Raw genomic sequence first — 115,343 nt, forward strand, 5'->3', positions numbered from 1 at the left:
CACACCCCCCATGTCGTCGGTGGGCGGGGAGAGACGAGCGTAGGGTCGGTCGGCTCGCCGCCACGCCCCGTCCGCACGAACACGGCGCTCGAGGTCCGGCGGGGCGGGGCGGGTGACGGGGGTTCGGGGTGGGACGATGGGCGGCGTGTCTGCTGCCCGTCGGTTTCCTATGGTGGCGGATCTGACGTTGGTCACGGCCGGGGCGATGACCGCCAATGTGGCGGGGTATCTGTTGCAATTGCTGGCCGGACGGTGGCTGGGGGTCACCGGCTACAGCGAGTTCGCGAGTCTGCTGGCGGCTCAGCTGCTGTGTGCGGTGCCCGCGCTGGCGTTGCAGAACGTGGTGGCCAGAGAGCTGGTCCGCGGGGCCGGCGGGGCGGCGCTGCGGGGATTGCGGTGGCGGTGCGCGGTGATCGTCGCCGTGGTCGCGGCAGTCTTGGTGCCACTGGTGACCGTCGCGCTGAACGTCGGTGTGGCCGCGGCCGCCGCGGCACTCGGTGCGGCACCCGCGCTGGTGGTGTTGTCCGGGGAGCAAGGGATTCTGCAGGGCAGCAAACGGTTTCGGGCCTTGGGTGTGGTGCTCGGCATGGCGGGAATCGCCAGGGTCGCTCCCGCACTGGTGGTATTGGCGCTGGGCGGCGGTGCGGCCCCGGCGCTGTGGGCGGCCGCCTTCGGGATCGCGGCGGCGGCGCTGTTCGCCAGGGGCGTCGCGGGTTCACCACGATCGCCGGTCCGCGCCGGAACCGGGGAGGATGAGGCGGTCGCGGCCGTCGGCGTGCTGCCGGTCCTGCGAGCCGCCCAGGTACAGGCCGCGCTGATGACGCTGTCGTCAGCGGACCTCATCGTGGTCCGGATCGTGCTCGACGACGTGGACGCCAGCCGCTACGCGCTCGGCACCATCGCCGCCAAGATCGCGTTCTGGCTGCCGCAGGCCGTCGGCGTCGTGCTGTATCCACGGATGGCCCAGCCGACCCACTCGGCGAGTGCGATCAGGGCCGCGCTGGCGGTGCTCAGCGGGATAGGCATCGTCGCGGTGCTCGGCGCCGCGCTCGCCGCGCCGCTAGCGCCACTGCTCGCGGGCAAGGACTATGCCCCGATCCAGGGCCTGCTGTGGTTGTTCGCGCTGCACGGCGCGCTGCTGGCCGTGCTGCAGGGCGCGATGCTCTCGGCCATCGCCGTGGACCGCACCGCGCTTGCCGTGCTGACCTGGGTGGGGTTGGCCGTCGAGGTCACGCTGATGGTGTCGTTCGCCCGCTCGGTTTCCGCTCTCATCACGACGGCCGCTTCGGTCGCGGCGACCACGACTCTGCTGGTCGCCGTGATCGTCCTGCGCACCGCCGATCACCCGACGCGCGCGCAGCGGCTGCGCCCAGGCGGTTGACGCACACCTGTCGACGATCGTCCCATGATCACGGCAGTGCACACCCTGGTCTACGCGGAGGATCCGGAGGCGGCCTGCGCGTTCTACCGCGACATCCTGCAGTGGCCGAACGTCGACGCGCACGCCGGCCGGCTCCGGTTCGCCACCTGGTCGCGTAACCACTGACGGCGGCCAGAACCTGCGCCCTGAAACCGATTCGGCTCCCCAGCCGCGATGACGGGGGAGCCGAATTCGGTACTGCTCAGCGGGATCAGGGCTGCTTGGTGATCCTGATCTGCTCGGTGGGCGCATCGTCGGCACCGCGGCTCGGAGTGCCACGCTTCGGAGCCGATCCGCTGGGACGCTGGCTCGGAACGCCGCCGGGGCGCGCCGGCGCCGGGGCAGACCCGCCACGGAGACCGAGAAAGACGCCGACGATCAGCGCGATCACGCCGAGAATGCCGAACACGATCGGCATGATCCGGCCGTACAGCGCCAGCTTGTCGATGTTTTCCTTGGCCACCGAGATCTGGGATTCGATGGTGTTCTCGTCGAACACGAGGTGCGACTTCAGTGCGGTGACCTCCGGCTTGTCCGCGCTGCGCGCGTAGTAGAGGTGGATCTGCTCGCTGCCCTTGATCACCGTGCCGGTCTTGGGCTCAACCCATATGTCGCGGGTATTGGTGTAGAACCGGGTCATGGTCACCGGGGTCTCGCCGCCCTCGACGCCCCACTTGGCGGCAGGCAGGCTCAGCCGGTTCGTCGGCGCCTGCACCACGTCCCACAGGCTGGTGGCCGGGACCGACTGCTGGAAGTGGTAGACCTTCATGTTGTTGATCTCGGCCTCCTCGACGAAGTTGGCGTCCGAGGTCTTGCGCGCGTTGAGATCGAAGTACGGGTAGCTCTTCTTCTCGGTGCCGATCGGGAACCGGTACTGGAGGCCGGTGTGCTGCACCGGGTCGGCGATGTTCTCGCCCTCTTTGGTCGTGGTGACCGCGATGGAGCCGTTGGGCTCCTTGTCCACCGGCATGCCGGTCACCCGGTCGATGGTCACCCGGTCGATGGTCGCGGTCAGCAGGCCGGTGTCGCCCTGTTTGTCGATGCGACGCAGCGTCTGGCCCGCCTGCACCGTCATCTCATTGGCGTCGGCCGGGTCCTCGACGGTGAGGAACCGCTGCGAGACCAGGGGAACGTTGGTGTCGACCTTCGCCGAACCCTCCGGCGCGGTCAGCGACTTGGCGTCGAGCACGAGGCTGTCCTCACCCGGCTGGTTCGTCGCGATCGTGGTGATCTCGATGTCGAGGGGAGTTTTCGACAGTTTGCCGACGGTGTAGGTCGGAATCATCAGCGCGGCGACGATCAGCAACGCGCCGAGACCCACGAGCAGGCAGGCCACCGTCCTTCTGGTACCGGCACTCAGTGCCATGCAAACTCTCCTCGTCGTAGAACACAGGACGTTCCGACGAGTGCTGCGGGCACGCCCGCGGCACTCGTGAGCCCCGACACTAACAGTCCGATGTCGTAGCATGCGGCGTCGAGGCCGAAACGGCCGAGAAATCGCCCGAGTCTAGCGTGAGATCTGAAACGCCGAATTATCACCTGTGCATCGGCAAGACAGACTGGAGCCTGATGACCGCGACTCTGCCCGCCGCCCCCGCGACCGAACGGGTGCGCTCGCGCGCGTTCGTGCCCGCGCTGGAAGGCATGCGCGGCATGGCGGCGCTCGGCGTGCTGGTGACTCATGTCGCTTTTCAGACCGGAGCCGCGGGCACGCCGATCATCGGCCGGGTGTGGGGGCGGTTCGATATGGCGGTCGCGGTGTTCTTCGCGCTGTCCGGATTCCTGCTGTGGCGCCCGCACGCGGCAGCGGCGCGTGGGCTGCGCAGCGCGCCGTCGGTCGGTTACTACCTGCGGCATCGTGCCGCGCGTATCCTGCCTGCGTATTGGGTGGTGGTATGCGCGGTGCTGGTGCTGCTGCCGAGCGCGGCCGGAACCGCGGGCCTGCGGGTGTGGGTGTCGAATCTGGCGCTTCTGCAGGTGTTCGTGCCACTGACACTCACCGACGGGCTGACCCAGATGTGGAGCCTTTCGGTTGAGGTCGCCTTCTATCTGGTGCTGCCCGTACTGGCGTTCGCGCTGGTCCGGTTGCGTGGGTCCGCGGCGCGCCTGCGGGTGCCGGTGATTCTCGCGCTCGGGGTGATCAGCCTGGGGTGGAACTTCATTCCGGTGCCCACACCTGACGCCATCCACGCCGACAACTGGCTGCCCGGCTATCTCCCCTGGTTCGCGGCGGGCATGCTGCTAGCGGAGTTGGCCGATAATAGCGTGAGGCTATCGAACTGGTGGAAGGTCGCGGCGAACCAGCCGTTGATGTGGGCAGTCGCGGCGCTGGCCTTCCTGCTCGCGGCGACCGATCTGGCCGGACCAGCCGGGCTCACCCGCGCCGAACCGTGGCAATACGTGGTGAAGATGGGGCTGGGCACGATCATCGGGTTCGCTCTGCTCGCGCCGCTGGTGCTGCGGGACCCGGCGGCGCGACCGCACCGCTGGCGACTGCTCGCAGGTCGGTCGAAACAACACCGCTGGCGACTGCTCGCAGGTCGGTCGAAACAACACCGCTGGCGACTGCTTGCAGGTCGGTCGAAACAACACCGCTGGCGACTGCTTGCAGGTCGGTCGAAACAACACCGCTGGCTGGAATCGCCGGTGGCCGCGACGATCGGACGCTGGTCCTACGGCATCTTCATCTGGCACCTCGCGGTGCTGTCGATCGTGTTCCCGGTGTTCGGAATTCTCCCCTTCCAAGGAGACTTCTGCTACGTCCTGATCCTCACGGTCGCCATCACCCTTCCCGTCGCGTCCGCAAGCTACGCGCTGGTCGAGGAGCCGGTCCGCCGCTGGGCTCGCGGCAGAGATCGGACGAAGCAGGCCCCGGTCATCGAACCCGCGTCATGATCGGCGGTCTCGCGGCGTCAGCTATCCAGCTGTCGATGCATGTCCAGCAGGTGGTGGCGCAGTTCATGCAGGGTGTGCCGCGCGAGCCAGCGCAGCGAACGCTCCTGCGGCTCGGGATAGGCGAACATCAAGGTGCGTTCCCAGTCCGCCTCGCCGAGCCGCTCCAGCACGTTCGCGAACAGCAGCGCGGAATCGCGGATCTGGCGGGCCACGTCCGCGGGATTCTGCTTTGCGTAGCCATCGTGCTCGACCCGCTCGTCGCGACCCATCAGCGTCGCGGGCGGGTTGTCCATGCGGCGTGCGGTGAGCACGCGTTCACGCTGCGCGAGCAGCACGTCCCGCATGTGGCAGGCGTACTCCAGGGGCGACCACACGTCGGGCTCCCCACGCCGTCGTAGCTTGCCGGGATCGCCGCCGAGCAGGTCGGCGTACTCCGCGGCGTACTCCCGCGCCAGTGACGGAACGTCGGCCGCTGAAGCCGAGTCGTACACGAAACCACATTCGGCACAGGTATTCACACGTGCTCACGTTAGCAATGAGCGCCTTTGCGGCGCAGGCCGAATCGATGCGTTTATCCGGTCCGCGATCCGCCCTCCGCGCTGGTCCCCATACCGCAGGCGCTAACCGGCGCCGCGCAGGCGGGGCAGCGCCGCGACTCCCACGGCGACGACCGCGAGCAGGGCGGGCAACTGCGCAAGCAGCGACCCGCCCATATAACCGTCGGGCGAGCGCCACGGCCCGGTGGATAACGCGGTAGCGGACAACGCCGTGCCGACACCCGCCACGATGACGAGTGCGCGTGGAGCGATGTGCGGAGCGAAACGGGTCGCAGCCAAGGCGATCACCGTCGCGACGGTGCCGACCGGGCCCGCGATCAACGTGGTCGCGGCGGTGAGCCCGACCGCTGCCGGCCACCATCTGCCCCAGGTACGCGGTGCCGAATCCGGTGCTGTGCCCAGCTCCTGCGCCTGCGCGTCGAGGGCGCGACCGGAGGCGCAGGAAGGTTGTTTCTGCACCCGTGCGCGGCGAGGAATAGCGAGGACCGCGAGCGGAAGGAGCAGCAGCAGGCCGCCGAAGATGCCGAGTCGGTACCAGCGGTCGGCAGGAAAGGAGACCGTGACCGGGCCGGTGACGTCGGCGGGCAGCAGCCACGCTTGTTGCCAGCCATTGGCCACCACCGATTCGAGGACGCGCCCATCCGGCGTCGTCGCACGCCAACCGACATTTGTGCTCAGAGGCAGCACGAGTAGGCGGCTATTGGCGTCCCACTGTCGCGGCGCGGGAGAAGTCAGCTCGGTGCGGTCCATGGGCAGCGGATCGACCGAGAACGGGCCGGTGGGACCAACCGTCACGTCGGTCTGGCTCTGCGCGAGAAACTGTTTGCCTTGCGTTGTGGCCTCCGGTCGACTGCGATCAATGCGCAGCCGATCGACGAAGAACAGGTCGGTCGGGCCGACCGTTACGTCGGCCCGACCCTGCGGCAGGACGAACTCGCCGTCAGGCGCGGTATCCGGCACGACGAGTTCGTCGGCGGTGGAGTCGTTCGCGCAAACCCGAGCTGGAACCGGGGCGCCGGAAAGCAATTCGTCGGCGGTGCCGACGACGGTGGTGTGCAGGACCTGCCCGCCGACGCTGATGGTGGGGCCGAGCGCGCACGGGACGGTGATCTCGCGGTCGAGTGGTGCGGGTTCGGGGTAGTCCGGTCCGAGCACCGCCACCTCGGCGAGGCCGGGCGGCTGCGTCTGCACGAAGCCGAGTGCGGTCTGGTCCAGCACCGGCTTCCAGGTGCGCAGGCTGAGTTCGACCCGGTCGGTCATGGTGGGGTGCAGGGAGATTCGGGTCGGCGTACCCGGGGAACTTTCGTCCAGCTCGCGCACTTGGGGGCCGTCGCCGAGATTCACTGTCACCGAGGTGGGCGCCGCGGGCAGCCCGCCGAGCGAGGGGATCAGCTCCAATCCGGTCACCAGGGCGGGGCCGGGCAGTTCGATCGTGAGCGTCGGCCTGCCGGCGGTCAGTTCCCGGACGGAGCCCTCCGGCGCGGTCCAGCTGGTGCGCGGGTCGCCGTCGGTCGCGGCGAACGCGGCCCCCCGGAGGTCGCCGACGTCGGCTTTCCCCCGGGCTACCGGCCGGCCATGGTCGGTCAGCAGCGCCTCCAGCGCCGGGCCCTGCCTGGTGCGGACCGTCAATTCCGGGGTCACCGACATCGGCTCCGGTACCGACAGGGTGCGCTCGAACGTTCCCGGTTCCTCCGGAGCCAACGCGAGGCCCTTGCTACATCGAACCCGGTCGGGCGAATCGAAGCAGGCGCTGCGGCCAGGAAAGTCCTGCCCTAGATCCCAGGCGCGAACCTGTGCGCCCGTCGGTGTGGGCGGCAGCACCGTGCGATGCCGGATGTCTACCCGGACCGGCGCATCACGCACCGAATAGTCGTTGAGGGCGAGTTCGCTGATGCCGAATTGTCCGCCGCGGGAACCACCTTCGGTGCGGATGGCCGTGATGGTCAGCCAGTCTGTCGTGCCCGCGGGCAGCGAAACCGAAACGGGCACGCCAGGTTCAGGCACGCGGAGTGAGACGGTGCCGTTGGCGGTGCGCACCTCGACCCACTTGACCGGGTCGCCGATGGCAGCCGAGCTGGTGGTCAGTTTCAGCTGTCCGGTCTTGATCGGGCGGTCGAGGTCGAGCCGAAGCCACTGACCCAGTGCGCGTTCGGTGCCGTTGCTGATCCAGGCGGTGGCCGGATCGCCGTCGACCACGGCCGCGGTCGAACTGCCCGGCGCCGCGCCACCGAGCTGGGTGGCGTCCGCGGCCGAACTCGATGCGGTGATCGTCGCGCCAGACCACTCGCCGCGCACCAGCTCGGTGCCGGGCACCGGGTAATCAGGTACGAGATTGTGCGTGCGGCGCGCGTCGTCGGGAGCGCGGAGCGCGGAATTGTGGTTGTCCACCCGGCCGAAATCGGCTTCGCGATCCATCGGGGTATCGGTGACCGTGACCGGGCCGACAGGCAGTCCGGCCCGTGCCGCGTCCGCGGCGAGCAAGCTGGGAGTCTCGGTCGTTTCCGGGTCGCGGTGCAGTCGTTCGAGCACTTCCGGACCGCCTTGCACCACGGGAACCTGCCCGAGCGGGACGGTATACGCGCCTGGCAACGAGTCCGGAGCGCCGGTCCCGCCGCGCACCTCGGTAGGCGTTCCCGGCGGACTCGTGTCCACTCGGTAGATCTCGATCGCCGGATATGGGGGCCGCAGATCGCCGTCGGCTACCAGATCGTCGGCGATCACCACCGATTCGATCGGGTCGCCGAACGCGGCGACCTTACGCAAGCCGGGGGAGCCGTCGAGCGCTCGGTGTGCCAGCATCGGACGCGTTGACCTGGAAGTATCAGGATCGAGGTCATTACGCAGCACGACGATTCCGATGCCCTGTCCGGCCAGCGTCGCGGCCAACCCCGCCGAAGGCCTGCCGTCGGCGATCAGCCGCTGCACCGAATCCATCGCGCGGATGGTGCCCGGCGGGTTGAGCGGCACCGCGTCGCGGACCGCCCACGGTGTGCTCGCCAGCGCCTGCAGCGGTTCGTCCCTGGTCAGTCCCCATACTTGGCTGCCGAACGGCGCGCCCGGCACCACAAGGGCGCGGGAGTCGGAGGCATTGTGTCGCAGCCAGTCCGCGGTCTGCTGCCAGTAGGCGGGCACCCGGTCGTAGGCACCGCGCGGTGCGAGCTTGCCGGTCCAAGCCAGCGACGTGGACAGCGCCAGCGCGGTCAGGATCAGCGCGGCGACCGCGACCGCGCGATCCCGCTCCGGGTGCGCGAACGCGTCACGCCACACCCGCACCGGCACCGAGCCGGGCAGCGGAACCCTGGCCAGCAGTTGGGCGAGGCCGAGCACGAGGGGAATACGGATCAGCGGTTCCAACTTGTGCACGTTTCGCAGCGGGGCGCCGCCGGAATCCAGAAAGACCCGAACCGATTCCGCGAAAGGCCCGCCCAGCTCGCCAACGTAGCCTGCGCAGATCCCGACCAGCCCGACGCACAGGATCAGGACGAGCCTGCCGCGACACGGCATGGACCGCAGGGCGAGTCCGGCCATGCCGGCCGCTGCGAGCAACCCGGTCGCGAGCACCGCCGCGGGCTGGGTCACCAGCACCGCGCCCGCGATACGTTCCGGCGAGACGAACGGAGTCCAGCTGTCGGTGCCGCGCAGCACCTCGGCCAGCGAGGCCCACTGCGTGGTCACCCCGGAGGATTCGATGTAATCCAGGAATGGCGGACTCACTTTGCCGAGCAGCAGCAGCGGTACCGCCCACCAGAACGTCGCGAGCACGAGCAACGGAATCCATGCCGCCGTGAACCGCCACCAGCGCGGGTTCAGGCGGTACGACGCCCATCGAGCGCGGCCGCACGTACTCCTCGCCGGACCGAGCGCAGGCGAGGTAGCCGCAGGTTGTGCGCTGTCGGACGTAGTCCGTCCGTAGCCCCGCGCCGGACCGAGCGCAGGCGAGGTAGCCGCCCACCACAGCAGGGCGGGCAGGAAGGCGGCGACCGTCGCCACCGCGTTGACCGAGCCCATCAGGGCAAGCGCCAACGCGCTGCCCGCCGGCGATGCGGCGCCGCCCCGTCGCCGCTCGCGATGGGCGATACCGAGCGCGGCGGGCGCCAGCAGCACCCACGGCGCCAGCATCATCGGCAGCGTTTCCGACGAGATCGATCCGAGCGTGGTCAGCACCCGAGGCGACAGGGCGAACGCGATCGCCGCGACGACGCGCGACCCGCGTGTGCCGATGCCAAGCGTTTCACAGAGGCGGATGATCCCCCAGAATCCGGCGAGCAGCAGCAGTGCCCACCAGATCCGCTGAGTGGCCCAGGCGGGCACGCCGAGCGCGTGCCCGAGCGAGAAGAACGCGCCGTGCGGAAAGAAGTACCCGTAGGCCTGGTTCTGCACCTGGCCCATCGGTGCCTGGCTGCTCCACAGATGGCTCGCGCGTTCCAGGAAGCCGATTGGGTTCTGTGCCAGGTCGTATTTTGTGTCGGCGACCGTGAGTCCGGGCGCCTGTGCGAAGGTCAGCAGAAACGCCGCGACGAGGGACGCGGCGAACCAGCGCCTACCGAGCGGCGCCGTGCTGTGCTGCCCCGGCGCCGCGGAGGATCCGAGCGAGTCGGCAGGTGCAGCGGAGGTCAGCGGCTCAGCGGCTGCCGTACTCAACGGTGTTCAGTAGCGAGGAGTCCTTGTCGCCGCTGCGGTCGATGTCCGGGCGTGAGTTCTGCTGGACCGCCACGGTGATGAGGAGAACACCGATCACGCCCAGCACGGCGCCGGCAACCGCACTCGCAACACCAGGGACAGCAAACTTCATCGGAGCACTCCAATACATCGATGCAGGCACATTCTCGGCCAACCTAGCAGGGCGTCCGGTCTTTGTATTCGTTCAGGCTGTGGAATCCCCTCGGTGCGCCGCGGATGGCTCGCGACGGGCGTCGCAACTCGACGCCGAGAAATTCGGGACCAGTGGGCCGGGATGATCTCGAGGGCGCCGAACTCGACCTCAGTGTGCGGGCAGTGTGCAGTGCAGTCCGCCGAGCAGGGTGCGCAGCTTCGCGGTGGTCTCGTCGAGCTCGGCATGCGGGTCGGAGGCCGCGACGATGCCGCCGCCCGCATACGCGCGCACGGTCCGCCCATCGGCCGACAGCTCGGCGCTGCGGATCGCGACCACCCACGCACCGTCGCCGTTCGCGTCGCACCAACCGACGGCTCCGCCATAGAACCCGCGGTCCTCCTCCAGGTCCGCGATGGTGTCGAGCGCGAGGCCGGTCGGGGTGCCGCAGACCGCGGGTGTCGGGTGCAGCGACAAGGCCAGGTCGAGTGCGGTGGTCGCGGCGTCGCGCAGGCGTCCGGTGATCGGCGTCGCGAGGTGCCACACTTCGTGGGTGTTGATCAGTTCCGGGCCATCCGGAATGGACAGCTCGAAGCAGACCGGCCCGAGTCGCTCGCGAATCCAGTCGATCACGAACTCGTGCTCGACCCGATTCTTGGTGCTGGCCAGCAGCTCTCGGGCTTGCGCGGTGTCGGCATCCGGGTCGGCATGCCGCGGCAGGGTACCCGCCAGCGGACGGAGCGTGACCGTGTCGCCCTGGCGGGTGATCAGTACCTCGGGTGTGGCGCCCACCAGCGTCGCCCCGGTCCGTCCTGCGGCCGTCAGGTCGACCGCGAAGACGTTCGCATGGGGATGCCTGGTCAGCAGGTGCCCGGCGACGAGTTCCGGGTCCAGTGCCGCCCGTGCCTCGGCCAGCACGGAACGTGCCGCGACGACCTTGCGCAGCGGCTGCGCCGAGTCATTCAGCTGCTCGACCAGTTTCGTCACCCGCGCCACATGCTCTGCCGGGCTCGGTATCTCGGTGACGACCTGCACCGCGGGCAGGTCGGGAAGCGCGGCCGGCCGCCAGGGGCCTGCCGTGTGCTCGGCGCGTTCGGGCACGCTCAGCGCGGCTGGACGACGCGGGTCGAAGGGCAGCGCACCGACGATCAACTCCGCGGTGTTGTCCCGCAGCGCCGCGACGGCCCGGTCCGCCTCGTCGAAGGTGACCCGGCTGCCGTAAGCCCGCATGACGCTGTCGGGCTGAGCGAGCAGGAATCCGTCCATAGTTCCCCGACCCTAACCCCGCTCGCGCTCCACACCCGGCCCAGAGCGACCGAAATCTCACGAGCAGCACATGCCCGTGGCAAACGCCGGAGACCTCGCCAAGGCGTGCCACTCGTCGGCGGATTACGCGGTTTTGCCGGGGGGGACGAGAAGGACGGGTCGGTGGCAGTGCTTGAGGACGGCGTCGGCGACACTGCTGTGCAGCAAGGCGCGGATACCGGTCGCGCCGCGGGTGCCCGCGACGATGATGTCGGCATCCAACTCGTCGGCGCATTCGACGATGGCGTTCCAGATCGTCGTCGTGCATTCGACGGTGCGTGCCTCGGCGTTCAGGCCCGCGAGCTCGGCCAGCAGCACACCTTCGGCGTTGGTGGCGCGGGCGTCGACGTAAGCCACATCCTCGATCTCGTCGTCGGGCACCCATTCCGGTTGCATGACACCGGACAGCCCGGAGAGGCGTGCGGCCTGGCGCACCAGCGGTTCCCACGCGGTCAGCACGATCGCCCGATTCGCACTGAGGAACCGTCCGGCGTATTCGATGGCCCGCTTGGCGTTCTCCGAACCGTCGTAGGCGATGAGCATCAGATCGCAGGGCATGATGACCTCCTGAGGGAGACTCCGGCGACACCTCGGGATTACCCGCAGCGAGGCCACATGAACCCGAGTGGCGCACACGGAAGACCTGCGCATACGCGGTGGAACTCGCGCGCGGCCGGTCTTGGTCTCGATAGGGACGTAGCGACTGGGCTCCCCCATCACCCCCCGAGTACCGTTGATCCCCATGCGGAAGACGCCTCTGCTCGTGCTTGCCGTTTTCGCCGCCGTCGCGACCGCGTGCTCGGGCGGCAGCTCCACCGATTCGACGTCGGCGCGGGCTACCACACCGGATGCGACGACCGCCGCCGCCGTGCCGGTCACGTCCCCGGCTCGGCAGGACTGCGCCGCGGGGTATCTCGCGCAGTTCACGACGCGCGAGAAGTTGGCCCAACTGCTGACAGTCGGCGTCACCGGCGCCGCGGACGCCACCGATGTTGTGCGTACCGAGCAGGTCGGTGGCATCTTCGTCGGTGGCTGGACCGACCAGGCGCTACTCGGTTCGGGTGAGATCGCGCAGGTGAAACAGGCCGCCAAGGTGCCGCTGATGGTCACCATCGACGAAGAGGGCGGCCGCGTCTCCCGGGTCCGCGACTTGATCGGGGCCGCGCCGTCGGCTCGCGTGACCGCGCAGACCATGACCCCCGAGCAGTTCTATGACGCGACCCTGACCAGGGGTCGGGCCTTGAAGGACCTCGGCGTGACGGTGGACTTCGCCCCCGACGTCGACGTCAGCAGCCAGCCCGACGACGCGGTGATCGGTGACCGCTCCTTCTCCGACGAGCCTGCCGTGGTCACCCGCTACGCGGACGCCTACATCCGCGCGATGCGCGAGGTCGGTGTCGGCACGGTGATGAAGCACTTCCCTGGGCACGGCTCCGGCTCCGGTGACTCGCACACCGGCGCGGTCCGTACCCCGCCGCTGGACGCGATGCAGACCGTCGACCTCGTGCCGTTTCGCGACCTGATCGGCTCGGGCGCGGCCGTGATGGTCGGCCACCTGGACGTGCCGGGCCTGACCACTCCGAACGTTCCGGCCAGCATCAGCCCGCAGGCGATGGCGCTGCTGCGGGAAGGCAGGGGTTACGGCGCCGCACCCTTCCAGGGACCGATCTTCACCGACGACCTGGGCGGCATGGCCGCGATCAGTAGCCGGATGTCGATCGAGGACGCGGTCGAGGCCGCACTGCTCGCCGGTGCCGACAACGCCCTGTGGATCACCACCGACGCGGTGCCCCAGGTGCTCGACCGGCTGGAACAGGCCGTATCGAGTGGGCGCTTGTCCATGGCGCAGGTGGATGCCTCGGTGCTGCGCACGGCCACTTTCAAGGGTGCGCTGCCGCGCTGCTGACGCGCGCCGCCCGTCGAAGCCGGGTGGGGGAACAAATCGAACCCCTGGAACTTACCTTGGAGTAATATATGAGATTCACCATGTGGTAGGAGTGTGGATGGCGGGCGGAACGAAGCGACTCCCACGGGCGGTTCGTGAGCAGCAGATGCTCGACGCCGCCGTGGAGGTTTTCTCGCGTAAAGGCTTCCACGACACGTCGATGGACGCGATCGCCGCCGAGGCGAAGATTTCGAAACCGATGCTGTACCTCTACTACGGCTCCAAGGACGAACTCTTCCGTGCGTGCATCCAGCGCGAGGGGCTACGGTTCATCGAGTCCGTCGCGCCCGCGGGCAACCCCTTGTTGTCGCCGCACGAGCAGGTCCGCACCGCACTGGAGGGGTTCCTCGGCTTCGTCGACCGCAATCGCCGCTCCTGGCAGGTGCTCTACCGTCAGGCCATCGGCCAGCAAGCGTTCGCGTCGGAGATCGAAAACGCTCGCGAGCGCGTCATCGAGCTGACCGCCAAGCTGCTCGAGTCCAGTGCCAAGCATGCGGAGCCGGGTACGAACTTCGACGTTGTCGCGGTCGCCGTGATCGGCGCGGGTGAGGCGATCGCCGACCGCTTGTCCAGCGGCCGCATCGAGGTCGCGGAGGCCGTCGACCTCCTCGACGACCTGGCCTGGCGTGGTCTGGCCGGCCGGAAGAAGACCGAGTAGTCCGCACGCCGCTCCGTTGGCGAACGCACCAGTTGCCACTGGGCCGACAGCCTGCCAGAGTTCTGGAGTTCAGAAACGCGGACCGGCTCATTCGAGCGAGCCGGGAGAAACGGGGCGGAAGTGTTCGGGTTGCTCAGGCCGTGTGCGCACGGTGCTCAGAAGTATGGAATCGACGCGGACGAGTGGCGCACGCATCTGTGCGGGTTGTGTCTCGGGCTGCGGGACGGGCACGGTCAGCTCGCCCGTGCCACCACCAACAAGGACGCGCTCGTGTTGAGCATGCTCACCGAGGCGCAGTCCGGCTCGATGGCACGCACCACCGCCGCGCCCTGCCCGCTGCGCGGGATGCGACGCGCGTCGGTGGCGACCGCGGACTCTCCTGGCGTCCAGCTCGCGACCACCGCCTCGTTGCTGTTGGCGGCAGCGAAGATTCGCGACCACGTGGACGATGGGGACGTCGCCGTGCTCACTCGCAGGCCGCTGGCCAAAGCGGCGACCCGTTGGGCTGAGGAAGCGCGCGCAGGCGCCGTGCGGATCGGTCTCGACGTCGCACCGCTGGTCGCCGCGCTCGGCACCCAAGTGCACCTGGAGCAAGCCACGAAAGGCCGAGCCGCCGTCCGTGATTCGAGTGAATCCACTGGGTTTATGCCGGAATCGCTTGCCGCGTCAGCTCATTGGCGTTCGGCAATGGCGCCGTCAGCCGCCCCTCTGACCCGGCTGACCGCGCCCACCCAACTGTGCGCGTCGGAGTTCTTCGCCCACACCGCCGTGCTGGCCGACCGTCCGGATAACGCTGACGCGCTCCGCGAAGCGGGCTGGCAGTTCGGCCGGATCGCACATCTGGCCGACGCCATCGCTGACTATGACGACGATCTCGCGCGGAACCACTTCAACCCGCTCGCGGCTACCGGAACCACGGTGCCCGAAGCCTACGACCTGCTGCGGCAATCGAATTCGAGCCTGCGGGCGGCGATCGCGGCGGCCGAGCTCAGCCGAGTGCCCACCGTGCGCTGGATGCTGCTCGATCCGCTGACTTCGGTGCTGCGACGACTCGGCGGCGGTATCGGGACGGTCGTCGCGCACACCTGCTCGGCCGCACGCGACACCGCCGGTCTGCCGCATGCGCACGCCCGCGGCACCGGTCATCGCCCACCGACCCGCCGGCCAGGTGTCGGTGAATCCCTCGCGCTCATCCTCGGCGCCTACTGCACTGGTTACGCCTGCTGCGCCGACCACACCCAGCCCTGCACCGGTGAACGCAGAGACGCCTGGATCAAGGACTGCGAGTGCGATGGCGGCTGCGGCGATTGCTGTAGCTGCTGCGGTGATGGCTGTAGCTGCTGTGATTGCGATTGCTGCGACTGCGGCTGTGACTGCTGATCCGATTGCCCGTATTCCGGCCGGGCACGGAAATGACCGGAGCCGTATGCCGATTCACGCGAATCGGCATACGGCTCCGGTGATCGGTTTCGCTCAGCGCAGGGTCGCCGCCAGGTGCGGGTACCCCTTCTTCGGGTGGCGCAGTGCCAGATCCCAACCGCCGTCGGCCTGGTCGGCGTACAGGTTCACGGTGGAGGGCAGCAGTATCGGCTTGCCGAACTTGACTTCGTAGGTAGTCGTTTCCGGGATGCGGCCTTCGATGGCGCCGAGGACGGTCGCCGCCGACCACATGCCGTGCGCGATCGTCTTGGAAAAGCCGAATGCCTTTGCGCCCAATGCGGAGGTGTGGATCGGATTGTGGTCACCGGACGCGGCCGCGTACCGGGTGATCGTCTTCTGGTCCACTCGAAGCGTGCGCAACGGCGGCGGTGGGACCTCGTCCGGCTTGGGCTCCGGCTTCGGGCCGCCCGACAGCGATGTTCGCTGCTGGTGCAGGAACGTGGTGACCTGGTGCCATACCAGCTCTCGTCCCACCTTCACGTCGCTGATCGCGTCGACGAGCAGGCCTTTGGGGTGCTCGCGCAGGTTCTCGACGTGCGTGCGGATGTCCAGCGGCTCGCTCACCGAGATTTCGCGGGAGCGCGCGATCAGGTTCTGCGCGTGTACCGCGCCCACCGCGACGAACGGGAAGTCCCGCGCAACTACCAGCTGCATAGCCAGTGGGAAGGTGAGGATGAACGGATAGGTGAGCGGCAGCGCGTCGCCGAACCGCAAACCGGTCGCCCGGCAGTAGGCGGCCAGGTGATCCGGATCCACGCGCAGCCCGTCGAGTTGGACAGCGCGGTCCGGCACCGTCGACTTGCGCGCCGATACCAGCGGCACCGGCACCGCGCCGAGCGCGGCTTTGACGAACAGACTGCTGTTCTTCGGCGGTTCGGTCAGCGAGATCGTTTGCGTCATCATGCCCCGATCAGGCTCTGCCCACAGACTCGAACGATGTTGCCGCTGACCGCGTTCGAGGCCGGGCTCGCGAAGTACGCGATGGTCTCGGCGACGTCGATGGTCTGGCCGCCCTGTAGCAGCGAACTCATCAGCCGGCCCGCCTCCCGGGTGGCAAGCGGGATGGCGGCGGTCATCGCGGTCTCGATGAAACCGGGCGCGACGGCGTTGATGGTGATGCCCTTCTCCGCCAGCTTCGGCGCCTCCGCGTCGACCATGCCGATGACGCCTGCCTTGGAGGCGCCGTAGTTGGTCTGGCCGCGGTTGCCCGCGATGCCCGCGATCGAGGACACGTCGATCACGCGACCGCCCTCCTTCAGCGCGCCCCTGGCCACCAGGCCCTCGGTGATCCGGTGCGGTGCCGCGAGATTCACGTCGATGACCGAGTTCCAGCGGCCCTCGTCCATGTTCGCCAGCAGCTTGTCACGGGTGATGCCCGCGTTGTGCACGACGATGTCGATGCCGCCGAACCGCTCGGTGGCGAACTCGGCCAGCTTCTCGGCGGCGTCGGGGGCGGTGACGTCGAGCGCGAGGGCGGTGCCGCCGACCTTGTTGGCGGTCTGTGACAGCGCCTCACCCGCCGCCGGAATGTCGGCGACGATCACTTGCGCGCCGTCGCGGGCGAATACCTCGGCGATGGTGGCGCCGATGCCGCGGGCCGCACCGGTGACCACGGCGACCTTGCCGTCCAGCGGGCGATCCCAGCTGGCCGGGGCGGACGCGTCGTCCTTTCCGACCCGGATGACCTGGCCGTCGACGAACGCCGACTTGGCCGAGAGCAGGAAGCGCAGGGTCGACTCCAGGCCGGTGGCGGCAGCCGACGCCTCCGGGTGCAGGTACACCAGCTGAGCGGTCGCGCCGCGCCGCAGCTCCTTGCCGACCGAGCGGGTGAAGCCCTCGAGCGCGCGCTGTGCGATCTGTTCGTCCACGCTCGATGTCAGTTCAGGAGTGGTGCCGATGACCACGATCCGCCCGGACGGTGTGACACTGCGCATGGCGGGCTGGAAGAACTCGAACAGCTGCGAGAGGTCCTCGATCGAGCCGATGCCGGTGGCGTCGAACACCAGGGCGCCGTACTTGGTGCCGGTACTCGGCGCGTCGGCGAAGGCGTAGTCCGGCAGTAGAGCGCGGACCGGCTCGGCGACGCGGCCCTTGCCGCCGATCAGCACCGGACCGGGCAGCGGCGGCTGGCCCTTGACGTAGCGACGCAGGTTCTCCGGCTGCGGCAGGCCGAGCTTGTCGGCCAGGAACGCGCCGGGGGCGGACTGTACGAACGATCCGTAGAGGTTGGGAGCACCCTTGCTTTTGCTGGCTGCCACTATTCCTACCTTTTCTGAGTTCTGTCTCTCGGTCTGGGGTCGCCCCGGCGCGGTCTGCTGGCGCACTTTTGCGGGGTACAGTATCGACAACAAACTTACTCCAGAGTAAGTTTAATGTAAACAACCATGGCGGGGCGCCGATCTGCGTGGACCCTCCACGCCGACGCCGGGCCGCCGGGCCATCCACGAGACCTTGGAGACTCGAGTGACCAGCAAAGCTCGTTCGGCGAAGAGCACCACCAACACCGGTAAGACCAGCCGTCCGGTCGCGATCGTGGGCGGCAACCGGATTCCGTTCGCTCGCTCCGACAGGGCGTACGCGCATGCCTCCAATCAGGACATGTTCACCGCCGCGCTGGACGGCCTCGTCAGCCGCTTCGGCCTGCAGGGTGAGCGGCTCGGCATGGTTGTCGGCGGTGCGGTCCTGAAGCGGGTCGGGGAGCACGGCCTGATTCGCGAGAGCGTGCTCGGCAGCAAACTCAGCCCCTACACCCCGGCGCACGATCTGCAGCTGGCCTGCGGCACCGGACTGCAGGCGATCGTCACCGTCGGTGACGCGATCGCCGCGAGTCGCATCGAGGCCGGCGTGGGCGGCGGCACCGACACCACGTCCGACGCACCGATCGGAGTAAGTGATGCCCTGCGCGAGTGGTTGCTCGACGCCAACCGCGCCAAGAGCAACAAGGACCGCCTCAAGCTGGTCGGCCAGCTGCGCCCGAGCATGCTCGGCATCGAGATACCGCGCAACGCCGAGCCGCGCACCGGTCTGTCCATGGGTGAGCACGCCGCCATCACGGCCAAGGAATTCGGCATTCCCCGCGAGGCGCAGGACGAGCTGGCCTACCTCTCGCACAAGAACATGGCCGCCGCCTATGATCGCGGCTTCTTCGACGACCTGATCACCCCGTTCCTCGGGCTGACCCGCGACGACAATCTGCGCCCGAACTCCTCGGTCGAGAAGCTGGCCACCCTGAAGCCGGTCTTCGGGGTCAAGGCGGGCGACGCGACCATGACCGCGGGCAACTCCACCCCGCTCACCGACGGCGCTTCCGCGGTGCTGCTGTCCAGCGAGGAGTGGGCCGCCGAGCATACCCTTCCGGTACTGGCTCACCTGGTCGACAGCGAGGTCGCCGCGGTCGACTACATCCACGGCCCCGACGGCCTGCTGATGGCGCCGACCTACGCGGTGCCGCGGCTGCTCGCCCGTAACGGACTCACCCTGCAGGACTTCGACTACTACGAGATCCACGAGGCGTTCGCTTCCGTGGTGCTGGCCACGCTGGCCGCGTGGGAGTCCGACGCGTACTGCAAGGAGCGGCTCGGCCTGGATGGCGCGCTCGGCTCGATCGATCGCAGCAAGCTCAACGTCAACGGTTCGTCGCTGGCGGCGGGTCACCCGTTCGCCGCGACCGGCGGCCGCATCGTCGCCTCCACCGCGAAGCTCCTGGCGGAGAGGGGATCCGGCCGTGCACTGATCTCCATCTGTGCCGCGGGTGGCCAGGGCGTGGTCGCCATCGTCGAGCGGTAGCGCCCGCACAACGAACGTGCCCCGGATCGGAAGTTCCGGTCGGGGTCACGTTCGTTGCCGCTTACTTCCCGGGCAACTCGTTGTGTCCGCCGAACGCCAGGCGCATCGCCGAGAGCACCTTGTCCGCGTACAGCGACTCGCCTCGCGAGGAGAACCGCGCGAACAAGGCGGCCGACAGCACCGGCGCGGGCACGCCGGTGTCGATCGCCGCGTCGACCGTCCAGCGTCCCTCGCCGGAATCCGACACCCGGCCGCCGTACGACTCCAGGCTCGGGTCGGCGTGCAGTGCGGCCGCAGTGAGGTCCAGCAACCACGAGGCGACCACCGACCCGCGCCGCCACACCTCGGTGACCTCGGGCACGTCGATGTCGTACTGGTAGTGCTCGGGGTGTTCCAGTGGCGTCTCCTCCGCGGAGAACTCGCCCGCGTGCGCGGCGCCGTAGTTTGCCTTGTGCAAGATGTTGAGACCCTCGGCGTAGGCGGCCATCGCGCCGTACTCGATGCCGTTGTGCACCATCTTCACGAAGTGCCCAGCGCCCGCGGGCCCGCAGTGGAGGTAACCCTGCTCGGCGGTGGAGGGTTCACCGGTGCGTCCCGGCGTGCGCTCGGCCGCGTCCAGGCCGGGCGCGATGGACTTCAGCAGCGGGTCCAGGTACGTCACCTGCTCGGCCTCGCCGCCGATCATGAGGCAGTAGCCCCTTGTCCGGCCGAACACGCCACCTGAGGTGCCGATGTCCAGGTAGTGGATGCCCTTGGGCTTCAGCCGCGCGGCGCGCTCGAGGTCCTCGTGGTAGCGGCTGTTGCCGCCGTCGATGATGATGTCGCCGGGCTCGAGCAGTTCGGCTATCTGGTCGATCACCGCGCCGGTCGCGCCTGCGGGGATCATCACCCACACCACGCGCGGTGTCTGCAGCTTGCTCACGAAATCGGCGAGCTCGGTGCAGCCCTGGAAGCTGTCACCCAGCTCTTCGCGCAGGTCGTCGATGTTTTTGGGGCGACGTTCGTAGCCGACGGCGGTGTGTCCGTCCTCGACGATGCGGCGCACGATATTGGCGCCCATCCGGCCCAGGCCGATCATTCCCAGCTGCATGCCATCCATCTCCCTCGTAATGTGGCGAACTCTTGTGGCGAGAGGTCGTGGTCGATTGTCCCGCGTGGGTCGGATCACAATTCGCAGGACATGTTGTAACGCCCGCTGCCCGCTGTCGGATAAACAGGTTGGCTTCGCGCAGTTGCCAGACCCCCGACCCGGCAACTGTGCGGAGCCGCTTCGCATGTTGTCCCGGTTCTTTGCGCGGGGTTTGCTGCAGATTCCGCTCGCTGACGTTGTCGGCCAGGGCCACTATCGTTGGCGGGGACTTGCGTTGTGCGAGTTTCCAATTCGATCGAATGGGGAGGACGGTTCGTGACGAGCCAGCCGAGCATCGGACCCCGCGGCCCACAATCGGGTGGTGACGTCGGCCTACGTCAGTTCCTCGGGCCGGACCCATCCCACGAATCGGACCAATCGGTCGAATGGGATGGAGGTTCGGCGCCGACCCAGCCCCTGCAAGCCGGTCGACGGCCCGTGCCGCCCGCTCCCCGCCGTGCACCCGGACGCCGTCCGCTCGCCAGCCCCCCACCCAAGCGTCCCACCATCGCTGTAGTACGCCGGGCGGGCATCGCGGTCGGCGCTGTGCTCGCGGTGGCCGGCCTCGGGTATGCGGTGGACTGGGTGCTGTCCTCGGGTGACGTGCCGCGCGGCACGGTTGTCGCCGGCGTGGACGTCGGCGGTATGGACAAGTCCGCGGCCGATGCCGCGCTGCGCGCCGAGCTCGAACCCAGATCCGGCAGGGAACTGCCGTTGCGCATCGGTGACGTGCAGACCCGTCTCGTACCCAGTGCCGTGGGGCTCGCAGTCGATTGGGACGGTACCTGGTCGCGGATCGGTACGCAGCCGCTCAACCCGATCACGAGGCTCACCTCCTTCTTCACCACCCGCGATGTCGCGATCGACAGCAAGATCGACGATCCCGCCCTGGACCGCCAGCTGACCGAGCTGCGGGTATATGACCGCCCGTCGGTCGAGGGCACCATCCGCTTCGACAAAGACAGACCCGTGGCGGTGCCACCGGTTCCTGGACGGGTGCTCGACATCGCCGCCGCACGTGCGGCGCTGGTCGACAACTGGATCACCGGTGCACCGCTGGATCTCCCGGTCGTACCCGCGCCGCTGAACGTGCGTCCCGAGGCGGTCGACCGTGCGCTGCGCGAGATCGCCCAGCCCGCCGTGCAGGCGCCGATCACGTTCGCCGGCAAGGGCGCGGCGGCCAGGCTCGAGCCGGAGCAGACCGCTTCGGTGCTGACCTTCGGGCCGGACGGGCAGGGCGGTCTCACCGTGACCGTCAACCACGATGCCGCCATCGGACTGCTGGCGCCGCAGCTCACACCCTCCGAAGTCGAGCCGAAGGACGCGACGTTCGCGCTCTCCGGCGGCAAGGCGACGGTCGTTCCCGCCGTTGTCGGCGACAAGGTCAACTGGCCCAAGACGTTAGAGCAGTTCACCGCGCTGCTGGTCGCGCCGGGCGAGCGGACGGGGCAGGCGGTCTACGAGCGGGTCGAACCGAAGCTGACTACCGACGCGGCCCATGGCCTCGGCGTCGTCGAGACCATGGGTTCGTTCACCACCAGCGGCTTCAGCGGCCCCTCCGGCGTCAACATCCGCACGGTGGCCAGGAAGGTCAACGGTGCGATCGTGAAGCCGGGGGATACGTTCTCGCTCAACGACTTCACCGGTCCGCGTGGCACGGCCGAGGGATACGTCGAGTCCGGCATCATCGACCACGGCCGCCCGAGCACCGCGGTCGGCGGAGGCATCAGCCAGTTCGCCACCACGCTCTACAACGCCGCGTACTTCGCCGGGCTGGAGGACGGGGGCCACACCGAGCACAGCTACTACATCTCCCGCTATCCGGCGGCTCGCGAGGCCACCGTCTTCGACGGCGCGATCGACCTGAAATTCCGCAACAACACCGCTACCGGTGTCTACATCGAGGCTTTCACCACCGACTCGGAGGTCACCGTCCGGCTGTGGGGCACCAAGACGGTCGATGTCGAATCCGTCACCGGGGAGCGCGCCAAGCCGACCGAGCCCACCACCGTTACCCTCCCCAAGGGTAAGGACTGCATCGCCACCGAGGGTGCCCCGGGCTTCACCGTCTCCGACACCCGCATCATCACCGACCGCAAGACGGGACGCGAAGTCTCCCGCAAAGTCCGCACGGTCAAATACGACCCGGTGCCAGTGGTGAAATGCGAATGAGCTCCGGCGAACAGGATCAGAGTGGCGTTCGCATCAGCAGCACGTTGTATTGGGTGTGCTGGGTGACCATGAAGTAGAGATCGCTGCCCGTTTGGTACGGGAAGATCATCGGCGCGTAGGCGGTGGGTAGGGCGCGGGCGTCGATGAGGACGCGGGGCTCGCTCCACGGCCCCTCGGGGGCGGGGGCGGTGCGCATGACGACGCTGTTGGCTGGGTCGGTGGTCAGCATGACGAACTGGCCGAGGTAGTCGTTCCACATGACCGAGATTTCACCGACGCCTCCGACGATGGGGGCCGCGGTCTTGGCGTCGCCGGGTTTCCACGCGCGACCATCCCAGTACTCGTAGGCGTCGATGTCGGCGATGTCGGATTCTATGGCGCGGGAAACGAATCCTGGGTTGTTGCGCCCGGCGGGTGTGCCGTAGCGGTAGGCGTAGCCGCCCGCCTTCACAAAGGCATTCTGCTGGAACTTCTCGTGGCCGTCGACGTTGGCGCGGCGGGTTGTGGCGAGCTGAGACCAGGTGGCGCCACCGTCGCGGGAGGCGGCGAGGGTGGAGAAGTTGGTGTTCCATTTGCCGTTGTCGCCCCATTCCCGGACCGACATCAGGCTCATGTACTGGACGCCACGTACCGAAATGCCCGCGGTCGGGATGAAACTGATTTCGATGCCAGGGATCTTGGGGCTCGGCAAGGGATTCGGCACGACATTGTCGAACACGATTCCGTCGGACGGATTGTGGTCGGAGCTGCGGAACAGCACATTGCTGGTCCAGGCCCAGATGCTGCCCGCGAGGAAGTTGGGGAAGCCCAGACCGGCGCTGTCGCCGAAGGCGGTGATCATCCGGCCGCTGCCGTCGTCCCACATGATGCCGAGGTCGGTGCCGAGCACGTTGACGTTCTGGGTCCGGTTCGGGCTGTCCATGCCGGTCACCTGGTACACGGCCTTCGTCGGGCCGGGGAGTTCGGGCAGGCCGTGGATGCCGTTGAGCGCCGGGATCGGCATGACGTTGTTCGGGTCGGCCATGGCGGGCGCTGCCACGGCGAGCGAGAGGACCGCGGCGAGCGCGCCGGCTCTGGCGAGTGCGGACAGCGATCGAGTCATCCGGACAGTCCCTTCTCTGGCGCGGTCGGCCCCGACATTGTGCCTGCTCGCTGCCACTATGTCCCGTATATCGGCGGGCGATCCCGGTCGTTCGGGCGATTGCTCGGGCCGGCCGCGACACGACAACGGCCCGAAAACGACACGGTCGTCGCAACCTCTCAATCGAGAGTGTTGCGACGACCGTGTGAACCCAAGAAATCTCCGGGCCGTTGTGTCGTATGCGGGTTGTGCGAACCGAACGAACCGTCAGAAGGCGGCTTCGTCCAGCTCCATGATGTCGTTGTCCAGGGTGGACAGCACGGAGCGAGTGGCGGTCAGCTCGGGCAGGATGTTGCGCGCGAAGAACTGCGCTACCGCGATCTTACCCTGGTAGAACGCCTTGTCGGCAACCGAAACGGCACCGCTGGCGACTGCTTGCAGGTCGGTCGAGACAGCACCGCTGCCGACTGCTTGCAGGTCGGTCGAGACAGCACCGTCGAGCGCCGCGATGGCGATCTCGGCCTGGCGCAGCAGCTGCCAGCCGATGAGCAGGTCGCCGACCGCGAGCAGGAACCGCACGGAACCGAGGCCGACCTTGTACAGCTCGGCCTGCTGCTCCTGAGCGCCCATCAGGTAGCCGGTGAGCGTGGCGGCCATGGCCTGCATGTCCTCCAGCGCGGTGGTCAGCAGCTTGCGCTCGCCCTTCAGGCGGCCGTTGCCCGCCTCGGAGTCGATGAATTTCTGCACCTGGCCGAGCACATGGGCCAGCGCCACACCGCGGTCACGGGCGATTTTGCGGAAGAAGAAGTCCTGCGCCTGGATGGCGGTGGTGCCCTCGTACAGCGAGTCGATCTTCGCGTCCCGGATGTACTGCTCGATCGGGTAATCCTGCAGGAAGCCGGAACCGCCGAGGGTCTGTAGCGACTCGGTCAGGTATTGGTAGGCCCGTTCGGAACCGACGCCCTTGACGATCGGCAGCAACAGGTCGTTCACTCGCGCGGCCAGATCTGCGTCGGCGCCCGAGACGTGCTGCGCTATATCGGCGTTCTGGTGGGCGGCGGTGTACAGGTACACGGCGCGCAGGCCCTCGGCGTATGCCTTCTGGGTGGCCAGCGAACGACGCACGTCCGGGTGCCGGGTGATGGTCACGCGGGGCGCGGCCTTGTCGGTCATCTGGGTCAGGTCGGCGCCCTGGACGCGCTCCTTGGCGTAGTCGCGGGCGTTCAGGTAGCCGGTCGACAGAGTCGCGATGGCCTTGGTGCCCACCATCATGCGCGCGTGCTCGATGACGTCGAACATCTGTGCGATGCCGTTGTGTACCTCACCGACCAGCCAGCCCTTCGCCGGGATCCCGTGGCCGCCGAAGGTGACTTCACAGGTGGCCGAGACCTTCAGGCCCATCTTGTGCTCGACGTTGGTGACGAAGACGCCGTTGCGCTCGCCCAGCTCGCCGGTCTCGTAGTCGAAGTGGAACTTGGGCACGAAGAACAGCGAGAGGCCCTTGGTGCCAGGGCCTGCGCCTTCGGGGCGCGCCAGTACCAAGTGCATGATGTTCGGGAACAGGTCGTCGGCGTCGCCTGAGGTGATGAACCGCTTCACACCCTCGATGTGCCAGGAGCCGTCTTCCTGCTTGATGGCCTTGGTGCGGCCGGCGCCGACGTCCGAACCGGCATCGGGCTCGGTCAGCACCATGGTGGCGCCCCAGCCCTGGTCGGCGGCGATCTTCGCCCAGCCTTTCTGCTCTTCGGTGGCGTTGTTGTAGAAGATGTTCGCGAAGCCGGCGCCCGCGGCGTACATGAAGGCGGCGGGCTGCGCGCCCAGGATCAGCTCGGCGATGGCCCAGTAGGCTGCGCGCGGAACCGGCATGCCGCCGAGTTCCTCGGCGATGCCCAGCCGGTCCCAGCCGCCGTCCTGGATGGTGCGGTAGCTCTTCTTGAAGGACTCGGGCAGTGTGACCGTGTGGGTCGCGGGGTCGAAGACCGGCGGATTACGGTCGGCGTCGGCGAACGATTCACCGAGCGGGCCCTCGGCGAGGCGCCGCACCTCGTTGAGCATTTCTTTGACGGTGTCCGTGTCGAGGTCGCCATAGGCGCCGCTGTCCAGGATGGAACCGAGGCCCAGGACCTCGAAGAGGTTGAACTCCAGGTCGCGGACGTTGCTCTTGTAGTGACCCATCTCAGTACTCTCTCCGTTGAGTTCGGGTGCGGTCGGTTTGTTGCGGTTCCCGCCCGTTGTTCGCTCCACCGGGGTAGTCGTGCCGGTTTTCCGCATACTACCCGCGGGTAACTTATGGCCATATTACCGGCCGGTAATGGGGTGGCAAAGGCTCGACGGCGCAATGTGACGTGAAAAACAGTTGGTGTGCGAACGGCGCTCGTCAGGCTCGTGCTATGCGGGGGCCGAGCCGGGCTCGGGCGGGTTTACCGTGTGGTGTGCGAATCGAGACGAGTGCCGGACCGGCTGAGATCGAGCTCGACCAGCCCCGCAAGCCCGCGTTCCTGCTGCTGCTCACGCACGGTTCCGGGGGCGGAGTCGATGCGAAAGATCTTCTCATCGTCCGTGATTCGGCGCTGCGGCTGGGCGGCGCCGTCGCCAGGGTTGTGCAACCGTATCGGGTCGCTGGTCGTCGTGCGCCCGGTTCGGTAGTCATTCAGGACCAGGCGTGGCTCGAAATCGTCGCCCACCTGCGCGGCCGCAAGCGCATCCCGGTGATCCAGGGCGGGCGCAGCAACGGAGCCAGGGTCGCCTGTCGCACGGCCGTCGCAGCCCGCGCACGCGGCGTGCTCGCGCTCTCATTCCCCCTGCATCCACCCGGGAAACCGGAGAAATCCCGCCGCGAGGAACTCCTCGCTGCCGGCAGCATCGAGGTAGTGGTCATCAACGGCGCCAGCGACCCCTTCGGCATCCCCGACCCCGCCGACGCCGCCGAAGTCCGTGTCATCCCCGGCCAGTCGCACGCCTTCCGCGCCGGCTTCGACCTCATCGCCGACACCGTCACCCCCTGGCTCGCTCGCTGGTGCTGACCCTACGAGTGACCCATGGCCGCGGCATCGTGAAAGAAGGGTCTCCACGGCCCGCTCGTCGAAGATCAGTCGGTGGGGCGCGTGGCGATGACGAGGGCGTCGATGGCGTCGCGCGTTTCGGTCGGGCGGAAGACTCGGTCCGCGATGCGGATTCGGATGCGGTGGGCGGCGGCCGCGGGGCCGAGGTCGGCGACGATATCGTCGGGGGTGAAGAGGATGCCCGGGTCCTGTGGGCCGCCGAAACCGTCGGTCAGGTTCGTGGTGTCGTGGCCGAGGACGAGCAAGGTGCCTTCCGGAGCGAGCAGGTCGGCTGCCCGGCGAACCACCGCGCGGCGCTGCTCGGCGGGCAGGTGCAGGAAGACCATCAGGACCAGCTCGAACGGGCCGGTGATGCCCGCCGCGTCCAGGTCGGTGACATCCGCGCACTGCCAGGTGATGCGGCCGCGGACCGAGCGAGACAGTCGCGACGCCACGGTGCGGCCCTTGTCGATCCCGACCTGGGAATAGTCGATGGCGTGCACCTGCCAGCCGTGCGTCGCGAGCCAAAGGGTGTTGCGGCCCTCGCCGCAGGCGAGGTCGAGTGCGCGCGGGAACTCCGGTGGTTCGCCTTCGGGGCCGGCGGTGCGTCCCGGCGTCCGCCGCTCCAACCCGTAGACGTGCTCGACCACGGTGCTGTTCGGCGGTGCGCCCCAGACCAATTCCGTTTGCGCGTAACGCTCGTCCCAATCCGCCGCATCCATGATCCCGAGTTTATTGGCACCTGACCCGCTTCCGGCCCGCTCAGGCCGATGCCTGCGAATCCTCCCGACGATGCTCGCGCGGTGGGCCACCTCAGGTGGATGCCCGTAGTTTGCCTGTGCGTCGCCTGTCCAGACCGGGAGAGTCTCGGACGCTACAGCGTGGTGCGCATCAAAACGACGTTGTACTGGCTGTGCACGGTGGTGAGGAAGTACAGATCGCGCCCGGTTTGGTACGGGAAAATCGATGGCGCGTACGCGGTCGGCAATTCCCTGGTATCGATCAGTACTTCGGGATCACTCCACGGACCCACCGGCGAGGACGCGCGGCGCATAACCACGGAATTGAAGGGATCGGTGGTAAGCGAGACGAATTGTCCGAGATAGGAGTTGTAGCTCACCGACAGCTCACCGACGCCCCACATGATCGGCACCGCAGCGTTCACGTCGTTCTTTCGCCAGCCCCGGCCATCCCAGTATTCGTATTCGCGGAGGTTCTCGATGTCGGTCTCGCGGACACGGGCGATGTAGGCGGCATGGTTGCGCCCGGGGCGGGTGCCGTATTCGTAGACGTACCCGCCGTCCTTCAGGAAGGCGTTCATCTGGAAATTCGCGTTCGCGCCTTCGTTCGGTCGTCGCGTGGCCGACAGGTCGGCCCAGGTCTCGCCGTTGTCCCCGGAGGCGGCCAGGCCGGAGAAGTTGGTGCTCCACTGGCCGACGTCGTCCCAGTTCTTCACCGACATCATGCTCATGTACTGCACGCCGTTGACCGAGATTCCCGCGGTGGGGATCCGGCTGATCTCCAGGAATGGAATCTTCGGGCTGGGTATCAGGTCGCGAGCCTGGCCGAACACATCGCGGACCACGCTGTCGAAGAAGATGCCTTTGGCCGGATCCTGGGTGTGGCTGCGGACCAGGATATTGCTGCGCCACGCCCATGCGCTGCCCGCGAGCAGGTTCGGGAAACCGATGCCGGCGCTGTCACCGAAAGCGGTGAGCATTTCGCCATGCCCGTTGTCCCACATGATGCCGAGATCGGTGCCGAGCACGTTGTAGTCCTGGGTGTTGTTCGGACTGGCCATGCCGGTCACCTGGAAGACCGCTCTGCTGCGGCCGACCAGATTCGGCAACCCATTGGTGCCGTTGAGCACGGGAATCGGATTGATCGCGTTTGGATTGGCGATGGCGGGGGTACCTGCCGTCAAGAGCAAGGCCGAGACACCCGTCAGTGCCGAAATTAGTAAGGATGCGGTCTTGGTCAATGTCTGTGAGCCCTCCGGTTTCTCGCCGAGAGCAGTGCGAAACACAGACGTCCCGCGATACACAGACCCTTCGCAGTGTGCCACGCACCACTTTTCGACTGGCTGGCAAATCGTCAGAATGCTAACAGCGAAATTGGTCGCGACACCGGCGGATCGCCAGCCGATTTCGCTGAATATTTGCTAACGGCCTTCCAGGAATCCGAGGGCTGGGTCGCGTCCTCGAAGGCGCCGTGCCCGGTCGAGGGGTGCAGGGCGGGGTCGAAGAGGCGCCGTAGCCGGTTCGCGATGCGGGCGCTCAGCTGCTCGGCCGCCGCGACCGGATCCGCCGTCATATCGGTGACAGGCCGATCCGCATGGCAGCCGGCGTCGGCGGTATACGCGGTGGCACCATTGAACCGCAGCTCGATCCGCCCGCTGGATGAACCGACGCTACCGCTCGCGCTCGATCGTCTCGCGCAGGACCTGTGCGCAGCTGGTGGGGTCGTCGTAAAACGGGGAGTGCCCGCTCCCGTTCAGCGTGACGTGCCTGGCGTTCGGCAGCATGTCGCGCGCCCTGCGGCTCTGCGTCGCGTAGGTGAGCAGGATGTCGCGGGTGCCCCACGCGATGGTGACCGGAATATCGGCCAGTGCACCGATTTCATGCAGTTCGGCGTCGGCGAACGAGGCGAGCGCCGCATCGAACCCGGTGGCGTCCACGGCGCCGGTCGCGGTATCCAGCGCCACCTGGGCGTCCAGTGCCCAGGGTTTGCCGAAGATCAGCGCCAGGAAGGCGGTCCGGCCCGCCGCCGTGCCGAGGACGCGCGGCAGTGCGGGACGCCCCGTGCGCGCGAGTGCCCGCAACTTGCCTAGTGACTGCTGGCACCAGATGCGACCCGCGGTGTTCCAACAGCCGATCGGCGAGTATGCGGTGACCGAGCGCGCGAGACCGCGCGCACCCAGATTCAGTGTGATCAGTCCGCCCATGGAGTTGCCGGCCAGGTGCGGGTGATCGATTCCTTGCGCGGCAAGGAATTCGGCGAGCGCGTCGGTGAGGGTGTCGACGGTGGTGTGCGCGAGTGCTTCCGACCCGCCGAACCCGGGCAGGTCGACCGCGATAACCTCGTGTGACGTGGCGAGCGTGTCGATGATCGGTTCCCATATCTGCCACCGGCTGCCGACCCCGTGCACCAGGACGAGTGGATCCCCCGCTCCGACCCGGTGATGGTGCATCGTCGTCATGGTGGTCATCCCCACTCGTCGTCCGAATGGACCAACCGTAACAGCAGTCACCAGCCATCAGTTCGGCTCCGCAGGGCTCCCTGGGAGCGCTGCCGGATAAGCAGGGGCTGTGTGGTGCGACGCCCGAGCGGCGGTACGATAATTGGTATGGCAACACGTAAGGTCACCCTTTCGCTGGACGCGGCCGCTTGGTCCTATGCCGAGCAGGCCGCAGCCCGCGCGGGTATGTCGCCCTCGGCGTGGATATCGAAGGCCGCCCGCCGCGAGGCGGTGCGCGCGGGCGTCGGTCCGGTGTCGGATGTAACCTCCGAGGCCGCCGCGGACGCGGCCGAGCTGGCGGCCGGCGAGGAGGCGATGCGTGCGTCGGGGTGAACTGTGGATCTACAACCCACATGGTTCGCCGCGTCGCCGTACGGTCGTGCTGATCAGCAGTGACGGAATCAACGATTCTCCCCGCCCGTGGTTGATCGCCGCCGAGGTGGTCGACGAGGACCCACAGGACATTCTCGCAGTTCCGGTACAGGAGCACGGCTGGGTGCACGCGGGAAACATCGGGCGCATCTTCCGCGGCTGGCTGACCGAGCGGGTCGACGTAGTGAACACCGACACTGTGGAGCGGCTCGACACCGCCCTGCGGGCTGCGATGGATCTGTGAGACCCGATCGGCCGCTGCAACGCGTTGTGCGAGAACGTAACCGGCACCGATCGCCCCGAACGGCTACCGTCTAGCGCGGCGCGGCATTATGGTTGCCACATCCCCGAGGTGGGAATTCGACGGAAGAGGAGTCAGGTGCGGATCTGCATGATTGCCGCTGCGCTGATCGCGCTGCCGGTGCTCGCGGCGTGCGGTAGCGACAAGGACACGGCGGCGCCCACGGTCACGCAGGCCGATCTCGCCAAGTCGCTGCATGACAAGGGCCTCAAGAGCCAGCAGCTTGCCGACTGTGCCGCGAAGGTGTTCGTGGATCAGGGGATTTCGCAGGCCGGATTGCGGGTCATGATCAGCGACAAGTACGACGCGAAGGCTGCCGATCAGGAGACGCTGGGAATGAGCAAGGAGGACGCGGACAAGGCGCGTGCCGCCAGTGGTCGGATCGCCGGCGAGTGCATGTCGGCGGCACAGCCGCGCTGAGCGAGCTGTCGGCACGGTATCGGTCGAGCGGCGCCGATCAGCTTCCACGACGGCGCCGATCAGCCGCTCCGATGTGACACACGCGGGCAGTCGCCATTGCGTGGATGGCTCGAGCGTGTGCCGAACTCGTCGGCAGGCCCGCAGGATGACGGCTCGGCCAGGGAGCGCCCTGCCGGCGCTTCACAATGCGACGATGAGTTCGATCCGCGCGGCTGAGCCCGCCGCCAACCCCTCGGCGGCGCGTACCGCTTTCTTCACGGGCAGCACATAGGTCGCGCGTGACTTGTCGGGAAACAGGGATGTCGACCAGCGGCTCTTCCCGATGACCACGTGCACGCGCACCGCGCCGAAGCCGCCCGCGCGATGCGCGTAGCGTTCCTCGATATCGTCGGCAATATCCTCGGGCAGTGATACGAAGTGCCACGCGGCGCCTACTTGGTGTTCCCACACCTCCGCCGTGAACGAATACCGCGATCCAGCCACACCGCGACTCTAGCCAGGCGCACCGACACCAGCCGCCGCACGGCATTTCGATCGCACTGCGCGCAACCCGTGAGCGCGTCGCCGGGGTGCGCGATCGTGGGGTGATGACCACCACCGAGGCGAAACCCACCACAGACTCCGAACTGGATTCGATCTTCGAGCCGATCTTCGACCGAATCGCCCACGGCGCGGTCCCGCGCGAGATCGATCGCACGCTGCCCTTCGCGGAGCTCGGCTGGTTACGCGCCGCCAAGTTCGGTGCGCTGCGCGTACCGGTCGAGTTCGGTGGGTACGGCGTCACCGTCCGGCAGCTGTTCCGGCTGCTCATCAAGCTGGCCGCCGCCGAATCGAACCTGCCGCAGGCGCTGCGCGTGCACTTTTCCTTCGTCGAGGACCAACTGCTCGCCGAGCCGGGACCGGCGCGGGATCGCTGGTTGCACGCGGTGGCCGAGGGCACGCTGGTCGGCAATGCGATCACCGAACCCGGTGTCGGCGCGGTGGACCGTTATCGGACCACCCTCACCGAGGACAGCGGCCGGTGGCTGCTCAACGGCGTGAAGTACTACAGCACAGGCTCGCTGTACGCGGACTACATCCTGACCGCGGCCGACCGTGACGGCGAACGGGTGGGTGTGCTGGTCGACGCGAACGCCGACGGGGTGCGCCAGCACGATGACTGGGACGGTTTCGGGCAGCGACTGACAGCCAGCGGCAGCACGGAATTCACCGACGTGGTGGTGACCGAGGATCGGATTCTCGGTCCCGGCTACGGCGCCCCTGGCCGGACCTACGCGACTTCGTATCTGCAGCTGGTCCAGCTCTCGGTGCTGGCTGGAATCGCCGAGCGCGCCGAGCGCGACGCCAGGGAGTGGGTCACGGCGCGCACCCGCAGCTACACGCATGCCGCCGCCGGCGTGCCGCGGCAGGACCCACTGGTGCAGCAGGTGATCGGTCGGCTGTCGGCCGCCGCGTTCGCCGCCGAGGCCGCCGTGCTCGCGGTAGCCGACCTCCTCGACGAGGTCCTCGCGGGCGGCGCGCAAGACGAAAAAGGTCTGGTGGCCGCCGAACTCGCGGCGGCGCGGGCTCAGCTCGCGGTCATCGATCTGGTGCTGCCCGCCACGACGCTGCTGTTCGAAGTCGGTGGCGCGTCGGTGGTATCGGAGCGGCTGCGACTGGATCGGCACTGGCGCAACGCGCGCACCATCTCGGTGCACAACCCGGCGATCCAGAAGGCGAGGGCGATCGGCGATCACCTGCTCAACGGCGCGGAGCTGCCTTTCGCGTGGAGCGCGGGCGAACGGAAACCCACCGAGGGAGCCGCGCAGTGACCCGCCGGATCCGCTTCAATGCCTTCGACATGAACTGTGTCGCCCACCAATCCCCCGGGCTGTGGCGGCATCCCGATGACCAGTCGCATCGCTACAAGGAATTGAGCTACTGGACCGAGCTCGCGAAGCTGCTGGAGCGGGGCCGCTTCGACGGCATCTTCATCGCGGACGTGCTCGGCACCTATGACGTATACGGCGGAAGCGACATCGCCGCGCTGCGCCAGGGCGCGCAGATCCCGGTGGCCGATCCGCTGCTACTGGTCTCCGCGATGGCCGCGGTGACCCAGAACTTGGGATTCGGCATCACCACCGGCACCGGTTTCGAGCATCCGTTCCCGTTCGCCCGGCGGTTGTCCACGCTCGATCACCTCACCGGAGGGAGGTTGGGCTGGAACGTAGTAACCGGATACCTGCCCTCGGCGGCACGCAATTTCGGCGCCGCCGATCAGCTGGACCACGACGAGCGCTACAACCAGGCCGATGAGTACCTCGAGGTGCTTTACAAGCTGTGGGAAGGTTCGTGGGAGGACGACGCGGTGGTTCGCGACGCCGAACAGGGGGTCTACGTCGACCCCGCCAAGGTCCATCACATCGGTCACCGCGGGAGGCACTACACCGTTCCGGGCATCCACCTCTCGGAGCCGTCGCCGCAGCGCACGCCGGTCATCTACCAGGCGGGCGCGTCGCCGCGTGGCGTCCGCTTCGCGGCCGAGAACGCCGAGGCCATCTTCATCGCGGGACCGTCGAAACGAGTGCTCACACAGACGGTTTCTCGGATCAGGGACGTGTTGGAGGCGGCGGGCCGCGACCGTTACGCGGCGCGGGTCTATGCCCTCGCCACGATCATCACCGACGTCACCGATGAGGCGGCGCGGCGCAAGCACGAGGAGTACCTGTCCTACGCCAGCGTCGAGGGCGGATTGGTGTTCATGTCCGGTTGGATGGGCATCGATCTGTCCGGTTACGACCTGGACGACCCGATCGGCCAGGTGGAGAGCAACGCGATCCAGTCGGCGGTGGCGGCGTTCCAGGAATTCGACGACGACGGCCGGGAATGGACCGTGCGCGACATCGGCCGGTGGGCCGGAATCGGCGGCATGGGACCGGTTTTCGTCGGCTCGGGGGAGACGGTCGCCGACCGGCTGCAGGAGTGGGCAGTGGAGGCCGACCTCGATGGATTCAACCTCGCCTACGCGATCACGCCAGGGACCTTCCAAGACATTGTCCAGCACGTGGTTCCGGTACTCACCGCACGTGGCGCCTACGCCGAGGATTACCTGCCGGGAACGCTGCGCAACGCATTATTCGGCGCGGGCGATCGGTTGCCCTCCGAACATCGTGGTGCGCGGTACCGTCTGAGCGGACCGGGATCGACGGCATTGCCGGACTCGGTCTCACGGTCCGGCGCGGCGATCGCGAGCCCGTAACCGCCCCGGATGACAAATCACGTCGCGGCGAGAAAGACCTGTGCCACTGATTCCAGCCCGGCACGATCGATGTCGTCGAAGCGTCCCGGCTGCGGACTGTCCAGGTCGAATACGCCGACGAGTTCTCCGTCGCGAATCAGCGGGACGACAATTTCCGACCGGGTATCGGCATCGCATGCGATATGCCCGTCGAATGCGTGCACGTCCGGCACGAGTTGGGTTTCCCCGGTCTGCGCCGCGGTTCCGCACACGCCTTTTCCGAGGCCGATTCGCACGCACGCCGGCTTTCCTTGAAACGGTCCTACGACCAGTTCGTGTCCGTCATAGAAATAGAAACCGACCCAATTCACCGCGGACAGCGCGTGAAACACCAGCGCGGAAAGATTGGCGGCGTTGGCGATGCGGTTTGCCTCGTCCGCCACCAATGCCTCGGCCTGCGTCACCAGCTGGCGGTACTGCTCGATACGGTCTCCGGTCGGATCGGCGGCAATGAACGACATGTCCCGAATGGTACGCGCCCCCAATTAACCCGCCGCCCATTGATTCTCGCTGATCGCAACACTCGGGACAGCGAGGCACGGCCCGCATCATCCCTACATGACATCGCAGCAATCCGTATTCCGTTCCACCCGTTCCGCCGCGGTAATCGGTGCCGGGCAAGCCGGCGTCACCGCGGCGCTCGGACTACTCGACGCCGGGTTCACCGTCACCCTCTACAGTGAGCGCGATCAACGCGCGCTGCGCGACGACGTTCCCGCGACCGGCACAGCACTCGAATTCGGTGAGACCCAGCAGGCCGAGGCCGCGCTCGGCTTGGACAGCTATACCGCGCGCGCCCCACGGCACACCGGCCTCAGCGTGCGCATCGCCGGACCCGACCGCGCCGAATTGATCCAATTCGACGGCCATTTCGATGGATACGTCGGTGTAGCGGTCGATACCCGGTTGAAGGTCGACGAGCGGCTCACCGCGTTTCTGGAGCGCGGCGGCCGGTTCGTCGTCGAGCAGGTCACGCCCGAAACACTCGATCCCATCGCCGCCGCCAACGACCTGACCCTGATCGCGACCGGACGCGGTGGTCTGTCCGACCTGTTCCCGATCGATGCCTCGCGAACACCCTACGACGCCCCGCAGCGCTCACTGTTGACCGTCGTCGTGACCGGAATCGGACACGACGACAGCGTTTTCGCGCATCGCAGCGTCGCCGGCGGCGCGCACAGCGGCTTCTCCATCTTCGCCGACCAAGGCGAGGGGTGGTGGGGACCATACCTGCACAAGGACGCTGGTCCGAGCTGGGCGTTCCTCGGCTGGGCCCGGCCGGGCAGCGAGTGGGAGAAGCGCTTCGCCGCGGCGGACTCGGCCGAATCGGCGCACCGCGTCGTGCAAAACCTCTACCGCGACTTCATCGACTGGGATCTTCCTGAGGTGCTGGCCACGAAGACCATCCCCGAGGACCCGCACTCGTGGCTGAAGGGCGCGGTGCGCCCGGTCGTGCGCTCCGGTGTCGGACGCACCGCGGGCGCGCACGTGGTGGCCTCGCTCGGTGACACCTCCGTCACCTACGACCCGATCGCGGGGCAGGGCGCACAGAGCGGCCTGATCCAGGCCCAGCGTCTCGTCGCGGCGGCGGCCGTGCATCAGGGGCCGTTCGATGAGGAATGGATCGAGCGTCAGTACGCGGCGTTCCTCGCGGCGCGCGCTGACGCGGCCGACAAGGTGACCCGGCTGTTCCTCGGCGATCCCGAACTGGCCGATATCGGCAACGCGCTGTTCGCCGCGGCGAGCGTGGAACCGACATTCGCCTCGGCGCTCGTCGGCCTGTTGCACCGCCCCCAGCCGTTCCTTCCGGTCGATTCGCTGGACGCGGCCAACGAATTCATCACGAAGGTCACCGGTGAAGACGCGGCGGTGCTGCTCGGGCGATTCGCGCCCGCGGGGAAGTTCACCAGGTCCACCTTCTCGAAGGTCCTCGCCGACGCCTGAGCTCGGCCGCCGATCCGATCCGGCAGATTCAAACCCTCGTGCCGGTCGGGTGGCGGTGCTGGAGTAGAGGGAGCGCCGGGCGCATGGGTTGTGCCCGGCCTCCGATTCGACGGCTACCCCCCGAACACCATGGAGCAGCTTATGACCACGGAGCAGATCGCCGAGCAGATCCGGTTCGCCTATTGGGTGCCCAATGTCAGCGGGGGACTGGTCACCAGTGCTATCGAACAGCGCACCGGCTGGGACTTCGAGTACAACAAGAAACTCGCGCAAACCGCGGAGAACAACGGTTTCGACTACGCGCTCTCCCAGGTTCGCTACACCGCCTCCTACGGCGCCGAATACCAGCACGAGTCCACGTCGTTCAGTCTGGCTCTGCTGGGCGCGACCGAGCGGCTGAAAGTGATCGCCGCGATCCACCCCGGGCTCTGGCATCCCGCCGTCCTCGCCAAGTTCGGCGCGACCGCAGACCACCTGTCCAACGGCCGGTTCGCCATCAATGTCGTATCCGGCTGGTTCGCAGGCGAATTCACCGCGCTCGGTGAGCCATGGCTCGAGCACGACGAGCGATACCGGCGCAGCGCCGAATTCCTCGAGGTGATCCGCAAGATCTGGACCGAGGACAACGTGAACTACGGCGGCGACTTCTACCGCATCCGCGATTTCACGCTGAAGCCGAAGCCGCTGAACACCGCCGAGCGCCCGAATCCAGAGCTCTTCCAGGGTGGTAACTCCACCGCGGCCCGGCGCAACGGCGGACGCTTTGCCGACTGGTACTTCTCCAACGGCAAGGACTACGACGGCGTCACCGAACAGCTCGACGATCTGCGTGCGGTGGCGCGTGCCAGCGATCGCGAGGTGAAGTTCGGGCTCAACGGCTTCATCATCGCCCGCGACACCGAGCGGGAAGCCCGCGACACTCTGCGTGAGATTATCGAGAAGGCGAACAAGCCTGCGGTGGAGGGTTTCCGCGACGCCGTTCAGCAGGCGGGCGCGTCGACCAAGGACCGCAAGGGCATGTGGGCCGACTCGGCATTCGAAGACCTGGTGCAATACAACGACGGCTTCCGCACAAAGCTGATCGGCACGCCGGAACAGGTGGCCGAACGGATCGTCGCCTACAAGCAGCTCGGGGTGGATCTGATCCTCGGTGGCTTCCTGCATTTCCAGGAGGAGATCGAGTACTTCGGTGCGAAAGTCCTCCCGTTGGTGCGCGAGCTGGAAACCGCGCAGCGGCCTGTCGCGGCGGTGAGCTGATGACCGCGGTCGCCGCCGACCGCATTCTGTCGGTGGCGCAGGCTTTCTCGGTCGCGGAGCGGCTCGCGGCGGACTTCGCGTCGGGGGCCGCCGCGCGGGATCGGGATCGAACGCTGCCGCATGCGGAGATCGACCGGCTCGCGGCCAGCGGCCTGCTCGCCATCACCGTGCCCACCTCCTACGGCGGCGCCGGTTCGGCCCCGAGCGTTGTCGCGGAGGTGGTGCGGATTCTCGCCACCGCCGACCCCAACATCGCCCAGATCCCGCACAGCCACTTCGTGTATCTGAATCTGCTCCGGCTCGCTGGTTCGGCGGAGCAGCGCGAGCGGTACTTCAGCCGGGTGCTCGATGGTGCACGGATCGCGAACGCGCAGTCCGAGCGTGGCGGTGCGACCATCGCCGAAATCTCGACCACGTTGCGGCCGGTCGGCGACCGGTTCCGTGTCGACGGCGTGAAGTACTACTGCACCGGATCGCTGTTCGCCGACCTGCTCGCCGTGCTGACCAGGCTGGACGACCCGGAGGGGCACAGCGGGCTGGAGCCGGGGGAGTACGTCGCCTATCTTCCGGCGAGCACTCCCGGGGTGCGGATCGTCGACGACTGGAACGGCATCGGGCAGCGCACCACCGGTAGTGGAACGGTGTCCTTCGAGGGTGTGGTCGTGGACCGCGGTCAGGTGGTTCCCAGGGCGGGTGCGGTGCACGCGCCGAAGGGTTACGGCGCGTTCGCCCAGCTGCTGCACGCCGCCGTCGACGCGGGTATCGCGCGCGGAGCACTCACCGCGGCCACGGAGTTCGTGCGGACGAGAAGTCGTCCGTGGTTCGAGGCGGGCGTTGCCGATGCGGTCGACGACCCGTTGCTGATCCAACGCTTCGGTGAACTGTCCGTCGCGGTGACCGCCGCCGAGGCGACGTTGTCGGCCGCGGGGCGGTCGGTCGACGCGGCCACCCGGACCGAACCCGGCGCCGATCGAGCGGCACAGGCATCCCTGGCCGTCGCGACCGCCAAGGTGCTCGCCGACCGCGCGGCCAACGACGTGTCCGCCGCGCTGTTCGAGGTCGGCGGCACGCGCAGCGCCGCGGCGGATCTGAACTTGCACCACTTCTGGCGCAACGCGCGCACACATACCCTGCATGACCCCGTGCGCTGGAAGTACCAGCACATCGGCCGTGCCCTGCTGCACGATACGGCGCCGCCGTTGCACGGCGTGCTTTGACCGCCGAACAGCATGCGAGCCAAAAGGATACGAAAGTGACAGTGACCGTTGTCGTCGGAAATCCGAAGCCCGCCTCCCGCACCCTGACCGCGGCCACACTGGTGGCGAAGGGGCTGCGCCCCGAGGCCGAGCCCACCGTGATCGATCTCGTGACGTTGGGACCGGGTCTGCTCGGCTGGGGTGACCCAGCGGTGGCCGAGGCGGCGCGCACCGTGGCGGACTCGGAACTCGTGGTGTTCGCCAGCCCCACCTTCAAGGCGACCTACACCGGACTACTGAAGTTGTTCCTCGAGCAGTTCGACGGCGGCACCGGGCTCGCGGACGTGCTCGCGGTTCCGGTGATGCTCGGGGCGGGACCAGGCCACGCCCTGGCTCCGGACCTGCTGCTCAAACCCGTGCTGGTCGAGATCGGAGCCACGGCCGCCCTGCCGGGGCTCTACTTGTCCGACCGCACATTCCATGAGGACGGCGAGATCGACCGGTACAGTGATCGATGGCGCTCTGTCGCCCAAGCGCTGACCACCAGCTCGAAGGCTGAGAATCATGCATGACCAGTTCGAATTCCCCGCCGATGGAGCAGGCCTTCGTCGTGCGTTCGCCAATTTTCCCAGCGGTGTCGTCGCGGTGTGCGCCGAAATCGGCGGGACTCCATATGGTCTCGCCGTCAGCACTTTCGTCCCTGTTTCGCTCGACCCGCCCCTGGTCTCGTTCTGCGTGCAGAACTCCTCAGCGACCTGGCCCAAGCTCGCGGCCGCGAGCCACCTCGGTCTGAGCCTGCTCGGTATCGACCAGCAGGCCGCTGCCCGCTCGCTCGGCGCTCGCGACGGCGACCGCTTCCGCGGCGTCGATCTGCGCCGCGGCTCCGGTGACGCCGTCTTCATCGAGGGCGCCTCCGCTTGGATCGAGGGCGTCCCCGAAGCCAACGTTCCCGCTGGCGACCACGCCGTCGTCATCCTGCGCATCCACCGCATCGCCACCCGCACCGACGTAGACCCCCTCGTCTTCCACGGTAGCCGCTTCCGCCGCCTCCACGCCGAACCCACGAACGGCGCGGCCTGACCCTCCGCGAGCGGACCCGATTCGGGTCTCGCGCGCCGGGGGCGGGTCGGCTGTGCTGCCGTGCTCACGCTGTGAGAGACTCACATGTCTCTCTGAAAGGCCTGGTCATGACCCTCGGCATGGTTCTCGGCGACTCCCCGCGCACTTCGGCGCGGGTATAGAACAGCTTTGAGCTGATTCCTGTGTGTACACCGCACAGGTCTTTTTCGCGACTCCTCGTCGAAGTGCTTTTCGCCTCTTTGCACGTTCGATCACGAGGAGTATCCGGTGTCCACCGTTTCCTGGAGCGAAGACAACACCTACCGATCCGCTCGCTGGCATTCCGAAAGTACCGCGCCGCCACCGGATTCGGTGGTCATCGCCGACGACCGGACGACCGCCGACGCCGCATGCCGCCTGGCTCGGGCGGGAACAGCCCTGCTGTGGCGGGGTGACTTCCACAATGCCAAGCAACTGTTGCAGGCGATGGGTAGGCGGGTCGATCGCAACGTCGTGCTCGGTGCCGATCCGGCCGAAGCGTTCCGCCGGCATCGTGCGGCGCGGCACCGCCGTGCGCGCGTGCTCGGCAAGCTGCTCGTTCTCCTCGAGGATGATCATTCGCTGGAGCTGCGCCGCGCTCCCGATGTTCGGCGGGCATGCCGGGAGGCATACGGCGTGCCGCACGGGCGCACGGTAGTCGCGCTCACCGAGTTGCTCGGCGTCCTGGGCGCGGCGCAGTGGCGAGAAAAGGGCGTGTACGTGCCCGCCCTCGGCGCCCGAATCCATCCGCACTACGGCGTGTTCTCCCCGGTTCGCGGCGAGTATGTCGATCTCGTCGCGCGGGCGCCACTGCCGGGCGAGGTCCACACGGCATTCGATCTCGGCACCGGGACGGGCGTGCTGGCCGCCGTGCTGGCGCGTCGAGGGGTCACCCGAACCAAAGCCACCGACAGCAGTACCCGCGCCCTGGCCTGTGCCCGCGCCAATCTCGATCGGTTGGGATGCACGTCGGTCGACGTCGAGGGCCCGACGCTGTTTCCGGACGGAAACGCCGACCTCGTCGTCTGCAATCCACCCTGGATCCCGGCCACGCCGACCTCAGCGTTGGAAAGTGGTGTGTACGACGAGAACTCGTCCATGCTGCACGACTTTCTTTCCGGCCTCCGCGCACACCTTCGCCCAGGTGGCGAAGGCTGGCTGGTTCTCTCCGACCTCCCCGAACACCTTGGTCTCCGAACCCGCCGCGAACTGCTCGAGCGCATCGCCGCCGCAGGCCTGCACATAGCCGCCCAACTCGACACTCGCCCTACCCACCCCCGATCCCACAACCCCACCTCACCCCTCCACACCGCCCGCGCAGCCGAAACTACCTCCCTCTACCGTCTGCTGCCCCGTTGAGCGGCACATTATGGAGGCGCCGCTCGCGATTCGCCTCACCCATGTGCCACTCGTCGGTCCGCGCCCACTACGCCGAATCGACCGAGCGGATCATGCCCGGCCACGTGACTGCGCGGATCCGCGCCGCGCGTCCGGCACCGGCTACGCGCCGATGTACCGGCCCGTGATTTCCGACCTGGGCCGGATTCTGGACGGGCTACGGCCGAACGGGGACGTGTCGCTGTCAGTTGTGGAAGGATCGACGCCGTGATCGACTGGCTCGCAACGGATTTCGCACCGACGGTGTTGAAAGGCTACTTCTTGCTCGCTCAGCCGCTCTTTTCACACCCTGATTGTTGATCTGAAGGTCGAGAAAGGAAAACCTAATGGACCTCGGACTTGCCGGCAAAACCGCCGTAGTCACTGGAGCGAGCCGCGGAATCGGTCTAGCCGTCGCGGCAGCCTTGTCGGCGGAAGGGGCGCGGGTGCTGGGCACGGCTCGCACTATCTCTCCGGAGCTGGAGAAGGTCAGTGTGGCAACTGTTTCCGCTGATCTGTCGGCGCCCGAGGGTGCGACCGCAGTGGTGGACGCGGCGCTTTCGGAACTCGGTGGGATAGACATCCTCGTCAACAACGTCGGTGGCGGCGACGCCCAGGAACTCGGCTTGGGCGGCTTCCTCGACATCGACGACCGGCAGTGGCGAAACCTATTCGACCTCAACTTCTTCAGTGCCATCTGGGCCACGCGGGCAGCGTTGCCCAGCATCATCGAGCGACGAGGCGCGATCGTCAACGTGTCCTCGATCTTCGCACAGGTACCAGCGATGGGGCCGGTAGGTTACAGCGAAGCGAAGGCCGCGCTCACCAGCTTCGGCAAACGGCTCAGCGAGGAATTCGGCCCGCAGGGTGTGCGTGTGAACACCGTTTCCCCCGGCGTGGTCGGCACCCCACTGTGGCGTGGCGTCGACAGCTTCGGTGCGATGCTCGCGGCGGCCAACGATACAAAGCATGACGAGTTCCTCGCCGCCATTCCCGAGCTGTTCTCCATCGCCTCGCGCCGGATCTCCGAGCCCGAAGAAGTTGCCGCGCTGATAACGTTTCTGGTGTCAGACAAGGCCGCCAACATCATCGGCGCCGACTATGTCATCGACGGCGGCACCCTGAAGAACGGGTAGACCCCGGCCGCGACGAAACGTCAGCTCGTGGCTGGAACAGCCACGAGCTGTTCGGGCTTCACCCGATCGCTCCCGGCATGCGCGCTACATCGACCCAGGTGGGCCGTCGTGGAGGTTCACCGATAGACGACATCGCCGTCCACCGATGTAGCCAGATATCCGGGCATCGAACCGGCTGGCATGATCACGGCATGACCCGTCTCGCCGGATCCGCGCTTCTCGCCGCCATCGCTGCCGCTGCGCTTGTCGGATGCTCGACCAACAATGAGCCCGCCGCTGCGCCTGCGAGCAGCACGCCTGCGGCGCCTGCGAGCAGTACGGCGTTTTCGGAGCCGCCGCCCTACACGCACGAGATCGTCGGGAAGGAGATCCGCGTATCGACCGCGAGCGCGGACCCGAAGGACCTGCTCGACACGTATTACAGGGTCGCTCGCACGCTGCGAGGTACGTTGCCGGAGGGCGGTTACTGGGTGCGGATCAACTGCAACACCGGCGGCACCGAGAACGCCGACCATCGGCTTGCGAACGGCAGCATCGGCGTCGGCAAGCTTGGTGTCGCGGAGGTGGGTGGTCTTGGTGGTTTCGACGGCGTTGTGCCGGGGGCGCACTGCCCGTGATGCGGCACAGCGCGTCAGCCACAGACGCGGGGTTGTCCATAGCCCCCGAATAGTTGGTGACTCCCTCTCTGCAACCCGCTGAACCCAGCCATACCGTTGCCGCGTGCCCCGATACACCTTCACCAGCCTCAGCGACGACATCGCCGCCGGACACCGAAGACGGCTTCGAGGTGCGGCACGAGGAGTTCGACGCCTAGAACGGCGCGCTTCCACATCGTTTCTCCCTCCAAGGGAGAGCTCGGGAGGCTCTGGCGAAGTTCCAAGCTGACTCGGTGCCCGGCAATTTCGTGGCGCGGAAGGAGCACGACGCCGACGGGCACCCCAGCCCGCCATGGCTAGATTGGTTCTCGCCGACGAGACTGGCCGGATTCAAGGGCAACACCCTGCTGGCGGCAGGCAAGGGTGCGGCGGCGCGCGAGACGCTGGAACGCGCGCTGGCCGAGCTGCCAATAGAGGAGATCAAGCAGTGTGCGGCCTACCTCGCCGACCTCGCGTCAGCCGCCGTCCTGGAACGAGATCCTGAACAGGCATGCGCCTACCTGGAGCAAGCACTCGGGCAGCTCGGCGAACAGTGGTATGCCACCGCGATGGATCGAGTGAAGGATGTGCGCCGAACACTGCGGGAATGGGACTTCCTGGACCGTAGCCAGGGTCGCGGGCATTGTCCTTGTCCGCGAGCGGGATTCGGTATCCGGCGGCCACGCGCTCCCATCGCCGGAGGTCGAGACCTGGGCTATAGGGTGGAGTTTGAGGTGGACCTCCGGAGCGTAAGAAAGGCCCCGAACCGGGAACTTGCTGGTCGGGGCCATTATGTTGTTGAGCCGATGACGGGAATCGAACCCGCGCTGTCTGCTTGGGAAGCAGAAGTTCTGCCATTGAACTACATCGGCGTGACGAGGCATCGTCAAACGAGACTGTAGCAGAGTTCGTGTGTGGACGGGAAAAGTCCAGGTAAATGCCTCTGACCTGCGCGGATCTCGATCGCTGGTGCACCGGCCGGTGGGGCGAGGAATCCGAAGGTTGGCGCCGATAGCAGTTCACGCACGGTATCGCCGGCCCTGGTGAACCACCATTTCGGGTCCAAGAAGAGCCTGCGTGCGGAGTGTGACGCGTACGTGCTCGAAGTCGTCCGCAAAGCGAAGTCGGAGTACATACGCGATCCCACCCCCGCGGGACTGCTCACCTCGCTCGCCGAGATCGAGGAGTACGCCCCACTGATCGCCTACATCGCACGCAGCTATCAAGCTGGGGGCGAGCTTGCCCTCTCGTTGTTCGAGCGTTCGGTCTCCGACACCGAGCAGTATCTAGCCGAGGGCGTCGCGGCGGGCACGATACGGCCCAGCCGGGATCCGAAAGCTAGGGCTCGCTATCTGGCGATGGTCGGCAGCGGTGGCTTGATGCTGTTCTTACAGCTACGCCAGGATGCCGACGGCAAGATCGACTACCGCGAAGCGCTGCGCGCCTATGCCGATCAGGTGATGCTGCCCGCAGTGGAGCTCTACACCGAGAGTCTGTTGACCGACCGGATGGCCTTGGACACCTTGCTCGCCGAGCGCGAGCGAATCGCACCCCCCGATTCACCTGAGGAGAATCAATGAGCAACGTGATCGAAGTGCGCGACCTTCGCAAGCAGTTCGGCCAGGTACATGCGCTGGATGGGCTGAATCTCGAAGTCGCAGAAGGGGAAATTCACGGCTTCCTGGGTCCGAACGGTGCGGGTAAGTCCACAACCATCCGGGTGCTGCTCGGTATTCTGCGGAAAACGTCAGGGACGGCTACGCTGCTGGGCCGTGACCCGTGGGCTGATGCCGTCGAACTGCATCGCGATATTGCTTACGTGCCAGGAGATGTGACGTTATGGCCCTCCCTGACCGGCGGGGAAACGATTGATCTGCTGGCGCGGATGCGCGGCGGTATCGACGAGAAGCGCCGCACCGAGCTGATCGAACGCTTCGATCTCGATCCGAGGAAGAAGGCGCGCACCTACTCCAAGGGAAATCGGCAGAAGGTGGCGTTGGTTTCCGCGTTCTCGTCCTATGCCGACCTGCTCCTGCTAGATGAGCCGACATCGGGACTGGACCCGCTGATGGAACAGATATTCCGGGAATGCGTCGCCGAGGCACGCGACCGTGGCGCCACGGTGCTGCTGTCGAGTCACATCCTGTCGGAAGTGGAACAGCTGTGCGAGCGCGTCACGATCATTCGAGCGGGTAGGACGGTCGAGAGCGGCACGCTGGAATCGATGCGCCACCTGAGCCGCACCTCGATCAAAGCCGAACTCATTGGCGACCCTGGCGATCTCGGCAAGATACCCGGTGTGCAGGATGTCTCGATCGAGGGCAATGTGCTGCACGCTCAGGTGGATAGTGAAAGCCTGGGCGAGCTGATCCGGGTACTGGGTGCGGCCGGAGTGCGCAGCCTGGTGAGTCAGCCGCCCACGTTGGAAGAGCTCTTCTTGCGACACTACGAGGCCGACGGACGCGAGCCGCAGCGGGTGACCGCATGACGACCGCGGTGCTCACGGGTCCTCGGCACTCCGCCGCGTTGGCCAGTTCCTCCGAACTCTCCGGAACCGGACAGTTGCTGCGGCTGTATCTGCGGCGCGACCGAATCATCCTGCCGCTGTGGGTGCTGTTGCTGTCTGTACCACTGTCCTCGGTCTATGTGGGCAGTATCGACAGCGTCTACCCGACCGCGGCCGATCGCGCCTCGTTCCTGGAATCGATCATGGGCAGTCCCGCCCAGCGAGCGATGTACGGGGTCATCTACAACGACAGTCTCGGCGCGGTGGGCATCTGGAAAGCCGGGATGTTCCACACGCTGATCGCTGTCGCGGTGATACTCACCGTTATTCGGCATACCCGTGCGGAGGAGGAGACCGGCCGGGCGGAGTTGCTCGAATCCACCTCTGTCGGACGCTACGCAAGCCTGACGGCGACGTTGATCCTGGGCTTCGGTGCCTCCTTGACCACCGGATTGATCGGCACGGCGGGGTTACTCACCAAAGACGTGCCCAAGGCCGGTTCGGTGGCGTTCGGGCTCGCGTTGGCAGGCTCGGGCATTGTGTTCGCCGCGGTCGCCGCGGTCGCCGCGCAGCTCAGCGCTGGTGCGCGCATCGCCCGCATGATCGCGTTCGGCGCCCTCGGCGCCACGTTCGCGCTGCGTGCGGTCGGGGACGCCGGAAACGGTGTGCTGACCTGGCTCGCCCCGCAAGGATGGTCGCTGCAGGTGCGCCCTTACGCTGGGGAACGCTGGTGGGTGCTGCTGCTGCACCTGGCAACGGCGGCCGCGTTCACGATTGTCGCCTACCTGCTGCTGCACCGCCGCGACTTAGGTGCGGGGCTCATCGCCGAACGTCCAGGAAAGCCGACGGCCGCAGCCACACTCGGCGGAGTATTCGGGCTGGGGTGGCGGTTGCATCGTGGCGTGCTGATCGCGGCGACGATCGGGTTGTGCCTGTACGCGCTGCTCATCGGCAGTGTCGTCAACGGCATCGGCGACGCGATCGGCGACAGCGCCGCCGTCGCGGACGTGCTCGACCGGATGGGCGGCTCACAGGCACTCGAGGACTCGTTCATCACCATCGCGTTCACGATGCTCGCGGTCGGTACTGCCGCGCTGGCCATCTCGGCGGCACTGCGGCTCTACAACGAGGAGAGCGAGCTTCGTTGCGAGTCGGTGCTGACCGGCGCGGTCAGCCGGATTCGCTGGGCAGCAAGTCATATCGTGTTCGCTCTGGTCGGTCCCGCAGTGGCGATAACGATCGCCGGGCTTGTCACCGGACTCGTCTACGGCCTGGCCGCCGACGATATCGGCGCGAAGCTGCCCGGCGTGCTCGGCGCCGCGCTGGTGCAACTGCCTGCCATCTGGATGCTTGCCGCGATCACGGTCCTGTTGTTCGGCCTCGCCCCGCGATTCACCCCGGTGGCCTGGGGTGTGCTGGTCGGGTTCATCGCGCTGTTCCTTCTCGGTTCGATCTCCGGGTTCCCCCAGTGGCTGCTCGACCTCGAGCCGTTCGCCCACACACCTCGGATTCCCGGTCAGGAATTCCAGGCCGCGCCGGTGGCCTGGATGCTGCTCATCGACGCGGCACTGCTCATGGTCGGTCTGTACGCCTTCCACCGCCGCGACCTGCGCTGAACATCGCCCGGCCAGGACCGCTCGCTCCGGAGGCTTGCCGGCTCCCGGAGCGAGCGACAGGTCTTGGGTACTCGCCTCGCAGCGCGGGAGAGAGTACACGCAGCGCTTGGAAAGCACACGCCGCAGATCGCGCCATTACGCCGGTGACCAGTGCGAGCCCGACGGCGTCCGCATCGGCTCCGCGTCACCGGTGCCAGGCTCAGATTTGTGCGGCAAGACTGTCTGTCCAGGTCGGGGTGTCAGTAGTGCGTGTCGACGAGCCTGGTGTCGGGCGCGCGGGTTTTGCGGCGGGTGAGATAGCGGTAGACGGTCAGGCATGCGAGGAGCCAGAGCGCGCCGAGGCACCAGCCGCCGAGTACGTCGGTGATCCAATGGACGCCCAGGTAGATCCGGGAGAGGCCCACCGCGGCAACGAATATGACGGCGAGAGTCGCGGCGACAGCGCGGAGGGCGGTGCGGCGCAGGTTGGGGATCAGGACCACGGCGACAATGCCGACCACGACGAACGAGCCGAGGCTGTGCCCGGATGGATAAGACTGGTTTGCCACGGTCACGAGGTGCTCCTCGACGGGCGGACGGTCCCGGCCGATCACGCTCTTGCCGCCGCGGACCAGAAGCCCGGCCCCGAGCCCGGTGATCGCGACGAGCACTGCCTGGGACCAGCGCCGGCGCCAGGACAGGCCCAGGCACACCAGGGTTGCGAGTGCCGTCATGGCGAGGGTGCCGCCGAGCGCGCTGACCGTCACCGCAGTCGGCGTCAGTACACCGTCGCGGTGCGCGATGGCCCAGTTCGTGACACCGCGATCGAGCCCGGTGCGGCCGTTGTCATCGAGCGCATAGCGGGTGAGACCGGCGTTGAACACCACAAGGAGCGCGGCGAACACCACGATCGCGGTCCGAATTCGATGCGACGTCACCCCTCCACCGTTCCATCCCGGAAAGTCGGACGTGAGCCGAGGTGCCCACTACAGGCACCAGATACCCGCCGTCGACGAGCACGGTGTAGAGCCGCGGCGAGCAGGCGCTACGCTCGTCGGCGTGCTGCTTTCCGATCGTGACATCCGTGCGGAGATCGCCGCTGGGCGTCTCGGCGTCGAGCCGCTCTTGGAGAACCTGATCCAGCCATCGAGTATCGATGTGCGCCTGGATGGAATGTTCCGGGTGTTCAACAACACCCGCTACACCCATATCGACCCCGCACAGCGGCAGGATGAACTGACCAGCCCGGTGGAGCCCGCGGAGGGCGAGCCGTTCGTGCTGCACCCCGGCGAATTCGTGCTCGGCTCCACGCTCGAGGTGTGTACGCTGCCGGACGATCTGGCCGGGCGCCTGGAGGGCAAGTCGAGCCTGGGCAGGCTCGGCTTGCTGACCCACTCGACTGCGGGATTCATCGATCCCGGCTTCAGCGGCCACATCACGTTGGAGCTGTCCAACGTGGCGAATCTGCCGATCACCCTGTGGCCCGGTATGAAGATCGGCCAACTCTGTCTGATCAAGCTGACCAGTCCCGCCGAGCACCCGTACGGCAGCGCCGTAGCGGGCTCCAAGTATCAGGGCCAGCGCGGACCGACCCCCTCACGGTCCTATCTCAACTTCCCGCTCTCTCCGGCGGCGATCGACGCCGCCGAATCGCGCTGAGCCAAGAATGCTCTCTGCCGCATTCGCGTAAGCGGCACCGGACCGAATCCGCCACGTCGACTGTGGAATAGGGGCGGACCCGGCCCGGGCGGCAGCGGGAACCGATCGCGGAGGTGATCAGTCCCCGCCGCCCGCTCCCACCGCCAGTGCCGTAGTGAGAATGACGGACAATGGTGGGAGCGCGTCGCCGCGGCTCGGCGGATTGACCCAGAAGCACCCTTCCCGGGTCCACCGGCCGAGACCGGTCGGCAACATCACGGCACTGCCGATGGCGGGAAGGCCGATATCCAAACGGTTGAGCACTTCCAGTACCTGCGTCCCCGGCCTGCTGTCCGGCTCCGCGAGGAAGCTCCACCGGATCTGTCTGGCCAACATGGGACCCCTCGACCCGTGTTGCTCCAGTGCATTCCTTACCTTCTCGGCGCGTGCGGTCGGCAGGTGGACAACGCAGACCCGGCCGGTGATCGGCAGCATGGCGAAACCGCCACGCTCGATGACCGGTAGCCCGAACTCGTGCTGGTAGAACGCGACCCAATCGTCCACGATCCTGAGTTTCTCCACATTCACGGCGAACTCCTTGCCTTCCTTCTCAAGGGTCCCCGGTCCGCCCGGCGATTCGGTATTGCCCGCACGCCCGCCTTCCGCTGCCCTTCCGCTGCCTTTGATACGAGCCATGTTTCACATGTGGCTCTGCTCACAATCCGCTCGTACTCTGGACAAGAAGTTCGTTCGGAAGGGGTGTGACATCTTGGTCAGACAGTGGTCAGGGAGAGAGGCTCGAGCCCTTCGCGATGCCAAGCGGATGAGCATCAGAGAGTTCGCGGCCCACCTGGGTGTGCACGAACGACTGGTGTCCAAGTGGGAGGCCGGAGGCATCCGGGTCCATCCACGTCCGATCAACCAAGCCGCTCTGGATACTTCCCTGGCCAGGTCCGACGATGTGGTGCGGGCGCGGTTCGCGGCAATGATCGATGAGCCGGTGGTCGATCGCCCCGTGCCGCCGGGATTCGACGCGCGTGCCGACGACTCGGCGCGCACTCACTATTCGAGCGACGCGGACCTTTTGGCTCTCATAGACGCCGGTGCGATGAGAGGTGATGCGTTAGTAGCTATTTCGGAGAGGGATCTGATCATGGCGGCTGCCCACGAGGCCAGCGAACACGCCGGCAAAGCCGAGAGCACCAATGTGGGTGCGACCACGCTGGAACAACTCGACGCCGATGTGGCGCGCATCGCGAACGACTACGTACACATTCCGCCGGTGCCGATGATGGTGGAGATGCTGCGGGTGCGTCGCCGGGTGTACCGCCTGCTGGAGGGCCATCAGAGGCCTGCGGACACCAGCCACCTGTACCTGCTCGCGGGCACCCTCTCGGGTTTGCTCGCCAACGTGAGTACCGATCTGGGCTATTACGACGCGGCGGGCGAGCAGGCCAGAGCAGCCTGGGCCTACGCGGAATTGTGCGGGCACAACGGACTTCGTGCCTGGACCCGCGGCATGCACGCGCTGATCGAGTACTGGTCGCATCGACCACGCCGAGCCGTGCTGCTGGCGCGGAGCGGGCAGCAGTTCGCCGAATCCGCAACGGCGCAGGTGCGTCTGCTCAACATCGAAGCAAGGATCTGGTCAGCGCTGGGCAGCGCCGCGGATGCCGAACGGTGCATCCGGGCCGCCGACGATGTCCGTGAACTTGCCGGAACCGACACCCTGCACGACGAAGTGGGCGGCGTCTTCGGGTTCAACGACGCCAAGGCCCAGTACTACGCGGGTGCCACCTACATCCACCTCGGCCAGGCCGAGCCGGCGCTCAACGCCACCCAGCGGGCCATCGAACTGTATTCGAAGGGTCCGTCCGAGCAGCGGTCCTACGGCGCCGAGGCACTGGCCCGGGTGGACTGCGCGGCCGCCCACCTGATCAACGGCAGCCTGGACGGTGCGGCCGAGGCACTGCATCCGGTGCTCGGGCTCGACGAGGACAAACGCATCGCGCAACTCGAGGAGCGGCTGACCGGCGTGCGCAGACGGATCGCCACGCCGGCCTTTCGCGATTCGGTCGAGGCGCGGTTCTTGGACGAGCGGATCGAGGAGTTCTGCGGCTTCACGGCGGCGCGGAGCATCCCGCCGGGAAGCCCGCCTTGCTGAGGGACTGGTCACACCCAGGCGGTGCCGGAGCCGAGGACGGCTGATCGAACCTCGGACCGGCATTTATCCGCTTGCGACGGATGGCACCATGGGACGGGTGAGTCCGAGTCATCTACCGCACCGCCCGCCGCGCGTCCTCGAGCAGTCCACGAAGCTGCAGGACGTCGTCTACGAAATCCGTGGACCGGTATACGCGCAGGCGGCACGGCTGGAGGCCGAAGGCCATCGCATTCTCAAGCTCAATATCGGCAACCCTGCTCCGTTCGGGTTCGAGGCGCCGGATGTGATCATGCGCGACATCATCGCCGCGCTCCCGTACGCCCAGGGCTACTCCGAATCCAAGGGCATTCTTTCCGCGCGGCGCGCGATCGTGACCCGCTACGAGCTCGTGCCCGGCTTCCCGGAACTCGACGTGAACTACGTCTACTTGGGCAACGGCGTTTCCGAGCTGATCACCATCACCATGCAGGCGCTGCTGGACAACGGCGACGAGGTGCTGATCCCGGCGCCGGACTACCCGCTGTGGACTGCCATGACCAGCCTGGGGGGCGGCACCCCGGTGCACTACCTGTGCGACGAAGCCAACGGCTGGCAGCCCGACGTCGCGGACATCGAATCGAAGATCACCGATAAGACCAAGGCTCTGCTGGTGATCAACCCGAACAACCCGACCGGCGCGGTGTACTCGGCCGAGGTCCTCCAGCAGTTGGTCGACGTCGCGCGCAAGCATCAACTGTTGCTGCTCGCCGACGAGATCTACGACAAGATCCTCTACGACGACGCCAAGCACATCTCACTGGCGACGATGGCGCCCGATCTGCTCTGTCTGACCTTCAACGGGCTGTCCAAGGCGTACCGGGTCGCGGGCTACCGGTCGGGCTGGCTGGCGATCACCGGTCCGAAGGAGCACGCGGCCGGTTTCCTGGAGGGCATCGACCTGCTTGCCTCGTCCAGGTTGTGTCCGAATGTTCCTGCGCAGCACGCGATTCAGGTGGCGCTCGGCGGGCATCAGAGCATCGAGGATTTGATCCTCCCTGGTGGCCGACTACTCGAGCAGCGCGATGTCGCCTGGGAGCGGTTGAACATGATCCCAGGTGTGACCTGTGTGAAGCCGAAGGGTGCGCTGTATACGTTCCCCAGGCTGGATCCGAACGTGCACGAGATCTACGACGACTCGAAGCTCATCCTCGATCTGCTGCTGCAGGAGAAGATCCTGATGGTGCAGGGCACCGGCTTCAACTGGCCCGACCACGATCATCTGCGGATCGTGACGCTGCCCTGGGCGAGGGATCTGGCGGTCGCGATCGAGCGCTTCGGCAACTTCTTGTCCAGCTATCGCCAGTAGCGGAAGGGCCGGGCACGGCCACATGGGCGCCCCGCTTCCGGCGCTGAAACAAACTCGATGTACGGATACTTGCCAGATTTGAATACTGGCTAGCGCAAAAGAAGTACTTTTGTGTACAGTGGTCCTCGGCACCTAGAGTGCCTGGTCGGATGCCCTACCCCCCTGGGCGCATCCGACCTCGGGTTCGGCCGCCTACCCCCCTGGGCCGCCGGCCTGCGGGCGGCGGAGACATCCCCCTGCTCTCCGCCGCCCCCTCAAAAACCCTCTTCTCCCCGCTGACTGGGTATCCGTTGTGTCCTGCCGCGCCGCACCGATCTTGAAAATGAAATCCTTTAAGCTCGCTCCGGGCAGACACTCTGACAAGTAGGAGCGCGGTGAGCGACCACCACCATCACCACGATCACTCGGAACCGATCGCGATCGGCGCGACCGCGGCGCGTGTGGTCGTCGGGTTACTCACCGCCGTCGGCATTCTCGTCGTGATCGGCGCGATCATGCTATGGCCGAGCAAACAGCACGTGGACATCCCCTTGCCGATGCAGAACGCGGGCGGCGGGGCGGTGCAGACCGAAGCAGGCACCGTGACGATGCAGGACGTCGGGCCGTGCGGCAGTTCGTCGCTGGGAAAAGTGTTCGTCGACAAGCCGGAGGCGCCGCGCAGCAACGCTTACACCTGTCAACGCAGCCTGATCGCGATCGAATCCGGGCCGCACAAGGGCAACCACACACTATTCGAAATCGCCCCCGGCCCAGGTCAACCCGATTTGCGCGCGGGCGACAAGATCCGGCTGGTCCGCCAGACCGATCCGACCGGGACACCGCTGTACTCGTTCGAAGACTACGCGCGCGGGCTGCCGCTGACGCTGATCGTGGTGGTATTCGTGGTGGTGATCATCGTGGTGGCGCGCTGGCGTGGTCTGCGCGCGCTGCTCGGTCTGGTGTTCGCGTTCGCGGTGCTCGTGCTGTTCCTGCTGCCCGCTCTACTGGACGGCAAACCGGCGATCCCGGTCGCGTTGGTCGCGGGCTCGCTGATCCTGTACGCGGTGCTTTATCTGGCGCACGGGGTGAATCTGCGCACCAGTTCAGCGCTGCTCGGCACACTGACCTCGATGCTGGTCGCCGCGGCACTGTCCTGGCTCTCGATCGAGCTGACCCACCTGACCGGGCTGTCCGAAGAGCAGAACACCAACGTCGCCACCTACCTCCAGCACGTCAGCATTACCGGATTGCTGCTCGCCGGTTTCATCATCGGTTCGCTCGGCGTGCTCAACGACGTCACGATCACCCAGGCGTCCGCCGCGTTCGAGCTGGCGGCCCTCGATCAGTCGGCTTCGCGGCGCGAGGTTTTCACCGCCGCCATGCGAGTGGGACGCGACCACATCGCCAGCACCGTGTACACCCTGGTGCTCGCCTACGCCGGTGGGGCGCTGCCCCTCTTGCTGCTGTTCAGCGTGGCAGGGCGGTCCATTCGCGATGTACTGACCGGTGACGCGGTGGCGATCGAGATCGCGCGCTCCGCGGTCGGCGGTATCGCGCTTGCGCTGTCGGTTCCGCTGACCACTGGCATCGCGGTCCTGCTCGCCCGTCCGTTCGGCAGCAAGGAGACCACTCCACCGCCGCGCCGCGCCCGGCACGCACGGACCTGAGTTCGGAGCGCTCGGAGCTGGGCCCCGGCAGTTCCTCTGCGGTGAGGTCCGCTGCGAATCGCGCAGGCCTGCGGGCGATCAGCGCGGAGGCGGCGGTGGGAAAGGGAAGATCTCCGTCGGAATCGTGGGGACCACAATCGGCGGAAGACCAGGCACCACGATGGTGTTCGGGCCGGGAGTCGGTGGCGCTTCGGTGGTGGTCTGGCGCCGGTTCGGTGGGGGCGCGGCGACCGATTCGTTCGCTGATTCCGCCGTCGTGCCCGGCGCGACCGCGATCTGTGGGTCGAGCACGGTGGTGCGCGGAGCGGTGGTTGGTGACACCGAGGGTGACCCCTCGCTGCTGTGCGAATCACGTTCCAGCACCTGCGGACCGTAGCCGAGCCCGAGCCCGATCGCCGCGATCACGGCGAGTGCGCTTACCGTCAGCACGGCGCCGCTGATCCCGCGTTTGCCGGTTGCGGCAGGTGCGGATAACCACGCAGGCGACAGTTCGTCGTCGCCGAGCGCCGGGCTCGCGGCGGGGGTCTCCTTGCGGACCGGCCGGGCCAACAGCGCGGCGCCACGGGCCATCACGGTCTCGGGGCTGTCCGGGACGATGACGGGCACGCCCATCCAGCGTTCGAGAACCTTGGCGACTAGTGGGATTCGGGCACAGCCGCCGATGGCGAGCACCCCGTGCACGGGACGGTCCGAGCGCACGATCGCGTCCCGGGTCATCCGCGCCGATGATTCGATCGCCAGCATGATCAGCGACTCGAAGTTCTCCTGCGCCAGGAGCACCAAGCCCTGCTCACTGGGCAGCGCGACCGCGGTGTTGGAGGTCAGCTGCTCTTTGGCTTCCCGGCACAGCGCGTCCAGGGCGGCGAGACCGGCGGCGTTCGGCGGGTGTGCGATCCGGCCCGATGCGATCTGCTGTTCCCTGATCAGGGAATCGAGGTAGTCGCCGCTGATGTCGCTGGTGCGTTCGCTGTGGCGGACCTCGCGGGTCTGAGTGTCGACCACGCTCACCGACAGGCCCGAGCTGCCGAGGTCGTAGACCACGAGCGACGAGATGCCACGGATGTCGCCGGTGGACTGCGCGAACTCCAATGCCGCGACGATCTCCGGAACGAGTTCGTAGTTGGTCAGCTGCTGACGCGCCATCGCTGCGCGGATCGCGTGGGCATGTTGCTCACTGCGGTAGGCGATCGCGGTAGCGCCGATACCCTGGGTGGCTTCCAGCGTGACCCCGATGGCTTCGGCCGCCAACTCTTCCACACTCTGGTCGGCCACCGGAATGCTCTGCAGGTCGAATGAATGCGACGCGACATGCCCATGGGGGTTCCCGGCGTGTGGCCGCGCCATACGGACAGCGCCGGCCCCCACCGAAACTCCCAGTACCGAACTCATCCAGCTGCCCATCTCGTTCATGCGTCACGACATGCGAGCCTGCGCCGTCCGTTCGGCGGAGGTCCGCTGGACGGACCCTACCGTCGACGATCAGCTGTGCTAGAGGCAGGACTGGTCATACGGCCAGTAGTCCCACCTTGTCTCGCAACTCTACGGTGTGCCGAGTCCCGCGTACACCCATCCGGCGGCTCTCCAGGTGGCACGATTGAGACAGTTCCGGCCGTCGATGATGTTGCGGGCTCGCACTACTCGGTCGAGGTTCTCCGGACGCAGTGCCATGAACTCGTTCCACTCGGTGAGGACCAGCACCACGTCGGCGCGTTCGCACGCCTCGGTGATCGAGGTCGCGTAGTTCAGGGTCGGGAACACCCGCCGCGAATTCTCCACTGCCTTCGGGTCGTAGACGGTCACCACCGCGCCGTGCAGCTGGATCATGCCCGCCACGTTCAGCGCGGGCGAGTCGCGGACGTCGTCGGATTCCGGCTTGAACGCCGCGCCGAGCACCGCGACGTTGGCGCCGAGCAGTGAGCCGCCGCAGGCGCGGGCGGCCATGTCCACCACCTTGGTACGGCGGCGCATATTGATGTTGTCCACCTCGCGCAGAAAGGCCACAGCGTGGTCGGCGCCCAGTTCCCCGGAGCGGGCCATGAACGCGCGGATGTCCTTCGGCAGACAGCCGCCGCCGAATCCCAAGCCCGCGTTGAGGAAACGGCGGCCGATGCGTGCGTCGTAGCCGAGGGCATCGGCCAGCATCGTCACGTCGGCGCCGGTTGCCTCGCACACTTCCGACACCGCATTGATGAACGAAATCTTCGTAGCCAGAAAGGCGTTGGCGGAAACCTTGACCAATTCGGCTGTGGCCAAATCGGTCAGCAGAAACGGAATCTCGGCGGCGATCAGGTCGACGTAGATCTCGCGGACCCTCTCCTCGACCCATCCAGCGGCGTCGCGGCCGTGGTCGACGCCGACTACCAGCCGGTCCGGGCGCAGAGTGTCCTTGACCGCGAAGCCCTCGCGCAGGAATTCCGGATTCCACGCCACCTCGACCTCGGTCGCACTCAACGCGCGGGCGCGGGCGCCGAGTGCTACGGCCGTGCCGACCGGCACCGTCGATTTGCCGACGATCACCGATGGACGCTCCAGAATCGGGGCGAGCGAGTCCACCACAGCGTGTACGTACTTCAGGTCGGCGGCGTACTCGCCCTTCTTCTGCGGGGTACCGACGCCGAGAAAATGCACTTCGGCGTGCGCGGCCGCCTCGGCGTAGGAGGTGGTGAACCGCAGCGTGCCCGCGTCGAGGTTGCGTCGCAGCACCTCCTCCAGGCCCGGCTCGTAGAACGGCACTACCCCGTCGGATAGCTTCGCGACCTTGCCAGGGTCCACGTCCACCCCGATGACGTCATGCCCGAGTTCGGCCATGCATGCCGCATGCGTAGCCCCGAGATACCCGGTTCCGAAGACTGTGCATCGCATGATCGATTGGTAAACCCCGCCGGTAGCCGCACCACGTCACCGGGGCAAGGGTCCGGGCAACAGCAGATGTACAGGCGGCGACGTGGGTCGGCGAAACGGCTTGACCTGCGAAATCGTTCCGCCGCCCGGCTAGCATCGGCGTGGTGCGACGACATCATCGGTGGAGCTGGCCCCTGCTCGTCGTGGTCGTCGTTGCCGTAGTGGCGCTGTGGCCGGTCTACGTGCGCCCGCACACCGACACGCCCGTCCCGGCGGACGCCATTCTCGTCCTGGGCGGCGCGCACGACGGGCGCGAACAACTGGGCCTCCGCCTGGCGCGCGAGGGGTACGCACCGCGCGTGCTGTTCTCCAATCCCTATGAGAACAGCGCGCTGGTGAACCGGATCTGTCACGGCGGCTACAGCTTCGAGGTCACCTGCTTCGACCCGTCCCCGCGGACCACCCGCGGCGAGGGGCGCGAACTCGCCCGCCTCGCCCGCGCCGACAACTGGCACCGCGTCATCGTCGTCACCTTCACCCCGCATATTTCCCGAGCTCGCTACATCATCGAAAAGTGCTGGGATGGAGAACTTCTCTTCGCCGACCCCGAACCGCACCTCTCGGCCCTTCGTTGGGGATACGACTACGTCTACCAGTCGGTGGGTTACATCAAAGCCTTCTTCGAGGACTGTTAGTCCGACGCGCTTCCGCACTCAGTTCTTTCGGCCAGGCGCCTTGGCGCCGGACTTGAAGCCGAGGCCACCCGGTTTGGCGGTGGGCGGCGCGACCTCGGGTGCGCCGTTTCCGGTGGTTGCGTTGGTGGGCCGCTCGGGCTCGGAGGCGGATTCGGCCGGACCCGCTGGGATTTCCGTAGCGGGCACTTCCTCCGGCTCGGCCGGCTCGGCAGCTGGCGCCTTGACAACGGGTGCCTTGGCGCCGGGGCGCTTGAAACCGGACTTCATGGCCAGCCCTTTGGCGGGCACCGTCGGCTTGGTTTCGGTCGGAGCCGCCGACTGGGCCGGAGCCGCCGTGGCGTCGGAACCCTCGGCCGGTGTGATATCAGCAGGAGTCTCGGCTGCGGGAGCCGGCGTCTTCCCGCCAGGCGCCTTGGCCGCACCCTTCTTGGCGAGTCCGGGCGCCTTGGCACCACCCTTCATACCCAGACCTTTGACCGGCGGGGCAGCGGGGCCCTCGGCCGCAGGCGATTCGACCGACTCCGCAGCGGGCGCCGCCGGAGCCTTGGCACCGGGGGCCTTGGCGGCGCCCTTCATGCCAAGGCCCCCGGGGGCTTTCGCCGGGCCCTTCATGGCCAGGCCCTTGGCTGGCGCGGCGGGTGCCGATGCGGGCTCGGTCGCCGCGGGTTCGGTGGTGGGGGTTTTGGTGCCGGGGGCCTTGGCGGCGCCCTTCATGCCGAGGCCCCCGGGGGCTTTCGCCGGGCCCTTCATGGCCAGGCCCTTGGCCGGTGCGGCGGGTGCCGATGCGGGCTCGGTCGTCGCGGGTTCGGTGGTGGGTGTCTCGGCGGCCGGGGCAGGCTCCGGTTCGGGCTCGGGTTCCGTCGCGGGTGCCTTCGGCTCCTGGATGACGGTGAGGTTCTCGGTCAGCTTCGCGGGCTCGGCGCGTTCGATAGCGTCCAGCATCAGCTGGGCGACGTCGACGACCTCGACGCCTTCGCCTTCGCCCTTCTCCTGGCGCGCGGTGACGCCGTCGGTGAGCATCACGCGGCAGAACGGGCATCCGGTCGCGATCTTCGACGCCGTGGAGCTTCCGGAGCGGCCATCGGACGCGGTGAGCGTGTCCAATGCCTCGTCCACCCGATCGATATTGATGCGCTTGCCGAGTTGCTCTTCCATCCACATCCGCGCGCCACCGGCACCACAGCACATGGACCGTTCGCCGTGCCGAGGCATCTCCACCAGGTTCGAGCCGGACGCGGCCATCAGCTCACGGGGCGCGTTGTAGATCTTATTGTGCCTGCCCAGGTAGCAAGGGTCGTGATAGGTGACGTTCTGCGACACCGAGGCCACAGGGATCAGCTGCTTCTGGCGCACGAGGCGGTTGAGCAGCTGAGTGTGGTGCACGACCTCGTAGCTGCCGCCGACCTGCGGGTACTCGTTGTTGAGCGCGTTGAAGCAGTGCGCGCAGGTGACGACAATCTTCTTCTTGCGGTCCTCGACGCCCTCGAACACCGAGTCGAGCAGTTCGATATTCTGCTGCGCCAGCTGCTGGAACAGGAACTCGTTGCCCGCGCGGCGCGCCGAGTCGCCCGTGCAGGTCTCGTCGGCGCCGAGCACCATGAACTTCACACCGGCGGTGGCTAGCAACTCGGCGACAGCTTTGGTGGTCTTCTTGGCGCGGTCTTCGTAGGCGCCCGCGCAGCCGACCCAGAACAAGTAGTCGTAGCCGTCGAAGCTGTCGGCATCCTGACCGAAGACCGGGATCCGGAAGTCCAGGTCGTTGATCCAGTTGAGCCGGTCCTTGGAGTTCTGACCCCAGGGGTTGCCCTTGTTCTCCAGGTTCTTGAACAGACCCGCGAGCTCGGACGGGAACTCCGACTCGATCAGCACCTGGTAGCGACGCATGTCGATGATGTGGTCGACGTGCTCGATGTCCACTGGGCACTGCTCGACGCACGCACCACAGGTGGTGCAGCTCCACAGCACCTCGGGATCGATGATGCCGTTGATGTCTTCGCCGCCGACCAGCGGACGCTCGGCCTCGGCCTTCGCTGCCTCGGAGATCTTGGCGAGCTCGACCTCGTTCGGCTTGCCGTCTGCATCGACCAGGCCGATCTCGTCGCCGCCCATGTCTTTGCGGCCGCCGGCCAGCAGGTAGGGCGCCTTGGCGTAGCCGTGATCACGCAGCGACATGATCAGCAGCTTGGGTGAGAGCGGCTTGCCGGTGTTCCAGGCCGGACACTGCGACTGGCAGCGACCGCACTCGGTGCAGGTGGTGAAGTCCAGCCAGCCCTTCCAGGAGAAGTCCTCGATCCGGCCGGCACCGAAGGTGTCGGTGTCCGGATCGGCTGTCTCCATGTCGACCGGCTTGCCCTTCGACATCATCGGCTTGGCCGCGCCCAAGGCGACGCCGCCGTCGTCCGCACGTTTGAAGTAGATGTTCGGGAACGCGGAGAACCGGTGCCAGGCCACCCCCCAGGTGACGTTGCGACCGACCAGCAGCAGGAACAGCATGCCGGACATCAGCTTGACGAACGCGAACAGCGCCACCAGCGTCGGGCTTGCGGGCAGCAGTTCGGCCACCCGCATGGTGAAGAAGTCGGTGGCCGCGTGGGAGTGGCCGTAGGCCGCGATCTTGCCCGCCTTCACGAAGATCATGCCGAGGCCCTCGATCAGCACGATCGCCTCGATCACGTAGGCGGGGCCGAACTTCGAACCGCTGAACCGAGACAGCCGCTCGGGTAGTCGCGGGTGGTTCAGCTGACGCAGGACGATCAGGGTGGTGATGCCGAGCACCGTGCCGATGCCGAGGATCTCGTCCCAGAGGTGGTAGATCGCCCAGTTGCCGATGATCGGCCAGTGGAATTCGGGGTCGAACGTCTGCCCGTATGCCTCGAACCACAGGATGGCGCCGCCGATGAAGCCGATCATCACGAGCCAGTGCGCCCAGCCGACGGTGCGGAATTTGTTCATGCGCGTATGCGCGAGGAACTCCACGATCATCTGCTTGAACCGGGGGAAGAACGGCCGCCAGCGATCCGGCGCGGGCTGTCCGACCATGATGGCGCGCACGATATTGCGGACGCCGCCGATGAACGACGCCCAACACAGGAGGCTGAGCGTCGCCCCAATCGTGCCCAGCGTCACTGTCAGGGCATTCATGTCGCGACCTTTCTTTCGAGGCAACACGAGCGAGGGCGGTTCTGGCGCCACCCCGTTGGCTCGTATCCTAACCGGCGGTAAGTTACCCATCGGTAATAACCGGTGTCCATCGTAGTATCGGCCTTTGAGCTGTAGCCCATGGGGCGGGGCTTGACCCGCGATGCGCCTGTGATCAACATCACGGTTTGTCGATTTGGGCGAGCGCTCAGGTGATAACTACCGTAAACGCCGCGGGATGGGGCCAATCGGTGAGGATTGGCTTAGTCCCCATACCTGATAAGGGATCTCGCTTAAAACACGGCGTTCTATTAGGCTCACGACGTTCTGTTTGCTGTGCCTATCTGCACGTTGCTCGGGGAGGATCCGGAGTGCCACCGGATTTGATGAGAAAAGAGCTCGCGCGTGCGGATCCGCTGGTAAACGACGACCTGATGCATGGATTGGAAACTGAATGAAACTCCGCAGAACCACCGCGGCCGCCGCGATGGTCATCGGCGCGATGACCATCGGCCTGGGGACCGCACATGCCGACGAGCCGGCGGCTACACCTGACCAGGCCATCCGGTACTCGGTCAAGCTGGTGGACAAGACCGTCGTGACGACGCTCAAGGGGGGCACGTTCGAACTCGCGAAGTCCTCCGAGGACGTCAAGGAGGACGACGTCTACAAGATCAAGGACGGACAGGGCAACGCGGTTCTGACGCTCCCGATCGCCTTCCGGGTCGCCGAGACCCTCGTCCCGGTGAAGCCGGTAGTCAAGGACGACGCCACGGTGCTCGAGCTGACACCTGAGCAGGGGGTCACCGTCCCCAAGGACAAGCCGATCAACGCCGTCAACGTCGTCGCGCAGCCGATCGCCTCGCCGCTCGAGAACTCGCGCGCGCAGAACGAGTTCGCCAGCCAGTTCGGCATCGCCACCGCCGTGGGCGGCTTCCTCGGCACCGCTGTCGGTGTCGTCTTGGGCGGCGTGATCGGCTGCATCCTCGGCCTGCCGTTCCTCGGTGTCGGCTGCATCCCCGCCGCTATCGCGGGCGCAGGCATCGGTGGCATCCTCGGCACTGTGGCCGTCGGTGGTCCCGCGCTCGCTGTTGCGGGCATGGACCTGCTCAACACTATGCAGGCGCCGGACGGCACTACGAAGTGGGCGGAAGGGAACTATTCGGCGACGGCGGTCGCTCCGAAGTAATCCGCTCGAACGCTTCTCGCTCGATCAGCACGCGGCCCGCTCTCTCCGGAGAGTGGGCCGCGGGTCGTTATCCGGGTAGGTCGAGCGTGCCACGGAAGGAAACCTCGCCGATCTCGCGGCCGAGCCTGCCGAAGGAGCGTTCGGCCATCGAGAACGTTCCGTCCTCTCGCACGAGCAGCACCGTGCTGGCCCTGGTGCCGTGCAGGGTGTGTCCGAGGAACCTGGCCGACAGCGTCCGCTCGATCTCCTGGGGAACCCCGGTGTGCGGCAGGTGGTCGTCCGGGGCCTCGGTGCGGTCGGCGAGCACTGCGAAATAGCGCTCCACCGCATCGGGATCGGATTGCGCGAGCTGTCGCAGTTCGGTCAGCCCCGCGCGCACCTTGGGCCAGATGGGTTGGGGCGCGGTCGGATCCGGGTCCCCCTCCGCCAAACCCGCGGAGCTGACGAACGTGCCGTTGGAGAGCCCGTGGAAGCCTGGAACGAGTTCCCTGGGACGGGCGGCGCCGCGGTTGGAGTGCCACCACAGCGTCTCCAGATCGGAGACCACCACGTTGTAGCCGTTGTAGTCGTCGGGCGCGGCCGCGAGGTCGAGCACATACTTCTCCGGCCCGGGAAAGGCTCCGGCCGGATGACGGTCGGAGGCGCCGCGCAGGAAGTCCATCAGCAGCGCGCCACGGGAACGGGCGTCAGCGCGTTCGTCGTTCGCATTGCGCACGTTCGTCACTGTGGCGAATCGGCTGTGGCCGTGTGGCCGCGTGGTGAGCCCGAGCCAGGTGCCGGGAGGATCGCCCTCGCCCCTGCTCTCGGCGCCGGTGTCGCGCCCGGCGAGCAGCCCGGGCACCTCCGGCCACCACCGCATGGACTCGGCAGGCCGGGTGTAGTACTCATCCCGGTTAGCGGCCACGATCAACCGGTAGTCCGGATGGGCGCGCCAGCCGATCAACACCAAACACATGCAGTCAGAATGCCGGAACAGAGCGGGGCCACGCGCCGGATACCCGGCCGGAGGCCGCGCAAGGGCAGGGATAAAAGGGGCTGGGGACAGCGAAAAGGCCGACAGCGCAAGGCTGTCGGCCTTTTCGTCTTCTGCTGGTCAGTTGGTGCGGACGCGAAGCCCCGGGTTGTCGGAGAGCACCACGTGCACCGGCTGCGCGAACAGCTGCGGCACGTTGCCGGTGAGGGCGCCGATCAGGTTCGGGATCTCGCACACGGGGTAGTCGGCGACCGAGGAGGCGCTGGAGATGCCGAGCGCCAGCCGGCCGGTCACGATCGGGCCGCCACTGTCGCCGGGCAGCGCGCAGATGTTGGCCGAGAAGCTCTGGGTGAGCTCACGCTCGCCGACCTGCACGGTCTGATCGACCGCGTTGACAACGCCGCAGCTGAAGCCGGTGCGCGCACCGGATTTGCAGACCGGAGCGCCGACGACCGGGGTCGCCACGCCGTCGACCGCGATCGGGGCCGCGCCGGGCGCCCGAACGCCGTTGTTGGCGAAGCGATCCCTGGTCTGGTCGTTGATCCGCACAATCGAGTAGTCCTGCGCGCCGAGCACCGACTTCTGGAACACGCCGAGCTGCGCGCCGAGCCGGTCGCCGTTCAGCTCGTAGACGCCCGCGGCGTTGCCGCTGCCCGCCGACGCGATGTCGGGGTTGCAGTGGCCCGCGGTGATATTCACCGTATTGCCGTTGCGGTCGGTGCCGTTGAAGCCGAGCGAGCAGCGCAGCGAGCTGCGTCCGGAGACCGAGGCGAAGCCGTCGCCGCCCGCGAGGGCGCCGCGCTGCGTCTCACCGGCGATGTCGCCGGCCTGCAGAGTGCTTTCCTCACCCGCCACCGGCGGGGCCATCACGATGATCCGCGCCGGATCGATGAAGTTCGGCATCGGCAAGCCCGCCTGGTCGACGCGCACCGCGATGGAGTTGTTGACGGTGTCGATCACCGCGCCACGTACCAGCGACCGCACCGCCTCTGGTTGGCCCTCCAGCCACCGCTCGAACGCGCTCTTCTCGCCACGCAGCGAGGCCTCGCTCTTGGCGACATTGTGCACCTCGAACCCGGCCGACTCCGCGGCCTTCTTGGCCTCGTCGGCGCCCGGCCCCTGGGCCAGTGCCACGACCGCCCTGCCGGCCTCGTCGAGCCAGGAGCCTGCGAACACGGCCGGGTATTGCCGCTGCGCGTTGGTGGCGAACGCCGCCACCTGCTGCGCGACATCCGCACGGTGCAAATACTCGTCGGGCGAGATCTTCAGATCGCGAGTCACCGCGGCCACCAGTTCGGCGGGCAGGTTCGGTGCCTGGTCGGGTTCCGCCGTCGCCACTGCCGCCGTGGGGCCGAACAGCAGGATCGCCGCCGAGGCGGCGATCACTGTTTTTCGGATTCCGGTCTGTCGCGCAGCCGATCGGAGAGGACCTATACGTGGCAGGAGCATGTCCAGACTATATGGGCTCGAGCGCGGTATGCCTACTCATCGAGGAAAGCCGGTTGGTTCGATAGCCGATCAACCGGTCGCATGTCGGCCGCCACAATCTTTTCGGGCAGCTCACCCGGCGTTCGCGCGGGTGCGCACGGTGATGCCGCTGCCGAGCCCGCCGCCGGAAGAGGCGTCGATATCGGCCAGGATCGGCCGGATCGGAATGCCCAGCGAAGCCGTGCCGCCATACTGCGCGAGCGCGACATTGGCCTCGTTGCAGTTCGGCGCGTCCGCGGCGTTGGAACCACTGGTGATGCCGAGCGCCAGCGTGCCGGACACGATCGCGCCCCCGCTGTCACCGCCGAGCGTGCACGCCGAGTTGGCGAAGCCGCGCACGATCTTGCTCTCGCCCTCCGCGGTGTACAGCTGGGTCTCCACTCGGTCGGCCACGACGAAGCCACAGGTGAAGGTGGACGACTGGCCCGACTTGCAGACCGGGGCGCCGGTGATCGGTTCGGCGGTGCCTGTGATGGACAGCGTGGTGCCGTTGGCGGCGCGCACCGAGGGCTGGTCCATGCCCGCTCGCACCGCGCGGTCATTCAGCTTGATCACCGAGTAGTCCAGCGCGGTCTGGCCACCGAGGGTCGCTCGCACGAAGGTGCCCAGTTCGGGGCTGGAAGGTATGTCTCGGACATCGGGCAGGTAGACCGTAGCCTCCTGGTTTCCCTTACTCAGATTCGGATCACAATGGCCCGCACTGATATTCAACGCATTGCCTGCCGCGTCGACGCTGTTGAATCCGAACGAGCAGACGTCGACGCCCTTCAGCGAGGTGTCCTTCAGCGAGATCGGAGCGCTGATGTAGGTGTCGCCGCCCATCGGCCGTCGCTCGACCGGACCTCCGCCGTTCGGTGACAGGATCACCTTGATGTTGGCGAGCAGGGTGGGCAGATTGAGCATGTGGCCCGCGGCTGTGTTAGCGACGCTGAGCACCAGCTGGCTGTTCAGGAAGTCGATGGCAACGGAGTTGATCCCCTGCGAAATCTCCCGCGGCAGGCCGGTGATCCACTGATTGAGCTGGATCAGCGAGCCCTCCAGACTGTCCGCGGAAACCGGGGCCAGTCTGGTCTGGTAGCCATCGGCGGCGGCGACATGGGCGGCGTCCAGCGAGGTGACCGCGACGACCGGCTTGCCGTCGGCACCGATCCAGGCACCCGCGTAGGCATCCGGTCGCTCCGAGCGGAAGTCGCGCGCGTAATCACGCAACTGTTGGGCGCGCGCCGCGCGGTCCAGGTACTCCGTCGGGGTCATCTTCAGATCGCGCGCGATGGCCTGCACCAGTTCCGGTGGCAGGGTGTCCGCTTCGAGCTGCGCGGGAGCCTCGGGCGCCGCCGAGGCGGTTGCCGTACCGAACAAGGGAGCCAGGAGAACGGTCGAGGCGATGGCGACAGCTTTGACCGCGGCGCGACGCGCCACCAACTTGCGCATGAAGTCCCTTCGTCGGCACGCACGTGCCAGCTAAATCCGTGGCCACAGGCGGAATCCGTTGGCACACAGCCGTCGTCCAGCAACAGACCTGTTGTTCGAAATTCCTCCGACAACACCGGTCAGCGGATCACTCTAGGGCACAAACCCGGGAAGGACGCTACCAATCACCGACTACCAGGTATCCAGCCGGGGAAGGTCGGAATGGGCTGCATCGGCGGGTAGAAGGGGTTTGTCATGGTCGTCCGCGTCTGTGTGGGCCGTGTAGTGGTGGTCGGCGCCGTGGTCGGCGGCTCGGTGGTCGGCGGCGGGGGCGTAGTGGTCTCCGGGGTTGTGGTCTCCGTGATCACCGGAGGCTCGGGCGACGGAGTGGTGACGGGCACCGTGGGGAACTCGACCGGCGGCGCGGGCGGAGTGAGGCTCACCGACGACTGCTCGGACTTGGCGTCGCGTAGCGGCGGCACCGGCGTCTCACCGTCGTCACGGAACAGCGCGGCCACGGCGATACCGCCTAGCATGAGCCCGATCGCCGCGGCCGCGGCGATCAGTAGCGGCGTTCGTTTGCGGTTCTTCGCGGGAGTGGTTGCCGCTATGGGCTTTTCGGGTGCGGACGGTTCGGTCGCCGCGACCGGCGCCGCGATCGGAATGGCCGCGGAGTATGCCTGTGGCTGGGCGGGGGGAATCGCCGGGATGACAATGGTGTCCAACAGCGAGTTCTCGGCGGTGGACGGGTCCGGCGGGGTAGCACCCGCCGGCGTCGCCAGCACAGCCGCCAACGCCGCCCGCGCCGCGTCGTAGGCGAACGAGCCGCCGTTCGCGCCGGTTCCGGCGCTGGGCAGGTCGCCCTCGCTCACCAGCAGCACCGAGCGGAGACCGAGATAGTCCAGTGCCTCGCGCAGCGAGCGAACATGCTCGGCGGGCCAGTCCCCAGGATGCGTCGCGTAGAACTCCGCAGGACCGTTGAGATGCTCAGCGGCCAGATTGATCAGGCAGAACAACGCGGTCGCGACCAGATCTTCGGCGCGGTAGGCCTCGCCGTCGTCGACCGAGATGCCCTCGGGATCGCCGACGGCGGGGACGAAGCCGGTGATCGAATGGGAATGCCCCGCGGGTACCGGTCCGCCGAGCACGGCGTCACCGTCCTCGGACATATGCAAGGCCGACTCGCGGACGATGTACTGCGGCTCCTCGTCGCCGTCGGTGACGATTACCGCCGTGCACTCGTCCTCGGCGATGCGCAGGCCCACCCCAGTGGCCATCCTCAGTACCTCGCTTCGGCTTTCCCGTCCCGCGGTCACGGAACCGCAAAGGTTACACCAGCAGTGAACCGTGTCCCATGGCGCGCAGCATCGACAACAATTCCGAACGTGAGCCGGCACCGATTCGGCGTCGGATGCGGGCGACATGGTGCTCGACCGTCTTGGCCGAAATGTACAGCCGAGCTCCGATCTCCCGGTAGGTCAGTCCGAGCAGCACCAGTTCCGCCACTTCGCGTTCGCGTTCGCTGAGGATTGCGGCCGGTGCCTGCGCAGGAGCCGCTGGCGTTGCCTGCCCCCCTTCGCGTGCGGCGGGCGCGGGCGGCCGGGCCTGCGGTTCCTGCGGCCGGGCGTCGGCGCGGACCGTGCGTGCCAGTTTGAGCAGTGCGGTCGCTGTCGCGGAGTCGGGCGCGGCGAGTGCCGCCTCGCTGGCCAGCCGAGCGCCGTCCCAGGTCATGCCGATCGCGGTGAGTGCGGCGACGGCGGCATGAACCGGTGCGGCGGCGACCTGACCGCGCAGCACCAGCACCCAGGTGCGGCCCGCGTCCGCGAGCACCGCGGCATGCCGGTCACCTGCTTCGGCCGCCGCCTTCAGCGCATGCGCGTGTGGCAGCAACTCCTCGGGGCTTTCGTGGGCGATCGCGGCCTGCACGCCGTACCAGTGGAAGGCGTTGGACCAGGCCGGTGGCTCATCCAGGCGACGAAGCAGTGCCAGCGCGGCATCTACCAGCGGCGCGATGCGGCGCTCGTCGCGCAGGCGGATGCCCGCCAGCCACAGCTCGCCGATCGGCAGCACCGAAAGCAGATCTGCCTGCACGTCGTCGAACAATGGATAGGCCGCCTGCCACGCGCGGGTCAGCGCGGTGTGGTCGCCGCTGCGTCGGGCGAGGCCCACCACGACGCCGTGTGCGAGCAGCCGGTCGCGGACGTCGAGGGAGTCGTAGTCCAGCGCGGCCACGATGGCAGCGGCGGCGCGCTCGTCGCCGCCGAGCATCGCCGTCCATGCCGAAAGCACGTCGAGCTGATGGCACCGCAATCCGCTGGCCGCGGCGCGCCGCAATGCGTCTCCTGCGCGGCGCGGCTCACCGGTGCCGAGTGAGAGCAGCGTGGCGATCGACACCGCCGTGCACGGCAGGAAGCGGTCGACGCCAGCGTCGGCGTGCGCGGCCTGCACCAGTGCGGATACCGCTGCGGCCGTACCGTTCGCACGCTCGTCGATAGAGTCGGCCAGTGCGGTCGCGATCAGCCTGGCGTGCCCGTCGGCGGTCGGTGGCCACCGCGTCGATGACGCGGACAACTCCGCAGCCCCCGCCGCGTCACCCGACAGATACAGCACGGTGGCGCCGACCGCCCAGTCCAGGCCCACCCGGTCTGCACCGAGCCAGGAGTACAACTGCGCCGCGCGGCCGACCATGCCATGACGGGTCAGCACCGCAGCACAGATCCGCACGGCCGTAGCGAGCTCCGCGCTGGTGCCGCCCGGCCGCGCGAGCATCGGTTCGGCCAGGCGCATGGCCGTCGCACCGTCGCCGGTGCGCGCGGCCGCCTCTGCCCAGCGCAGCGCGATCGAATCGAGGTCGGCGCCGCTCGCCGCCGCGGCGGCGTAGTAACGGACCGCCTCGCGACCGGCCTTCTCCGCCGCGGCGGTCAGGAATTCGGCGAGGCGCGGGTCGCGGACGCCGGATTCGGCGAGCTGCAGGGCGGTGTGGTCGCGCAGGAGGCCGGCGTCCAGCCGGGCGTCGAGCAACCTGCGCTGCACCGCGACGAACCTGCGATCGCCGAGCAGCGTGCGCAGCGGGCCGACGGCCGGTTCGAGCAGCAGGTCGGCATCCGTCACCAGCGCGCACGCTCTGGCACGGTCGATGAGAGCCTGGGCGGCCGCGGGCTCCACGTCGAGTACTTCGGCGAGCTCGCCGGAGTCGAGTCCCGTCCCGGTGGTGGCGACAACGAGGGTTTCCAGCAGGTCGGGCTCGAGGTCGTCCAGCAGTGCGCGCGCCCATGCGGTGACGGCGGTGTCGACGACGCCGATGCCCGCGTCCAGCCGAGTCGAGCAAGCGGCGGTCAGCGCGGCGACCACGCCGCCACGGATACCCGCCGTCTGCAAGTGGATGTGCTGGGCGACCTGGTGCGGAACCATCATGCCGAGTTCTTTGGCGAACGGCGCCATGTCGGCCACGCCGAGCGGGCGTAGATCGATGACGCGTCCGCGGCGCGCGGCCGCGTCGACGAGCATCCGCAACCGCGGGTCGTGTGGGCGCGGCTGCGCCGCCACAACCACCGTGCAGCGGCCGGATTCGATCACGGAGCAGAGATATTCGAGGTCGAAGCGGCCAAGGGTATGCGCGTTGTCGATGATCAAGGCCGGTCGCGTGGCGGCGTCGGTCGCCACGCCCGCTCCGGTCGCGCTGTGCGTCTGCGCCATCGCGGACGAACCGTTGCGCGCGTGCGCGTGCTGGAGTGCGGCGGTGTCGTCCCGCAGCGGGACGACATCGGCGCGCAGGCGGGCCCGGATCTCCGTGAGCAGTGTGGACTTACCGGTTTGCGAGCGGCCGCGGATGAGATAGACCAGCGGCTGCCGATCGGTGGAGTCCAGCTCCCGGAAGATCTCACGCGCGCACGGCAGGGTGTCGAGGGCGGTATCAGCCACCTGAGCCTCCGAAAATCTGGCCGGGAGCGCGTAGCACGGTGCCGACGGTGTCGCCGACGCCGTCGATGGTGTCGTTCAGTACCCCGGTCGGCAGGCTCGGCGCCGGACGCTGCGGCAGCGGCGCGGGCTGGGTTATATCCGGTGCCGGTGCCGGTGCCGGTGCCGGTGGGGGGGACGGCTGTGGTTGCGGAGCCGGTTGCGACGCACCCGGCTCCGCGGACGCAGGCCGGCCAGGGGCCTGCTCGCTGTTCACTACGGCGACCGTGGTGCCCTGGGCCGCGGACGAGGGGGCACCGGCCTCGGTGGCCTCGGCTTTCGGTCGACCCGCCGAGGTTGTCGCGTCCGGTGCCGCGACGCCCGCTACGGGTACGGACGGTTCGCCCGGCCGCACGACGGTCGTCGCGGCGATCTCCGCCGCACTACCGGTCGTGGGCTGCTCCGTCGAGGCGGGATGGTTCGAGCTGGACTGGATGCCGGTACCGATGGCGACGGTGCCGGTGGCCAGCAGGCCGATGGCGACCGCCGCGCCGGCGACGATGGCGGCGCGCTGCTTGCCGGTGAGCGCACGGCGGCGCGACGGGCCTCCGTCGGGCAGGGGCGGAAGGCCCAGCGCGGGAAGCGCCGTGGTCGGTGGCGCGATCTCGGCGACCGGGGCGGCCACGGGCAGGTATTCCGCCTCGGCGGCAAGCAGGTCGGTGGCTAGCAACGCGGCGCCGCGCGCACCGGTGTGCTCCGGCTCGGGGGCGGCAACCACCGGCAGGCCGAACTCGGACGAGATCAGCTCCGTGACCAAGGGGATCGCACCGCCGCCACCGGTGAGTAGGACGCGGCCGATGTCTCCGATGTCGAGCCCCGCCCGGTGTACCGCGTCGCGAATCAGGTCGATCGAGCTCAGCAGTGGCCCGCGTAGGAGGTCTTCCAGTTCGCCGCGCACCAGCCGCACGTTGCTTCCGTGTGGATCGGCCGGATCCAGCCGCACCGGAACAACCGTCGCGGTATTGATGGAGAGCTCTTCCTTCGCATTTCTGCAGCGCTCGCGCAAAGCCGATAATTCGCGTTCCACCAGGGGGTCGAACGGATCGAAATCATTGACGAGCACGGCGTTTGCCAGGACATAGCGCATGGTCAGCAGATCGAATTGCGCCCCGGCGATGTCCGTGCTGCGCAGTGGTGTACCGAGAAGGCTCGCGTGATCCCCGGTGCGCACCACCGAGACGGTCAGCCCGGATCCACCGAGGTCGTAGACCACCACCGCGCCGTCCGCGAGCGGACCGTGTGCGGCGTCGAGCCAGCGAACCGCGGCGGTCGGTTCGGGAACGAGCGTCACCTCACCCAGTCCGGCCTGGTCGAGGGCGGCGCGCTGGATGTCGACGGTGTGCCGCGACCACGAGGCCGGATGGCAGGCGACCACGGTCTCGGCGACGTAGCGGCCTGCCTCCCAGGTGATCTCCTCGAGCAGGCATCCGATCGCGGTGGCGACCAAGTCGGCCGCGGAATGCGCCGAGCCGTCCTCGGCGAGCATGTCCACCGGGTCGCCGACCCTGGCGAGGAAGCCCTCCAGCAGCACGTCGCTGGAATGGCGACCGGCGGCGCGTGGGCCCGCTCCGAAAGTGGGCGCCGCGTCGGGAGACAGCCGCAACACACTCGGGTGGGTGAGTACCGCACCGCCGCCCGAGAGAATGGTGTCGTCGTCGCTGCCATCCTCCGCTGCCGCCACGGCGACCGAATTCGACGCGCCGACCGTGATGCCGAGCGCCAAGCGCTGTGTCATTCGAAAACCCCGTTCGGAAACCGTCTGATCCGGTGTCACTGCTGTCCAGTCCGATGGTGCGCAGTTCGGTGTTGTCACGCCGACGCAACAGCTCTGTCGGTTGCTGACACTCCGCCGTTACCGGGCGGGGAAAGTTTCGGGATATTCCCCTATTCCTGCGGTCGCCCCTAACGGGTGCGGGGGAACCGGGTGTAGGGGTTCGCCCCGTTTCGGAGTAACGGGCGGTGTCCCTAGCGTGAAATTCATTCCAACGACTGCGGATCATGAGGTCCGCCGGATCTCAGGAGATGTTTCTGATGACACCCAACGCGATTCTGGAGTTCATCCTCGATCTGTTGCGGAACCACGAGGCCGCAGTCGGCTACTGCGCCAACCCGACTCAGGCGCTTGCCGCGGCGGGCCTTTCCGCGGTAACCCCGGAGGACATCGCGGCCTGTGCCCCGATGGTCGCCGAGTCGGCATTGGTATCGGGCGGTTCCCAGCTGCAGGCGATCGTGGCGGCAGGTGCGCAGACGGGTGCGGTTGCCGCGGTGAACGCGGCAGGCACTGTGGGCGCGGCCGCCGCGGCGGACGCCGGGCTGGACCTCGGCGCCGACCTCGGTGTCGATCTCGGCGCGGGCGCGGGCGCGGGCGCGGGTCTCGGTGTCGACCTCGGCACCGGTCTGAACACAGCGATCGACACCGGCCTGCAGGTCGGCGCAGACCTGGGCGCCGGGCTGACGGCGGGTCTCGACACCGTGGTGAACGCCGGAGCGGACCTGTCCGCCGCCGTGGGGGGCCTGCTCGGAGCAGGCGCCCAGTTGATCACCGGCATCGGGGCGGATGCCGACCTCGGCGCCGAGCTGTCCACCGGCTTGCAGGGCGTGGCGAACATCGGAACCGGACTCGAGACGAGCCTGTCCACCGGGATCGACGCGGCACTGGACGCCGGCGCGGATCTCGGCGCCGGATTATCCACAGGCCTCGACGGTGTGGTGGATGCCACCGAAGGGTTGACGACGGGGCTCGGCGTGGGTTTGCAGGGTGTGGTGGATGCGGCGACGGGTTTGACCGCTGGTCTGGACACAGTGCTGGGATCCGGTGCTGACCTGGCCGCGGGTTTGCAGGGTGTCGTGGATGCGGCGACCGGTTCGACTGCTGGTCTGGACGCGGCGTTGGGTGCTGGTGCACAAGCCGGTGCCGGTCTGGAAGGTGCCATCGGCGCGGCAACTGGTTTGACGACCGGTGTGGATGCGGCATTCGGTGCTGGCGCGCAGGCCGGCGCCGATCTGGGTGCTGGTCTGGAGGGCGCGGTGGAGGGAACAGGCGGCTTGACCTCAGGTCTCGACGCAGCGCTTGGTGCGGGCGTTGGCCTCGGAGCCGGACTGTCGACCGGACTGCAAGGCGCGGGTGAAGCCGGAGCGCAGGTGGGTGCCGGACTCGAGACCGGCCTTTCGACCGGTCTCGGCAGTGCGTTCGACGCCACCGGCCAGGCCGCGACCGGGCTGACCGGCGGAATCGACGGTGCGGCGCAGGGTGCGGGCGATCTGACCACCGGACTCGTCGGCAGTATTTCCTCGGCCGTCGGTGGGGCCGCGAACCTCGGCCCACAGGCGACGGCGGGCCTGGAGACCGGTCTGGCGACGGGGCTCGGTGCGGCCCTCGGCGCGGGCGCTGATCTCGGCGTCGGTCTGTCCACCGGCTTGGACGGCACACTGGACACCGGAGCACAGGTCGGCTCGGGCCTGGAGACTGGAGTCGGCGCGGTGCTCGGTGGGGGCGCCGACACCACGACCGGTCTGGAAACCGGGGTGTCCAGCGGGCTCGGGGCGGGACTGTCCACCGGTTTGGATGGCGCGGTGCAGGCAGGTACCGGCCTCGTGGCCGGGCCCACCGGTGCGATCGACGCGGGTGCCCAGGCTGCGGCCGGCCTCGGCTCGAGCCTGTCGACCGGACTCGAGGCGGGTGCCGGGCTCGGAACCAGCCTGACCACGGGGATCGACGGTGCGATCGGTGCGGGTGCGCACGCCGGTGCCGGCCTGGAGACCGGCTTGTCGTCGACGGTGGGTGGAGCCTTCGGTGCGGGTGCTGACGCGACGACCGGTTGGGAAACCGGTCTCGGTGCCGCGGGTAATGCCGGTGCGGGCCTGTCGAGCGGTATCGAAGGCCAGGCGAGCGCGGGGGCACAGCTGGGATCGAGCCTGGACAGTGGCATCGGCGCGCACGGGACAACCGGTCTGGAGAGCGGCCTGTCCACGGGCCTGGGCACCACGGCAGATCTCGGCGGCGGGCTGAGTTCGACCTTCGGCGGCGCGGTGGACACCGGCGCCGGTCTCGGCGGATCGGTGGGCGACACCACGCAGGGCGCGGTCGACACCGGCGTGGGTCTCGGCGGCAGCGTCGGATCGACCGCGCACACTTGGTCCTCGCTGGACGTGTCGAGTGCCTTCGGTTCGGGTCTGGACAGCGCGACAGGTGCGCAGACCGACACGGGTCTGTTCACGGACACGCACGCGGGTGCCGATCTCACCGGTTCGGCAGGCGCCGACCTCACCGGCGACGCCTTCCTGCACTGACAGTTGCCCTGCGCTACGGAAAGAGGTCGATGCCGCGATGGGGACGCCCGCGCCGAACGCCACGCCACCGGCGGTACCGCTGCTTTCGGTACTCGAGGAAACCATCGCGGCCGCGCGTGCCGCGGGCCGCAACGACCTGGTGGGCCGCCTGGAGGTGGCGGCCGACCGGGTCCGCGACCCACGCAGGCGAATCGTTGTCGCCGGGCTTCTGGACCAAGGCAAGAGCCGCTTCGTCAACGCGCTGCTGAACCTCGACATCTGCCCGGTCGGGGACGACGCGACCACCGCGGTGCCGATGTTGCTGTCGCACGGCCCCGAGCCGAGGGCGGAATTGGTCCTCGCGGCGCACGGTGACTCCAGCGGTGCGGAGACCCGGGTTGTAGTACCGATCGAGGAGATCGGCAGGATCGACGCGCGTTCCCCGCTCACTCGGGGTCGGCGCATCGTGCGCTGGGAGGTCCAGGTGCCCAATGCGCTGTTGGCCGATGGGATCGTGCTGATCGACACTCCGGGTGTCGGCGCGCACGGGAGTTCCTATGCCGCGAACGTGCTCGGCATGGTGCCCGCGGCCGATGCGGTGCTGGTGCTCTCCGACGCGTCCACCGAACTCACCGAGCCGGAACTCGCCTTTCTCCGGCAGGTGCGGGAGCTGTGTCCGACGGTCGCGTTGTTGCTCACGAAGACCGACCTGTACCCGCACTGGCGTCAGGTGCACGAGGCCGACCGGTGTCATCTCGAGCGGGCCGGTCTCGATGTGCCCATGATTGCCGTCTCGTCGCTGCTGCGCAGCCACGCGCTGCGTTTGCAGGACCCGCAGCTGGGCATGGAATCCGGTTTCGGCGTGCTCTATCAATTCCTGCGCGACCAGGTTGTCGCCCGCGATCAGCTCGCGACGCGTGCTGCGGTGGCCCGCGACATCCGTTCCGCGGCGGAACATCTGGCGCTTGCGCTGGGCAGTGAGCTGGTCGCGGTGCGTGATCCGGCGCAGGGCGCGGCGGCCGTTCGCGAATTGCAGTCCGCCCGCGCCGCGGCCGAGGAACTCCACCGCCGCACCGCGGCGTGGCAGCAGACCCTTGCCGACGGCATCACCGACCTGGCCGGTGATGTCGACCACGATCTGCGGGACCGGCTGCGCACCATCGCACGGACCACCGAGGAGTGGATCGACGAGCACGATCCTGGCCGGCACTGGGACCGCATCGCCGAACACCTCACCGGAACCATCGACACCGCGCTCGGCGACAACCTGTTGTGGACCCATACGCGGGCGCTCTACCTGGCCGAGCGGGTCGCGGAGCATTTCTCCGAGATCGGCGCCGTCGACCTGCCGGACGTGCGTCCCGGACCGCAGGCCGATACCGGCCACACCAATTCCGGCACGCTCGCCGACCTGGAGCCCGACATCGGCTTCGGCAGCAAGCTGCTCGTCGGCATGCGCGGCTCCTACGGCGGTGTGCTCATGGTCGGGCTGGCCAGCACGTTCGCCGGGCTCGCGCTACTCAACCCGATCTCGATCGGCGCGGGAGTCCTGGTCGGCGGCAAGGCCTTCCGTGACGACAAGCAGGCAAGGCTGGCCAAGCGCCGAAACGAGGCGAAGGCGGCGGTGCGCAGGTTCGTCGACGACGTGGCGTTCCAGGCGGGTAAAGAGTCGAAGGACCGGTTGCACCGCATCCACCGCGCGCTGCGCGACCATTACGCCGGTGTCGCACAGCGGAGCCTGCGCTCGCTCGATGACTCGCTGCGTGCGGCACAGGAAGCGGCGACAATGGCCACCACTCGACGCGCCGAACGTGCGGCGCTGCTCGAACAGCAGCTGCGCGTGGTCGCCGAGCTGCGCCGATATGCCGATGTCATGCAGGCCGCACTACCGACCGGACCGGCCGGTACGGTAGCTCCGTGACACGTGAAGGTGGCGCGGCGCCAGGGATCGTCGCTGAGGCGCATCGGCTGGTCGGCGCGGCGCGGGCGGCGCTGGCGAGCGAACCGCGACCTCGGGCACTGCTGGTCGACTGCGCTCGCAGATTGGACCAGCCGCTGCGCGTAGCACTGGCCGGCTCGCTCAAAGCGGGCAAGTCGACTCTGCTGAATTCCCTTGTCGGGCAAGATATAGCCCCGACCGATGCGACCGAGTGCACCAGGGTGGTCACCTGGTACCGGTACGGTTCCACACCGAGCGTGACGGCGTACGCCTACGACGGCGCTCGCGCGAACGTGGTGGTCCGGCGTGGCGGCGGAGCGCACGGTCTCACCTTCGACTTGGATCGGCTGCACTGGGACGCGCCGACACCGCGCGAGGTCGACCACCTGGAGGTCGAGTGGCCCGCGGCGGCGCTCGCGCACACGACGATCATCGACACACCGGGTACGTCGTCGCTGTCACGTGAGGTGTCGCGGCGCACCGTGCGGCTGTTGACGCCGGAGGAGGACGAGGAGCGGGTGCAGGAGAATCTCGCTGTTCCGGGCGCTGACGCGATCGTGTACCTGCTGCGCAGACTGGACGCCGCGGACGTACGCTTCCTGGAGCGGGTCGGCGCCGGAAACGCCCAGGAGACATCGGGATTGCCGGGCCCGCTCGGCGTCGTCGGTGTGGTGTCGCGGGCGGATGAAATCGGCGCAGGACGGATCGATGCGTTGCACTCCGCGCGCGATGTCGCCATGCGTTTCGCCGCGGAACTCGAGCGAACCGGGCTGTGTCAGGCCGTGATTCCGGTTGCCGGACTGCTCGCGTTCGCCGCCGCAACGCTGCGCCAGCAGGAATTCGCGGCGTTCGAGGCGCTGGCATGTATTCCCGTCGACGACCTGAGCGCGGCGCTGCTGTCGGCGGATCGGTTCGCACGTGCCGACATTCCGCTTCCCGTGCGGCCGGAGCTGCGCGCGCAGCTCGCCGAGCGATTCGGCATGTTCGGTATTCGCATGGCGATCACGTTGATCCGGCTCGGCGTGCGTGATTCGGTCAGGCTCGCCGCCGAATTGACCATCCGCAGTGGTGTCGACGAGTTACGGTCCGTGCTGGACGTGCAGTTCGGCCAACGCGCCGACCAGCTGAAGGCGCATTCCGCTCTCACGGCGCTGGCCAGGGTGCTCACCGCCTATCCTGGCACCCGAGCCGATAGTCTGCTGCCTCAGGTGCGCACCCTGCTCGCCGACGTCCACGGCTTCGCCGAGCTGCGTCTGCTCGGCCGACTGCGAACCGACGAATTGACGCTGCCCGCCACCGATCTCGCCGAACTTCACCGCATCATCGGCGGCACCGGTATCGCCCCCCATCTGCGTCTCGGCCTCCCGGTCGACGCGGCGCCCTCGGTGCAGCGCGCCCATGCGGTCGCCGCGGTCCGGAAGTGGCGTGCCCGCGCCCGCCATCCCCTCGCCGACCAGTTCACCGCCACCGCCTGCCTGACCGCTGCCCGCAGCGCGGAGGGAACCCTGAGCCTGCTGCCCGAGTAGGTAGGCATTTGGTGCGGGCATCGGGCTATGCCGGGGCAATCGGATCGGTCGCCAGCGAGCACGTCCATTCGTTCGAGTCGAACGAACAGGAGTAGCAGTGATCGGTGTGCAGGCGATCGGTGCAATAGGCCGCTTGCGGGTCGCCGGCTTCACGTCGGCTTTCGGTAACGGCGCTACCGGGGTTGCGTTGCCGATTGTGCTGGCTTCCTCGTTCAGTGGATGGCAGGTCGGGGCGGTGCTGGCCGCGTTGAGGCTTGGGATGTCGTATTCGTTCGCCCGCGGCGGTGTCGAAGCCGACCGAGCACACCGCGTCCGCCAGATGATCTTCTTCGACTGCGTCCGGGCCGCCGCGACGGCCGGAATCGCCGTAGCCACACTGGTTCCCACGTCGAGTGGGTGGCTACTCGCCGCAGCATGTTCACTGGCGAACGGCATCAGCGTCGGTTTCTATCGTCCGGCGCTCTCCGCGTATTGGACCGACATCCTGGACCAGGACACCCGCCGATCCGGGTTGGCGTCCAACGCGCTGATCAACCGGACAGGATTGGCTGTCGGCGCGGCCACCGCGGGTTTTCTTGTCGCTGCTCAGGTTTCGATCTGGGTTCTGGTGGTCGACGCTGTCACCTTTGTCGTATCTACGCCACGTTGGCTACGTTGCCATGGCTTCGTTCGGTGATCTCGACCAGCATCGTGTCGTCCCTCTTCCTGGCCATGTGCCAGGTCGCGGCTCCGCTCGCGCTCGTCGAGCTCTACAGCCCCGGCCAGATCGGACTGATCCAGTCACTGCCGGTGCTGTTTCTGTTCGCCGGTAATCTTGTGGCTCGCTTCGTCGATCCCCCCATACCCGGCGCCTGGCTGGCTACGAGCCTGGTCATGAAGCCGCTGTCCTACGCTGCGATCGGATGCCATCTCCCTGCTCTGATTCCTTCAGCTCTGGCTTGCGGCTCTTCGTTCTCGGATTCCGTCAACGGTCCACGGTTGGCGAACACCATCGCGGAGGGTTTTCCCTCCGCGGATCGCGGCAAGGTCTTTGCCGCGCAGCAAGGTTCCGGGTCGCTGCTTTCGCCGGTCGGCCTGATCCTGGCTGGGGTACTGACGACCGCTGTCACGCCGCAGATCATGCTGATGCTCTGCGCTGGGATACTTGCCGTGCTGGCCATCATTCCGTGCATGAAATCCGGTTTCTGGCATTTTCGGACCAGCGGAGTAGCACAACCCGCGAACTCGTTTGCGTAGGCGGGCGAGGCCCGGCACCGGAGCTTTCAGACCTGGATTTCATGGCGTACCCGTTGGCCGACACTGTCCGAAAGATCCGCATTGAGGAGCGCCTGTGATCGTTACGCCCCTTCAGCCTGAACGCATCGGCGAAGTCCGCCAGCTCATGGAACTCGGCGAGCCCTATATCCGTGCACGCACCCTGTCCGACTACTGGCTCTATGCCAAGCTGTTCTCCTCGACCTGCCCGATCATGATCGGAGAGGACAACACCATCACCGGAGCGGTGATCGCGTTCCGAAGCCAAGACGACCCCGCAGACCTGTATGTCCAGGATGTCATGACCCATCCGCAGCACCGGCGCCGCGGCATCGCACTAGCGCTTCTGCGCAGCGTGCGATCACAGGCCGAGAAGTGGGACTGCGAGCGCCTCTATCTGACCTCCGAGCTCGACAACCAGGCAGCGCACTCCAGTTGGACCGCTCTCGGCTTCGTCAACGCGCCCGGCGACCACGAGGTCAACGGCATCTCGATCGTCACCGATTTCAAAGGGCCGGGCCGCAGCCGGGCCGTCTACGAATTGCCCCTGGCCTGAATGGCGGAGCCAGGAACGCCGCGGCCAGGTGGCCAGGAGCCTTCGAGGCCCGCACACACCGATCGACGGTGTTCGGCGACGTGGTGTATCGGCGGACCTGCTGGGTACGCGGCCGGTAACGAGAGGAGGTCGCGATGAGTCAGCAGGATGTGGTGCACGCGTTGCTCGACCGGGCGGGCAAGAGATATGCCGTGGAAGCGGGCATCAAGCTGGACGACAAACCCGCTCCGCTGTTCCAGCTGCTCATGCTCGCCGTGTTGCTCAGCGCCCGGATCTCCGCCGATATAGCGGTGGCGGCCGCGCGGGAGCTGATCCATAGCGGCTACCGCACGCCCCGGCGGGTAGCCGACGCGGACTGGCAGGACCTGGTGGACGCGCTCGGCAGGGCGCACTATCGCCGTTACGACGAGAGCACCGCCACGAAGCTGCACGCCAGCGCCGCGCATGTGCTCGATCGATACCACGGTGACCTGCGCAAACTCGGCGAGGAGGCGCGAAACGAACCGAAGCGCGCCGCCGAACTGCTGCGCGAATTCCAGGGCATCGGGCCGACCGGAAGCGACATCTTCCTGCGTGAGGTCCAGGACATCTGGACCTGGGTTCGGCCGTATTTCGACGAGCGTGCCCTCCGCGGCGCCAAACGTGTCCGGCTTCCGGATGATCCCGGTCGGCTGGCCGATCTCGCGCGCGACCACGCAGCGGATCTCGCCGCGGCGCTGGTGCGCGTGACTTTGGACGAGAAGATCGCCGACGACGTACTCGCCACCGAGCGGTGAGGTCGACCTTGGTAGGCCGTCAGACCGGAGTGACGGCGGAATTGCTCGGATCCACCACAATCTTCGCGTGCTGCTCCGGATTGCCGAGGGCGGTGAAGGCGTTCTCCACGCCGGCCAGACCGACGGTGCCGGTGATCAGCGGTGTCGGATCGACCTGTCCCTCGGCGAGCATGTGTAGGGTGTCGCGGAACTCGCCGGGGTCGTAGCCGAGCACGAACCGCAATTCTATTTCCTTGTTGATCGCCAACGCGGGCTGGAAACGGTCGGTTTCCATACATACGCCGACCACGACCACCCGCGACAGCGGCGGCGCGGCGGTAAGTATCTGGTCGATGATCCCGGGCACACCCACGCATTCGAAGATCACCGGTCCGGCCGGTCCCGCGTTCAGCGTGTGCGCCAGCCGGAAGATGTACCACCACGGCAGGTTCGGGACGCGCCGCAGCCGTTCCATGGTGTCGAAGCCGAGGCCGAGGATGTCGGTGACGCCGTTGATCCGGCCCTTCGGTGCGGCTGTCCACGGTGACTCGGTGGCCGGGTCGACCACGACGTCGGCGCCGCACGCGGTCGCGAGTTCCCTTCGCCGCGGCGAGAATTCGCTGGCCACCACGGTACGCACGCCCGCGGCCTTCAGCATGCTGATCACCGCGAGGCCGATAGGACCACAGCCGATGACGAACGCGGTCTGGCCCTTCCCGACCTTGCCCCTGCGCACGGCGTGCCAGGCGACCGCCATCGGCTCGGTGAGTGCGGCGTGCTCGGCGGACAATCCGTTCGGCACCGGCATGGTCATCGATTCCTGGACCACCACCTGCTCGGCGTAGCCGCCGGGCGCCGCGGTCGACAGGCCGACCAGGTGTGGCTGCTTGCCGTGCCGCACGATCGGCAGGGCTACCACCGGGGTGCCCGCCTTCCATCGTTTGCGACAGCCCGGCCCGTACTCGAGTATCGCGCCGCTGAACTCGTGGCCGAGCACCACACTCTGATCCGACCGCATGAAGTGGTCGTACCCGGTGGCAGCGGCCAGATCCGCCATTTCGTCGGCATGTGTCCTGGCGTGCAGGTCGGAACCGCAGATGCCGCAGCGGGACACGCTGATCAATACCTGACCAGGGCCGGGGCTCGGCGTCGGCAGGTCGGTTATCTCGAACTTCGTATCGGTGACGACGGCGGCCCTCATGGCGACTCCTCGGATCGGCGGCGCACGGCGGGCGCCTGGTGCGGTCACCCAGCCGCCACCCTAATGCGCGGTAACGGGCACGCGGGCGAAACGTAACGGGGCGCCGACGGCTCCGCCGGAGCGTTCCTTCGGATTGCGCGCCGCCCTGATTTCGGGTCGCGGGAATCAATCGCGGCGGTCGATCGTTGAGCTGTACGGCAACGTTGAGTGTGTGTGGCTCAAGTTTCAGTTGACTCTCGGTGTCCACTGGGTGCAAGATTGAGTCGACCACGCTCAGCGTTGCTGGGACCGTGCTCCGTGTGGTGCTTGGGGCGAGGTCTCGCGGCACCCCACCAGGTGCCGTTGGGCGGCTCTTCGTCCGGCACCGACACAACTAAGTACGTCAACTAGGAGGAACCACCATGGCTCGTGCGGTCGGAATCGACCTCGGGACCACGAACTCGGTCGTCGCCGTTCTCGAAGGCGGCGAGCCGGTCGTCGTCGCCAACTCGGAAGGATCGCGCACCACCCCGTCGGTCGTCGCGTTCGCGAAGAACGGCGAGGTATTGGTCGGCCAGCCGGCCAAGAACCAGGCCGTCACCAACGTCGACCGCACCATCCGCTCGGTCAAGCGGCACATCGGCACCGACTGGTCCGTGGCCATCGATGACAAGAAGTACACCGCGCAGGAGATCAGCGCCCGCGTGCTGATGAAGCTGAAGCGTGACGCCGAGGCCTACCTCGGTGAGGAGATCACCGACGCGGTCATCACCGTCCCCGCGTACTTCGAGGACTCCCAGCGGCAGGCGACCAAGGAAGCCGGCCAGATCGCCGGCATGAACGTGCTGCGCATCGTCAACGAGCCCACCGCTGCCGCGCTCGCGTACGGCTTGGACAAGGGTGACAAGGAACAGACCATCCTGGTCTTCGACCTCGGTGGCGGTACCTTCGACGTCTCGCTGCTGGAGATCGGCGAGGGCGTCGTCGAGGTCCGCGCCACCTCCGGCGACAACCACCTCGGTGGTGACGACTGGGACGAGCGGGTCGTGCAGTGGCTGGTCGACAAGTTCAAGAACAGCTCGGGTATCGACCTGACCAAGGACAAGATGGCGATGCAACGGCTGCGTGAGGCCGCCGAGAAGGCCAAGATCGAGCTGAGTTCCTCGCAGAGCACCTCGATCAACCTGCCCTACATCACCGTCGACGCGGACAAGAACCCTCTGTTCCTCGATGAGCAGCTGACCCGCGCCGAGTTCCAAAAGATCACCTCGGACCTGCTCGACCGCACCCGTGCGCCGTTCCAGTCCGTGATCAAGGACGCGGGCATCAAGGTGTCCGACATCGACCACGTTGTGCTCGTCGGTGGCTCCACCCGGATGCCTGCCGTTTCCGATCTGGTCAAGGAACTGACCGGCGGCAAGGAGCCCAACAAGGGCGTGAACCCGGACGAGGTCGTCGCCGTCGGCGCCGCCCTGCAGGCCGGTGTGCTCAAGGGCGAGGTCAAGGACGTCCTGTTGCTCGATGTGACCCCGCTGTCGCTGGGTATCGAGACCAAGGGTGGCGTGATGACCAAGCTCATCGAGCGCAACACCACGATCCCGACCAAGCGTTCGGAGACCTTCACCACGGCCGACGACAACCAGCCTTCGGTGCAGATCCAGGTGTTCCAGGGTGAACGCGAGATCGCCTCGCACAACAAGCTGCTCGGCTCCTTCGAGCTGACCGGCATCCCGCCCGCCCCGCGCGGCGTACCGCAGATCGAGGTCACCTTCGACATCGACGCCAACGGCATCGTGCACGTGACCGCGAAGGACAAGGGCACCGGCAAGGAGAACAGGATCAAGATCCAGGACGGCTCCGGTCTGTCCAAGGAAGAGATCGACCGGATGGTCAGGGACGCCGAGGCGCACGCCGCCGAGGACAAGGCCCGCCGCGAGGAGGCCGAGACCCGCAACCAGGCCGAGTCGCTGGTGCACCAGACCGAGAAGTTCATCAAGGACAACGAGGACAAGGTCCCCGCGGACGTGAAGTCCAAGGTCGAGGCGGCCATCGGTGAGGCGAACGAGGCGCTGAAGGGCACCGACATCGCCGCGGTCAAGGCGGCCGTCGAAAAGCTGGCGACCGAGTCGCAGGCGCTCGGCCAGGCGATCTACGAGGCGTCCGCGGCGGATGCCGCCGCATCCGGCAACGGTGCGTCGAGCTCCGCGGACGATGACCAGGTCGTGGACGCCGAGGTCGTGGACGAGCCGGTCGACACGGAGAAGAAGTGACACAGGGCAACTCCGAACAGGAGCCGATCACCTTCGTCGACAACCGGAAGGTCGACCCGGAGACCGGCGAGATCCGCGAGCCGGCCGCGGACAACGGCGCTGCGGCCGCCCCTGCCCCCGCCGCCGAGCCGGCCCCCGCCGCGGGCAATGGTGCGCCCCAGACCGAGACGCTCGCCGACACCATCGGCGGCGAGCTCGCCGAGCGCACCGCCGATCTGCAGCGGCTGACCGCGGAGTACGCCAACTACCGGCGCCGCGTCGAGCGCGACCGCAAGGCTGCCACCGACGCCGCGAAGGCATCGGTGGTCACCGAACTGCTCGGCGTACTCGACGATCTCGACCGGGCTCGGGCGCACGGGGACCTGGAGTCCGGGCCGCTGAGGTCGGTGGCCGACAAGCTGGCGGCCGCGCTGCAGAAGCAGGGCCTCGAGGAGTTCGGTTCGGAGGGTGAGCCTTTCGATCCGACCCTGCACGAGGCCGTGCAGCACGAGGGCTCTGGGCATGACCCGGTGATCGGCGTAGTTATGCGCAAGGGCTATCGGTTCGGCGATCGGGTGCTTCGGCACGCGCTCGTCGGGGTAACCGATGGCGTAGCCGATCTGGCGGAGACCGCCGATCGGCCGACGGAAGAGGCATCGGACGTTGATGCCGACACGAGCGACCGATAAGAACGCGAGAGGAGGAGATGCTCGGTGAGCCAACGGGAGTGGATCGAAAAGGACTTCTACAAGGAGCTGGGTGTTTCCTCCGCCGCCTCGCAGGATGAGATCAAGAAGGCGTACCGCAAGCTCGCGCGCGACTTGCACCCGGACGCCAATCCCGGCGACACCAAGGCCGAGGAGCGGTTCAAGACCGTCAGCGAGGCGCATGCCGTGCTGTCGGATCCGGCCAAGCGCAAGGAGTACGACGAAACCCGCAAGCTGTTCGCGGGTGGCGGCGGTTACGGTCGCGGCGGATTCACTCCCGGCGCCGGCGGCGGCTTCTCTCAGGAATTCAACATCGGGGACATTTTCGGCGGCGCGAACGCGGGCGACGGTGGCCTCGGTGACCTGTTCGGTGGTCTGTTCAACCGGGGCGGCACGCGGACCGCGAGCCGCCCGCGGCGCGGTGCCGACGTGGAGACCGAGACAACGCTCGGTTTCCGCGAAGCGGCACAGGGCGTCACGGTTCCGCTGCGGATGACAAGCCCGTCGCCGTGCACTACCTGTCACGGCAGCGGCGCCAAACCGGGGACCAGTCCACGAGTCTGCCCCCTCTGCAACGGAACCGGCGTCGTCAGCCGCAACCAGGGGGCGTTCGGCTTCAGCGAGCCGTGCGACGATTGCCGTGGGACCGGCTCGATCATCGACGACCCCTGCACCGACTGCCGCGGCAGCGGGATCCAGAACCGCACACGCACCATTACGGTGCGGATTCCCCCGGGAGTCAGTGACGGGCAGCGGATCCGGTTGGCGGGCCAAGGTGAGGCGGGGCTGCGCGGTGCGCCGTCGGGTGACCTGTATGTCACTGTGCACGTCAGCCAGGACAAGGTCTTCGGCCGCAACGGCGACGACCTGACCCTGGTGCTTCCGGTCAGTTACAGTGAATTGGTCTTGGGCACAACGGTTTCCGTGCCAACGCTGGAGGGCCGGGTCGGCGTGAAGGTACCTCCTGGTACTGTCGACGGCCGCATCCTGCGGGTGCGTGGCCGTGGCGTGCCCAAGCGCGGCGGCGGTGCCGGTGACCTTTTGGTCACCGTCAAGGTCGCGGTGCCACAGAAGCTGGACAGCGATGCCCTCGATGCGCTGAAGCGCTACCAGGAGGCGGAGAAGGTGAGCGGATTCGACCCACGTGCGGGATGGGCGGGTGCGTGATGTCGTCGGATCCGAAGAATGCGTCCGCCGGTTCGCGTGCCGAGTTCTTCATGATCTCGGTGGCGGCCCAACTCGCGGGCATGCACGCGCAGACATTGCGCACGTATGACCGACTGGGACTGGTGACGCCGCAACGCACTTCGGGCGGTGGGCGCCGCTACTCGGCACGGGACGTGGAGCTGCTGCGCGAGGTGCAGCGGCTGTCCCAGGACGAGGGTGTCAACCTGGCGGGCATCAAACGCATCATCGAACTGACCAATCAGGTGGAGGAACTGCGCCAGCATGTCGCCGAACTGTCGGCAGAGCTGGAGCGGCTGCGGGCGGGCTACCGGCCCGATCTCTCGCCGCCGCAACGCAGCACGGCGTTGGTTGTCTGGAAGCCGCGCAACCGGCGCTGACGACGACGGCACACCGATGGGCCTCCGGCCACGGGTCGCGAACCGCGATTCGGCGCCGGGGGCCCGCTGTCGTTTTGCAGACGCTGGTGCTCACTTCAGCGTTAGCCGACAGTAAACCAGAACATGTTCCGGGGAAAGTCGTTCGTGTCAAGCCATTTCGGCGTCGAGCCCACCGGTTGATTGGGCCATCGATCGGGCGACGGTGTCCTTGCCGTTTACTCGTTCTGATCTCCGCTCACCCATCGCGCATGTTGCCCCAAGGTCGCTGCAACAGACCGACCGGGATGAAATTTTCCAAGCCACCCTTGTGGATTCGGCGAGTGCACGACTGATTTTTCGCCAGATCGACCGTCTTCCAGTCGGTTTCTCTGGCGTGTCTTGTTTCCTGTCCTCGTTTCGACGGAATTACATACGAGAAATTCGAGCGGATGACTCCGTTGCTGGCAAACCTCGCCTACACTTCGTTACCATCGACTGCTGTCGAGTGTCCCGCAGCACCGCACTCGCCGGCACGGTTTGTGTTCGAGTGCGAAATGGGGTTGTGAAACAAATGGATTCGCGCACTGTCGCTTTGATCAGAACAACTTTCAAGGCGGTTGCTGCGGAGGAAGGGGGGTCGGAGAAACTGGCGAGATCGTTTTACGCGATCTTGTTCACGGACTACCCGCAGGTCCGCGATTTCTTTCCGGCCGCCATGGACGCGCAGCGCGATCGCCTCGTCAAGGCGATCGCATACGCTCTTGACCGGCTGGAGGAGCCGAACAAGCTGCTTCCCTTCCTCGCCCAATTGGGCAGGGATCACCGCAAATACGGCGTACAAGCCGAGCACTACCTCGCGGTGGCCACCTCGCTGAAGACCGCTGTGCAGATATTCGCAGGCACTGAGATGTGGACCGACGAGGTCGACCAGGCGTGGGACGAGGGCCTGAAGATCATCGCCGACACCATGATCGGTGCGGCGGAGAAGGAGACGACCCCGCCTGTCTGGACCGGCACCGTGATCGAGCGCCGGGAAGTGCTGCGCAACCTGACCATCGTCCGGCTGCAACTCGACCAGCCCATGCAATACTCCGTCGGCCAATACGTGAGCGTGCAGATTCCGTCGCGGCCACGCATGTGGCGCTATCTCTCGCCCGCCGTGCCCGCCGACACCGACGGCGAGATCGAATTCCACGTCCGCGGCGTGCTGGGTGGCTGGGTCAGCTCGGCCATCGTCGGCCAGACCGCTGTCGGCGACCAGTGGCTACTCGGCTCGCCGCTCGGCGGCCTCGGTGTACCGCGCAACCTCAAGCGCAAGATGCTGATGATCGGCTGCGGCACCGGCCTCGCACCGCTACGCGCACAGCTCATGGCGATGGCGCAGCGACGTGTCAACCCGAAGGTTCACCTGTTCGTCGGCGGCCACAACCCATGCGATCTCTACGACCTGGAGACGCTGAACGACCTCGCGGTGGCCAACCGCTGGCTCACCGTGACGCCGGTCACCGAGCACGACGAAAACCCTTGGTGGTATACCGAACCCGATGGACCCCAACCACTTCGGCCCGGCTTGGAACCACGAGTCACCGGTCAGATCGGCAAGGTTGTCGCGAGCTTCGGGGCATGGGCCGACCGGGATGTGCAGATCGCCGGTTCGCCGTCGATGGTGCAGACCACGAAGTTCCGGCTGATGGCGGCCGGGATACCCGCGAAGAACATCCGCCACGACCCGCTGTTCTGAATTGTTGGCCGCGCGGGCGCTCGTAAGACTCGCGCTGTGCGAGGTGGCGTGTTGCTCACGCGTTCGGGTTTCGGTCCGCGGGATTTCTGGTGCGTCCGACCCGGGGCTGTGCCGTACGGTTCCTGCCTGATGAGCCGGACGACTTCCCTCGGCGGCGCGAGTCTCGCGAACATGCCGCGCCCGGGCGCGGCAAATCGAACACAGCTCAGATTCCCTCGAATTGGATTTGCTCAGCAGGAGTGCCGGTTTCGAGCAGTCGGTCGAGGGTGGTCTGGACCATGGCGGGTGAGCCGCAGACCAGCACCTGGTGATTCAGGAACGCGCCGTGCGACCCGAGGACGTCGGCGAGCGTGCCGTGCAGCATGTCGTCCGGCGGGAAACCGATGTCGACGCGGGACTGCTCGTACCACTCGTCCACCCAGCCGGGATCCTCCAGACTTTCCACCACGGGAATCACAGTGAGCCATGGCAATTCACCGGCCAGTAGGGACAGCATGTCCGCGGCGTAGAGATCGCGCGGCGACCGCCCGCCGATGAACAGGTAGGTGGGCGGCGGGTCGGGCTTGCGGGCCAGGTCGAGGATCTGCGCGCGCATCGGCGCCAATCCCGTGCCGCCCGCGATCATCACCACCTCCTCGCCGTCCGGGTCGACCGTGAACGCGCCGAGCGGAGCACCGATCCGCCACTCGTCGCCCGGCTGGGTGTCGGCAACGATCGCGCCGCTGCACCATCCGCCCGGAACGGTGCGCACGTGGAACTCCAGCTTGCCGTCCAGCGAGGGCGGCAAGGCGGGCGAGAGCCTGCGCCGCACGCCGGGCTGCTGCGGCACCTGCACCTCGACGGACTGGCCCGCGGCGAACGGCACGAACTCGCCGATCAAACGGATTACCGCGAGGTCGTGGCGCAGCCGATGATGGCCGACGACGGTCGAGGTCCATTCGGGCGCCTGATGCGCACCGTTACCGAGCATGCCCGGGTCCCCCAAGGGGGCCTCCTTCACTTACACAGGGTCGCAGCTGATGATCTGCTCCGGCGTACCGACCGCGATCAGCGCGCGCCGGGTGTCCGCGATCATCCGCGCCGATCCGGCGATCTGGATCTGCCGATCCGCCCACGCGCCGAAGCTCGCGACTACAGCGCCAAGGTTACCGATCAAGCGCCGGTGCATGCCGTACGGTGCGTCCTGAGGGGGGTGCGGGTACCACCACGGGTTGGTCTTCTGCTCGCACACGGGCACGATGGTGAGCCACGGGTTGCTCTGCGAGAGCTGCCACATGTTCTCCACGTCGTACAAGTCGCAGGGGTATCGGCCGCCGATGAAGAAATGCACCCGCGGGTTGATGCCACGCTGGCCCATCTCGATCAGCTGGGCCCGCAATGGCGCGATGCCGGTGCCCGCGCCGATCATCAGCACGTCACGGCCGCTGTCCCGGTCGACGTGCAGGCCGCCGAGCGGACCAGCGATCCGCCACCGGTCGCCCACCCTGGTCTCGTTGACGATCGCCGGGCTCACCCACCCGCCGCGAATCTTGCGCACGTGGAACTCGATCTCGCCGTACGGGTTGGACGGGATCGCAGGCGAGAAGTAGCGCCACATCTTCGGTCGCTGCGGCACGGTGACCGGCAGGTATTGCCCGGCCTGGTAGGGAATCGGCCCGTCGGACTGCAGGCGCACGATGGCCAAGTCCTCCAGCACGCGGCGATGACCGACCACGGTCGCCGCCCAGTACGGTTGGGACTTGTCGGAATTGGCGCCGATAGCCATGGACGCGGAGATCAAGATGGTGATGTCACGCCAGCCCTCCTCCAAACCGCGGTGCCAGGCGGGGCCGTTGTACGCGCGGAAAGCGGCAAGCAGAGCACGGCCCGCCACGTCGTAGTGTTCCGCCTGGACGCCGTACTTGCGATGATCGCGGGCGAGCTGTTCCAGGAAGCTCTGTGCCCGGTCCCAGTCCTCCAAGTGATCGAGCACGTACTGGACGGCGGTGACGACCCGCTTGGCCTGCATTTCCATGGCGGGCGGAAATAGTTCGCGCAGCCGGGGGGTCTCGGCGAACATATGACCGTAGAACGCACTGACCAACCGCTCGGGTCCATTCGGCGACTCGATCACCGAACGGAAATTGGCGCGGACCAGCGCAGCCGAACGCGCATCCACGACGTGGAGCTTCCTTTCCCTCAGTTCTGTCCGGGGACGTTATCCGTTACCGGCGGTCCTCCGCCGAACAAGTATCCCCGAAAATCCCGTGGTCGTGTGGGTATGGTCGGCAAGACCCGGCCGAAGGGTAACCGGTGGGCAAATCGCGGGGGTTGCTGACCCGTGCCGCCGTCCGGCCGTAGCCGATCACCACACGGCATCGTGTGGAATGAATGGCTCGTTCCGGCCGGTCACCCTTCGGTGCCGACGCGGACCGCAGGCACGACCTGCTCGGTATAACGACGGATCTGTTCCACCGGTTCCCCCTCGGTCGGCCAGAAGACGAATCCGTCGATGCGCTGGTCGCGATGCAGCGCAAGCAGGTCATCGACCCAGCGCTCGGGCGGGCCTTCCAGAAAGCCCTGATCGGAACCGTCCGCGGTGATGGTCCCGGACACGTTGTAGATCCGGCGCACCGACAGCGGGTCTCGGTCCGCCGCGACGGCGGCGTCGTCGATCCGCCTGCCGGCCTCGGTGAGGAACTCCGGCGGCGCCCAGGCCGCCGAGGGCAGCCAGCCGTCGGCGTGCCGGCCGGTCAGCTCCAGCATGCGCGGCCCCTTCGCGCCGAGCCAGATGCCAGGGCGGTGCCGTGGGCGGGGGCCGGGATGCGCACCGGCGAGCGAGTAGAAGACGCCCGGCACGCGGACCGATCGTTCCTCGCTCCACATCGCGCGGATCACCGCGATCGCCTCGGCCAGGGCTCGGACAGCTTCGCCGCCGGTCCGGCGGGGTCCGCCCATACCGGCGATGGCATCCCAGAACGCGCCGGCACCCAAGCCGAGCTGGATTCGACCGTTGCTGACGAGGTCCAAGGAGGCAACGGATTTCGCGAGCATTGCCGGATCGCGCAGCGGGAGGTTCGCGACGTCGGGGAACAGGGTCACTCGGGTGGTCTGTGCCGCCAGTGCGGTGATCAGCGTCCAGGTGTCCAGGAAACGGCGCTGGTAGGGATGGTCCTGGATGCCGATCAGGTCGAGTCCGGTCGTGTCGGCGTAGGTGGTCAGTTCGGCGATTTGTCGATAGTTGTCGGCCTCTGGGATCAGGAACAGGCCGAATTCGGCGGGGCGGGTGCTCATCACACACCTCCGGGCGTTTGCGCGAGAAGCTGCCTTTCCCGGCGCGGGGTGGTCCGGATTTCTCAGATGGCGAGCACGGTCTTGCCGCGCGCGCCGTGCGCGCCGATCACCGCGGGACCGTCAGCGAGCGGGACGGTCGCGTCGATCGGCACCACCACGTCGCCGTCGGCGACGCGCTGTATGAGCCGGGACAATTCCAGTGCGCGGCCCTTGGACTCCATGTTGCCGCCCTTGATGTCCCTGGCGCGCAACGCGTACTCGGAGGCAGACCCAATGGTGGAGTAGACCGTCCCGCCGTCGCGGACCAGTGTGGTCAACTCGGTCAGAGCCTCGGGTGGGCTCACCAGATCGAACAGGATGTCTATGCCGCCGGGATGCGTGGCGGTGACCTGGTCGCGGACCGGACCCGCGGTGTAGTCGACCGTCTCCGCGGCGCCGAGCCTGGTCATCTGGTCGGCGGCCGGACCGCGCGCGGTCGCGATGACGTGCGCGCCCGCGATATTGGCCAGTTGCACAAGGAACGAGCCGACACCGCCGGTGGCGCCGACGATCAGCACGGTCTGGCCGGGTTCGATCCGGGCGGCGTCCACGAGGTCCTGCGCGGTGACGCCTGCGGTCGGCAGTGCCGCCGCCGTGACAGTCGGGACGCCGTTCGGGATCGACACGAGAGTGGCGCCTTCGGGCAGCACCGCGTACTCGGCGAAGCTGCCGTGGCCGGCGGGCGGCGTGAGGAACTTGCCGACCACCCGGTCACCGACGGTGAACCGGCTGACACCCCGGCCGAGCGAGGCGATGGTGCCCGCGCCGTCCACCCCGAGAATCATCGGAAAGTCGTGCGGCAGTTTGCCGTCCAGGTATCCGGTGGCCATGCGCTGGTCGAACGGATTTACCCCGGCCGCCTCGAGTTGGATCTGCACGCTTCCCGGCCCGGGTTCGGGCATCGGCATGTCGGCCACCTCTGGCGTGGCTCCGAACTTCCGTACCACGATCGCGCGCATCCATTCGCTCCTTGATTCGGGCTGAAGAGTGCTGCATCAACTGACGGCCGTGGTCATCGTAGGCATCCCGAGGGTGCCAACGCGGTGATTCGTCGCATTCGGGCACGTCGCGGCGTAGCGTTCGACCTGATCCGGCAGTGTGGCATCGACGCGGTAGCGGCTCGAACAAGAATATTAGACTTGAGCGGAACAGACTCAACCTTTCCAACGTTGAACGGTAAGGAACGGCGCCCGGCTGCGACGGCTTCGATCGGTGATCGCACCCGGAATCCGCTCGGCGCCGTGGGAATCGACTAGTAGGAAGGTGACTTGTGGACTCGTTCAATCCCACCACCAAGACCCAGGCGGCCCTGACGGCCGCCCTGCAGGCGGCCTCCGCCGCGGGCAACCCGGAGATTCGTCCGGCGCACTTGCTGGTGGCGTTGCTGGATCAGACCGACGGCATAGCCGCACCCTTGCTGAAGGCCGTCGGAACGGATCCGGCGACCGTGCGGCGCGAGGCACAGGACATCGTGGACCGGCTGCCGAGCGCGACGGGCACCACCACCACCCCCCAACTCGGCCGCGAGGCCCTTGCCGCGATCACCGCTGCCCAGCGTCTGGCCACCGAACTGGGTGACGAGTACGTCTCCACCGAGCACGTCATAGTCGGCCTCGCCGAGGGCGACTCCGACGTGACGATACTGCTCAGGAAGCACGGCGCCACCGCCGACGCGCTGCGCCAGGCGTTCACCGCCGTGCGTGGCAGCGCCCGGGTGACCAGCCCCGATCCGGAGGGCAGCTACCAGGCACTGGAGAAGTACTCCACCGACCTCACCGAGGCCGCCCGCTCCGGCAAGCTCGACCCGGTGATCGGCCGGGACACCGAAATCCGCCGTGTGGTCCAGGTTTTGAGCCGTCGCACCAAGAACAATCCGGTGCTGATCGGCGAGCCGGGCGTCGGCAAGACCGCGATCGTCGAGGGCCTCGCCCAGCGCATCGTGGCCGGCGACGTCCCAGAGTCGTTGCGCGGCAAGTCCGTCGTCGCACTCGACCTCGGCGCGATGGTCGCGGGCGCGAAATACCGCGGTGAATTCGAGGAGCGGCTCAAGGCCGTGCTGGAGGACATCAAGAATAGCGCGGGCCAGATCATCACGTTCATCGACGAACTGCACACCATCGTCGGCGCGGGCGCCACCGGTGAATCGGCGATGGACGCGGGCAACATGATCAAGCCCATGCTGGCGCGCGGTGAACTGCGCATGGTCGGTGCGACCACGCTGGATGAGTACCGCAAGCACATCGAGAAGGACGCCGCACTGGAGCGGCGTTTCCAGCAGGTGCTGGTCGGGGAGCCGTCGGTGGAGGACACCATAGGCATACTGCGCGGCATCAAGGAGCGCTACGAGGTGCACCACGGCGTGCGGATCACCGATTCCGCGCTGGTGGCCGCGGCCACGCTGTCCGACCGTTACATCACCTCCCGGTTCCTGCCGGATAAGGCGATCGATTTGGTCGACGAATCGGCCTCGCGGCTGCGCATGGAGATCGACTCGCGCCCGGTGGAGATCGACGAGGTCGAGCGCGCGGTGCGCCGCCTGGAAATCGAAGAGGTCGCGCTGAGCAAGGAGACCGACGAGGCCTCCAAGCAGCGTCTGGAGAAGTTGCGCCAGGAACTCGCCGACGACCGCGAGAAGCTGAACCAGCTGATGACACGCTGGCAGAACGAGAAGAGCGCGATCGATCAGGTCCGCGTGTTGAAAGAGGAGCTGGAATCGCTGCGCGGTGCGTCCGACCGGGCCGAGCGCGATGGCGATCTGGGCAAAGCGGCCGAGCTGCGATACGGCCGGATCCCCGCGCTGGAGAAGCAGCTCGCCGAGGCCGAACAGGTTTCCGCGACAGCGGGAGACGGCGAGGTGATGCTCAAGGAGGAGGTCGGCCCGGACGACATCGCCGAGGTGGTGTCCTCCTGGACCGGCATCCCGGTGGGCCGGATGATGGAAGGCGAGACGCAGAAGCTGCTGCGGATGGAGCAGGAGCTCGGACGACGCGTGGTCGGGCAGTCCGAGGCGGTGCAGGCGGTGTCCGACGCGGTGCGCAGGGCGCGCGCCGGTGTCGCCGACCCGAACCGGCCGACCGGCTCGTTCATGTTCCTCGGCCCGACCGGCGTCGGCAAGACCGAGCTGGCCAAGGCGTTGGCGGACTTCCTGTTCGACGACGAGCGCGCCATGGTCCGGATCGACATGAGCGAGTACAGCGAGAAGCACGCGGTCGCAAGGCTGGTCGGCGCCCCACCCGGCTACATCGGCTACGACCAAGGCGGTCAGCTCACCGAGGCGGTGCGCCGCAGGCCGTACACGGTCGTGCTGTTCGACGAGATCGAGAAGGCGCACCCGGATGTGTTCGACATCCTGCTGCAGGTGCTCGACGAGGGCAGGCTCACCGACGGACAGGGCCGTACGGTCGACTTCCGCAACACCATCCTGATCCTCACCTCCAACCTGGGCGCGGGCAGTGGCCGTGAGCACGTCATGAACGCCGTGCGTTCGGCGTTCAAGCCGGAGTTCCTCAACCGCCTCGACGATGTGGTCATATTCCACGCGCTCGACGAGGAACAGTTGGAGAGCATCGTCGAAATCCAGCTCGACCAGCTGCAGAAGCGACTCGCACAGCGCAGGCTGCAGCTGGACGTCAGCGACTCGGCCAGATTCTGGCTCGCCGTGCGCGGCTACGACCCCGTCTACGGCGCGCGTCCGCTGCGCAGGCTGATCCAGCAGGCCATCGGCGACACCCTGGCCAAGGAGCTGTTGGCGGGCGAAATCACCGACGGCGACGCGGTCAAGGTAACCGTCAGCCCTGACGGTGATGGCCTGATCGTCGGCAGGTGACTGACAACACCACGATCGTCACTCACCGCATCCACATCGGCCCAATCCCTACTTCCGATCGGAGCGAGACCGAGCATTGTCCGGGCTCGTGTCCGAGCGGCCTGCGCGTCGCGACGAAGTCGCCAGCGCGGTCGCTCGGACACGAGCCAAGAGGGGGCCGCGAACACGCCGCGTCGCAGGCGCGGCAAAACCAACACGGCGCCGCAAATCGAACACCACCTACCCTGGACCCCATGACCAACCCGAACGATCCGTGGGGACAGCGGCCGGAGGATGCGCCGACCGAGCACCTGGGTCCGCCGGGCAAGTCCGGGTACGGCGAGCCGCCGCACACCACGGAGTACACCGATGCGTACGGCACCGGAGCGCCCTCGGAATATCCTGCGACCGAGCAGTACGGGTCGTGGGCGGCGCCTGGGCCCAACGCCACGCGCGAGTTCCCCGCCTACGACGCCCAGCAGGCCGCTTACCAGGGCAGTTACGGTGATCCGAGGGTGGGCTCCGCGATTCCGCCCGGCGCCGGGCAGCCTCCGGAGCAACCGCGACCGCCCCGGCGGAACACCGGACTGTGGATCGCGCTCGCCATCGGTGTCGTGCTATTGATCGGCGCGGTCGGTGTGGTCGCCGGTGTTCTGCTCGGCGGCAAGGATTCGCCCTCGGCGGGCAGTGCGGGCGCTTCGTCGGTGCTCACCACGAGCAAGTCCGTCCCCGGCACCCGTAGCCCTCGGCCGACCCCGCCCAGCGGGATCCCGAGCGTGCCCGGCCTCGGCGACATCGAGGGCCTCGGAGCGACCATGGGCACCATCACCGCCAACAACGGAGGCACACTGACCGTCAGCACGGTGCTCGGCGACACGGTCACCGTGCGTACCGACGCGAACACCCAGGTGATCTCGCTGTCCGGCACCAAGGTCTCCGATCTGCCCAACGGTGAGATCGTGTTGATCCAGGGCGACAAGGCCGCGGACGGATCGATTCAGGCGAAGGTCATCGTCAGCACGTCGCTGCGGGGAGGGGGCCGATGAGCGACCCGACGTGCCACGACCGGTCGGTGACGGGCCTTCGCCCGGTGTCGACAGGCGGCTGCTTCGCCTTCGCTCGGCCCGGCGCGGGGCTGATGGCGGACTACGTCCGGCTGCGCCGACAGGCGGCTGCTTCGCCTTCGCCCGGCCCGGCGCGGGCCCAATGGCGGACCATGTCCGGCCGCGCCCATTAGGCTAGGCGGCGATGACGGCAATGTGGTTCGGGTTGGCGACGATCGCGCTCGTGGGCGCGATCGTGTTGCTGTATTTCGATCGGATCCAGCGGCAGCGGACCGGTCACGCGCGGCAGGTCTGGGCGAAGTCCCAGAGCTATACCTACGTATCGGTGGAGCCTGCGCTGGCATCCACGTGGCGGCGTGGCGCGCTGGCCAAACTGGGCTATCTCTCCGCGGTCGATGTGGTCTCCGGCATTCGCAAGGGCGAGAAGTTCGTGCTGTTCGACCTGGAGGATTCCGCGACGCTGGTCGCGGTTCGCCGCCAGATCGGCTCGGATATCGACGTCGACATGCGGTTGAAGACCGCCTCCCCGCCCAAAGATCACGATCTGGAACTGCTCGGCGCCATCGGCGACCGGGTGGTCTTCGCGACCAATCCCGAGATCGCCAGGCACGCGGTCGATCAACGGATGGTCGCCTTCATCGAGGCGCTGCCCGACACCGTGCAGATGCTTTGGAGCGAGGGCAACTGGACGCTGGGCATGCTGTCGGTCGGTACCTCCTCGCGGGACTGGGAGACCGCGATCGACGCGGTGCTCCGCCTGTCCGGCCTGCTGCACGTGTTGCCCCCGGTCAGCGAGCCGCGCTTCGACGGCGGCGGACACGACCCTGGTCGTCCGCGTCCGCGCGGTCGCCGGCAGGAGGACGAGCCGGAGACCCATGGGGACGACCCTTCGACCGGTTCCGCCAGGCCGCAATCGCCACGGGTACGCAAGGACGAATACGACGAGCAGTCGTTCGCGAAGGATTCCTACGCGGCCGATCAGGACGACCGCGCGCCACTCGCGGACGAGGCCGCGCCGGAACCTTCGCGTCGCCCATCGCTCGCGGTGGTGCCGAACGCGCGAGTCCGTGACGACCGCCGGGCTGTCGACGAGAATTGGCGCGAGTCCGACGACTGGCCGCCGCGCGAGGAGCGGGACGTTCGTCCGGCTGCGGACGACTGGACCGGCGAGGAGCCTGAGCCTCGCGAGCCCCCGCGCGCGGAGCGCCCGGCCGAGCCGCCCGGCGGACCGTTCCATCCCGGATTCCGTCCCTACCAGGGACCCGTGCCGAAGTGACCGGCTGGGCTCCCGCCGTAGCCGTTTCCGCACGCTCGCGTCCGATCGAGCGGTCATGACCGAGCATGCGCATCTCCGTCTGCCCGGCGCCACCCGCCCTGTCGCCGTGATCACCGGCCCCACCTCGGGCATCGGTCAGGGCTACGCGATCCGTCTGGCTTCGCTCGGCTACGACCTGGTGCTGGTCGCGAGGGACGAGCCGCGCCTCGAAGCGCTCGCGAGCGAACTGGAGAACCGGTTCGCTACCCGCTCGCAGGTGCTCGTCGCGGATCTCGCGCGGGAGCCCGACCGTGAGCGGGTAGCGGCGCGACTGGGTGAGGGCGTCGAATTCCTGGTCAACAATGCGGGATTCGCGAACTCGGGGGAGTTCTGGACCCTGCCCGCCGCGCAGTTGCAGGCGCAGCTGGACGTCAACGTGGTGGCGGTGGTGCGGTTCACCAGGGCTGCGCTGCCGTCGATGATCACCGCGGCCAAAGGCTGCGTCGTCAATGTGGGCAGCGTCGCGGGACTGATCCCCGGGCGCGGCTCGACATATTCGGCGTCCAAGGCGTACGTCGTATCCTTCACGGAAGGGTTGGCGGGCGGATTGGCCGGCACCGGGGTGCGGGTCCAAGCTTTGTGCCCGGGATTCGTGCACACGGAATTTCATGAGCGAGCCGGTATCGCGATGTCGTCGCTGCCGAAAGCGTTGTGGCTGAGTGTCGACCAGGTTGTCGCCGGCTCTCTGACGGATCTGGAGAAGGGCCGGGTGCTCAGCGTGCCTGGTATGCAGTACAAAGCGCTCACCACCGTCGCCGGAATGATCCCGCGAACCCTGGCGGCCCGACTGAATCGCGGCCTGTTCGCCGCACGCGGAAGGACGTAGACCATGATCAACCAGGTGATTACCAATGATCGGGACAGATTGGCCGCGCTGGTGCGCGAGCTTGCCGTGGTGCACGGCAGAGTCACCCTGTCCTCGGGTAAGGAGGCCGACTACTACGTCGACCTCCGCCGTGCCACCCTGCATCACAGCGCGGGCCCGTTGATCGGCAAGCTGCTACGCGAGCTGGTCGCGGACTGGGAATTCGACGCCGTCGGCGGTCTGACCATGGGTGCCGACCCAGTCGCGCTGGCCGTGATGCACGCTCCCGGCCGCCCCATCGATGCCTTCGTGGTGCGTAAAGCGGCGAAGACACACGGCATGCAACGCCAGATCGAGGGTCCCGACATCGTCGGCAAACGGGTCTTGGTTGTCGAGGACACCACCACCACCGGAAACTCGCCGCTGACCGCGGTGCGCGCGCTGCGTGACGCGGGCGCCACCGTGGTCGGCGTCGCCACCGTCGTCGACCGGGAAACCGGCGCCGACCAGGTGATCGCGGCTGAGGGATTGGAGTACCGGTCGATCCTCGGACTCGAGGATCTCGCCCTGGGATAGCCTGGACGATGGTCTAGTTTTTCGGGAAAGGTGAAGGTCGCGTGAGTCACCAGTGGTGAGCATTGCAGTCAGAAGGAGCCGCGAAAACGTCGCGATGCTCGGAATCGGCGCTTATCGACCCAAGCGCCTGGTCAGCAATGTAGAAGTGTGCGAGGTGCTGGACTCCACCGACGAGTGGATCTACGAGCGGACCGGTGTCCGAAACCGTCGGTGGATCAGCGGTGACGAGACACTGCGGTCGATCGCGGCGGCGGCGGGCGAGCGCGCGATCGTCAACAGCGGCATCGACCGGTCGAAGATCGGCGCGTTGATCCTGGCTACGTCGACCTGGCTCAAACTCACCCCGCACGGCGCGCCATCGGTCGCCTACGACATCGGTATCAACGGGATCGCTGCGTTCGATCTGACCTCCGGGTGCGGCGGTTTCGGATACGGTCTCGGCGTGGCCGCCGACATGATCCGGTCCGGTTCCGCGGAATACGTCCTGCTCATCGGCGCCGAGACGATGACCGTCGGGCTCGATCCCACCGACCGCGGTACCGCGATGATCTTCGGTGACGGCGCGGGCGCCGTAGTGATCGGGCCGAGCGAGGAGAACGGCATCTCCCCGACGGTGTGGGGGAGCGACGGCGAGAACGCGGCCGCCATCACGCAAGACATCGACTTCCTCGAATACATGCACCGGGCGCAGTCCATGCAGGGCCTCGACCCGGAGGCCGAGCCGGTCGGCCGGATGTCGCTGCGTATGGAGGGCTCGCGCGTCTTCCGCTGGGCCGCGGTCACTCTGCCGCGGGCGCTGTCCACCGCGCTGGAGGTTTCCGGCGTGGCCAAGGAGGACATCGAGGTTTTCGTCCCCCACCAGGCCAACTCCAGGATCAACGAGCTGATGAAGAAGAACCTCGGTCTCGCCGACGACATCCCGATGGCCAATGACATCGAGAACTCCGGCAACACCTCGGCCGCCTCGATTCCGCTCGCGGTCGAGGAGATGCTGGTGACCGGCAAGGCCAAGGGCGGCCAGACTGCGCTGCTGCTCGGTTTCGGCGCCGGGCTGAGCTACGCGGGTCAGGTCGTCACGCTGCCACCCGCACCGGTCGAGCCGAGTTTCTAGCCGATGCGGCCGTTCCGAGCCGGATTTCTCGCCGCGGCGGCGATCACCGTCTACGGTGCCGTCACCGGGAGGAAGCAGGCGCAGTGGATCGCGAAACCGCTGCTGATGCCCCTACTCGCGGCAGATGTCGCGACCGAGGGGACCGAATTGGCGCCCGCCGAGCGCACTATGCTCATCGGGGCGCTCGGCGCCGCGACAGTCGGTGACATCCTGCTCATCGACCCGGACAACGATCGTCGGCTGATCGCGGGTGCGTCGAGTTTCGCAGTGATGCAGGCCGGCTACTCGACGCTGTGGTGGCGGATGGGCGGCCGACCGACTGCCGGAGTCGTCGCCCCGCGTGTGGCCGCATGGGTGGGGGCTGCCGGGTTGCTGCGGGTCAAGGCGCCGTCGGTGGCGGTGCCGCTCACGGCGTACGGCGCCACCCTGGGGTTCGCCGCAGTGCTGGCCTCGGATCGCACACTGGCACCTGCGGCGAAAAACGTTGCGGGCGTGAATGTTCCCGGTGCGGATCCGCGCAGCCGCCTAGGATTGGGCGCGCTGCTGTTTACCGTCTCGGACGGGCTCATCGTGCTGCGAAGGTTGTGCACGCGAGGCGAGCGGGCTCGCCGGGTCACCGAAGGCGTCATCCTGGCGACCTACGCGGCCGCACAGTATCTGCTCGCAGATCCGAAGGCGCATGTGAAGGTTGCTGTCCCGGAGGGGATCACAGCACCAGGATGATGCGGTCCCGGTTCGCGGGATCGACGCGGATCGAGATGGTCTCGCCGACAACGAGCCGGGGTTTGTCGGCCGGGGCTGCATCGAAAACGACTGTTCCCCGGTAACTTTCGGAGCCCGGTACGGTCAGCTCGAGATCCAACTCGGTGATTTCGGTGTGGTGATCGGTAAGCTCCAGCCGATGCACGCCCTCGACGGTCGCCCAGCCCTCCAAGCCGTGCCGCCACAGCTGCCGGTCCTCCTTCGACGGCCGCACCGCCAGCATCATCCCGATCCCGACGCACGAGCCGAACAGCCCGACCAGCGCCACGATCTGATAAGGCACGGTTCCCGTGGGCGTCCGGTGCACCACCCACCCCAGCCAGAACGCGAGCAACACCAGATACGCGGCCGTTATGCCGAGCACCGTCCGCAGTATCCGCCCGTGGTCCATACCAGCCTCCACCCAGACTGTGAGACCTCCAGGATAGGCGCGTGCCGCCCCGCGCCGCGGCGCTACCGGCCCGCGCGGTTACTGGTCAGCGCGGTGATATCGATCGTGATCGGTGTCCCGGTGAGATCCAGCGTCGCTCGGCCGGACTGCTCGGCGACCAGCTCGTAGTCGCCTTCGATCAGCCGGTGGGCAGTCAGGCTGGCAGGCTCGTCGAGGTCGATCAGCCAGTAATACTCGATGCCGGCCTCGGCGTACTCGAAAAACTTGGTGACGCGGTCGGTGCGCCGGGACCCGGGGGACAAGATTTCCACGGCGAGCACGACATCCTCGGGCGGGACTCGGGCGAGGTCGTCCTCGAGCGCTTCGTCCCGGATCACAAGGACGTCCGGTACGCGCACGGTGGGTGGCGGCGCGGCGTCGATCACCACCTCGGCCTCGGTCACCACGCTGAGCTGTACCGGAAGTTGCGGGTGGAGCTGGGCTGCCAATTGCCAGACCGCGAACTGGTGGCGCAAGACCGGCCTCGGCGACACGACCAGGACCCCCTCGACGAGCTCATAACTACGACTGCTGTCCTCCGGCAGTGCGATCCAGTCCTCCAGGGTCAGCAGATGATCAGGCCAGTGCACTTCGACGGTCATCGCTTCCTCCCTCCCCGCACGGATACCGCGTTGTGGCCAAGTCTTGCACAGGCAGCCGATACAACTGCGCGCTGTGACCCTATGAGTCGCAATACCGCCAGCACGCGGCGATGGTGGATATCGGAGGGTGGAAGTCCGAGTTCGATGAAGATGTCGCCGATATTGTGCTGTGCGTGCCCTTCCGTACCCGGTCATGGATTCCATGTTTGGGGGTGGGCGTTCGAGTGAGCTGACCGCCGAATGTGTGGTGTAGTCGGCCGCACCAGCTACCATCCTGCTGATGAGCTACCCCCCGCAGCCGCCGCCATACGGCTATCCGGCCTACGGTGCCTACGGAGCGCAACCGGATCATCCACAGGCCACCACGATTCTTATTCTCGGGATCCTGAGCCTCGTGCTCTGTCAGCTGGTCGGGCCATTTGCCTGGGTGATGGGCAAGCGGGCGCTCAACGAGATCGACGCCTCGGGTGGCGCCATCGGAGGCCGGGGGAACGTCAACGCAGGCTACATCTGCGGCATCATCGCAACCGTGCTGCTCATCCTCAGCCTGTCGGTCGTCGTGCTGGTCGTGGTACTCGGTGTGCTGGGCTTCCTCGACGGAAGCTCGAGTTCCAGCTACTGAACCGGGCCGTCGGCGGCGCGGTGGCCGGAATTAGCATCGTGGTGGTGAATCATTCAGTGCCGGACGCGGCCGAGCAGGACCTGACCGGGCCGACGGAGTGGGGTGCGCATCCGCACGGTGTCGGTCCGTGGGAAAGCGAGCACGCCGAGCCGCCGCCGGACGATCCGCGTCTGGATTCCGAGCTGCTGGCGGGCGGCGATCGCCGCAATGTGGTCGACGCCTACCGGTACTGGACCCGTGAGGCGATCGTCGCCGACATCGATCGGCGAAGGCACCCGTTCCACATCGCCATCGAGAACTTCGGGCACGACGCGAACATCGGAACGGTGGTCCGCACGGCGAATGCCTTCGCCGCCGCGGCCGTGCACATCGTGGGCAGGCGGCGGTGGAATCGCCGTGGCGCCATGGTGACCGACCGCTATCAGCGCATCGAGCACCACACCGATGTCGGCGAACTGCTGGCGTTCGCCGAACGGGCGGGACTGACGGTGGTGGCCGTGGACAACGTGCCAGGCTCCGTTCCCCTGGAGACGGTTACGCTGCCGCGGGCCTGCCTGCTGCTGTTCGGCCAGGAAGGCCCGGGTGTCACCGAGCACGCCAAAGCCGCGGCGACGATGACGGTGTCGATCGCGCAGTTCGGTTCCACGCGCAGCATCAACGCGGGCGTAGCCGCTGGGATCGCGATGCACGCGTGGATCCGTCAACACGCCGACCTCACGACGGCGTGGTAAGCGCGCGGCACGTCGTCGGGATGTCCGCGTACCCAACGATTCTCGGACACTCCGGATGTGGTTGTCAGGTGCTGCTTTCCTCGCGGTCGATCTGTTAGTTCTCGGCGTCGCGTTCGATCGTGACTCTTTCCCCGCCGACCCCTACCGTGGACTGCTCGTCCGGCTTGTGCCCGGACCGGCACCTCTCATCCCGCTTGCGGCATGACGGTGGTGTCGTCCAAGGCGCCGACGAGGGGGGTCAGTCGCTGGAGTTCTTCCAGATGTACGGCGCTGAGCGAGGCCAGGATTTCCTTGCCCGCCTCGGTCAGCGTGAGGTGGACGACGCGGCGGTCCTTGCCCTGCTCCCTTTTGCGGGCGACGAGGCCGAGTTGCTCGGTGCGATCGATCAGTTGCACCACGCTGTGGTGGCGGGCGCACAAGTATCCGGCGATCTCTCCGACGCTGGGCCCGCCGGGATCGGAATGCCCTCGGATCGCCAGCAGCAGTTGGTGCTGGGTGTCGGTGAGTCCCACTTCGGCTGCCCGGCGCTCACTCCAACGCAGGAGCTGGCGAAGCCCGGCTCGGAATGTCAGCAATCTCGAGTACTCCTGGTCAGTGAGGTGTTCTGGCGATGACATGGACCCTTGCGTCATAGAGTGATAATATCACGGCATGATATACGAGTGAGTGGCGATCAGGACGAGCCGTGTTTCGCGGCCGATCGCGGGCCGCCCCGGCTCGGGAGGGCTTCGACTCGAGAGGGCTTTCGACTCGCCACTACGTCTGAAGGGTGGTGGAGAATATGAGTAGTGAAACCATGATGAGCCGGCATCCCGACATCGTGGAGTTGCGGGACAAGTACGAGCGCGCTTCGGAGGCGCCGGACGCCCAGGCGGTCACCGGCCTGCTGTTTTTGACCGGTCTCTACATCGCGATTTCCCCCTGGGTCGTCGGATTCAACGGGTTTTCGACCTTGACCGGCAACAACCTCATCGTCGGGATCGCCCTCGCGATGCTGGCTCTCGGGTTCGCCTCGGTGTACGGCCGGACCCACGGCATCGTCTGGGCTGCTCCGCTCATCGGCCTCTGGACGATCCTGGCTCCCTGGGTGGTCAGCGGCGACGTCGATACCGCATCGACGATCTGGAACAACGTGGTCGCCGGCGCAATCGCTGTGTTGCTCGGTCTGGGCTCGATGTTCCTCGGAATAAGCCGGACTGGACGACTCACCGGCGAGACGCCGCCTGCGAGTGCGACTCGAACCCAGCGGCCGTCCGGGCTTCCGCCGGAGACTTCCACGCGGTGAAACGAAGCGGGCGCGCCACCGGTTTCCGTGCCGGCATGGACCCGGTCGGGCAGGACCGGCGGGCGTGGGCGGTATGAAGTCACCAGGCCTGTGGTCGACGTCGGCGAAGCGGTCCGTAGTCGCATCACCATGGTGATGCGACTACGGCGGGCACCGGTCTCGGCAGTGGCGGCCGGTGTCCTCACGACGGCGTGGTGAACCGTGCGGCACGTCGCGAACAGGAGATCTTCCTGCGGGAAGTGGAAGCGGCACGATTTCACATCACTTCTGTAACAAATCGGGCGCGTGAATCCGTTCTCGGCTGGCACTATTGACCCATGACCTCGCGGAGCGACGATATCGAGGTGCCGCGCGCGCAGAACGGGGATCAGGCCCCGCAGCCCGCGGCACCGCGTCCGCCGATCAGTCGTTCCCAGGCGGGCGGGGACGGGGCGGCGTCTCCGACCCTGTGGTCCGAACGGGCGGATATGTTCGAATCCGCGATCGTCTCGCGTCACCTGCGCGCGCTGTGGGCGCTGCCCGGCACGGAACTGGGGGTCGTCGGGTGGCCCGCCACCAAGCGGGAGCGGGTTTTCGGCTCGTGGCACTACTGGTGGCAGGCGCATCTGATCGACTGTGTGACCGACGCTGCGAACAGAGTGCCGACTCTGGTGCGCCGCAAGCGGATTGCCGCCCTCGCGCGTTCGCATCGGATCCGCAACATCACCGGCTGGACCAACAGCTACTACGACGACATGGCCTGGCTGGCGATCGCGCTCGAACGCGCCGAGCGCACTCAGGGCATCGGCGCGGCGCGCAGCGCACTGGTCGCCCTGGAGAAGGCGCTCCACGCGGGTTGGCAGCCGGAGACCGGCGGCGGCCTGCCTTGGCGCGTCGGTTCAGACTATTTCAACGCGCCCGCCAACGGTCCCGCCGCTATCGCGCTACTGCGACTCGGACGGATCGAGCGCGCCCAGGAGATGGCCGACTGGCTGGACGAGACGCTGCGGGACACGGGGACCGGGCTGATCCTCGATGGCATTCATCTGCCTTCTGGTGAGATCGAACGTCCCGTCTTCACCTACTGCCAGGGCGTGGTACTCGGACTGGAGACCGAGTTGGCCGTGCAGACCGGCGAGCCTCGGCATACCGAGCGCGTGCACCGGCTCCTTGCCGCCGTCGAGCAGCACATGACCACCCGCGGTGTCGTGAACGGCGGCGGCGGCGGCGACGGCGGTCTATTCAATGGCATCCTGGTCCGCTACCTGGCGCTGGTCGCGCTGATGCTGCCGGGCGAGGACCCTCAGCAGGTCGCCGATCGGCGTGCGGCGGCCGCGATCGTGCGCGCGTCCGCCACGGCGGCCTGGGCGAACCGGCTCGACGTGGAGGGTGAGCCGCTGTTCGGGCACGATTGGAGTAGGCCCGCGCAACTTCCCGGCGGCAGTGCGGGGGCCGGATATTTCACCTCCGGTGGTTCGGTGACCTCATCCAAGGTCCCCGAACGCGACCTGTCCGTGCAGCTGTCCGGTTGGCTGCTCATGGAGGCGGCCTACCTGGTCAGTGCAGCGGGCCTCTGACCGCCCGCGGCTCACCCCTCGGTTTCCAGCAGAGTGCTCGGCGCGCCTTCCATCGCGAAATCCTCCGCGGGCCGAGACATTTCCTGCCGGTAGTGCCGAACGCCGAGGGCGGTCCCGATGACAAGGCCGACCACCAGCGTGCCGATCACGATCGGCATCAGCCACGGGATCCCTTCCAGGAAGCTTCCCGCGTAGTAGCCGATGAGCAGCAGTACCGGCGCCCAGATAATCGCGCCGACGGTACTGGCCACGGTGAACTTGCGGTGGTCCATCCGCGCCGCGCCCGCGACCGAAGGGCACAGCGTGCGCACCCACGGAATCCACCTGGCGACCAGGACCGCCACGAACCCGTGCCGGTGCAACAACTCCGTCACCCGTTGCAGGTTGCGGACGTTGATGTATCTGCCGTCCTTGCGGGCGACCAGATGCTGACCGGTCCGGTGCCCGATCACGTATCCGACCTGGTTGCCCGCGATGGCCGCGACCATCGCGCCCAGCGACAGTGCCCACACGTGGGCTTCGTTGGACGCGTTGGACGCCATCACGATGCCGGCGGTGATCAGCATGGAGTCGCCGGGCAGAAACAGCCCGAGGATCACAGCGCATTCCAGGAAGACAAAGGTCAACACCACTGTCCAGACGAGCGCGGGGCCCGCCGACATCAGCGGATCGAAACTGCCCACAGCTAGGGGCGACGACGCCATGGACACCGGCTCAGCGGGTCGGCTCGTTCGTCGAGGCGGCCAGCTCGGCCTCGACCGCTGGAGCCTCGGGTCCACCGCGGTTGAGCAGCTTCCGCCCTACCGCAATGACGCCCGGCAGAATCGACACGAACACGATGAGCAGGAAAATCGCCTCGACGTGGTCCCTGATGAAGGCGACGTTGCCGAGGAAGTAGCCCAGCACCGTGACGCCGCCACCCCACAGGATCGCGCCGACGATGTCGAAGGCGACGAACTTGCGGTAATCCATCTTGGACACACCGGCCAGCACCGGCATGAAAGTCCGCACGATCGGCACGAACCTGGCCAGGATGATGGTCTTGGGACCGTGCTTCTCGAAGAACTCGTGCGTCTCCGTCACGTAGTGCTTCTTGAAGAAGCGGGTGTCCTCTTTGTGGAAGAGCGCGGGCCCGATGGCCCGGCCGATCCAATACCCACATTGGTCACCGGCGAACGCGATCAGCGCGACGGCGGGCACCAATACCCAGATCGAGACCGGCGGATGCGGCTGCGCCGACAGCAGGCCGCCGGTGAACAGCAGCGAATCGCCGGGCAGGATCGGGAAGAGCAGACCGGTCTCGATGAAGACGATCACCAGGATCGCCGGGAGCACCGCGTTCTTCAGCCACGTCTCCGTGAGCAGGTGCATCGGGTCGAGTAACTCGGTAAGCGCGAGGTTACTCGTCACCGATTCCGTCGCTGCCTGCAGAATCACGTGGCCTCCTGTCCCGAAACGGCTGGCCTGCCTTGCTTACCACCGCGTCGGAAGCTGCCAGCGCAATTACCGGCACCACAGTACCGGCTACACCTGAGAAAGCTCTCGCCGTGCGCGAAAATTGCCCGCCGGTCAACTCCGCACTCCCTCCCTGCATACCAGGCCAAACACTGCTGCCTTAGGGTGATGGCAGACAAAATAGGTCTTTCGCCGCAACAACACGGAGGTCTTACTGTGCCCATCGCGACTCCGGAGGTCTACGCCGAGATGCTCGGTCGGGCCAAAGCCAATTCCTTCGCTTTCCCGGCCATCAACTGCACGTCGTCGGAGACGATCAACGCGGCCATCAAGGGTTTCGCGGATGCGGGCAGTGACGGCATTATCCAGTTCTCCACCGGCGGTGCCGAGTTCGGTTCCGGCCAGGGTGTGAAGGAGATGGTGACCGGCGCGGTCGCGCTGGCCGAGTTCGCGCACGTGATCGCCGCGAAGTACGACGTGACCATCGCGCTGCACACCGACCACTGCCCGAAGAACAAGCTCGACAGTTTCGTGCGCCCGCTGATCGCCATCTCCCAGGAGCGGGTGAACGCCGGCCGGAACCCGCTGTTCCAATCGCACATGTGGGACGGCTCCGCGATCCCGATCGACGAGAACCTGGAGATCGCGAAGGAACTGCTGAAGGCGACGCACGCCGCCAACATCATCCTCGAGGTCGAGATCGGCGTCGTCGGCGGCGAAGAGGACGGCGTCGAGGCCGAGATCAACGAGAAGCTCTACACCTCACCCGAGGACTTCGAGAAGACCATCGACGCGCTCGGTGCGGGTGAGAACGGCAGGTATCTGCTCGCCGCCACCTTCGGCAATGTGCACGGTGTGTACAAGCCGGGCAACGTAGTGCTCAAGCCCGAGGTGCTGGCCGAGGGCCAACGCGTCGCCGCGGCCAAGCTCGGCGTCGGCGCCGACGCGCAGCCGTTCGACTTCGTCTTCCACGGCGGTTCGGGCTCGCTGAAGTCCGAGATCGAGGACTCGCTGCGCTTCGGCGTGGTGAAGATGAACGTCGACACCGACACCCAGTACGCGTTCACCCGCCCCGTCGCCGGGCACATGTTCACCAATTACGACGGCGTGCTCAAGATCGACGGCGAGGTCGGCGACAAGAAGGCCTACGACCCGCGCGGCTATCTGAAGAAGGCCGAGTCGGCGATGGCGGCGCGAGTCCTCGAGGCATGCAATGATCTGAAGTCCGCGGGACGCTCGATCAGCGCCTGACCCGGTTACACCCTTCGGGGGGCATGAAGCACATGAGTTTGGATGTGCGCGTGCTCGGGCCTGTGCGACTGCTCGTCGGCGATGAGCCGGTGGCGGTGGGCGGGCCCAAGCCGCGAGCTCTGCTTGCCGCGCTCGCCGTGAATCGGCGGCGAGCGGTGTCGTCGGCCGCGCTGGCCGACATGGTGTGGAACGAGGATCCGCCCGACTCCTATGCCGCCAGCCTGCAGGTGTTCGTCTCGAATATCCGCAAGGCACTGCGGAATTCGGGTGTGGACCCGGCGCAGGTGCTACGCACCGAGTCCTCCGGTTACCGGCTGGAGATCGCCGATACCGCCTGCGATCTGGGGCGTTTCGAGGCGGCGCGGGAGGCGGGCACTCGCGCCGCCGAGATCGGCGATCACGCGGGCGCCGCGCAACTGTTCGGCGCGGCGTTGCGTGAGTGGAGCGGCCGGGCACTGGCCGACTTGGCTGGTCTGCAGTTCGCCGACGGTTTCGCGACGGCCATGGACGAGGAGCGTCTACTCGCCGCCTCGGCCCGAATCGACGCCGAAATTGCTTGTGGGCGTGCGTCTTCGGTGATCGGCGAGCTGGTCGCGATGACGACCGAGCATCCGCTGCGCGAACCGCTGTGGGGTCAGCTGATCAGCGCGCTGTATTTGTCCGGACGCCAGGCCGACGCGCTGGACGCGTGCCGACGGGTGCGTGCGGTGCTGGCCGACGAACTGGGCATCGATCCTGGGCCTGTGCTGGTCGATCTGGAACAGCGGGTGCTGCGGCAGGAGCCGCTGAACACGGTCGAACTGCGCCAGATCGAACGAATGGCCGCGGCGATGACCGAGACGGTCACCGAGATGCCGCGCGCGGTGCGCAGCGGGCAGTTACGGATGGACGGCCGCGTGGTGGCGATCGCGCAGGGCGGTATACGCATCGGCCGGATGACCGACAACGACCTTGTCCTGGAGGATCCCAAGGTCAGCCGCTACCACGCGCACATCATGCCGAGTCGGGCCGGGCTGCTCATCAAGGACCTGCATTCGGCCAACGGCGTGTACGTCAACGACAACCCCATCGACACCGGCGCGCTGCTGGCCGACGGAGACCTGATTCGCATCGGCGCGACGATCCTGACCTTCGAGGCCGTGCACTGATCACAGGCGATCGGCGTCGCCGTTCCTGGGTGCCGGCGCCGGACGTGTCGGTTGGCCGGTTTCTGTCACCGAACAGGGTAAGGTCGCCTCCGCTGGTGCGTGTCCGACGGACTTCGAGGGGTACCTATGGCCATGCGATGGATGGCCGCGGTCGGCGTGGTTGTGGTCGGGGCGGGGGCGTTGCTGTACGCCGACCGACCTGCCGCCGCGGCACCGGGGGCGACCGGATCCGACCGTGGGGTCGGGGTGCCGGGCACCGGTCCGTGCGCGACCGATCCGGTGGCAGCCCATGAGCCGTTGGTGCCCAAGACACTCGAGGTGCCGATTCCGTATCCGGTGATCACCGTGCTCCCGCCGCCGCAGCCGGACGCCACACCGACGCGGACACGGATGGAGCTGCCGCCGGACCCGTGCGCCAATCCGTGCCCCGATCTCACCGACCTGCCCGGTGCGCCACCCGGACTCGGTGCGCTGGTCGGGATTCCGGAGATCCTGTTGAATCTCAAGCCTTTCCACTTCGCGATTCCCGGTCCGGGCCCGGATCCCGGCGCCGCGCCTCCGCCGCCCGCGCCGGTGCGGCCACCGGTCGAGACCGCGGCACAGTCGCCTGCCCGGCCGGCGCCGCGGATCGCGGCGGTGCGCGAGGTGGCCAAACTGACCGGTGCGAACTCGGTCAACCGCACGGACAAGCGCTGGCAGGTGGACGGCACCGATCTCGGAATCATGTGGGAGAGTGCGCCGGGCGAGATCGCGACCGCGTTCGGTGACACGGTTGGGCGCGGCTTCCATCCACCGGGTGGCATGGGAATGGATTGGCGTAGCAACGTGCTCGCCTTCAGCACCGACCGCGACTTGGCCGACGGGATGACCTACGACCGCATGGTCACCGACGGCCGGTGCCACGCGGCCGAGGTGCTCTCCAGCCGCAAGCTCGACAATGTCGAGGTCACCACGATTCCCACCTCCGGTTTCGCGGTGGGCGACCGACAGTACCTGAGCTACATGTCCATTCGGACCTGGAACAGCATTCCCGGCACGTTCTTCACCAACTACGGCGGTATCGCCTATTCCGACGACCACGGCCAGACTTGGACCAAGGACCCGCACGCCCGCTGGGACAACATCTTCGGTCTCGCGAATTTCCAAGTGAGCGCGATGGTTCCGCACGGCGATTACGTGTACATGTTCGGCACGCCCAACACTCGCCTCGGTGCGGTCGGCCTGGCCAGGGTGCCCAAGGATCAGATTCTCAACACCACTGCCTACCAATACTGGCGCGACGGCAGCTGGACACCGGTCGGCGGATTCGACTCCGCCACATCGATTGTGAACGGTCCGGCCGGTGAACTCTCGGTCCGCTTCGACGCTGCCCGCGACGTCTGGCAGATGAGCTATCTGGATACGGCCAAGGCCGCCATCGTCGTCCGCGAGGCGAATTCACCGCAGGGCGTATGGTCGGAGAGCACGCCGACGGTGACCGTGCTGAACTACCCGGAGCTGTACGGCGGCTTCATCCACCCGTGGTCGTCCGGCTCGGACTTCTACTTCACCATCTCGACCTGGAGCGACTACAACGTTTACCTGATGCGCGCCGTGCTGGGCGAGTGATCCTAAGTGAACCGGACCTCGGCGAGCGCGCGGCCGAACAGCTTGCGGCCCTCGGAAGTGCCGCCGAGCAGGATGGTCGCGGTTCGCGTGTGCGGGTCGAGCGATTTGACCCGGCCGGTGAACTCCACCGCGCTTGCCGCGTCCGCGGCGACCGGGACGAAGCCCGAGAACCGCACGCTGAACTTCCGGATGGCGATCGGATCGCCCAGCCAGGAAGTCAGATAGCCGCCCGCGAGGCCCATCGTCAGCATGCCGTGCGCGACGACGGTCGGCAGCCCCGCAAGGTGCGCGGCCTGATCGCTGAAGTGGATCGGGTTGGCGTCGCCGGAGACGCCCGCGTAGTTGGCCAGGTCGCCGCGGGTGAGCCGGAATGTGGCGCCGGGCAGCTGGTCGCCGACGGTGAGTTCGTCGAAGACGGGCACCGTCCACACCGGCGCGATCGCGTGATCGGTCGGCTCGGTCAGCGGGCTGACACCGAGCGGAACCAGCACATCGTTGTGGGCCAGATCTGGTGCGGCTGTCTCGGTATCGTTCGAATGCCCGTGCATCATGATGTTCTCGGCCACGTGGTCGAGGTTCGCGTCGGCCTGCACGCCGCGGCGCGCGACGATCGTGGTCGATCCGACGATGGTGACCTCGTCGTGCTGGTTGGTCAGCGCGAACCGCAACACGATGAAGTCGTTGTCGCCGAACTTGCGGATCGACTCGATCACGATCTCGCAGCCGAGCCGGTCGCCGGCCAGGATCGGCCGGTAGGTCTCGAAGACCTGGTCGGTCTGCAGGATCTGGGACAGGTCGTAGTCGGTGAGCACCGATTCGAGCAGCGTCCTTGTCCGACTCATGCCGACGACCGACGCGAAGGTCGGTGGCGCGATGATCCCGTCGTAGCCGAGCGCGTATGCGTCCGCTTCCCGCTGATGAGCCCCGTGGTAATTCTGCACCGCGCGGGCGAACTCGCGGACCTTCTCCCGGCCGACCTCGTAATGATCGAGTGCCCGGAACCGTTGTCCTTCCGGCTCCAGCACCACCACGGCGTCGAAGTCTGTCCGCGTCATCGTTTGTTCCCTGCCCATGATCCGGGCCATGCTACTGGCGAACCGGACCATTGACCAGGTAAGTGTGACGTGCGCGACCAGGAATCGATGTGTGTTTCCTATCGAGTCTCCAGGTTGTCACTGGGTGCTGGAGGGCGGGTCGCAGACCTTCCATCCGTCGTCGGTTCGCTGCAGGTCGAAAGTGCGTGCCGACCGCTTCGTCGGGTCGGCTTCGGTGTACACCGTGGCCTGCGCGATGGCGGTGTCGTCGGTGATGCGGATGGCATCGATACTGTCCACCACGGGGATGCTCCTGCGCTCCATCGACAGGGTGTGCACGCCGGCGAACTGGTCATTGGGGATGCCCTGATAGAAGTCGTGCAGCGGACCACAGGTGGTCTCGCGCAGGGTGACCAGGTTGCCGGTCTTCAGTGCCTGGGTGTAGTCGGTGATGGCGGCGCGGACCTGTGCCTCTGGTGAGTTGTCGGAGTTCGTGACAAGCGCCGCGATCACCGCGACCAGCACAATCACCAGCACGGCTGCCGCACCCGCGGCGATCAGCCACCGATTGGATCGCGTGGTCGAGGTGCGGGTGTCGGACGCGGTCCGTGGTGGCGGGGTGATGCGCTGCGGCTGGGCGATCGGCCGAGGCTGTGGCGGGCGGGGGCCCGCCAGTGGCTGTGCGGGCACGGTCTGCTGGATGTCTGCGGGCGAGGGGGCTGTCGCCCCCTGCCGCGGCTTGCCTGGTGGGCGTTGCGGAGTCTCCCCGACCGGTCCCGGTGCATGCTGTGGGTGTGTCGCCGGGCCCTGCGGTCCAGGTTGCTTCGGCCCGGACGCCGGACGCGGCGTGCTCGGCGGCTTGGTGATCGGCACCGGCCCCGCCGCACGCGCGACAACGCGATCGGTACCTGCCTTGCCGCTGCCGTCGGCGGCCCGCTGGATCGGCAGCGCGACAGTCTGCGCGTCGTCCAGATTGACCACCGGCATCGCCATGGTCACCGCGTCCGAACCAGGCGGGATCTGATCATCCTCCGCCGCGGGCGTCTCGGCCTGCGCCTTGCCCGCCTCCGGGCCACCGGGCTCGCTCGGCGGTTGCGGCCTGCGCATTACCTCCGTCGCGGCATCCCCGCCGCCCGCCTGCCCCGAGTCGTTCTGCGGGATCGCGGCTGTCTCCGCTTCTGAGCCCGCGGTCCCGGAGGCGCCTGCCGCCTCGGCGGGGGTGCCGGCCGCCGCACCGCTTCGGGGGGCTGAACTGCTCGTAGATGCGGGACCATCCGGCGACGGAGAACCGCTCGGGGGTGCGGCTTTGCCCGTCGCCGCGGCTTTGTCCGCCGCGGTATCAGGCGCCGTACCGCTTGCTGTGCGGGGACCACCGGCCGATGCGGAACTCACCGCGGACTCGGCGCCATCCGTCGACGCGGAACCGCTCGGTGACGTGGACTCGTCCGCCGTACCGGCAGCGGTGGAGCGCGCTGACGCGGAACCGGTCGGTGTCGCGTCAGCGCTTGTCGACACGGTGTCAGTAGCCGAGGTGTCGCCGGCCGAGGAACCGGCTGCGACGGCGGCCGCTCCCGCGGCATCGGCGGTTGCCGCGCTGGACGGTCCGGCGGTTCCGGACGGAGTCACCACGCCCTTGGTGGGCTTGTTCGATTGTGCCGCAGTACCTTTCGAAGCAGGCTGGCCCGAGGGCGTCGAGCCAGGCGCGGCATCTCGCGGTGCCTCGGAGCTCGCCTCGTCTCGCTTGATGACCTCGGTTGGCGCCTCGGATCCTGATCGGCCCCGCGTAGACCCGGCCCGCGGTGCGGCTGCGGTGGACCCGGAAGTGCCGCCGCCGGTCGGTGCGGAGGTGGTCGCTCCGCCCGATTCGGAGCGTTGTCCCGCGCCCGCCGCCGCGTCCGGGTTACCGCTCGCCGAGTCCTCCTTGCTGGAACCCGCCTTGCCGGAACCCGTTGCTTCGGAGGCGGAGGGTCCCGTTCCGGTCGATCCGGGTGCGGCAGTGTTTGCCTTACCCGCTGGTCCGGGGGCAGGTGTGCCCGTTGCGGTCGATCCGGGGGCGGGTGCGTTTGCCTTACCTGTGGCTCCGGACGCGGGTGCGTTCTGCCCTGTCGATCCTGGCTCGATGTGGTTCACCCCACCTGCCGCTCCGGCGGGAGGTGTGCGCGTCGAGCTCGTCGATCCGGGAGTGGGTGCGTCGGCCTGGCCCGCGGGCCCTGAGGCGGGTGAGTTCGAGCTCGTCGTCGCGGCAGCCTGGCCGCTCTTGCTGTCCGCGGGGCCGGTAGCCGGTGTGCCTGCGCCCGTCGATTCGGTTGCGGCGTTCGTCTCACCTTTTGCTCCGGGAGCGGGCGTGTGCGGGCCTGTCGATCCGGGGCGGGCTGCGTTTGTCGCACTGGGCGTGGGTGAGCTGGTGCTATCCACGGATCGCGGCGTCGGCGAGGTCGTGCTGTCGTCCGGCACTGATGAAGGTGTATTCGTGGCGCCCGCGGGACCGGGGGCGGTCGTGTCGGAGGCTGAACCGGAAGCTGGGATGCTCGGTGCATCCGAGGGATCCGAGGCCGGTGGATTCGTGGAGCGTGCGGCGCTGGTCGCCCTTTTCGCGGCCGCCGATCCGGAGGTTGCCGACTTCGTACCTTTCCGGGGGCCAGCCGACCATCTCCCGAGCGCACCGGTCCGATCCGGGGTGCTGACCTGAGGCACGGCGGGCGTCGCCGCACCCGCCGCACCCGCTCCGGATTCGTCCGCACCAGCAGGATTCGCACCACGCTCGGCGGCTTCGCTACCTGACGGCGCGGCGCCGGTCGACTCCTGCGCCGACGTACCTCGCCGAGTCCCCGCAGGCGTTTGCGTGATCGGTTCGGTGGGCGGGGCCGGAGCAGGCCGGTCGCCCGCCCCGGCGATCGGGGCGCGTTGGGTGACGGCATCGGGGCGTGCGTCGGCCCCAGCCGCGTCGGCCGGTCGCGCGACATCCCGCGCCGGGTTTTTCTGGTCGTTCGCGTCGGACACGCACACCCCTCGCTCAGGCGGAACAGTGGAACTCGACGGCCAGCCTAACGGGCGCGGCCGGGCGAAGTCCGTCATCGGCCCGCGCCGGGCCGAGCGAAGGAGACAGCCGCATGATGGGTGCGGACGGGCGAAGTCTGTCCACAGCTCCGCGCCGGGCGGAGTGAAGGCGCGGCAGCCGCCTATTGAGCAAGTCGGTCAGCGGTGCACAATGATGCACATGACCTCGTTCGGTGACCTACTCGGACCGCAACCGGTACTGCTACCCGCAATCTCCGAAGCCGAGGACGCGCTCCTCGACAACGCCGATCCGGTGCGGGTCGCGGCCGACCATCCCGCCGCCTCGATCGCGTGGGCCCACCTCGCGGAGGCGGCGCTGACCCGAGGCGAAGGCCGAGACGAGGCGGTCAACCACGACATCGTCGCCGCGTACGCCTTCGCGCGCACCGGCTACCACCGCGGCCTCGACCTCCTGCGCCGCAACGGATGGAAGGGCTTCGGCCCGGTGCCGTGGAGCCACGAGCCCAATCGTGGGTTCCTGCGCAGCGTCGGCGCGCTGGCCCGCGCGGCAAAGGCGATCGGCGAGACGGAAGAGTACGCGCGCTGCCTGGACCTGTTGGAAGACTGCGATCCCCGTGCGGCCGCAGAGCTCGGCCTCGACTGAACCGTAGTGATCGAGGCATCGCGTAGCGATTCGATGAGGGGTGTCGGTCGGGTGACGGGTGGGCTCGACCCGAATTCTCGTCTCGGCGCCGCCCAGGCGAGGAGCATGGTTCGGTTGCGCTCCTCATGGGCGCGGCTGCGGCGGTCCGCGCTGCCGATCATCCAGTGTGCGGTCGGCGCTGCGCTGGCCTGGTTCCTCGCTCATCACGTGATCGGTCACGCGCTGCCGTTCTTCGCGCCGACGGCGGCGGTGGTGTCGATCGGTATCTCCTTCGGCGCCCGGCTGCGGCGCTCGGTGGAGCTGGTGGTCGGCGTCGCGGTCGGCATCGGCATCGGCGACCTGTTCATCTCCCGCGTCGGGACCGGCGTGTGGCAGATCGCGCTGGTGGTCGCGGTCGCCATGGCTGTGGTGGTGT

The 115,343-nt window shown here is 67.6% G+C and carries 99 protein-coding genes, 1 tRNA gene and 1 pseudogene (1 of these 101 only partly in view); 61 read left to right on the top strand and 40 right to left on the bottom strand.

Going from position 1 to position 115,343, the window contains the following annotated elements:
• The first annotated feature begins 136 nt into the window (after positions 1-136).
• Together AB0H00_RS01780 and AB0H00_RS01785 are read left to right on the top strand one after the other, a co-directional pair.
• A complete protein-coding gene (locus AB0H00_RS01780) occupies positions 137-1,381 on the top strand; it encodes a polysaccharide biosynthesis protein (RefSeq protein ID WP_357259177.1) in 1,245 nt (414 codons plus the stop codon).
• A 24-nt stretch (positions 1,382-1,405) separates the two neighbouring features.
• Positions 1,406-1,501: pseudogene (locus AB0H00_RS01785) on the top strand (VOC family protein); the annotation flags it as partial.
• A 130-nt stretch (positions 1,502-1,631) separates the two neighbouring features.
• Here the strand turns inward: AB0H00_RS01785 and AB0H00_RS01790 are convergent.
• Positions 1,632-2,786: a DUF3068 domain-containing protein gene (locus tag AB0H00_RS01790; protein WP_357259180.1), complete on the bottom strand. Its 1,155-nt coding sequence runs from the start codon at positions 2,784-2,786 to the stop codon at positions 1,632-1,634.
• 203 nt (positions 2,787-2,989) lie between these two features.
• On the opposite strand from AB0H00_RS01790, the gene AB0H00_RS01795 reads away from it, so the two are divergent.
• Positions 2,990-4,315: an acyltransferase gene (locus AB0H00_RS01795; RefSeq protein WP_357259183.1), complete on the top strand. Its 1,326-nt coding sequence runs from the start codon at positions 2,990-2,992 to the stop codon at positions 4,313-4,315.
• A gap of 17 nt (positions 4,316-4,332) precedes the next feature.
• Here AB0H00_RS01795 and AB0H00_RS01800 read toward each other — a convergent pair whose 3' ends face one another.
• The 5 genes from AB0H00_RS01800 to AB0H00_RS01820 all read right to left on the bottom strand — a co-directional run bounded on the left by AB0H00_RS01800 (position 4,333) and on the right by AB0H00_RS01820 (position 11,545).
• The gene (locus AB0H00_RS01800; protein ID WP_357260383.1) at positions 4,333-4,770 is read right to left on the bottom strand and encodes a DinB family protein; all 438 of its coding nucleotides are present in this window, start codon (positions 4,768-4,770) and stop codon (positions 4,333-4,335) included.
• 165 nt (positions 4,771-4,935) lie between these two features.
• Positions 4,936-9,378, bottom strand: coding sequence for an alpha-(1->3)-arabinofuranosyltransferase (locus AB0H00_RS01805; protein ID WP_357260386.1), 4,443 nt, complete (start codon positions 9,376-9,378; stop codon positions 4,936-4,938).
• Positions 9,379-9,493: 115 nt separating this feature from the next.
• Positions 9,494-9,664: a DUF2613 domain-containing protein gene (locus AB0H00_RS01810; protein WP_357259186.1), complete on the bottom strand. Its 171-nt coding sequence runs from the start codon at positions 9,662-9,664 to the stop codon at positions 9,494-9,496.
• 189 nt (positions 9,665-9,853) lie between these two features.
• Positions 9,854-10,948, bottom strand: coding sequence for an isochorismate synthase (locus AB0H00_RS01815; RefSeq protein WP_357259189.1), 1,095 nt, complete (start codon positions 10,946-10,948; stop codon positions 9,854-9,856).
• A gap of 123 nt (positions 10,949-11,071) precedes the next feature.
• The gene (locus AB0H00_RS01820; RefSeq protein WP_357259192.1) at positions 11,072-11,545 is read right to left on the bottom strand and encodes a universal stress protein; all 474 of its coding nucleotides are present in this window, start codon (positions 11,543-11,545) and stop codon (positions 11,072-11,074) included.
• 184 nt (positions 11,546-11,729) lie between these two features.
• On the opposite strand from AB0H00_RS01820, the gene AB0H00_RS01825 reads away from it, so the two are divergent.
• From AB0H00_RS01825 to AB0H00_RS01835, 3 genes are all read left to right on the top strand, one after another.
• Positions 11,730-12,893 carry a glycoside hydrolase family 3 N-terminal domain-containing protein gene (locus tag AB0H00_RS01825; RefSeq protein ID WP_357259195.1) on the top strand — a complete coding sequence of 388 codons (1,164 nt, stop codon included), beginning with the start codon at positions 11,730-11,732 and terminating at the stop codon, positions 12,891-12,893.
• Between the two features lie 97 nt (positions 12,894-12,990).
• Positions 12,991-13,590, top strand: a complete 600-nt coding sequence (locus tag AB0H00_RS01830) for a TetR/AcrR family transcriptional regulator (protein WP_357259198.1) — start codon at positions 12,991-12,993, stop codon at positions 13,588-13,590.
• A 120-nt stretch (positions 13,591-13,710) separates the two neighbouring features.
• Positions 13,711-14,970 (top strand): DUF5685 family protein, encoded by a 1,260-nt coding sequence (locus AB0H00_RS01835; RefSeq protein WP_357259201.1) that lies wholly within the window; start codon positions 13,711-13,713, stop codon positions 14,968-14,970.
• Positions 14,971-15,063: 93 nt separating this feature from the next.
• Here AB0H00_RS01835 and AB0H00_RS01840 read toward each other — a convergent pair whose 3' ends face one another.
• Positions 15,064-15,933, bottom strand: coding sequence for a MaoC/PaaZ C-terminal domain-containing protein (locus AB0H00_RS01840; protein ID WP_357259204.1), 870 nt, complete (start codon positions 15,931-15,933; stop codon positions 15,064-15,066).
• Positions 15,930-17,288 (bottom strand): 3-oxoacyl-ACP reductase, encoded by a 1,359-nt coding sequence (locus tag AB0H00_RS01845; protein ID WP_357259207.1) that lies wholly within the window; start codon positions 17,286-17,288, stop codon positions 15,930-15,932. The genes AB0H00_RS01840 and AB0H00_RS01845 overlap by 4 nt, the downstream gene beginning before the upstream one ends.
• Positions 17,289-17,493: 205 nt before the next feature.
• Between AB0H00_RS01845 and AB0H00_RS01850 the strand changes: the two genes are divergently transcribed.
• A complete protein-coding gene (locus AB0H00_RS01850; RefSeq protein ID WP_357259209.1) occupies positions 17,494-18,816 on the top strand; it encodes an acetyl-CoA C-acetyltransferase in 1,323 nt (440 codons plus the stop codon).
• 61 nt (positions 18,817-18,877) lie between these two features.
• Here AB0H00_RS01850 and gnd read toward each other — a convergent pair whose 3' ends face one another.
• Entirely contained in the window at positions 18,878-19,906 is a 1,029-nt protein-coding gene (gene gnd / locus AB0H00_RS01855; protein WP_357259212.1) for a phosphogluconate dehydrogenase (NAD(+)-dependent, decarboxylating), read from the bottom strand.
• Positions 19,907-20,221: 315 nt separating this feature from the next.
• Here gnd and AB0H00_RS01860 point away from each other — a divergent pair, with 315 nt between their 5' ends.
• Positions 20,222-22,117 carry a VanW family protein gene (locus AB0H00_RS01860; protein ID WP_357259215.1) on the top strand — a complete coding sequence of 632 codons (1,896 nt, stop codon included), beginning with the start codon at positions 20,222-20,224 and terminating at the stop codon, positions 22,115-22,117.
• Between the two features lie 16 nt (positions 22,118-22,133).
• On the opposite strand, the gene AB0H00_RS01865 is transcribed toward AB0H00_RS01860, so the two are convergent.
• Both AB0H00_RS01865 and AB0H00_RS01870 read right to left on the bottom strand, forming a co-directional pair.
• Complete coding sequence (locus AB0H00_RS01865) at positions 22,134-23,219, bottom strand: DUF4185 domain-containing protein (protein WP_357259218.1); 1,086 nt, start codon at positions 23,217-23,219, stop codon at positions 22,134-22,136.
• A gap of 246 nt (positions 23,220-23,465) precedes the next feature.
• A complete protein-coding gene (locus AB0H00_RS01870; protein ID WP_357259221.1) occupies positions 23,466-25,373 on the bottom strand; it encodes an acyl-CoA dehydrogenase in 1,908 nt (635 codons plus the stop codon).
• 257 nt (positions 25,374-25,630) lie between these two features.
• Between AB0H00_RS01870 and AB0H00_RS01875 the strand changes: the two genes are divergently transcribed.
• Positions 25,631-26,221, top strand: coding sequence for an alpha/beta family hydrolase (locus AB0H00_RS01875; RefSeq protein WP_357259224.1), 591 nt, complete (start codon positions 25,631-25,633; stop codon positions 26,219-26,221).
• 65 nt (positions 26,222-26,286) lie between these two features.
• Here the strand turns inward: AB0H00_RS01875 and AB0H00_RS01880 are convergent, their stop codons facing one another.
• The 3 genes from AB0H00_RS01880 to AB0H00_RS01890 all read right to left on the bottom strand — a co-directional run bounded on the left by AB0H00_RS01880 (position 26,287) and on the right by AB0H00_RS01890 (position 29,447).
• Positions 26,287-26,961: a class I SAM-dependent methyltransferase gene (locus AB0H00_RS01880; RefSeq protein ID WP_357259227.1), complete on the bottom strand. Its 675-nt coding sequence runs from the start codon at positions 26,959-26,961 to the stop codon at positions 26,287-26,289.
• Positions 26,962-27,113: 152 nt separating this feature from the next.
• Positions 27,114-28,220 carry a DUF4185 domain-containing protein gene (locus AB0H00_RS01885; RefSeq protein ID WP_357259231.1) on the bottom strand — a complete coding sequence of 369 codons (1,107 nt, stop codon included), beginning with the start codon at positions 28,218-28,220 and terminating at the stop codon, positions 27,114-27,116.
• Between the two features lie 429 nt (positions 28,221-28,649).
• On the bottom strand, positions 28,650-29,447 hold the full coding sequence (locus AB0H00_RS01890; RefSeq protein ID WP_357259234.1) for an alpha/beta hydrolase: 798 nt from the start codon (positions 29,445-29,447) through the stop codon (positions 28,650-28,652).
• Between the two features lie 138 nt (positions 29,448-29,585).
• Here AB0H00_RS01890 and AB0H00_RS01895 point away from each other — a divergent pair, with 138 nt between their 5' ends.
• The 3 genes from AB0H00_RS01895 to AB0H00_RS01905 all read left to right on the top strand — a co-directional run bounded on the left by AB0H00_RS01895 (position 29,586) and on the right by AB0H00_RS01905 (position 30,570).
• A complete protein-coding gene (locus AB0H00_RS01895) occupies positions 29,586-29,810 on the top strand; it encodes a hypothetical protein (protein ID WP_357259237.1) in 225 nt (74 codons plus the stop codon).
• A complete protein-coding gene (locus AB0H00_RS01900) occupies positions 29,797-30,093 on the top strand; it encodes a hypothetical protein (RefSeq protein ID WP_357259240.1) in 297 nt (98 codons plus the stop codon). The genes AB0H00_RS01895 and AB0H00_RS01900 overlap by 14 nt, the downstream gene beginning before the upstream one ends.
• 135 nt (positions 30,094-30,228) lie before the next feature.
• Entirely contained in the window at positions 30,229-30,570 is a 342-nt protein-coding gene (locus tag AB0H00_RS01905) for a hypothetical protein (RefSeq protein WP_357259243.1), read from the top strand.
• Positions 30,571-30,750: 180 nt separating this feature from the next.
• Here the strand turns inward: AB0H00_RS01905 and AB0H00_RS01910 are convergent, their stop codons facing one another.
• Positions 30,751-31,053, bottom strand: a complete 303-nt coding sequence (locus AB0H00_RS01910; RefSeq protein ID WP_357259246.1) for a DUF1905 domain-containing protein — start codon at positions 31,051-31,053, stop codon at positions 30,751-30,753.
• Positions 31,054-31,157: 104 nt separating this feature from the next.
• On the opposite strand from AB0H00_RS01910, the gene AB0H00_RS01915 reads away from it, so the two are divergent.
• On the top strand, positions 31,158-32,381 hold the full coding sequence (locus AB0H00_RS01915) for an acyl-CoA dehydrogenase family protein (protein ID WP_357259248.1): 1,224 nt from the start codon (positions 31,158-31,160) through the stop codon (positions 32,379-32,381).
• Positions 32,378-33,808 (top strand): LLM class flavin-dependent oxidoreductase, encoded by a 1,431-nt coding sequence (locus AB0H00_RS01920; protein WP_357259251.1) that lies wholly within the window; start codon positions 32,378-32,380, stop codon positions 33,806-33,808. The genes AB0H00_RS01915 and AB0H00_RS01920 overlap by 4 nt, the downstream gene beginning before the upstream one ends.
• Before the next feature lie 17 nt (positions 33,809-33,825).
• Here the strand turns inward: AB0H00_RS01920 and AB0H00_RS01925 are convergent, their stop codons facing one another.
• Positions 33,826-34,308 carry a GAF domain-containing protein gene (locus tag AB0H00_RS01925; protein WP_357259254.1) on the bottom strand — a complete coding sequence of 161 codons (483 nt, stop codon included), beginning with the start codon at positions 34,306-34,308 and terminating at the stop codon, positions 33,826-33,828.
• A gap of 97 nt (positions 34,309-34,405) precedes the next feature.
• Here AB0H00_RS01925 and AB0H00_RS01930 point away from each other — a divergent pair, with 97 nt between their 5' ends.
• From AB0H00_RS01930 to AB0H00_RS01965, 8 genes are all read left to right on the top strand, one after another.
• Positions 34,406-35,791, top strand: coding sequence for a styrene monooxygenase/indole monooxygenase family protein (locus tag AB0H00_RS01930; RefSeq protein ID WP_357259257.1), 1,386 nt, complete (start codon positions 34,406-34,408; stop codon positions 35,789-35,791).
• Between the two features lie 141 nt (positions 35,792-35,932).
• Complete coding sequence (gene sfnG / locus AB0H00_RS01935) at positions 35,933-37,048, top strand: dimethylsulfone monooxygenase SfnG (RefSeq protein ID WP_357259260.1); 1,116 nt, start codon at positions 35,933-35,935, stop codon at positions 37,046-37,048.
• A complete protein-coding gene (locus AB0H00_RS01940) occupies positions 37,048-38,265 on the top strand; it encodes an SfnB family sulfur acquisition oxidoreductase (RefSeq protein ID WP_357259262.1) in 1,218 nt (405 codons plus the stop codon). The genes sfnG and AB0H00_RS01940 overlap by 1 nt, the downstream gene beginning before the upstream one ends.
• A 35-nt stretch (positions 38,266-38,300) precedes the next feature.
• Complete coding sequence (locus AB0H00_RS01945; protein ID WP_357259265.1) at positions 38,301-38,816, top strand: NAD(P)H-dependent oxidoreductase; 516 nt, start codon at positions 38,301-38,303, stop codon at positions 38,814-38,816.
• A complete protein-coding gene (locus tag AB0H00_RS01950; RefSeq protein ID WP_357259268.1) occupies positions 38,809-39,324 on the top strand; it encodes a flavin reductase family protein in 516 nt (171 codons plus the stop codon). Before AB0H00_RS01945 ends, AB0H00_RS01950 begins: the two co-directional genes overlap by 8 nt.
• Positions 39,325-39,591: 267 nt before the next feature.
• On the top strand, positions 39,592-40,701 hold the full coding sequence (locus AB0H00_RS01955) for a class I SAM-dependent methyltransferase (protein ID WP_357259271.1): 1,110 nt from the start codon (positions 39,592-39,594) through the stop codon (positions 40,699-40,701).
• Positions 40,702-41,066: 365 nt separating this feature from the next.
• On the top strand, positions 41,067-41,855 hold the full coding sequence (locus tag AB0H00_RS01960) for an oxidoreductase (protein ID WP_357259274.1): 789 nt from the start codon (positions 41,067-41,069) through the stop codon (positions 41,853-41,855).
• 191 nt (positions 41,856-42,046) lie between these two features.
• Positions 42,047-42,472, top strand: a complete 426-nt coding sequence (locus AB0H00_RS01965) for a hypothetical protein (RefSeq protein WP_357259276.1) — start codon at positions 42,047-42,049, stop codon at positions 42,470-42,472.
• A gap of 819 nt (positions 42,473-43,291) precedes the next feature.
• Here AB0H00_RS01965 and AB0H00_RS01970 read toward each other — a convergent pair.
• Positions 43,292-43,362: transfer RNA gene (locus AB0H00_RS01970), tRNA-Gly, on the bottom strand.
• 171 nt (positions 43,363-43,533) lie between these two features.
• Between AB0H00_RS01970 and AB0H00_RS01975 the strand changes: the two genes are divergently transcribed.
• From AB0H00_RS01975 to AB0H00_RS01985, 3 genes are read left to right on the top strand one after another with little or no spacing between them, the layout of a single operon-like run.
• Positions 43,534-44,070 (top strand): TetR/AcrR family transcriptional regulator, encoded by a 537-nt coding sequence (locus tag AB0H00_RS01975; protein WP_357259279.1) that lies wholly within the window; start codon positions 43,534-43,536, stop codon positions 44,068-44,070.
• Entirely contained in the window at positions 44,067-44,978 is a 912-nt protein-coding gene (locus AB0H00_RS01980) for an ABC transporter ATP-binding protein (protein ID WP_357259282.1), read from the top strand. The genes AB0H00_RS01975 and AB0H00_RS01980 overlap by 4 nt, the downstream gene beginning before the upstream one ends.
• On the top strand, positions 44,975-46,612 hold the full coding sequence (locus AB0H00_RS01985; RefSeq protein WP_357259285.1) for an ABC transporter permease: 1,638 nt from the start codon (positions 44,975-44,977) through the stop codon (positions 46,610-46,612). The genes AB0H00_RS01980 and AB0H00_RS01985 overlap by 4 nt, the downstream gene beginning before the upstream one ends.
• 239 nt (positions 46,613-46,851) lie before the next feature.
• On the opposite strand, the gene AB0H00_RS01990 is transcribed toward AB0H00_RS01985, so the two are convergent.
• Complete coding sequence (locus AB0H00_RS01990; protein WP_357259288.1) at positions 46,852-47,529, bottom strand: phosphatase PAP2 family protein; 678 nt, start codon at positions 47,527-47,529, stop codon at positions 46,852-46,854.
• Between the two features lie 121 nt (positions 47,530-47,650).
• Here AB0H00_RS01990 and dcd point away from each other — a divergent pair, with 121 nt between their 5' ends.
• Positions 47,651-48,250, top strand: a complete 600-nt coding sequence (dcd, locus tag AB0H00_RS01995; protein ID WP_357259290.1) for a dCTP deaminase — start codon at positions 47,651-47,653, stop codon at positions 48,248-48,250.
• A gap of 117 nt (positions 48,251-48,367) precedes the next feature.
• Here the strand turns inward: dcd and AB0H00_RS02000 are convergent, their stop codons facing one another.
• Positions 48,368-48,925 (bottom strand): hypothetical protein, encoded by a 558-nt coding sequence (locus AB0H00_RS02000; protein WP_357259293.1) that lies wholly within the window; start codon positions 48,923-48,925, stop codon positions 48,368-48,370.
• Between the two features lie 127 nt (positions 48,926-49,052).
• Here AB0H00_RS02000 and AB0H00_RS02005 point away from each other — a divergent pair, with 127 nt between their 5' ends.
• The 3 genes from AB0H00_RS02005 to AB0H00_RS02015 all read left to right on the top strand — a co-directional run bounded on the left by AB0H00_RS02005 (position 49,053) and on the right by AB0H00_RS02015 (position 53,384).
• Positions 49,053-50,393, top strand: a complete 1,341-nt coding sequence (locus tag AB0H00_RS02005; protein WP_357259296.1) for an XRE family transcriptional regulator — start codon at positions 49,053-49,055, stop codon at positions 50,391-50,393.
• Between the two features lie 88 nt (positions 50,394-50,481).
• Positions 50,482-51,738 (top strand): pyridoxal phosphate-dependent aminotransferase, encoded by a 1,257-nt coding sequence (locus AB0H00_RS02010; RefSeq protein ID WP_357259299.1) that lies wholly within the window; start codon positions 50,482-50,484, stop codon positions 51,736-51,738.
• Positions 51,739-52,112: 374 nt separating this feature from the next.
• On the top strand, positions 52,113-53,384 hold the full coding sequence (locus AB0H00_RS02015; RefSeq protein WP_357259302.1) for a YibE/F family protein: 1,272 nt from the start codon (positions 52,113-52,115) through the stop codon (positions 53,382-53,384).
• Positions 53,385-53,462: 78 nt separating this feature from the next.
• Here AB0H00_RS02015 and AB0H00_RS02020 read toward each other — a convergent pair whose 3' ends face one another.
• The gene (locus AB0H00_RS02020) at positions 53,463-54,773 is read right to left on the bottom strand and encodes an Hsp70 family protein (RefSeq protein WP_357259304.1); all 1,311 of its coding nucleotides are present in this window, start codon (positions 54,771-54,773) and stop codon (positions 53,463-53,465) included.
• A gap of 150 nt (positions 54,774-54,923) precedes the next feature.
• Positions 54,924-56,246 (bottom strand): UDP-glucose/GDP-mannose dehydrogenase family protein, encoded by a 1,323-nt coding sequence (locus AB0H00_RS02025; protein ID WP_357259307.1) that lies wholly within the window; start codon positions 56,244-56,246, stop codon positions 54,924-54,926.
• A gap of 143 nt (positions 56,247-56,389) precedes the next feature.
• On the opposite strand from AB0H00_RS02025, the gene AB0H00_RS02030 reads away from it, so the two are divergent.
• Positions 56,390-56,920, top strand: coding sequence for a YdcF family protein (locus tag AB0H00_RS02030; RefSeq protein WP_357259309.1), 531 nt, complete (start codon positions 56,390-56,392; stop codon positions 56,918-56,920).
• A gap of 18 nt (positions 56,921-56,938) precedes the next feature.
• On the opposite strand, the gene AB0H00_RS02035 is transcribed toward AB0H00_RS02030, so the two are convergent.
• Positions 56,939-60,061 carry a heterodisulfide reductase-related iron-sulfur binding cluster gene (locus AB0H00_RS02035; protein WP_357259311.1) on the bottom strand — a complete coding sequence of 1,041 codons (3,123 nt, stop codon included), beginning with the start codon at positions 60,059-60,061 and terminating at the stop codon, positions 56,939-56,941.
• Positions 60,062-60,512: 451 nt separating this feature from the next.
• Between AB0H00_RS02035 and AB0H00_RS02040 the strand changes: the two genes are divergently transcribed.
• Complete coding sequence (locus AB0H00_RS02040; protein ID WP_357259313.1) at positions 60,513-61,247, top strand: hypothetical protein; 735 nt, start codon at positions 60,513-60,515, stop codon at positions 61,245-61,247.
• 67 nt (positions 61,248-61,314) lie between these two features.
• Here AB0H00_RS02040 and AB0H00_RS02045 read toward each other — a convergent pair whose 3' ends face one another.
• From AB0H00_RS02045 to AB0H00_RS02070, 6 genes are all read right to left on the bottom strand, one after another.
• On the bottom strand, positions 61,315-62,202 hold the full coding sequence (locus AB0H00_RS02045; RefSeq protein WP_357259315.1) for an NRDE family protein: 888 nt from the start codon (positions 62,200-62,202) through the stop codon (positions 61,315-61,317).
• Between the two features lie 138 nt (positions 62,203-62,340).
• A complete protein-coding gene (locus AB0H00_RS02050) occupies positions 62,341-63,669 on the bottom strand; it encodes a S1 family peptidase (protein WP_357259318.1) in 1,329 nt (442 codons plus the stop codon).
• Between the two features lie 111 nt (positions 63,670-63,780).
• A complete protein-coding gene (locus AB0H00_RS02055) occupies positions 63,781-65,139 on the bottom strand; it encodes a S1 family peptidase (protein ID WP_357259320.1) in 1,359 nt (452 codons plus the stop codon).
• Between the two features lie 164 nt (positions 65,140-65,303).
• Complete coding sequence (locus AB0H00_RS02060) at positions 65,304-66,395, bottom strand: hypothetical protein (RefSeq protein ID WP_357259323.1); 1,092 nt, start codon at positions 66,393-66,395, stop codon at positions 65,304-65,306.
• Between the two features lie 52 nt (positions 66,396-66,447).
• Positions 66,448-69,039, bottom strand: coding sequence for a LuxR C-terminal-related transcriptional regulator (locus tag AB0H00_RS02065; protein WP_357259326.1), 2,592 nt, complete (start codon positions 69,037-69,039; stop codon positions 66,448-66,450).
• Positions 69,032-70,810 (bottom strand): Hsp70 family protein, encoded by a 1,779-nt coding sequence (locus AB0H00_RS02070; RefSeq protein ID WP_357259329.1) that lies wholly within the window; start codon positions 70,808-70,810, stop codon positions 69,032-69,034. The genes AB0H00_RS02065 and AB0H00_RS02070 overlap by 8 nt, the downstream gene beginning before the upstream one ends.
• A gap of 296 nt (positions 70,811-71,106) precedes the next feature.
• On the opposite strand from AB0H00_RS02070, the gene AB0H00_RS02075 reads away from it, so the two are divergent.
• From AB0H00_RS02075 to AB0H00_RS02105, 7 genes are all read left to right on the top strand, one after another.
• Positions 71,107-73,365 (top strand): IniB N-terminal domain-containing protein, encoded by a 2,259-nt coding sequence (locus tag AB0H00_RS02075; protein ID WP_357259332.1) that lies wholly within the window; start codon positions 71,107-71,109, stop codon positions 73,363-73,365.
• A 37-nt stretch (positions 73,366-73,402) separates the two neighbouring features.
• On the top strand, positions 73,403-75,265 hold the full coding sequence (locus AB0H00_RS02080) for a dynamin family protein (RefSeq protein WP_357259334.1): 1,863 nt from the start codon (positions 73,403-73,405) through the stop codon (positions 75,263-75,265).
• Positions 75,262-76,809 (top strand): dynamin family protein, encoded by a 1,548-nt coding sequence (locus AB0H00_RS02085; protein WP_357259337.1) that lies wholly within the window; start codon positions 75,262-75,264, stop codon positions 76,807-76,809. The genes AB0H00_RS02080 and AB0H00_RS02085 overlap by 4 nt, the downstream gene beginning before the upstream one ends.
• A gap of 97 nt (positions 76,810-76,906) precedes the next feature.
• Positions 76,907-77,485 carry a hypothetical protein gene (locus AB0H00_RS02090; protein ID WP_357259340.1) on the top strand — a complete coding sequence of 193 codons (579 nt, stop codon included), beginning with the start codon at positions 76,907-76,909 and terminating at the stop codon, positions 77,483-77,485.
• Positions 77,482-78,045: a hypothetical protein gene (locus tag AB0H00_RS02095; RefSeq protein WP_357259342.1), complete on the top strand. Its 564-nt coding sequence runs from the start codon at positions 77,482-77,484 to the stop codon at positions 78,043-78,045. Before AB0H00_RS02090 ends, AB0H00_RS02095 begins: the two co-directional genes overlap by 4 nt.
• A gap of 94 nt (positions 78,046-78,139) precedes the next feature.
• Positions 78,140-78,619 carry a GNAT family N-acetyltransferase gene (locus tag AB0H00_RS02100; RefSeq protein WP_357259345.1) on the top strand — a complete coding sequence of 160 codons (480 nt, stop codon included), beginning with the start codon at positions 78,140-78,142 and terminating at the stop codon, positions 78,617-78,619.
• A gap of 134 nt (positions 78,620-78,753) precedes the next feature.
• The gene (locus AB0H00_RS02105) at positions 78,754-79,395 is read left to right on the top strand and encodes an endonuclease (protein WP_357259348.1); all 642 of its coding nucleotides are present in this window, start codon (positions 78,754-78,756) and stop codon (positions 79,393-79,395) included.
• A 19-nt stretch (positions 79,396-79,414) separates the two neighbouring features.
• On the opposite strand, the gene AB0H00_RS02110 is transcribed toward AB0H00_RS02105, so the two are convergent.
• Positions 79,415-80,575 carry a zinc-binding dehydrogenase gene (locus AB0H00_RS02110; RefSeq protein WP_357259351.1) on the bottom strand — a complete coding sequence of 387 codons (1,161 nt, stop codon included), beginning with the start codon at positions 80,573-80,575 and terminating at the stop codon, positions 79,415-79,417.
• Positions 80,576-80,976: 401 nt separating this feature from the next.
• Here AB0H00_RS02110 and dnaK point away from each other — a divergent pair, with 401 nt between their 5' ends.
• The 5 genes from dnaK to AB0H00_RS02135 all read left to right on the top strand — a co-directional run bounded on the left by dnaK (position 80,977) and on the right by AB0H00_RS02135 (position 86,795).
• Positions 80,977-82,824, top strand: a complete 1,848-nt coding sequence (gene dnaK / locus AB0H00_RS02115; protein ID WP_357259354.1) for a molecular chaperone DnaK — start codon at positions 80,977-80,979, stop codon at positions 82,822-82,824.
• On the top strand, positions 82,821-83,492 hold the full coding sequence (grpE, locus tag AB0H00_RS02120; RefSeq protein ID WP_357259357.1) for a nucleotide exchange factor GrpE: 672 nt from the start codon (positions 82,821-82,823) through the stop codon (positions 83,490-83,492). The genes dnaK and grpE overlap by 4 nt, the downstream gene beginning before the upstream one ends.
• Before the next feature lie 24 nt (positions 83,493-83,516).
• The gene (gene dnaJ / locus AB0H00_RS02125) at positions 83,517-84,677 is read left to right on the top strand and encodes a molecular chaperone DnaJ (protein WP_357259360.1); all 1,161 of its coding nucleotides are present in this window, start codon (positions 83,517-83,519) and stop codon (positions 84,675-84,677) included.
• A complete protein-coding gene (locus tag AB0H00_RS02130) occupies positions 84,677-85,075 on the top strand; it encodes a helix-turn-helix transcriptional regulator (protein ID WP_357259363.1) in 399 nt (132 codons plus the stop codon). Before dnaJ ends, AB0H00_RS02130 begins: the two co-directional genes overlap by 1 nt.
• 550 nt (positions 85,076-85,625) lie before the next feature.
• On the top strand, positions 85,626-86,795 hold the full coding sequence (locus tag AB0H00_RS02135) for an FAD-binding oxidoreductase (RefSeq protein ID WP_357259365.1): 1,170 nt from the start codon (positions 85,626-85,628) through the stop codon (positions 86,793-86,795).
• A 205-nt stretch (positions 86,796-87,000) separates the two neighbouring features.
• On the opposite strand, the gene AB0H00_RS02140 is transcribed toward AB0H00_RS02135, so the two are convergent.
• The 4 genes from AB0H00_RS02140 to AB0H00_RS02155 form a co-directional block, all read right to left on the bottom strand.
• Complete coding sequence (locus tag AB0H00_RS02140; RefSeq protein ID WP_357260389.1) at positions 87,001-87,765, bottom strand: FAD-binding oxidoreductase; 765 nt, start codon at positions 87,763-87,765, stop codon at positions 87,001-87,003.
• Between the two features lie 30 nt (positions 87,766-87,795).
• Positions 87,796-88,953 carry an FAD-binding oxidoreductase gene (locus AB0H00_RS02145; protein WP_357259368.1) on the bottom strand — a complete coding sequence of 386 codons (1,158 nt, stop codon included), beginning with the start codon at positions 88,951-88,953 and terminating at the stop codon, positions 87,796-87,798.
• 230 nt (positions 88,954-89,183) lie between these two features.
• The gene (locus AB0H00_RS02150) at positions 89,184-90,068 is read right to left on the bottom strand and encodes an LLM class flavin-dependent oxidoreductase (RefSeq protein WP_357259371.1); all 885 of its coding nucleotides are present in this window, start codon (positions 90,066-90,068) and stop codon (positions 89,184-89,186) included.
• Between the two features lie 62 nt (positions 90,069-90,130).
• Positions 90,131-91,066 carry an NADP-dependent oxidoreductase gene (locus AB0H00_RS02155; protein ID WP_357259374.1) on the bottom strand — a complete coding sequence of 312 codons (936 nt, stop codon included), beginning with the start codon at positions 91,064-91,066 and terminating at the stop codon, positions 90,131-90,133.
• A 311-nt stretch (positions 91,067-91,377) separates the two neighbouring features.
• On the opposite strand from AB0H00_RS02155, the gene clpB reads away from it, so the two are divergent.
• The 8 genes from clpB to AB0H00_RS02195 all read left to right on the top strand — a co-directional run bounded on the left by clpB (position 91,378) and on the right by AB0H00_RS02195 (position 99,506).
• Positions 91,378-93,933, top strand: coding sequence for an ATP-dependent chaperone ClpB (clpB, locus tag AB0H00_RS02160; RefSeq protein WP_357259377.1), 2,556 nt, complete (start codon positions 91,378-91,380; stop codon positions 93,931-93,933).
• 233 nt (positions 93,934-94,166) lie between these two features.
• Entirely contained in the window at positions 94,167-94,958 is a 792-nt protein-coding gene (locus tag AB0H00_RS02165) for a DUF5666 domain-containing protein (RefSeq protein ID WP_357259380.1), read from the top strand.
• A complete protein-coding gene (locus AB0H00_RS02170) occupies positions 94,955-95,149 on the top strand; it encodes a hypothetical protein (RefSeq protein WP_357259383.1) in 195 nt (64 codons plus the stop codon). Before AB0H00_RS02165 ends, AB0H00_RS02170 begins: the two co-directional genes overlap by 4 nt.
• Before the next feature lie 11 nt (positions 95,150-95,160).
• Positions 95,161-96,252, top strand: coding sequence for a hypothetical protein (locus tag AB0H00_RS02175; protein WP_357259385.1), 1,092 nt, complete (start codon positions 95,161-95,163; stop codon positions 96,250-96,252).
• Positions 96,253-96,307: 55 nt separating this feature from the next.
• Positions 96,308-97,117 carry an SDR family NAD(P)-dependent oxidoreductase gene (locus AB0H00_RS02180; protein WP_357259388.1) on the top strand — a complete coding sequence of 270 codons (810 nt, stop codon included), beginning with the start codon at positions 96,308-96,310 and terminating at the stop codon, positions 97,115-97,117.
• A 3-nt stretch (positions 97,118-97,120) separates the two neighbouring features.
• Positions 97,121-97,672, top strand: coding sequence for an orotate phosphoribosyltransferase (gene pyrE, locus AB0H00_RS02185; protein WP_357259391.1), 552 nt, complete (start codon positions 97,121-97,123; stop codon positions 97,670-97,672).
• 52 nt (positions 97,673-97,724) lie between these two features.
• Complete coding sequence (locus AB0H00_RS02190; RefSeq protein WP_357259394.1) at positions 97,725-98,783, top strand: beta-ketoacyl-ACP synthase 3; 1,059 nt, start codon at positions 97,725-97,727, stop codon at positions 98,781-98,783.
• Between the two features lie 3 nt (positions 98,784-98,786).
• Positions 98,787-99,506, top strand: a complete 720-nt coding sequence (locus AB0H00_RS02195; protein WP_357259397.1) for a lysoplasmalogenase — start codon at positions 98,787-98,789, stop codon at positions 99,504-99,506.
• On the opposite strand, the gene AB0H00_RS02200 is transcribed toward AB0H00_RS02195, so the two are convergent.
• Together AB0H00_RS02200 and AB0H00_RS02205 are read right to left on the bottom strand one after the other, a co-directional pair.
• On the bottom strand, positions 99,490-99,936 hold the full coding sequence (locus AB0H00_RS02200; protein WP_357259400.1) for a hypothetical protein: 447 nt from the start codon (positions 99,934-99,936) through the stop codon (positions 99,490-99,492). The genes AB0H00_RS02195 and AB0H00_RS02200 overlap by 17 nt on opposite strands.
• A 62-nt stretch (positions 99,937-99,998) precedes the next feature.
• Positions 99,999-100,577, bottom strand: coding sequence for a Uma2 family endonuclease (locus tag AB0H00_RS02205; RefSeq protein WP_357259403.1), 579 nt, complete (start codon positions 100,575-100,577; stop codon positions 99,999-100,001).
• A gap of 280 nt (positions 100,578-100,857) precedes the next feature.
• Here AB0H00_RS02205 and AB0H00_RS02210 point away from each other — a divergent pair, with 280 nt between their 5' ends.
• A complete protein-coding gene (locus tag AB0H00_RS02210) occupies positions 100,858-101,199 on the top strand; it encodes a DUF4190 domain-containing protein (RefSeq protein ID WP_357259406.1) in 342 nt (113 codons plus the stop codon).
• 44 nt (positions 101,200-101,243) lie between these two features.
• Entirely contained in the window at positions 101,244-101,930 is a 687-nt protein-coding gene (locus AB0H00_RS02215) for a TrmH family RNA methyltransferase (RefSeq protein ID WP_357259409.1), read from the top strand.
• A gap of 185 nt (positions 101,931-102,115) precedes the next feature.
• Here AB0H00_RS02215 and AB0H00_RS02220 read toward each other — a convergent pair whose 3' ends face one another.
• Positions 102,116-102,562 (bottom strand): MarR family transcriptional regulator, encoded by a 447-nt coding sequence (locus AB0H00_RS02220; RefSeq protein WP_357259411.1) that lies wholly within the window; start codon positions 102,560-102,562, stop codon positions 102,116-102,118.
• 149 nt (positions 102,563-102,711) lie between these two features.
• Between AB0H00_RS02220 and AB0H00_RS02225 the strand changes: the two genes are divergently transcribed.
• Both AB0H00_RS02225 and AB0H00_RS02230 read left to right on the top strand, forming a co-directional pair.
• Positions 102,712-103,215, top strand: coding sequence for an SPW repeat protein (locus tag AB0H00_RS02225; protein WP_357259414.1), 504 nt, complete (start codon positions 102,712-102,714; stop codon positions 103,213-103,215).
• 467 nt (positions 103,216-103,682) lie between these two features.
• The gene (locus AB0H00_RS02230; RefSeq protein WP_357260392.1) at positions 103,683-104,771 is read left to right on the top strand and encodes a glycoside hydrolase family 76 protein; all 1,089 of its coding nucleotides are present in this window, start codon (positions 103,683-103,685) and stop codon (positions 104,769-104,771) included.
• Positions 104,772-104,782: 11 nt separating this feature from the next.
• Here AB0H00_RS02230 and AB0H00_RS02235 read toward each other — a convergent pair whose 3' ends face one another.
• Together AB0H00_RS02235 and AB0H00_RS02240 are read right to left on the bottom strand one after the other, a co-directional pair.
• On the bottom strand, positions 104,783-105,475 hold the full coding sequence (locus tag AB0H00_RS02235) for a DedA family protein (protein WP_357259417.1): 693 nt from the start codon (positions 105,473-105,475) through the stop codon (positions 104,783-104,785).
• Positions 105,476-105,485: 10 nt separating this feature from the next.
• Positions 105,486-106,142, bottom strand: coding sequence for a VTT domain-containing protein (locus tag AB0H00_RS02240; protein ID WP_357260395.1), 657 nt, complete (start codon positions 106,140-106,142; stop codon positions 105,486-105,488).
• A 300-nt stretch (positions 106,143-106,442) separates the two neighbouring features.
• Between AB0H00_RS02240 and fbaA the strand changes: the two genes are divergently transcribed.
• The 3 genes from fbaA to AB0H00_RS02255 all read left to right on the top strand — a co-directional run bounded on the left by fbaA (position 106,443) and on the right by AB0H00_RS02255 (position 110,233).
• A complete protein-coding gene (gene fbaA, locus AB0H00_RS02245) occupies positions 106,443-107,477 on the top strand; it encodes a class II fructose-bisphosphate aldolase (protein WP_357259420.1) in 1,035 nt (344 codons plus the stop codon).
• Positions 107,478-107,509: 32 nt separating this feature from the next.
• Positions 107,510-108,625, top strand: a complete 1,116-nt coding sequence (locus AB0H00_RS02250) for a BTAD domain-containing putative transcriptional regulator (protein WP_357260398.1) — start codon at positions 107,510-107,512, stop codon at positions 108,623-108,625.
• Positions 108,626-108,751: 126 nt separating this feature from the next.
• Positions 108,752-110,233, top strand: coding sequence for a DUF4185 domain-containing protein (locus AB0H00_RS02255; protein ID WP_357259422.1), 1,482 nt, complete (start codon positions 108,752-108,754; stop codon positions 110,231-110,233).
• Between the two features lie 2 nt (positions 110,234-110,235).
• Here the strand turns inward: AB0H00_RS02255 and AB0H00_RS02260 are convergent, their stop codons facing one another.
• Positions 110,236-111,288, bottom strand: a complete 1,053-nt coding sequence (locus tag AB0H00_RS02260) for a fused (3R)-hydroxyacyl-ACP dehydratase subunits HadA/HadB (RefSeq protein ID WP_357259425.1) — start codon at positions 111,286-111,288, stop codon at positions 110,236-110,238.
• 117 nt (positions 111,289-111,405) lie between these two features.
• Positions 111,406-112,374 carry a hypothetical protein gene (locus AB0H00_RS02265; RefSeq protein ID WP_357259428.1) on the bottom strand — a complete coding sequence of 323 codons (969 nt, stop codon included), beginning with the start codon at positions 112,372-112,374 and terminating at the stop codon, positions 111,406-111,408.
• A gap of 199 nt (positions 112,375-112,573) precedes the next feature.
• Between AB0H00_RS02265 and AB0H00_RS02270 the strand changes: the two genes are divergently transcribed.
• The 3 genes from AB0H00_RS02270 to AB0H00_RS02280 form a co-directional block, all read left to right on the top strand.
• The gene (locus AB0H00_RS02270) at positions 112,574-113,956 is read left to right on the top strand and encodes a hypothetical protein (protein WP_357259431.1); all 1,383 of its coding nucleotides are present in this window, start codon (positions 112,574-112,576) and stop codon (positions 113,954-113,956) included.
• 528 nt (positions 113,957-114,484) lie between these two features.
• The gene (locus AB0H00_RS02275; RefSeq protein WP_357259433.1) at positions 114,485-114,928 is read left to right on the top strand and encodes a DUF3151 domain-containing protein; all 444 of its coding nucleotides are present in this window, start codon (positions 114,485-114,487) and stop codon (positions 114,926-114,928) included.
• A gap of 105 nt (positions 114,929-115,033) precedes the next feature.
• Positions 115,034-115,343, top strand: the 5' portion of a protein-coding gene (locus tag AB0H00_RS02280; RefSeq protein ID WP_357260401.1) for an FUSC family protein. 794 nt of this gene lie beyond the right edge of the window; the window shows 310 of its 1,104 coding nt (coding positions 1-310); the start codon lies at positions 115,034-115,036; the stop codon falls past the right edge of the window.

This window comes from Nocardia sp. NPDC023852, from assembly GCF_040639505.1.
GTDB lineage: Bacteria > Actinomycetota > Actinomycetes > Mycobacteriales > Mycobacteriaceae > Nocardia.

Coding starts and splice junctions, on each gene's coding strand:
- AB0H00_RS01780 (WP_357259177.1), top strand. CDS start 137: ATGGGCGGCGTGTCTGCTGCCCGTCGGTTTCCTATGGTGGCGGATCTG.
- AB0H00_RS01790 (WP_357259180.1), bottom strand. CDS start 2,786: ATGGCACTGAGTGCCGGTACCAGAAGGACGGTGGCCTGCCTGCTCGTG.
- AB0H00_RS01795 (WP_357259183.1), top strand. CDS start 2,990: ATGACCGCGACTCTGCCCGCCGCCCCCGCGACCGAACGGGTGCGCTCG.
- AB0H00_RS01810 (WP_357259186.1), bottom strand. CDS start 9,664: ATGAAGTTTGCTGTCCCTGGTGTTGCGAGTGCGGTTGCCGGCGCCGTG.
- AB0H00_RS01815 (WP_357259189.1), bottom strand. CDS start 10,948: ATGGACGGATTCCTGCTCGCTCAGCCCGACAGCGTCATGCGGGCTTAC.
- AB0H00_RS01820 (WP_357259192.1), bottom strand. CDS start 11,545: ATGCCCTGCGATCTGATGCTCATCGCCTACGACGGTTCGGAGAACGCC.
- AB0H00_RS01825 (WP_357259195.1), top strand. CDS start 11,730: ATGCGGAAGACGCCTCTGCTCGTGCTTGCCGTTTTCGCCGCCGTCGCG.
- AB0H00_RS01830 (WP_357259198.1), top strand. CDS start 12,991: ATGGCGGGCGGAACGAAGCGACTCCCACGGGCGGTTCGTGAGCAGCAG.
- AB0H00_RS01840 (WP_357259204.1), bottom strand. CDS start 15,933: ATGATGACGCAAACGATCTCGCTGACCGAACCGCCGAAGAACAGCAGT.
- gnd (WP_357259212.1), bottom strand. CDS start 19,906: ATGCAGCTGGGAATGATCGGCCTGGGCCGGATGGGCGCCAATATCGTG.
- AB0H00_RS01865 (WP_357259218.1), bottom strand. CDS start 23,219: ATGACTCGATCGCTGTCCGCACTCGCCAGAGCCGGCGCGCTCGCCGCG.
- AB0H00_RS01870 (WP_357259221.1), bottom strand. CDS start 25,373: ATGGGTCACTACAAGAGCAACGTCCGCGACCTGGAGTTCAACCTCTTC.
- AB0H00_RS01880 (WP_357259227.1), bottom strand. CDS start 26,961: ATGGATGCGGCGGATTGGGACGAGCGTTACGCGCAAACGGAATTGGTC.
- AB0H00_RS01890 (WP_357259234.1), bottom strand. CDS start 29,447: ATGACCACCATGACGACGATGCACCATCACCGGGTCGGAGCGGGGGAT.
- AB0H00_RS01895 (WP_357259237.1), top strand. CDS start 29,586: ATGGCAACACGTAAGGTCACCCTTTCGCTGGACGCGGCCGCTTGGTCC.
- AB0H00_RS01915 (WP_357259248.1), top strand. CDS start 31,158: ATGACCACCACCGAGGCGAAACCCACCACAGACTCCGAACTGGATTCG.
- AB0H00_RS01925 (WP_357259254.1), bottom strand. CDS start 34,308: ATGTCGTTCATTGCCGCCGATCCGACCGGAGACCGTATCGAGCAGTAC.
- AB0H00_RS01930 (WP_357259257.1), top strand. CDS start 34,406: ATGACATCGCAGCAATCCGTATTCCGTTCCACCCGTTCCGCCGCGGTA.
- sfnG (WP_357259260.1), top strand. CDS start 35,933: ATGACCACGGAGCAGATCGCCGAGCAGATCCGGTTCGCCTATTGGGTG.
- AB0H00_RS01940 (WP_357259262.1), top strand. CDS start 37,048: ATGACCGCGGTCGCCGCCGACCGCATTCTGTCGGTGGCGCAGGCTTTC.
- AB0H00_RS01950 (WP_357259268.1), top strand. CDS start 38,809: ATGCATGACCAGTTCGAATTCCCCGCCGATGGAGCAGGCCTTCGTCGT.
- AB0H00_RS01960 (WP_357259274.1), top strand. CDS start 41,067: ATGGACCTCGGACTTGCCGGCAAAACCGCCGTAGTCACTGGAGCGAGC.
- AB0H00_RS01965 (WP_357259276.1), top strand. CDS start 42,047: ATGACCCGTCTCGCCGGATCCGCGCTTCTCGCCGCCATCGCTGCCGCT.
- AB0H00_RS01980 (WP_357259282.1), top strand. CDS start 44,067: ATGAGCAACGTGATCGAAGTGCGCGACCTTCGCAAGCAGTTCGGCCAG.
- AB0H00_RS01985 (WP_357259285.1), top strand. CDS start 44,975: ATGACGACCGCGGTGCTCACGGGTCCTCGGCACTCCGCCGCGTTGGCC.
- AB0H00_RS02000 (WP_357259293.1), bottom strand. CDS start 48,925: ATGGCTCGTATCAAAGGCAGCGGAAGGGCAGCGGAAGGCGGGCGTGCG.
- AB0H00_RS02005 (WP_357259296.1), top strand. CDS start 49,053: ATGAGCATCAGAGAGTTCGCGGCCCACCTGGGTGTGCACGAACGACTG.
- AB0H00_RS02010 (WP_357259299.1), top strand. CDS start 50,482: ATGGGACGGGTGAGTCCGAGTCATCTACCGCACCGCCCGCCGCGCGTC.
- AB0H00_RS02020 (WP_357259304.1), bottom strand. CDS start 54,773: ATGAGTTCGGTACTGGGAGTTTCGGTGGGGGCCGGCGCTGTCCGTATG.
- AB0H00_RS02025 (WP_357259307.1), bottom strand. CDS start 56,246: ATGCGATGCACAGTCTTCGGAACCGGGTATCTCGGGGCTACGCATGCG.
- AB0H00_RS02035 (WP_357259311.1), bottom strand. CDS start 60,061: ATGAATGCCCTGACAGTGACGCTGGGCACGATTGGGGCGACGCTCAGC.
- AB0H00_RS02040 (WP_357259313.1), top strand. CDS start 60,513: ATGAAACTCCGCAGAACCACCGCGGCCGCCGCGATGGTCATCGGCGCG.
- AB0H00_RS02045 (WP_357259315.1), bottom strand. CDS start 62,202: ATGTGTTTGGTGTTGATCGGCTGGCGCGCCCATCCGGACTACCGGTTG.
- AB0H00_RS02050 (WP_357259318.1), bottom strand. CDS start 63,669: ATGCTCCTGCCACGTATAGGTCCTCTCCGATCGGCTGCGCGACAGACC.
- AB0H00_RS02055 (WP_357259320.1), bottom strand. CDS start 65,139: ATGCGCAAGTTGGTGGCGCGTCGCGCCGCGGTCAAAGCTGTCGCCATC.
- AB0H00_RS02060 (WP_357259323.1), bottom strand. CDS start 66,395: ATGGCCACTGGGGTGGGCCTGCGCATCGCCGAGGACGAGTGCACGGCG.
- AB0H00_RS02070 (WP_357259329.1), bottom strand. CDS start 70,810: ATGACACAGCGCTTGGCGCTCGGCATCACGGTCGGCGCGTCGAATTCG.
- AB0H00_RS02075 (WP_357259332.1), top strand. CDS start 71,107: ATGACACCCAACGCGATTCTGGAGTTCATCCTCGATCTGTTGCGGAAC.
- AB0H00_RS02080 (WP_357259334.1), top strand. CDS start 73,403: ATGGGGACGCCCGCGCCGAACGCCACGCCACCGGCGGTACCGCTGCTT.
- AB0H00_RS02105 (WP_357259348.1), top strand. CDS start 78,754: ATGAGTCAGCAGGATGTGGTGCACGCGTTGCTCGACCGGGCGGGCAAG.
- AB0H00_RS02110 (WP_357259351.1), bottom strand. CDS start 80,575: ATGAGGGCCGCCGTCGTCACCGATACGAAGTTCGAGATAACCGACCTG.
- dnaK (WP_357259354.1), top strand. CDS start 80,977: ATGGCTCGTGCGGTCGGAATCGACCTCGGGACCACGAACTCGGTCGTC.
- AB0H00_RS02130 (WP_357259363.1), top strand. CDS start 84,677: ATGTCGTCGGATCCGAAGAATGCGTCCGCCGGTTCGCGTGCCGAGTTC.
- AB0H00_RS02135 (WP_357259365.1), top strand. CDS start 85,626: ATGGATTCGCGCACTGTCGCTTTGATCAGAACAACTTTCAAGGCGGTT.
- AB0H00_RS02140 (WP_357260389.1), bottom strand. CDS start 87,765: ATGCTCGGTAACGGTGCGCATCAGGCGCCCGAATGGACCTCGACCGTC.
- AB0H00_RS02150 (WP_357259371.1), bottom strand. CDS start 90,068: ATGAGCACCCGCCCCGCCGAATTCGGCCTGTTCCTGATCCCAGAGGCC.
- AB0H00_RS02155 (WP_357259374.1), bottom strand. CDS start 91,066: ATGCGCGCGATCGTGGTACGGAAGTTCGGAGCCACGCCAGAGGTGGCC.
- AB0H00_RS02165 (WP_357259380.1), top strand. CDS start 94,167: ATGACCAACCCGAACGATCCGTGGGGACAGCGGCCGGAGGATGCGCCG.
- AB0H00_RS02170 (WP_357259383.1), top strand. CDS start 94,955: ATGAGCGACCCGACGTGCCACGACCGGTCGGTGACGGGCCTTCGCCCG.
- AB0H00_RS02175 (WP_357259385.1), top strand. CDS start 95,161: ATGACGGCAATGTGGTTCGGGTTGGCGACGATCGCGCTCGTGGGCGCG.
- AB0H00_RS02180 (WP_357259388.1), top strand. CDS start 96,308: ATGACCGAGCATGCGCATCTCCGTCTGCCCGGCGCCACCCGCCCTGTC.
- pyrE (WP_357259391.1), top strand. CDS start 97,121: ATGATCAACCAGGTGATTACCAATGATCGGGACAGATTGGCCGCGCTG.
- AB0H00_RS02195 (WP_357259397.1), top strand. CDS start 98,787: ATGCGGCCGTTCCGAGCCGGATTTCTCGCCGCGGCGGCGATCACCGTC.
- AB0H00_RS02200 (WP_357259400.1), bottom strand. CDS start 99,936: ATGGACCACGGGCGGATACTGCGGACGGTGCTCGGCATAACGGCCGCG.
- AB0H00_RS02205 (WP_357259403.1), bottom strand. CDS start 100,577: ATGACCGTCGAAGTGCACTGGCCTGATCATCTGCTGACCCTGGAGGAC.
- AB0H00_RS02210 (WP_357259406.1), top strand. CDS start 100,858: ATGAGCTACCCCCCGCAGCCGCCGCCATACGGCTATCCGGCCTACGGT.
- AB0H00_RS02220 (WP_357259411.1), bottom strand. CDS start 102,562: ATGACGCAAGGGTCCATGTCATCGCCAGAACACCTCACTGACCAGGAG.
- AB0H00_RS02225 (WP_357259414.1), top strand. CDS start 102,712: ATGAGTAGTGAAACCATGATGAGCCGGCATCCCGACATCGTGGAGTTG.
- AB0H00_RS02230 (WP_357260392.1), top strand. CDS start 103,683: ATGTTCGAATCCGCGATCGTCTCGCGTCACCTGCGCGCGCTGTGGGCG.
- AB0H00_RS02235 (WP_357259417.1), bottom strand. CDS start 105,475: ATGGCGTCGTCGCCCCTAGCTGTGGGCAGTTTCGATCCGCTGATGTCG.
- AB0H00_RS02240 (WP_357260395.1), bottom strand. CDS start 106,142: ATGCACCTGCTCACGGAGACGTGGCTGAAGAACGCGGTGCTCCCGGCG.
- AB0H00_RS02250 (WP_357260398.1), top strand. CDS start 107,510: ATGAGTTTGGATGTGCGCGTGCTCGGGCCTGTGCGACTGCTCGTCGGC.
- AB0H00_RS02255 (WP_357259422.1), top strand. CDS start 108,752: ATGGCCATGCGATGGATGGCCGCGGTCGGCGTGGTTGTGGTCGGGGCG.
- AB0H00_RS02260 (WP_357259425.1), bottom strand. CDS start 111,288: ATGACGCGGACAGACTTCGACGCCGTGGTGGTGCTGGAGCCGGAAGGA.
- AB0H00_RS02265 (WP_357259428.1), bottom strand. CDS start 112,374: ATGCGCAGGCCGCAACCGCCGAGCGAGCCCGGTGGCCCGGAGGCGGGC.
- AB0H00_RS02275 (WP_357259433.1), top strand. CDS start 114,485: ATGACCTCGTTCGGTGACCTACTCGGACCGCAACCGGTACTGCTACCC.